The organism is Bacteroidales bacterium (genome assembly GCA_029210725.1).
Lineage (GTDB): Bacteria > Bacteroidota > Bacteroidia > Bacteroidales.
This window is the reverse complement of the sequence record JARGFM010000015.1, coordinates 1-98,650: the sequence shown is the minus strand read 5'-3', so window position 1 is coordinate 98,650 and position 98,650 is coordinate 1. Positions and strand designations below refer to the sequence as shown.

83 protein-coding genes and 4 tRNA genes are annotated in these 98,650 nt (G+C 45.8%); 54 read left to right on the top strand and 33 right to left on the bottom strand.

The window, feature by feature from the left end; all coding sequences use genetic code 11:
• Positions 1–258: hypothetical protein (locus P1P86_10180; protein MDF1575542.1), on the top strand; the 258-nt coding region annotated here is incomplete at its 5' end.
• 8 nt (positions 259–266) lie between these two features.
• Here P1P86_10180 and P1P86_10175 read toward each other — a convergent pair.
• From P1P86_10175 to mtnA, 3 genes are all read right to left on the bottom strand, one after another.
• Positions 267–340 (bottom strand) — tRNA-Ile (locus P1P86_10175).
• An 86-nt stretch (positions 341–426) separates the two neighbouring features.
• Positions 427–1,554, bottom strand: coding sequence for an acyloxyacyl hydrolase (locus P1P86_10170; GenBank protein ID MDF1575541.1), 1,128 nt, complete (start codon positions 1,552–1,554; stop codon positions 427–429).
• Complete coding sequence (mtnA, locus tag P1P86_10165) at positions 1,547–2,656, bottom strand: S-methyl-5-thioribose-1-phosphate isomerase (protein MDF1575540.1); 1,110 nt, start codon at positions 2,654–2,656, stop codon at positions 1,547–1,549. Before mtnA ends, P1P86_10170 begins: the two co-directional genes overlap by 8 nt.
• Before the next feature lie 50 nt (positions 2,657–2,706).
• On the opposite strand from mtnA, the gene P1P86_10160 reads away from it, so the two are divergent.
• A complete protein-coding gene (locus P1P86_10160; protein ID MDF1575539.1) occupies positions 2,707–3,333 on the top strand; it encodes an HAD family phosphatase in 627 nt (208 codons plus the stop codon).
• A gap of 29 nt (positions 3,334–3,362) precedes the next feature.
• On the opposite strand, the gene P1P86_10155 is transcribed toward P1P86_10160, so the two are convergent.
• The 3 genes from P1P86_10155 to P1P86_10145 all read right to left on the bottom strand — a co-directional run bounded on the left by P1P86_10155 (position 3,363) and on the right by P1P86_10145 (position 7,696).
• A complete protein-coding gene (locus P1P86_10155) occupies positions 3,363–3,599 on the bottom strand; it encodes a hypothetical protein (protein MDF1575538.1) in 237 nt (78 codons plus the stop codon).
• A 277-nt stretch (positions 3,600–3,876) separates the two neighbouring features.
• Positions 3,877–6,183: a family 65 glycosyl hydrolase domain-containing protein gene (locus P1P86_10150; protein ID MDF1575537.1), complete on the bottom strand. Its 2,307-nt coding sequence runs from the start codon at positions 6,181–6,183 to the stop codon at positions 3,877–3,879.
• Between the two features lie 13 nt (positions 6,184–6,196).
• The gene (locus P1P86_10145) at positions 6,197–7,696 is read right to left on the bottom strand and encodes an MFS transporter (protein ID MDF1575536.1); all 1,500 of its coding nucleotides are present in this window, start codon (positions 7,694–7,696) and stop codon (positions 6,197–6,199) included.
• Positions 7,697–7,760: 64 nt separating this feature from the next.
• On the opposite strand from P1P86_10145, the gene P1P86_10140 reads away from it, so the two are divergent.
• The 4 genes from P1P86_10140 (at position 7,761) to P1P86_10125 (ending at position 15,122) form a co-directional block, all read left to right on the top strand.
• Entirely contained in the window at positions 7,761–10,517 is a 2,757-nt protein-coding gene (locus P1P86_10140) for an alpha-amylase family glycosyl hydrolase (GenBank protein ID MDF1575535.1), read from the top strand.
• 95 nt (positions 10,518–10,612) lie between these two features.
• Complete coding sequence (gene ileS, locus P1P86_10135; GenBank protein ID MDF1575534.1) at positions 10,613–14,047, top strand: isoleucine--tRNA ligase; 3,435 nt, start codon at positions 10,613–10,615, stop codon at positions 14,045–14,047.
• Between the two features lie 59 nt (positions 14,048–14,106).
• Positions 14,107–14,481, top strand: coding sequence for a TraR/DksA C4-type zinc finger protein (locus P1P86_10130; GenBank protein ID MDF1575533.1), 375 nt, complete (start codon positions 14,107–14,109; stop codon positions 14,479–14,481).
• Between the two features lie 26 nt (positions 14,482–14,507).
• The gene (locus tag P1P86_10125) at positions 14,508–15,122 is read left to right on the top strand and encodes a lipoprotein signal peptidase (GenBank protein MDF1575532.1); all 615 of its coding nucleotides are present in this window, start codon (positions 14,508–14,510) and stop codon (positions 15,120–15,122) included.
• Between the two features lies 1 nt (position 15,123).
• Here the strand turns inward: P1P86_10125 and P1P86_10120 are convergent, their stop codons facing one another.
• Positions 15,124–15,744, bottom strand: a complete 621-nt coding sequence (locus P1P86_10120) for a DUF502 domain-containing protein (GenBank protein ID MDF1575531.1) — start codon at positions 15,742–15,744, stop codon at positions 15,124–15,126.
• Positions 15,745–15,862: 118 nt separating this feature from the next.
• On the opposite strand from P1P86_10120, the gene P1P86_10115 reads away from it, so the two are divergent.
• The gene (locus P1P86_10115; protein MDF1575530.1) at positions 15,863–16,660 is read left to right on the top strand and encodes a glycerophosphodiester phosphodiesterase family protein; all 798 of its coding nucleotides are present in this window, start codon (positions 15,863–15,865) and stop codon (positions 16,658–16,660) included.
• A 62-nt stretch (positions 16,661–16,722) separates the two neighbouring features.
• Entirely contained in the window at positions 16,723–17,829 is a 1,107-nt protein-coding gene (locus P1P86_10110) for an alkaline phosphatase (protein MDF1575529.1), read from the top strand.
• Positions 17,830–18,083: 254 nt separating this feature from the next.
• Here P1P86_10110 and P1P86_10105 read toward each other — a convergent pair whose 3' ends face one another.
• Entirely contained in the window at positions 18,084–18,671 is a 588-nt protein-coding gene (locus P1P86_10105; GenBank protein ID MDF1575528.1) for a TetR/AcrR family transcriptional regulator, read from the bottom strand.
• A gap of 28 nt (positions 18,672–18,699) precedes the next feature.
• Positions 18,700–20,898 (bottom strand): ribonuclease R, encoded by a 2,199-nt coding sequence (gene rnr / locus P1P86_10100; GenBank protein MDF1575527.1) that lies wholly within the window; start codon positions 20,896–20,898, stop codon positions 18,700–18,702.
• Between the two features lie 72 nt (positions 20,899–20,970).
• On the opposite strand from rnr, the gene cysS reads away from it, so the two are divergent.
• Positions 20,971–22,440: a cysteine--tRNA ligase gene (gene cysS / locus P1P86_10095; GenBank protein ID MDF1575526.1), complete on the top strand. Its 1,470-nt coding sequence runs from the start codon at positions 20,971–20,973 to the stop codon at positions 22,438–22,440.
• A 4-nt stretch (positions 22,441–22,444) separates the two neighbouring features.
• On the top strand, positions 22,445–24,064 hold the full coding sequence (ispG, locus tag P1P86_10090) for a (E)-4-hydroxy-3-methylbut-2-enyl-diphosphate synthase (GenBank protein ID MDF1575525.1): 1,620 nt from the start codon (positions 22,445–22,447) through the stop codon (positions 24,062–24,064).
• 38 nt (positions 24,065–24,102) lie between these two features.
• Here the strand turns inward: ispG and P1P86_10085 are convergent, their stop codons facing one another.
• On the bottom strand, positions 24,103–25,524 hold the full coding sequence (locus tag P1P86_10085) for a BamA/TamA family outer membrane protein (GenBank protein MDF1575524.1): 1,422 nt from the start codon (positions 25,522–25,524) through the stop codon (positions 24,103–24,105).
• A 69-nt stretch (positions 25,525–25,593) separates the two neighbouring features.
• Between P1P86_10085 and P1P86_10080 the strand changes: the two genes are divergently transcribed.
• Positions 25,594–26,274 (top strand): DUF2807 domain-containing protein, encoded by a 681-nt coding sequence (locus P1P86_10080; protein MDF1575523.1) that lies wholly within the window; start codon positions 25,594–25,596, stop codon positions 26,272–26,274.
• Here the strand turns inward: P1P86_10080 and P1P86_10075 are convergent.
• Genes P1P86_10075 through P1P86_10065 form a run of 3 tightly spaced genes read right to left on the bottom strand, consistent with a single transcriptional unit; the run spans position 26,255 to position 29,700 of the window.
• Positions 26,255–26,929 carry a 2-C-methyl-D-erythritol 4-phosphate cytidylyltransferase gene (locus P1P86_10075; protein MDF1575522.1) on the bottom strand — a complete coding sequence of 225 codons (675 nt, stop codon included), beginning with the start codon at positions 26,927–26,929 and terminating at the stop codon, positions 26,255–26,257. The two genes, P1P86_10080 and P1P86_10075, sit on opposite strands and share 20 nt — an antisense overlap.
• Entirely contained in the window at positions 26,926–28,797 is a 1,872-nt protein-coding gene (locus P1P86_10070; GenBank protein ID MDF1575521.1) for an ATP-binding protein, read from the bottom strand. Before P1P86_10070 ends, P1P86_10075 begins: the two co-directional genes overlap by 4 nt.
• A gap of 51 nt (positions 28,798–28,848) precedes the next feature.
• Positions 28,849–29,700: a universal stress protein gene (locus P1P86_10065; protein MDF1575520.1), complete on the bottom strand. Its 852-nt coding sequence runs from the start codon at positions 29,698–29,700 to the stop codon at positions 28,849–28,851.
• An 88-nt stretch (positions 29,701–29,788) separates the two neighbouring features.
• On the opposite strand from P1P86_10065, the gene P1P86_10060 reads away from it, so the two are divergent.
• Positions 29,789–30,763 (top strand): ROK family protein, encoded by a 975-nt coding sequence (locus tag P1P86_10060; GenBank protein MDF1575519.1) that lies wholly within the window; start codon positions 29,789–29,791, stop codon positions 30,761–30,763.
• A 5-nt stretch (positions 30,764–30,768) separates the two neighbouring features.
• Here P1P86_10060 and P1P86_10055 read toward each other — a convergent pair whose 3' ends face one another.
• Positions 30,769–32,547: an Ig-like domain-containing protein gene (locus P1P86_10055; GenBank protein ID MDF1575518.1), complete on the bottom strand. Its 1,779-nt coding sequence runs from the start codon at positions 32,545–32,547 to the stop codon at positions 30,769–30,771.
• Positions 32,548–32,672: 125 nt separating this feature from the next.
• On the opposite strand from P1P86_10055, the gene lgt (P1P86_10050) reads away from it, so the two are divergent.
• From lgt (P1P86_10050) to P1P86_10015, 8 genes are read left to right on the top strand one after another with little or no spacing between them, the layout of a single operon-like run.
• Positions 32,673–33,542, top strand: a complete 870-nt coding sequence (lgt, locus tag P1P86_10050) for a prolipoprotein diacylglyceryl transferase (protein ID MDF1575517.1) — start codon at positions 32,673–32,675, stop codon at positions 33,540–33,542.
• Positions 33,543–33,553: 11 nt separating this feature from the next.
• Complete coding sequence (gene zupT, locus P1P86_10045; protein ID MDF1575516.1) at positions 33,554–34,360, top strand: zinc transporter ZupT; 807 nt, start codon at positions 33,554–33,556, stop codon at positions 34,358–34,360.
• The gene (locus tag P1P86_10040) at positions 34,361–35,293 is read left to right on the top strand and encodes a cation diffusion facilitator family transporter (GenBank protein ID MDF1575515.1); all 933 of its coding nucleotides are present in this window, start codon (positions 34,361–34,363) and stop codon (positions 35,291–35,293) included.
• Positions 35,290–36,225: a cation diffusion facilitator family transporter gene (locus tag P1P86_10035; GenBank protein ID MDF1575514.1), complete on the top strand. Its 936-nt coding sequence runs from the start codon at positions 35,290–35,292 to the stop codon at positions 36,223–36,225. Before P1P86_10040 ends, P1P86_10035 begins: the two co-directional genes overlap by 4 nt.
• Positions 36,222–36,956: a hypothetical protein gene (locus tag P1P86_10030; protein MDF1575513.1), complete on the top strand. Its 735-nt coding sequence runs from the start codon at positions 36,222–36,224 to the stop codon at positions 36,954–36,956. The genes P1P86_10035 and P1P86_10030 overlap by 4 nt, the downstream gene beginning before the upstream one ends.
• Positions 36,953–37,567: a LuxR C-terminal-related transcriptional regulator gene (locus tag P1P86_10025; GenBank protein MDF1575512.1), complete on the top strand. Its 615-nt coding sequence runs from the start codon at positions 36,953–36,955 to the stop codon at positions 37,565–37,567. The genes P1P86_10030 and P1P86_10025 overlap by 4 nt, the downstream gene beginning before the upstream one ends.
• 32 nt (positions 37,568–37,599) lie before the next feature.
• Positions 37,600–38,487: a hypothetical protein gene (locus P1P86_10020; GenBank protein MDF1575511.1), complete on the top strand. Its 888-nt coding sequence runs from the start codon at positions 37,600–37,602 to the stop codon at positions 38,485–38,487.
• Positions 38,488–38,502: 15 nt separating this feature from the next.
• Positions 38,503–39,798, top strand: a complete 1,296-nt coding sequence (locus tag P1P86_10015; GenBank protein MDF1575510.1) for a glycosyltransferase family 4 protein — start codon at positions 38,503–38,505, stop codon at positions 39,796–39,798.
• Here the strand turns inward: P1P86_10015 and hemW are convergent.
• Together hemW and P1P86_10005 are read right to left on the bottom strand one after the other, a co-directional pair.
• Positions 39,795–40,922: a radical SAM family heme chaperone HemW gene (gene hemW / locus P1P86_10010; protein ID MDF1575509.1), complete on the bottom strand. Its 1,128-nt coding sequence runs from the start codon at positions 40,920–40,922 to the stop codon at positions 39,795–39,797. The two genes, P1P86_10015 and hemW, sit on opposite strands and share 4 nt — an antisense overlap.
• A gap of 2 nt (positions 40,923–40,924) precedes the next feature.
• Positions 40,925–45,082 carry a phosphodiester glycosidase family protein gene (locus P1P86_10005; protein ID MDF1575508.1) on the bottom strand — a complete coding sequence of 1,386 codons (4,158 nt, stop codon included), beginning with the start codon at positions 45,080–45,082 and terminating at the stop codon, positions 40,925–40,927.
• 60 nt (positions 45,083–45,142) lie between these two features.
• Between P1P86_10005 and P1P86_10000 the strand changes: the two genes are divergently transcribed.
• The gene (locus P1P86_10000) at positions 45,143–45,523 is read left to right on the top strand and encodes a VanZ family protein (protein MDF1575507.1); all 381 of its coding nucleotides are present in this window, start codon (positions 45,143–45,145) and stop codon (positions 45,521–45,523) included.
• Here P1P86_10000 and P1P86_09995 read toward each other — a convergent pair.
• Both P1P86_09995 and rpiB read right to left on the bottom strand, forming a co-directional pair.
• Positions 45,513–45,944, bottom strand: coding sequence for an Rrf2 family transcriptional regulator (locus P1P86_09995; protein ID MDF1575506.1), 432 nt, complete (start codon positions 45,942–45,944; stop codon positions 45,513–45,515). The two genes, P1P86_10000 and P1P86_09995, sit on opposite strands and share 11 nt — an antisense overlap.
• Positions 45,945–45,947: 3 nt before the next feature.
• The gene (gene rpiB, locus P1P86_09990) at positions 45,948–46,388 is read right to left on the bottom strand and encodes a ribose 5-phosphate isomerase B (protein ID MDF1575505.1); all 441 of its coding nucleotides are present in this window, start codon (positions 46,386–46,388) and stop codon (positions 45,948–45,950) included.
• A gap of 370 nt (positions 46,389–46,758) precedes the next feature.
• Between rpiB and nadA the strand changes: the two genes are divergently transcribed.
• From nadA to ruvB, 3 genes are read left to right on the top strand one after another with little or no spacing between them, the layout of a single operon-like run.
• Positions 46,759–47,760, top strand: a complete 1,002-nt coding sequence (gene nadA, locus P1P86_09985; GenBank protein ID MDF1575504.1) for a quinolinate synthase NadA — start codon at positions 46,759–46,761, stop codon at positions 47,758–47,760.
• Positions 47,761–47,795: 35 nt separating this feature from the next.
• The gene (locus tag P1P86_09980) at positions 47,796–49,346 is read left to right on the top strand and encodes a hypothetical protein (protein ID MDF1575503.1); all 1,551 of its coding nucleotides are present in this window, start codon (positions 47,796–47,798) and stop codon (positions 49,344–49,346) included.
• Positions 49,347–49,353: 7 nt separating this feature from the next.
• Entirely contained in the window at positions 49,354–50,373 is a 1,020-nt protein-coding gene (ruvB, locus tag P1P86_09975; protein MDF1575502.1) for a Holliday junction branch migration DNA helicase RuvB, read from the top strand.
• 224 nt (positions 50,374–50,597) lie between these two features.
• Here ruvB and P1P86_09970 read toward each other — a convergent pair whose 3' ends face one another.
• A complete protein-coding gene (locus P1P86_09970; GenBank protein MDF1575501.1) occupies positions 50,598–51,203 on the bottom strand; it encodes a Crp/Fnr family transcriptional regulator in 606 nt (201 codons plus the stop codon).
• Between the two features lie 150 nt (positions 51,204–51,353).
• On the opposite strand from P1P86_09970, the gene P1P86_09965 reads away from it, so the two are divergent.
• Complete coding sequence (locus P1P86_09965) at positions 51,354–51,770, top strand: OsmC family protein (protein ID MDF1575500.1); 417 nt, start codon at positions 51,354–51,356, stop codon at positions 51,768–51,770.
• Between the two features lie 19 nt (positions 51,771–51,789).
• On the opposite strand, the gene pheS is transcribed toward P1P86_09965, so the two are convergent.
• Together pheS and P1P86_09955 are read right to left on the bottom strand one after the other, a co-directional pair.
• A complete protein-coding gene (pheS, locus tag P1P86_09960; protein ID MDF1575499.1) occupies positions 51,790–52,809 on the bottom strand; it encodes a phenylalanine--tRNA ligase subunit alpha in 1,020 nt (339 codons plus the stop codon).
• 40 nt (positions 52,810–52,849) lie between these two features.
• Positions 52,850–53,530, bottom strand: a complete 681-nt coding sequence (locus tag P1P86_09955) for a peptidylprolyl isomerase (protein ID MDF1575498.1) — start codon at positions 53,528–53,530, stop codon at positions 52,850–52,852.
• A 46-nt stretch (positions 53,531–53,576) separates the two neighbouring features.
• Here P1P86_09955 and P1P86_09950 point away from each other — a divergent pair, with 46 nt between their 5' ends.
• The 11 genes from P1P86_09950 (at position 53,577) to uvrC (ending at position 66,795) form a co-directional block, all read left to right on the top strand.
• Entirely contained in the window at positions 53,577–55,874 is a 2,298-nt protein-coding gene (locus tag P1P86_09950) for a patatin-like phospholipase family protein (protein MDF1575497.1), read from the top strand.
• A gap of 46 nt (positions 55,875–55,920) precedes the next feature.
• Entirely contained in the window at positions 55,921–57,399 is a 1,479-nt protein-coding gene (locus P1P86_09945; GenBank protein MDF1575496.1) for an oligosaccharide flippase family protein, read from the top strand.
• On the top strand, positions 57,399–57,833 hold the full coding sequence (dut, locus tag P1P86_09940; protein MDF1575495.1) for a dUTP diphosphatase: 435 nt from the start codon (positions 57,399–57,401) through the stop codon (positions 57,831–57,833). The genes P1P86_09945 and dut overlap by 1 nt, the downstream gene beginning before the upstream one ends.
• Positions 57,834–57,840: 7 nt before the next feature.
• A complete protein-coding gene (locus P1P86_09935; GenBank protein ID MDF1575494.1) occupies positions 57,841–59,541 on the top strand; it encodes a tetratricopeptide repeat protein in 1,701 nt (566 codons plus the stop codon).
• A complete protein-coding gene (locus tag P1P86_09930) occupies positions 59,534–60,271 on the top strand; it encodes a DUF4292 domain-containing protein (protein ID MDF1575493.1) in 738 nt (245 codons plus the stop codon). Before P1P86_09935 ends, P1P86_09930 begins: the two co-directional genes overlap by 8 nt.
• On the top strand, positions 60,268–61,455 hold the full coding sequence (locus tag P1P86_09925; GenBank protein ID MDF1575492.1) for a peptidoglycan DD-metalloendopeptidase family protein: 1,188 nt from the start codon (positions 60,268–60,270) through the stop codon (positions 61,453–61,455). The genes P1P86_09930 and P1P86_09925 overlap by 4 nt, the downstream gene beginning before the upstream one ends.
• 58 nt (positions 61,456–61,513) lie before the next feature.
• A complete protein-coding gene (locus P1P86_09920; GenBank protein ID MDF1575491.1) occupies positions 61,514–61,909 on the top strand; it encodes an ATP-binding protein in 396 nt (131 codons plus the stop codon).
• Positions 61,909–62,334: an rRNA maturation RNase YbeY gene (gene ybeY, locus P1P86_09915; protein MDF1575490.1), complete on the top strand. Its 426-nt coding sequence runs from the start codon at positions 61,909–61,911 to the stop codon at positions 62,332–62,334. Before P1P86_09920 ends, ybeY begins: the two co-directional genes overlap by 1 nt.
• Before the next feature lies 1 nt (position 62,335).
• Positions 62,336–64,210, top strand: coding sequence for a tRNA uridine-5-carboxymethylaminomethyl(34) synthesis enzyme MnmG (gene mnmG, locus P1P86_09910; protein MDF1575489.1), 1,875 nt, complete (start codon positions 62,336–62,338; stop codon positions 64,208–64,210).
• Positions 64,211–64,245: 35 nt separating this feature from the next.
• Positions 64,246–64,803: an adenine phosphoribosyltransferase gene (locus P1P86_09905; GenBank protein ID MDF1575488.1), complete on the top strand. Its 558-nt coding sequence runs from the start codon at positions 64,246–64,248 to the stop codon at positions 64,801–64,803.
• A gap of 183 nt (positions 64,804–64,986) precedes the next feature.
• The gene (uvrC, locus tag P1P86_09900; GenBank protein MDF1575487.1) at positions 64,987–66,795 is read left to right on the top strand and encodes an excinuclease ABC subunit UvrC; all 1,809 of its coding nucleotides are present in this window, start codon (positions 64,987–64,989) and stop codon (positions 66,793–66,795) included.
• 1 nt (position 66,796) lies between these two features.
• Here uvrC and P1P86_09895 read toward each other — a convergent pair whose 3' ends face one another.
• Positions 66,797–67,771, bottom strand: coding sequence for a polyprenyl synthetase family protein (locus P1P86_09895; GenBank protein MDF1575486.1), 975 nt, complete (start codon positions 67,769–67,771; stop codon positions 66,797–66,799).
• Between the two features lie 460 nt (positions 67,772–68,231).
• Here P1P86_09895 and P1P86_09890 point away from each other — a divergent pair, with 460 nt between their 5' ends.
• Together P1P86_09890 and polA are read left to right on the top strand one after the other, a co-directional pair.
• A complete protein-coding gene (locus P1P86_09890) occupies positions 68,232–68,681 on the top strand; it encodes a 6-carboxytetrahydropterin synthase (GenBank protein ID MDF1575485.1) in 450 nt (149 codons plus the stop codon).
• 15 nt (positions 68,682–68,696) lie between these two features.
• On the top strand, positions 68,697–71,510 hold the full coding sequence (polA, locus tag P1P86_09885) for a DNA polymerase I (protein ID MDF1575484.1): 2,814 nt from the start codon (positions 68,697–68,699) through the stop codon (positions 71,508–71,510).
• Positions 71,511–71,518: 8 nt separating this feature from the next.
• On the opposite strand, the gene P1P86_09880 is transcribed toward polA, so the two are convergent.
• The gene (locus P1P86_09880) at positions 71,519–73,204 is read right to left on the bottom strand and encodes a S41 family peptidase (GenBank protein MDF1575483.1); all 1,686 of its coding nucleotides are present in this window, start codon (positions 73,202–73,204) and stop codon (positions 71,519–71,521) included.
• 140 nt (positions 73,205–73,344) lie between these two features.
• On the opposite strand from P1P86_09880, the gene P1P86_09875 reads away from it, so the two are divergent.
• The 3 genes from P1P86_09875 to P1P86_09865 are packed head-to-tail and all read left to right on the top strand — an operon-like array spanning position 73,345 to position 75,271.
• Positions 73,345–74,100, top strand: coding sequence for a DUF4271 domain-containing protein (locus P1P86_09875; GenBank protein ID MDF1575482.1), 756 nt, complete (start codon positions 73,345–73,347; stop codon positions 74,098–74,100).
• Positions 74,101–74,123: 23 nt separating this feature from the next.
• Positions 74,124–74,885, top strand: coding sequence for a uroporphyrinogen-III synthase (locus P1P86_09870; GenBank protein MDF1575481.1), 762 nt, complete (start codon positions 74,124–74,126; stop codon positions 74,883–74,885).
• Positions 74,879–75,271 (top strand): ribonuclease P protein component, encoded by a 393-nt coding sequence (locus tag P1P86_09865; protein MDF1575480.1) that lies wholly within the window; start codon positions 74,879–74,881, stop codon positions 75,269–75,271. Before P1P86_09870 ends, P1P86_09865 begins: the two co-directional genes overlap by 7 nt.
• Positions 75,272–75,291: 20 nt before the next feature.
• Here the strand turns inward: P1P86_09865 and dnaG are convergent, their stop codons facing one another.
• Positions 75,292–77,247: a DNA primase gene (dnaG, locus tag P1P86_09860; protein MDF1575479.1), complete on the bottom strand. Its 1,956-nt coding sequence runs from the start codon at positions 77,245–77,247 to the stop codon at positions 75,292–75,294.
• 225 nt (positions 77,248–77,472) lie between these two features.
• Here dnaG and P1P86_09855 point away from each other — a divergent pair, with 225 nt between their 5' ends.
• A complete protein-coding gene (locus tag P1P86_09855; GenBank protein MDF1575478.1) occupies positions 77,473–78,159 on the top strand; it encodes an NAD-dependent deacylase in 687 nt (228 codons plus the stop codon).
• The gene (locus P1P86_09850) at positions 78,152–78,781 is read left to right on the top strand and encodes an outer membrane beta-barrel protein (GenBank protein ID MDF1575477.1); all 630 of its coding nucleotides are present in this window, start codon (positions 78,152–78,154) and stop codon (positions 78,779–78,781) included. The genes P1P86_09855 and P1P86_09850 overlap by 8 nt, the downstream gene beginning before the upstream one ends.
• Before the next feature lies 1 nt (position 78,782).
• On the opposite strand, the gene P1P86_09845 is transcribed toward P1P86_09850, so the two are convergent.
• Genes P1P86_09845 through P1P86_09830 form a run of 4 tightly spaced genes read right to left on the bottom strand, consistent with a single transcriptional unit; the run spans position 78,783 to position 81,786 of the window.
• Entirely contained in the window at positions 78,783–79,466 is a 684-nt protein-coding gene (locus P1P86_09845; protein ID MDF1575476.1) for a phosphoribosyltransferase family protein, read from the bottom strand.
• Between the two features lie 27 nt (positions 79,467–79,493).
• Positions 79,494–80,516 (bottom strand): 23S rRNA (adenine(2503)-C(2))-methyltransferase RlmN, encoded by a 1,023-nt coding sequence (rlmN, locus tag P1P86_09840; protein MDF1575475.1) that lies wholly within the window; start codon positions 80,514–80,516, stop codon positions 79,494–79,496.
• Positions 80,517–80,519: 3 nt separating this feature from the next.
• Positions 80,520–81,185: an FAD-binding oxidoreductase gene (locus tag P1P86_09835; protein ID MDF1575474.1), complete on the bottom strand. Its 666-nt coding sequence runs from the start codon at positions 81,183–81,185 to the stop codon at positions 80,520–80,522.
• Between the two features lies 1 nt (position 81,186).
• Positions 81,187–81,786 carry a class I SAM-dependent methyltransferase gene (locus P1P86_09830; protein MDF1575473.1) on the bottom strand — a complete coding sequence of 200 codons (600 nt, stop codon included), beginning with the start codon at positions 81,784–81,786 and terminating at the stop codon, positions 81,187–81,189.
• 103 nt (positions 81,787–81,889) lie between these two features.
• Here P1P86_09830 and P1P86_09825 point away from each other — a divergent pair, with 103 nt between their 5' ends.
• On the top strand, positions 81,890–83,368 hold the full coding sequence (locus P1P86_09825) for an outer membrane beta-barrel protein (GenBank protein ID MDF1575472.1): 1,479 nt from the start codon (positions 81,890–81,892) through the stop codon (positions 83,366–83,368).
• 54 nt (positions 83,369–83,422) lie between these two features.
• On the opposite strand, the gene P1P86_09820 is transcribed toward P1P86_09825, so the two are convergent.
• Positions 83,423–84,628: a dicarboxylate/amino acid:cation symporter gene (locus P1P86_09820; GenBank protein ID MDF1575471.1), complete on the bottom strand. Its 1,206-nt coding sequence runs from the start codon at positions 84,626–84,628 to the stop codon at positions 83,423–83,425.
• 104 nt (positions 84,629–84,732) lie between these two features.
• Between P1P86_09820 and mutS the strand changes: the two genes are divergently transcribed.
• The 9 genes from mutS to P1P86_09775 all read left to right on the top strand — a co-directional run bounded on the left by mutS (position 84,733) and on the right by P1P86_09775 (position 94,346).
• Positions 84,733–87,348, top strand: a complete 2,616-nt coding sequence (gene mutS, locus P1P86_09815) for a DNA mismatch repair protein MutS (GenBank protein ID MDF1575470.1) — start codon at positions 84,733–84,735, stop codon at positions 87,346–87,348.
• 87 nt (positions 87,349–87,435) lie between these two features.
• Positions 87,436–87,508, top strand: a tRNA-Gly gene (locus P1P86_09810).
• Between the two features lie 184 nt (positions 87,509–87,692).
• A tRNA-Leu gene (locus P1P86_09805) sits at positions 87,693–87,778 on the top strand.
• Positions 87,779–87,983: 205 nt separating this feature from the next.
• On the top strand, positions 87,984–88,217 hold the full coding sequence (locus P1P86_09800; protein ID MDF1575469.1) for a hypothetical protein: 234 nt from the start codon (positions 87,984–87,986) through the stop codon (positions 88,215–88,217).
• Positions 88,207–88,500 (top strand): type II toxin-antitoxin system RelE/ParE family toxin, encoded by a 294-nt coding sequence (locus P1P86_09795; protein MDF1575468.1) that lies wholly within the window; start codon positions 88,207–88,209, stop codon positions 88,498–88,500. The genes P1P86_09800 and P1P86_09795 overlap by 11 nt, the downstream gene beginning before the upstream one ends.
• A gap of 466 nt (positions 88,501–88,966) precedes the next feature.
• Positions 88,967–89,809 carry a prolipoprotein diacylglyceryl transferase gene (gene lgt, locus P1P86_09790; protein MDF1575467.1) on the top strand — a complete coding sequence of 281 codons (843 nt, stop codon included), beginning with the start codon at positions 88,967–88,969 and terminating at the stop codon, positions 89,807–89,809.
• 159 nt (positions 89,810–89,968) lie between these two features.
• The gene (locus P1P86_09785) at positions 89,969–90,898 is read left to right on the top strand and encodes an ornithine cyclodeaminase family protein (protein MDF1575466.1); all 930 of its coding nucleotides are present in this window, start codon (positions 89,969–89,971) and stop codon (positions 90,896–90,898) included.
• Positions 90,899–90,912: 14 nt separating this feature from the next.
• Positions 90,913–91,956, top strand: coding sequence for a proline racemase family protein (locus tag P1P86_09780; GenBank protein ID MDF1575465.1), 1,044 nt, complete (start codon positions 90,913–90,915; stop codon positions 91,954–91,956).
• A 122-nt stretch (positions 91,957–92,078) separates the two neighbouring features.
• On the top strand, positions 92,079–94,346 hold the full coding sequence (locus P1P86_09775; GenBank protein MDF1575464.1) for an NADP-dependent malic enzyme: 2,268 nt from the start codon (positions 92,079–92,081) through the stop codon (positions 94,344–94,346).
• An 80-nt stretch (positions 94,347–94,426) separates the two neighbouring features.
• On the opposite strand, the gene P1P86_09770 is transcribed toward P1P86_09775, so the two are convergent.
• The 4 genes from P1P86_09770 to P1P86_09755 form a co-directional block, all read right to left on the bottom strand.
• The gene (locus P1P86_09770) at positions 94,427–94,930 is read right to left on the bottom strand and encodes a sigma-70 family RNA polymerase sigma factor (protein MDF1575463.1); all 504 of its coding nucleotides are present in this window, start codon (positions 94,928–94,930) and stop codon (positions 94,427–94,429) included.
• Positions 94,931–95,151: 221 nt separating this feature from the next.
• Positions 95,152–96,036: a MerR family transcriptional regulator gene (locus P1P86_09765; GenBank protein MDF1575462.1), complete on the bottom strand. Its 885-nt coding sequence runs from the start codon at positions 96,034–96,036 to the stop codon at positions 95,152–95,154.
• A gap of 85 nt (positions 96,037–96,121) precedes the next feature.
• The gene (locus P1P86_09760; protein MDF1575461.1) at positions 96,122–96,766 is read right to left on the bottom strand and encodes an O-methyltransferase; all 645 of its coding nucleotides are present in this window, start codon (positions 96,764–96,766) and stop codon (positions 96,122–96,124) included.
• Positions 96,766–97,992, bottom strand: a complete 1,227-nt coding sequence (locus P1P86_09755; GenBank protein MDF1575460.1) for a pitrilysin family protein — start codon at positions 97,990–97,992, stop codon at positions 96,766–96,768. Before P1P86_09755 ends, P1P86_09760 begins: the two co-directional genes overlap by 1 nt.
• Positions 97,993–98,085: 93 nt before the next feature.
• On the opposite strand from P1P86_09755, the gene P1P86_09750 reads away from it, so the two are divergent.
• A tRNA-Phe gene (locus tag P1P86_09750) sits at positions 98,086–98,158 on the top strand.
• Positions 98,159–98,650 lie beyond the last annotated feature (492 nt).

The following is a 98,650-nucleotide window of genomic DNA, read 5'->3' as shown; positions in this document are numbered from 1 at the left end:
TATTGGAAAAGTAAAATTAGCAATACAAAATCAAGAGATCGGGCAGATCAGAAGAAGTTGAAAGAAATTGGATGGAATGTTCATATAATCTGGGAATGTGAGTTGAAAAGAAGTGTAATTGAAAAAACACTAAATGACATATATGAAAACATAACATCTGAAGAAAGTACAAATCCCCACCAACCTTTCCCCACAAATCCTGGCAACAAACTGGCACCAAAGAAAAAACCACCTACAAAATTATATGTAAGTGGTTGATCTTAAAGTGGGCCCAGCTGGGCTCGAACCAGCGACCCCCTGATTATGAGTCAGGTGCTCTAACCAGCTGAGCTATGGGCCCTGTGAATATCAACTGGTGTTAACCCCGAAATGGGGATGCAATATTACACAAATTACTAAAATCTGGCAACACTTGCATTTCTGATTTTACTTTCGGAGATTGATCTGATAGGCGGCGCCCCATTCGATCCAGTCTGAGCGTACTGCATTCTTTGTCTTAACGCAGATGTGAGCATACAGCTGATCTGTAAAGCGCCATCTGCCTCCCAGTCTGGCAAAATAATACCCTCTGTCGTAGGAATGCTGACGAAAATAGGTGCCAAAATTAAAAAGAATGGTAAAGCGTTCAATGATATAATGGTAACCCAGGTGAGAGGCCAGGTACATTTGCTGCCAGGTGCTTGCATCTTCGGGGAGAACCCCCGGAATAGCTCTTTTGAGGGACCCGTCATACAGAGCCTCCAGTCCGAAGGTTACAGCCATCCTGGGACTGAGGGTGCTTACATAGTCGGCCGTAAATGAGGAGGTGAAAAACCGGAGCTCCCTGGTACTGCGATTCACGATATACTCCACAAGACCCGCCGCATACATGAGCTGAATGGACTCATTAGTCTGGAAGGATTCAGGTTCCCTGAAGTTGAACTCCGATGCCGGCTCGCCCAATAAGTAATCCAGGCCAAAGAGCCAGCCCCAGTTATTGATTCCTTTCTGCGGGGCCTGCATCCTTCCGTTTGAATAATGTGTAATCCCATAACCGGCATTCAGACCCAGCCTGGGGGTCAATTTTACATTCATATTTAAATTGAAATCAAAATAGAGATTCACATGAGAAGCAATCACGTCATTATAAGGATTGCTGATCGAATCATAGATAACATCCGCATAACTCAGACCAACCGACATGTCTGTAGAAAGGGTGAATCGTCCAACTCTAAGCCAGGGTGCACTGTAAAAGCCAAACAGGCTGAATGGATTTCCCACCACGGTATCGGAGCGGTCTTTTACCAGGTCCGAATAGTGCATCCCCAGTCCCACTTTGGGGAAGTTATGATACTGCTCCCAAATCTCATTACCGGTCAACTGGAATCCCAAACGCGCTTCAATGGCTCTGTAAGGATCCGAAAACTCTTCTGCCAGAAACTCCGAGCGTGTCCAGAAAGAACCGGAGTGATAATTAAACTGGAGATATGGTATGCGTCTGTTATCCAGCGCATCCTGAGCAAACCCGCTTAGACAACAGATTAAAAATATTAAGATAGTTATAGTCCTATGCATGTGGTCCCTGCCTTTTAAACAGCGATTTGATTCCTTTCTCCGACGCCTCACAGATGCCTTTCTCTGTGATCAGTCCGCTTACAAGTCTGGCAGGTGTTACATCAAAACCCGGATTTGCCGTTACTGATCCTTCCGGATAGATTCTTACAGTCAGGGGATCCCCGGTCTCCAGGCTAATTCCCTGCATCCGGGTCAGCTCTTCCGGGTCGCGGTTCTCGATCTCAATTCTGGATCCTTCTACAAGGTCAAAATCGATGGTCGAGGAAGGAAGGGCCGCGTAAAAGGGGATTCCGTTATCCTTTGCGGCCAGGGCTTTCAGATAGGTGCCTATCTTATTGGCCACATCCCCGGTCCGGGTGGTGCGGTCGCTTCCCACCAGCACCAGGTCGACCTTCCCCCGCTGCATCAGGTGTCCTCCCGCATTATCAACGATCAGGGTATGTGGCACCCCATGCTCACCCAGTTCATAGGCGGTCAAACGGGCTCCCTGGTTCCTGGGCCGGGTTTCGTCTACCCACACATGAACCGGGATCCCCTGGTCGTGCGCCAGGTAAATGGGTGCCGTGGCGGTCCCGTAATCCACACAGGCCAGCCAACCGGCGTTGCAGTGGGTCAGAATATTAACGGGCCGGGAAGTAGCCTCATGGATTTCCCTGATTAATCTCAGGCCATGCTCCCCGATTCTCCTGCTTCGGATTACCTCATCTTCGGCAAAACGAATGGAGAGATGAAACAACTCTTTAATCATGGACGCACGCGAAGCCGGAAAACTCACTTGCTCCATCAAAAGGTTCACGGCATACTTCAGGTTTACTGCCGTTGGCCTGGCGGAGATAAGCCTTTCCGCTGCTTCCTCCAACTCTTCCCACCAGCGATCAGGACCGCTTCCAAATGCTGCCAGATAGAGTCCAAAAGCAGCTGTTGCCCCGATCAGTGGCGCCCCCCTCACTGCCATCTCAGATATGGCATGATAAGCATCCTTCGCCGTTCTCAATGGAAGGATGCGAAATTCAAAAGGCAGGTAACGCTGATCGATGACATAAACAAGCCCGGGATCCTTTCCCATCCAGATGCTCCGGTAATGGGTTCCGTTGATTCGCATGGCTCTCTGGTTTTTCGTTATCTTTGGGTACTTGCGAATATACAAAATGGATGGCACAAGCACCGAACTTTAGAAATATCCTGTTCGATCTGGGCGGGGTGATTCTGGACATCAATGTTCAGGCAACTTTGAAGGCCTTTTATGAACTGGGCTTCCCTTCGGAGCTGATGCAGTATCCCGACTCCATGAGGACGGATCTCTTTTTCAAATATCAAACAGGCTTGCTGGACACCCGGCAGTTTAGAGACGAAATAAGAAAAGTGGCCGGGGTCCAGATGACCGACCAGAGCTTCGACGATGCGTGGAACGCCATGCTGGTAGGCATTCCCGAAGAGCGGATCAAACTTCTGAAGAAGCTTTCAAATCGATATAATCTGTATATGCTCAGTAATACTTCGGGTCTTCATGTGAAGGTGTTTGAAAAGATGTTCCTGGATAAGGCAGGGGAATCCATGCACCAGGTTTTTAAGAAAATATATTATTCCCATGAAATTGGGTGGCACAAACCAGATTACGAGGCCTGGGAATATGTGATCAAAGATGCAGGCATCAAAGCAAAAGAGACCCTGTTCCTGGACGATAGTATCCATAATATCAAGGCGGCACAGGAACTGGGATTCCAGGCCATTCATATTCACGAGCGTACGAATCTCATGAACCTTGGTTTTGACCTGTAAATCCCAGTTGGTCCTCCTCTTCTTCCATCTTACTTCAATTGAATAAAGGTTCCATCTCTATTTTCCAGTCCCTTTCGGATCCACCGCATCAGGGTGATCGATTTGAAAGAGGGTAACAGGTAGGTGGTTTCCCACTCTTGCTCCGTGGAATCAACTTCCAGCTGATAAAGGTGATTCCTGGTTTGAATCTGGTAAATCACTTTACCGTTACATACATGGACCATCTGTGCCATGGTCCCTTTCACAATGTGTGTAAGTTTTTCCATTACGTTTTGGTTTATACCGGCCCAATGGCTGTGGACCAGGCGATTCATACAACAGCCTGCCATGCTGTTAAGATCAAAGCCAAAAAAAAAGGCCGGGTGAAACCCGACCTTCTTTCTCTTATCTGCATAAGGTATTCTCTCTGTCAGGTTATCCGGCACAGCAAAGCATCCTCACGATCGGTAACAAAATATCCGGTCGCGTTCACAAGCTGAATACTACCTGTATGTGCATATATTTTCATTAAATCTCGTTTATACCTGCAAAAATAGCAGTTTTTCAGAGATCTGCCACCACCGATGCTGCCTTTTTCACAAGTACCTTCTTTCCTTCAAGAAAAAGTTCCACCTCTTCGCCTTCCAGGTTCTCAATACTCACCTGTTTCTTGTTGATCCGCACCACCAGGGTTCTTCCCCGGTACAATATTTTAAAGGAGAGGGCCTCCCAGTTGGCCGGCAGCCGGGGTTCAAAGCTGAGCAGGCCCTCCCGGACCTTCATCCCACCGAAGCCATAAATCACCGACATCCAGGTCCCACCCATACTGGTGATATGAAGCCCTTCGTCCACCTCATGATTATAGTCATCCAGATCTAGCCGCGAGGTACGAAGATACATCTCATATGCCTTCCCGGGTCGACCGATGCGGGCCGCCAGGATCGAATGCACACAGGGCGACAGGGAGGATTCATGGACCGTGCGGGGCTCATAAAAATCATAGTTCCGCTCCATGGTTTCCCGGTCATACTCATCCTCAAACACAAAAATCCCCTGTAACACGTCGGCCTGCTTGATAAAACAGGAACGCAGAATACGGTCCCACGACCAGTGCTGGTTGATGGGTCTGTCGGCAGGATCCAGATCGGCCGCCATCCGTTGTTCCTTGTCCATAAATCCGTCCTGCTGCAGGAAGACAGCCTGATTCTCTTCGTAAGGAAAATGAAGTTTCTCAATAATTTCTCTCCAGGAGGTGGTTTCTTCCTGGAAGTCAAAAGAGGTTTTTTCCAGGAGTCTGTTAAAAGCGCCCGCATCCACCTGTCTCAGGGTTGTCAGTGATTCAAGGGTATACGACATGGTCCAGGCGGCCATTTTGTTGGTATACCAGTTGTTATTTACATTGTTTTCATATTCGTTGGGGCCGGTTACACCCAGCATCACATATTTGTTCTTCTCATTCGACCAGTTGACCCGCTGCCGCCAGAAACGCGAGATGGCAATCAGGACTTCCAGTCCCTTCGACAAGAGATACTCCCGCTTGCCGGTATACCTGGTATAGTTATAGATGGCATAAGCAATGGCTCCGTTCCGGTGTATTTCCTCGAAGGTTATCTCCCACTCGTTGTGGCACTCTTCCCCGTTCATGGTCACCATGGGATACAGGGCAGCCCCCTCCCTGAAACCAAGTTTTTCCGCATTTTCAATGGCCTTATCCAGCTGCTTATACCGGTAAATCAAAAGATTGCGGGCCACTTCCTCCCGGGCCGTACTCAGGTAGAAAGGAATCATATAAGCTTCTGTGTCCCAGTAGGTGCTTCCTCCGTATTTCTCACCCGTAAATCCCTTGGGGCCGATATTGAGCCGTTCATCCTTTCCGGTGTAGGTCTGGTTCAAATGGAAAATATTGAAGCGGATTCCCTGCTGGGCCGCAATATCCCCTTCAATGATAATATCTGAATGGTCCCACTTCTCTTCCCAGGCTCCGGCATGTTCCTCAAACAGGGCATCAAAACCCAGGCTCATGGTATCAATAAGCAGATCGATACCCCTTTTTACCATCTCTTCTGGTTTATGATTCATGGAGCTAAGCACGGAAACATACTTGTAAAACTTCACCTCCTCGCCCTGGTCCAGTTCAAGGCTTACCTTGTTTGAAACGAAATCTTTCTTCTCTGTCACCTCCGGTTCCAACTGCAGGGCTTCCCCGTTTAACTCCAGGATATAGCACATGGTCATACAGCTCACAAAACCTGTTTTACGGGTACGTGCCATAAGATAGGCAGATCCGGGAACTGCTTTGGAACTTTCCATTTCCCAGAATTTTTCATCATAGTTGGAATCCCGGTTAACCACATTGCCATCGATATAAGGCGCAAAAGATACATCTCCTGAAAAATCCACCGAACGAATGGCATACCGGATCGCCCCGATCTCATCCCGTTTCATACTCAGAAATCTGCGCACAGCAATTTCAAGTCTGTTTTCGCCCACGTAAATAGCAAATGTCCGTTCCAGATAGCCTTGCTTCATATTTAATTCGCGCCTGAACTCCAGAGGGGCATTCTGGTGAAGATCCAGTGGTTTCCCATTGATTTCTACATCGATCCCGATCCAGTTCGGGGCATTGAGCACCTTGGCAAAATATTCCGGGTAGCCGTTTTTCCACCAGCCCACCCGGGTCTTATCCGGATAATAGACTCCGGCCAGATAGGTCCCCTGAAGGGTCTGTCCGGAATAACGTTCTTCAAAATTGGCCCGCTGACCGATCCGGCCATTCCCCAGACTGAAGATACTCTCCGATGCTTCCTGCATGGAAGGATCGAAGCCCTCTTCGATGATGCTCCAGGGATCTTCCCGGTAATATCTTTTCATCTTTTTGTTTTAACTATTTTTCATACACATCCTTCACGAACAGAATCAGCACCGCGGCTACCAGCATGGAAATACCTCCGGTAAGCAGGGCATAGATACTGTCGCCACCGTAAAGGGAATTAACCATAAAGCCCAGGATGGTTGCCGCCAGGATCTGCGGAATCACAATAAAGAAATTGAAAATCCCCATATAGACCCCCATCTTATGGGAGGGAAGGGAGCCGGTCAGGATGGCATAGGGCATAGCCAGGATACTGGCCCAGGCCAGACCCACACCGATCATGGAAAAGATCATGTGCTGGGGATTATTCAGGATCATAACCGAGGCCAGTCCCAGTCCCCCGATCACCAGTGCAATAGAATGTGTAATTTTCCGGTTGGTCAGCCTGGCCAGAAAAGGCAGCAGCAACAGGCCAAATGCCGCGGCAAAGAGGTTATACCATCCAAACATACCGCTCACCAGGTTGGCCCCTTCGTTGTATGCGACCGTGGTGGTATCCGTGGTGTGATACAGGTGAGAGGTGACCGCCGGGGTGGTATAGATCCACATGCTGAACAGGGCAAACCATGAAAAAAACTGCACAATGGCCAATTGTTTCATGGTCAAAGGCATATGGTAAAGATCCGTGATAATACTTACCAGGCCGCTCGTCTCCCTTTTGCCTTTTATCAAGGCCGCACTGATCAGTTGCAGGAGGCCGAATATTCCCAGACCTCCGGCCAGGATATAGAGCTCCTTCTCCAGTTTTAAAAAGTAAACAGGTACGGCGAACACGATGCCCGCCACCAACCAGATCATTCCCCTTCGCAAATATTTACCAAGCGGATCGGGGGTGTCATTATGGACCTTTTCATCTACTTCGGCATTTTCAGAGAAACTATTAAGCTCCTCGGGCGAATACTCCCTGGTGCGGAACACCGTCCATAAAACCGCCAGCAGAAACACCCCTCCACCCAGGTAGAAGGAGAGCCTCACCGTCTGGGGAATCTCACCCTCGGGGGCCGTATTGGAAATATGGAACCACTCGGAGAGCATATACGGAAGCCAGGAGGCTACGAAAGCACCGATACCGATAAAAAAACTCTGCATGGTAAAACCTTTGGTCCGTTGCTCATTGGGTAGCATATCCCCTACAAAAGCCCGGAAGGGTTCCATGGTGATATTGATGGAAGCATCCATGATCCAGAGCATCCCTACTGCAATCCAGAGAGCGGGTGAATTGGGCATAATGATCAGGGCTATGGAAGCCAGGATGGCTCCAACCAGGAAATAGGGGCGTCTGCGCCCCAGCCTTCCCCAGGTCTTATCACTCATATGCCCGATAATGGGCTGGATGATCAAGCCGGTAACCGGGGCGGCGATCCAGAGAATGGGAATCTGGTCAATTTCTGCTCCCAGGGTTTGAAAGATACGGCTCACATTTCCGTTTTGCAGGGCAAATCCGAACTGGATCCCAAGGAATCCAAAACTCATGTTCCATATTTGCCAGAAGCTTAATTTTGGTTTTTTCATTGCTTCATGGTCCGGTTTAAGTCAAAGGACTAAAATATGGAAAAATAAGCTTATTTTGTTCTCCATGGAACCCTCTTTTCGATTGCCTGTCGTTCTGCTTCTTATTTTTATTCCTCTGCTCTCGGAAGCGCAGATTATTAGCACGGATCCGGATCTTCCTGCACCCGGTGGATCTGTAACCATTTACTTTGATGCCACGGAAGGAACGGCGGGCTTAGCGGATTTTACCGGCGATGTCTATGCGCATACCGGGGTGATTACCTCAAACAGCACCAGCATGGGCGATTGGAAGTATGTGCTTACGGAATGGGGAGTGAATACGGCTGAAACCAGGTTGACCAGGGAATCGGCCAACCTCTATTCCCTGGAGATCGGACCTTCCATCCGGGATTATTACGGAGTGCCGGCTTATGAAACCATCAGCTACATGGCTTTCGTCTTCCGCAGCGCCGACTCCAGCAAAGAAGGAAAAGACGATGGGGGAAAAGATATTTTTGTAAAAGTATATGAGGATGCCTATATCGTTTCTATCATTCAGCCGGACAAAAACCTGGTGGTCAATCCCGGGGATATCATTCCGTTTGAGGCTGCAACCAACAAGGAATCGGAACTTTCCCTGTATTTGAATGCAGCGCTGGTCAAAACTGTAAACGGAACCACCATTAATCACAACTTCGACCTAAGCCTGTCCGGAGATTACTGGATACGGGTAAACGCCTCTTCGGGCGATGAGGCAGCAGCAGACTCCGTGTTTGTTCATGGGCTCGAAACTCTGGCGGATGTTCCCTTGCCCGACACCCTTAATGATGGAATCAATTACAGCAATGATCAAATGGTTCAGATGGTCCTGTATGCTCCCGGAAAAGAGCATGTTTTTGCCATCGGCGATTTCAATGACTGGACTCCGGGTTCGGGATCCAGGATGCATAAAGACGGTGACAGATTCTGGATCACCATCAGTGATCTGGAGCCAGACCTGGAATATGCTTTTCAGTATTTGGTGGATGGTACCCTGGCCATTGCAGATCCATACAGCGAAAAAGTGCTCGATCCCTGGAACGATAAGTGGATCACCGATGGAATCTATCCCGGATTAATCCCATATCCGGAAGAACAGGCTTCCGGAATCGTTGGCGTGTTCCGGACCAACAGACCGGAGTATAGCTGGAATGATTCCGGATATACCGCACCGGAGAAAGAGAACCTGGTGATTTATGAACTGCTGCTTCGGGACTTCCTGGAAGCTCACGACTGGCTTACCCTGACCGATACGCTGGACTATTTTGAACGATTGGGAATCAATGCCATCGAACTGATGCCCGTGACTGAATTTGAGGGAAATGAGAGCTGGGGCTACAACCCCTCGTTCTATTTTGCCCCCGATAAATATTATGGCCCGGCAGGTGATCTGCAGGCGTTTATCGATTCCTGTCACCAAAGAGGTATGGCCGTGATCCTGGATATGGTCCTGAACCACTCATACGGACAGTCTCCCCTGGTTCAGTTATATTTTGACTCCTCCACCGGAAAGGTGAGCGCCGACAATCCCTGGTACAATGTGGATTCTCCCAATCCGGTCTTCTCCTGGGGCTACGATTTCAATCATCTTAGTCCGGACACTGAAAAATTTGTCGACAGTGTAAGCCATTACTGGCTCAGGGAGTATCACGTGGATGGATTCCGCTTTGATTTTACCAAAGGTTTCACAAACACTGCAGGCGACGGGAGCGGATATGACCTCTCCCGGATCAATATTCTGAAACGAATGGCCAACAAAATCTGGGAGATCAGGGAGGATGCCTATGTGATTCTGGAACACTTTGCTGCCAACGCCGAGGAGGCAGAGCTTTCAGAGGCCGGCATGATGTTATGGGGAAATCTCAACGGAGCGTACAATGAGGCCACCATGGGCTATGAGAATGATTCCGACTTCAGCTGGATCTCATACAAAGAACGCTTCTGGACAGAGCCCCACCTGGTTGGATATATGGAAAGCCATGACGAGGAACGCCTCATGTATAAGAACAGGACCTATGGCAACTCCTCAGGCGCCTACGATATCCGGGAACGAAATACCGCCCTGGAACGCATGGCTCTGGCAGGGGTATTTTTCTTTACGGTACCCGGCCCAAAAATGATCTGGCAGTTCGGGGAACTGGGATATGATTTCAGCATCGACTACGATTGCCGGGTTTGTAACAAACCCATCCGCTGGGATTATTACGATACAGGTTTGCGCAGAAGAGTCTACGAGATTTGGTCGGCTCTGATCCATCTGAAGCAACAAGAACCCGCCTTTGGCTCCGGCGATTTTACCCTGGCTGTTACGGATGCAGCCAAAAGAATCGAGATCAATCACGCTGATATGGACGTACGCATTATCGGAAATTTTGATGTGGACCCTCTCTCCGTAAACCCCTCCTTCAGCAGGAGCGGCTGGTGGTACAGCTATTTCACAGGAGACAGCATACAGGTAAGTGATCTGCAGGACCCTGTTTTCCTTCAGCCCGGTGAGTACCGGCTTTATACCAGCAAGCGGCTTGTAAAACCCGAAATTACAGCCCGGGTGGGATCACATGTAGCCCCAGGAAACACATTTCATATATACCCCAATCCTTTTCAGGGAATGCTCTATCTGGATCCGGTGCCGGAACCTTCCCGGCTAAGCATTTTCAACAGTTCGGGACAATGTACCCGGGTCCTGGACCTGGCCGGGGGACAGTCGCAGGTGAATCTTTCCGGACTGACCCCGGGTCTGTATGTTTTAAGTCGCCGGACGGGGAAAAAGGCTCCTCAGTATGTGAAAGTTCTGTATGAATAGCGGAGCCGACGGTTTTTTACTGGGTTCTTGCATATTACATCCTGCTCGTCTATCTTTGTGAAATTTTAATATTCCCTGCAAACGAAGGCGATTTGATGAGCAAGCTATTCCCTGAATATAAGAAGTTTGACCTTTCAGAAATCAATAAAGAGATTAATACGTTCTGGAAGGAGAATAACATCTTTGAAAAATCTGTTGAAACCCGTAAGGGCCGGCCCACCTTTGTCTTTAATGAGGGCCCCCCGTCGGCAAACGGTAAACCGGGCATTCATCATGTGATGGCGCGTACCATCAAAGACATTTTTTGCCGTTATAAAACCCAGCAGGGATTCCTTGTAAAGCGCAAAGCCGGCTGGGACACCCACGGACTTCCTGTCGAACTGGCTGTTGAAGCCAGCAAAAATATCACCAAGGAGGATATAGGAACTAAAATATCTATAGAAGAGTTCAATGCTGCCTGCCGCAAGGATGTAATGAAGTACACCAGCATGTGGGAGGAACTTACCGAATCGATGGGTTACTGGATCGATATGGAAGATCCCTACATCACCTACGATAACAAGTATATTGAAAGCGTCTGGTACCTGCTTAAGGAACTGCATAAAAAAGATTTGTTATACAAAGGCTACTCCATTCAGCCTTTCTCTCCGGCAGCGGGTTCCGGCCTCAGCACCCATGAGTTAAATCAGCCCGGTTGCTACCGCGATGTGAAAGATACCACCGTAGTGGCACAGTTTAAAATAATCCGGGACCATCGTTCAGCATTTCTCTTTGAAGATCTGGATACGGATCTCTACATACTGGCATGGACCACCACCCCCTGGACCCTTCCATCCAATACGGCACTTTCCGTTGGTGCAAAGATCGAGTATGCGCTGGTGCGGACCTTTAACCCTTATACCGGTATGCCCATCACCGTGATTCTGGCCAAAGAACTAATGGGTCAATACTTCCCGGAAAAGGATGCAGCACTACCCATGGATGAGTATGAGCCGGGCAATAAACATGTGCCCTATAAAATGGTGAAAACCCTGAAAGGAAGCAAACTGAAGGGACTCTCTTATGAGCAACTGCTGGACTGGGTACATCCCGAAGGGAAAGCCTTTCTGGTGGTTACGGGCGATTTTGTGACCACGGAGGATGGAACCGGGATTGTACATACGGCCCCCACCTTTGGGGCGGACGATTTCCGGGTGGCCATGGCCAATGATATTTCAGCTCTTACTGTACTCGATAAGGAGGGTGTCATTCAGCCACTGGTCGACCGAAAGGGTCGTTTCTTCCGCTTGAAGGACCTGGATGAATCTTTCGTCAGGGAACGGATAAACCTGGAAAGTTATAGCGCTTTCGAAGGAAAGTATGTAAAAAATGAATACGACAATACCAAAACCGGAGAGGATCCCACCATCGATGTGGATATTGCGGTTCAGCTGAAGCTCGAAAACAAGGCCTTCCGCATCGAAAAGCATATTCACAACTACCCCCATTGCTGGCGAACCGATAAACCGGTGCTATATTATCCATTGGATAGCTGGTTTGTTCGCACCACGGCCATGAAGGAACGCATGATGGAGCTGAACAACACCATCAACTGGAAACCCGAATCCACCGGAACGGGACGTTTTGGAAAATGGCTGGAAAACCTGGTGGACTGGAACCTGAGCAGATCCCGGTTCTGGGGAACGCCCCTGCCCATTTGGGTTACCGATGACCGGAAGGAACAGATTTGTATTGGTTCGGTGGCAGAGCTGAAACAGGAAATTGAAAAATCGGTAAACGCGGGCTTTATGAGTTCCAATCCACTGGCAGACTTTGTGGAAGGGGACCATTCAAAAGATAATTACATGGTGTTCGATCTGCACCGTCCCTTTGTGGATGACCTGGTTCTGGTAAGCCCCTCGGGACAAAAAATGTTTCGCGAACCGGTACTGATCGATGTCTGGTTCGATTCAGGTTCCATGCCCTATGCCCAGTATCACTATCCCTTCGAACACAAGGAGGACTTTGACCAGCTGTTTCCGGCCGATTTTATCGCCGAGGGAGTCGACCAGACACGTGGATGGTTCTTTACCCTGCATGCCATAGCCACCATGCTTTTCGACAGTGTCTCTTTCAAGAATATCATCTCCAACGGACTGGTACTCGACAAAAGCGGGAATAAAATGTCCAAGCGCCTGGGCAATGCCGTGGATCCATTCGAAACCATAGAAAAAGATGGTTCAGATCCCCTCCGCTGGTATATGATCACCAATTCGCAACCCTGGGATAATCTTAAATTTGACTCCCTGGGAGTGGAAGAAGTGAAGCGTAAGTTTTTCGGAACTCTTTTTAACACTTACTCCTTTTTCGCCCTCTATGCCAATGTGGACGGGTTTACATATGAGGCAAAGGAAGTGCCGGTTGAAGAACGACCTGAAATAGACCGCTGGATTATTTCTCTGCTCCATACACTGATAAAGGAAGTAAAGGCAGAGTTTGAAAATTATGAACCGACCCGTGCCGCCAGGCTGATCCAGGATTTTGTGACCGAAAACCTGAGCAACTGGTATGTACGCCTGAACAGAAAACGATACTGGGGCGGGGAGTTTGATAAGGATAAGCGCGCTGCATACCAGACCCTGTACACCTGCCTGGAAACCATCTCCATGCTGGCAGCTCCGGTGGCTCCTTTCTATATGGATAAGCTGTTTCATGATCTGAATCTGGTTACCGGCCGGCACAAAGTCGAATCCGTGCATCTCAGCACCTTCCCGGAATGTAATGAATCACTGATCGATACGGCCCTGGAAAAAAGAATGGATATAGCCCAGAAACTGTCTTCCATGGTCCTGGGTCTGCGCAGAAAGGTCAATATCAAGGTGCGCCAGCCCCTGAACAAAATGATGCTTCCCATCTCTGATCCGGGTTTTCAGCAACAGGTGGAGGATGTCAAGCACCTGGTGATCAACGAAGTAAATGTTAAAGAGCTTGAATATATCACCGATACAGCAGGGATCCTGGTGAAGCGTATCAAAGCGAATTTCAAAACTCTGGGGCCACGATTCGGTAAATTGATGAAAGAGGTGAGTGGGGCCATTAACAACATGGATCAGAAAGAGATTTCTGCCTTTGAAAAAGAGAAGTCCTTCCAGATGGAGATAGGCGGAGAACTGATTCAGCTTACCCTGGAAGATGTGGAGATCGTATCAGAAGATATTCCAGGATGGCTGGTGGCCAACGATGGAGCGATCACTGTTGCCCTGGATATTAACATCACAGAGGAGCTTCGGCAGGAGGGCCTGGCCCGGGAACTGATTAACCGGATACAGAACATCCGAAAGGAGAGCGGCTTTGATGTAACCGATAAGATCGAGGTGTTGATAGAAAAGCATGAACTAATCACCGAGGTTATTAAATTTCATGGTGAATATATTGGTTCTCAAACACTTGCAAAAAATATTTCCCTGATTGACCGTATTGAAAATAACAGTACCAAACGCATTGATATTGATGAAGACGTCTACATAAATATCCGCGTAACCCGGTTATAAAACCGGGATTGGGAATCATTAAAATATTGTATATTTAGCAAACCAAAGAAGAAATGATCATGGCTGAGAAGAACAGATATTCGGATGCGGAGCTGCAGGAGTTCAAAGAGCTCATCCAGCAGAAACTCGATAAGGCCAGGGAAGATTATGAAATATTGAAATCTGCCATAACCCAGAGTGAAAGTAACGATACCCAGGATACCTCACCCACCTTTAAAGTACTGGAAGAGGGAGCCGCCACACTCTCCAAAGAGGAGGCCGGAAGGCTGGCCACCCGGCAGGCAAAATTTATCCAGCACCTTCAGGGAGCCCTGATCCGGATCGAAAACAAAACTTATGGCATCTGCCGGGAAACCGGTAAGCTGATCTCCAAGGAGCGTTTGCGTGCAGTCCCACATGCCACGCTTTCCTTTGAGGCCAAATCAAAACAATAATCCATCCCCTTATTAGATTAGTCGATATGTCCATCACCAGGAAATCCATAATGATTATCCTGCTGATTCTTGTGGCCGATCAGACCCTGAAAATTCTGGTTAAAACCCACATGACTCTCTATCAGCAGATCCCCATTTTCGGCAACTGGGGGATTCTCCATTTTGTGGAGAATAACGGGATGGCCTTCGGGATGGCACTTCCGGGAAGTCTGGGTAAGATTCTCCTGACATCCTTCCGGATCCTGGCTGTGATAGCCATCGGAATATATCTTCGACGACTGATTCGCCAGCATGCTCATCCCGGCTTGATTATTACTCTTTCCATGGTCATGGCCGGGGCTTTAGGGAATATCATTGATTCTGTCTTTTATGGAATAATCTTTAACAGCAGCACCCCCATTCAGGCGGCTAGCATGTTCCCCGAAGGTGGCGGATATGCCCCCTTGATGCAGGGGAAGGTGGTCGACATGTTTTACCTCCCCGTCATTAAAGGCAACTATCCGGAATGGTTCCGGGGAGGATCCAGCTTTGTTTTCTTCAGACCCGTATTTAACATTGCCGATTCGAGCATTTCTGTGGCTGTGGCCATAATCCTGTTCAACCAGAAACGTTTCTTCAGGCATGTGGAGACCAAATCCTGATCTATTTCATTACTGCCTTTTCAAACACCTCTCCTGATCCGGCTCCGCAACTGATAATGGTTTTCATTCCCATCTCGACAGGTGCTTTGGTCCTAACTACCTTATCTTTATTCAGATGATAGATATTTCCCGAGGTGGGGTTGGGACCGGTTGGAACAAACACTGTAATGACCTCCCCCTGATCGTCGGTAATAAAACCGGTCATTAATGCACCCGTATTAAAAATATCCACCAGTACCACTTCTTTGAAAAATGAGCGGTTTTTCCCAAAAAACTGCTGAACTGTCTCTTTAGCCAGTTTATAACCGGGTATTTTCAGAAAGTAACGATCTTCCGCCCTGTTGAGAAACAGGAATAGCCGGGTGCGAACGATCAACCCGATAATAAAAAAGAAGAGTAAAACGGCAATAACAGAAATAATATAGATGGCAAATTTAAAGTATGGATTGGGATCCGGATTTTGAATAATGGTGTCCACCAGCGGGGTCAGAGTGCGGCCAATGAGGTTAATCACCCATCTGAATAACAGGATAATCAAAGTCAGCGGGGCGAGGGCTACCACACCCCCGATCAGGGTTGTGCGAAAAAATTTTCGTAAACGCTTAAAGAAATTGATTTTCATGACTCGAAAGTGTTATATTAATTCCCCTTGCAGCAAGCTGGGAGGATTCATCGATTAATTGTTTATTTTAGTTGAACTCGTTTGAGCTCTCACCATTCATTACAAAATTAACACAGATATGAGAACCTTTGCTATTGTCCTTCTTTTAATCTTTACGGCCCCGGTTATTAAGGCACAGGAACCTGGTCCTGAGAAACCTTTTCAATATGTGGGCCACCGGGGAGCCTCCTACCTGGCTCCTGAAAATACACTGGCCTCCATTCAGCTTGCCTGGAGGCTGGGGGCCGATGCAGCCGAATGTGATGTGATGCTTACCGCCGATGGGAAGGTGGTTCTTTTTCACGACAAGAATACAAAAAAACTGACCGGAAAGAGCTTTACGGTGAAGGACGCCACCTGGGAAGAATTAAAACACCTGGTTGTTATTCCAAGGGAAACCAACCTGCCGGAATATGACCAGGAAACCATTCCCCTTCTGAAGGATGTACTGGACGTCATTCCTGAGGACCGCATGCTGGTCATCGAAATTAAAACCGGCCCCGAGATCCTTCCCTATCTGCAAGAGCTCATCGCCGAACACTGGAAGAGTGGCCGTATCAGCTTAATTGCTTTCGATTTTGAAACTATCCGGCAAAGCAAGGAGCTATATCCGGAGGTCCCCTGTTATTATCTTTCCATGTTTAAACCCGATTTCAATAAACATTTTGAAGCAGTTGTAGAGAGCCGCCTGGACGGAGTGGATCTTCGGCACACCATCATCGACAGGCCGCTGATGGAAAAGTGTTTGGCCGCCGGACTGGATGTCTGGTGCTGGACCGTCAACGATCCGGAAACCGCCCGCAAGATGCAACAGCTGGGAGTGTCGGCAGTTACCACCGACCGCCCTGCATGGCTAAAAAGTAATTTACAGGAGTAGAAATAAACCTTTTCTTCCATAGATTTGTTTACTTTGTGGTTTACGAAAAAACGACAACAACCATGAGAAATATTTTCATTCTTTTGCTTACTGTACTTACACTGGCCTGCACGGCCTCTTACCATAATCGGACTGAACCGGAAAAACCCAATAAGATTATCCTGCTGATTGGAGATGGAATGGGTCTCTCCGCGGTTTCCACCGGTTTCTATTATGGCGATCAACCCTCCGTTTTTAAGCGCTTTCAGGAAATAGGCCTGCAACAAACCTCTTCTGCCAGCCATAAGGTAACCGATTCCGCTGCCAGCGGCACGGCTCTGGCAACCGGAACAAAATCCTACAATGGCGCCATTGGGGTGGATACCTCCAGGGTCTCCCTGCAAAATATTGCCGAACTGCTTGCCTCCATGGGCTGGAGTACAGGGGTGGTGGCTACTTCCACCATCTCTCATGCAACCCCCGCCTCTTTTTATGCACATGTGGAGCAACGTTCCATGGAAGAGGAGATCGCTGCTCAGCTGCTTGACTCGAAAATTGATTTTTTCGCAGGAGGCGGAAGAGAAAAATTTAATATGCGAAAAGATAGTGCCGATCTATTGGCCCTGGCCGCTGAGAAGGGATTTGTTATTGATACCACGGGCCTTCCTGCTCCGGGCACCCTGAGCGCGGATAAGAAGTATGGATTTCTGCCTGAAGCGGGACCCATGCCTCCCCGCCTGAAGGGAAGAGGGGAGTTCCTTCCCGAAGCCACTTCCCTGGCCCTCTCTTATCTTTCGCAAAACCAGGAGGGATTCTTCCTGATGGTGGAAGCTTCCCAGATCGACTGGGCCGGTCATGCCAATGATGCAGAATACCTGGTAGGAGAAATGCTTGATTTTGAAAAAGTGATTGCAGCCGCCCTGGACTTTGCCGAGAAAGACGGCAACACCCTGGTCGTGGTTACCGCCGACCATGAAACCGGAGGCTTCACCCTGGGGCCCCAAGAGCCAAAACCCGGCGAGAAACGCTATCCTGACTATGCCTATATTGAGCCCGTATTTGCAACAGGACAGCACTCGGCCACGCTGATTCCCGTATTTGCCTTTGGCCCTGGTGCCGAACAATTCAAGGGCATCTATCAGAATACAGAGATCAAACACAAAATATCCGCACTGGTAAAGGGAGAATAGGTCGCTCCGCTCTATAAATGACTCCCTGAATATCCGGACTACATTGTTCGTATGCACTCAGAAGAAAAATCAGGGGATCTCATCCTCTTCTGTTCGGGCTTTAATCTTTTGTATAGCTAATGAAGATCAGCTGGACACCCACAGCCAGACGTACAATTTTTAAGGTCCTTGCTCACCTGGAAAAAGCCTGGACGGAAAGAGAAGATACATCCTTGAAGTGGTTTATCATACCCTGGTTCCGTTCAAAGGAGGGATTACCTTTTCAGGATCCCGTAGAGGAGCACCCGTATCAGGTCCTCCATCAGTTCCTGGCGGTCTTTCTTATGAACTTCGCTCAGGAGTAAGGGCAGTTCCAGTCCCTTCATCATGGTAGAGATGGCAATGGCTCCGATCTTTGAACTGCTCAGTTGGAAAAAACCCTGCTCCATTCCATCCCGGAGGATCTTGCTTACCAGTTCCTGTTCTTCCACCTCAAAATTGCGCCTGATATCCAGGATAAAGCTCATCTGGGACAGGGTCTCCTCGTTCAGGGCTGCATAGAAATTTTCCAGGGTCCTTATATGGTGCAATCTGAAAAGGATATAAGCTCTGAGCCGTTCCGGGGGAGAATCATTTCTGTTGATAATCCGCTTAAGCCGCTCTTTGAGCATGGTGGCCTCATACTCCACCACCACCCGGAAGATCTCCTCTTTGCTTTTAAAATAATAGTAAATAGAGCTCTTCCCCATATTTGAAGCGCTGGCAATCTCTTCCATGGTCGCCTTCCTGAACCCATTCCTGGTAAAGATTCTCCGGGCTACGCCAACTATATTTGCTCGGACCTCTTCTTTGACAACAACCATTTGTCAGTGCATAAATTCAAGCTTAAAATTAAAGCTCCTCTTCCAGTTCCACAAGTTTATAATCAAGTTGCCTCCGTGACAGGTTGGCATTCATCACTTCAATTTGAACCTCATCTCCGATCTCAAATTTTCTTCCCGAATGACGGCCCACAATCATATACTCTTCCTCATTAAACTCATAAAAATCGTCAGCGATGCTTTTGATGGATACCATTCCTTCGCACTTATTCTCCACAATCTCCACATAGATCCCCCAGTCGGTTAGTCCTGAAACCTCTCCATCGAACACCTTTCCAATCTTATCCTGCATGAACTCCACCTGCTTGTATTTGGTGGACGCCCTCTCAGCCTCTATGGCTTTTCGTTCCATTTCTGATGTATGCTGGCACCGTTTTTCATAGGTTTCTGCATTCTTCGATTCCCCGTTTTCCAGGTAATGGGCCAGTAAACGGTGTACCATCAGATCGGGGTAGCGCCTTATGGGGGAGGTAAAGTGGGCATAGTCTTTGAAAGCCAGTCCGTAATGGCCTATGTTTTTAGTGGAATAGCGTGCCTTGGCCATGGAACGGAGGGCCATCATCTCCACCACATTTTGCTCCTTTTTTCCCTGCACCTGGTCCAGCAGATTGTTTAACGCGGCGGAGAGGCGCCGGGCCGATTGCTGGGGATTTAAAGTATGCCCGAACTTCCCGATAAAGCGCGAAAAAGATTCCATCTTTTCAGGATCGGGCAGGTCGTGAATACGATACACAAAGGTTTTTCCCACCTGTTTCTTTTCACCGGTTTCGGCCCGGCTTAATTCCTTCTCATATTTTCCACCCCTGCTGGCATAGGCTGCCACCCTTTTATTGGCCAGCAACATAAATTCTTCGATCAACCAGTTGGCCTCCTTCTGAACCTTGAAGTAGACCCCCGTGGGAGTTCCATCCTCAGCCAGATGGAACTTTACTTCTTCCCGTTCAAAATTCACAGATCCGCCTTTAAATCTTTTTTCCTTAAGCACTTTGGAGATTTGATAAAGCTTCAATATCTCCTCTTTCATATCTCCTTCACCGGTCTCAATAATCTCCTGAGCCTCCTCGTAGTTAAAACGTCTGGCCGAGTTAATCACTGTCCGGCCGAACCATTCATCCAGCACCTCGCCCTTCTCATTCATTTTAAATACAGCCGAAAAGGTAAGTTTATCTTCATGGGGACGAAGGGAGCATACTCCGTTGGAGAGTTTTTCGGGAAGCATGGGGACTACCCGGTCGACCAGGTATATCGAAGTTCCCCGGTCAAAAGCCTCATTATCCAGAATGGTCTTTGTATGAACATAGTGGGACACATCGGCAATATGGATTCCCACCTCCCAAAATCCGCCGTTCAGGGCCTGCAGGGAAAGCGCATCATCAAAATCCTTGGCATCGGCGGGATCAATGGTAAAAGTAGGCACCTTCCGGAAATCCCTTCGTTTTTTTATCTCCTCTGCCGATATCCCATCCGGGATCTTCCCGGCATACGCCTCCACCTCTTCGGGAAACTTTATGGGCAGATCAAATTCAGCCAGGATGGAGTTCATCTCGGTGTCATTATCACCGGGATATCCCAGGATATCTACAATTTCGCCAAAGGGATTCTTAACCTTCTCCGGCCAGTCAATGATCCGGGCAATGGCCTTTTGGCCATGCTCCACTCCCTTCAGTTTTTCGAGGGGAATGAAAATATCAAAAGGCATTTTACGGCTGTCAGGCAGCAGAAAGGCATAGTTGCGCGAAATTTCCACCGTCCCCACAAAGGTGTCGCGGGTCCTCTCCAATATCTCCACGACCTCGCCTTCGATCCTCGACCGGTTCTTGCGTGAGGGATAAACAAAGACTTTCACCAGGTCACCGTCCAGGGCTGTTTTCAGATTATTCCTGGCAATAAATACATCTTCGTCCGAATTTTCCGAGACCAGAAAGGCATATCCATGCTGGGTCATATCCAGAGTCCCGGTTTTATAACCGGCTCTGCTCAACAGGCGGTATCTCCCCGGCTCCAGCTGCTCGAGCTGTTTTTTCGCCACCAGATCGTCCAGCGTCCTGTTCACCATGGCTCTTAGTTGCTTATCGCTGATAAATAGCAGTTTTGAAATCTGCTTATAGTTATAAATCTGTTTGGGGTTTCTTCCAAACAGGCCCATGATTAAAGCGGCGGCCTGTTCGCCTGTGAATTTATCCTTACTGGTTCTTTTGTTCTTTGCCATTTTTTCTACATTTCCGGTACGAGTTAAATTTACTAATTTTGTTTCCATCATGCAGATTATCCACCAATAGTTATGATCAATAAGCTAATTCTATATAATACTCTGACCAGGAAAAAAGAGCGTTTTGAACCTATCAATCCCCCATTTGTCGGCCTCTACGCCTGTGGGCCCACTGTCTATGGGGATGCCCACCTGGGTCATGCCCGACAGGCCATCACTTTCGACGTGCTCTTCAGGTACCTGCAGTATCTGGATTATAAGGTGAGGTATGTCCGGAATATCACCGATGTGGGGCACCTGGAAGATGATGCAGATGACGGAGAAGATAAGATCCTGAAGAAGGCCCGGCTGGAATCGCTGGAACCCATGGAGGTGGTTCAGCATTATATGAACCGCTATCATATAAACATGGATGCACTCAATGTGCTAGCTCCCAGCATTGAACCCAGAGCCAGCGGACATATCATTGAACAGCAGGAACTCATCGGGAAGATCCTGGAAGCAGGCTATGCCTATGAGGTCAACGGCTCGGTCTATTTCGATGTAAATGCCTATAACAAAAAATACCCCTACGGGCAACTTTCGGGAAGAAAGATCGAAGACCTTCTTTCCAACACCAGGGCGCTGGACGGGCAATCGGAAAAGAGAAGCGGGCTTGATTTCGCCTTGTGGAAAAAAGCCGATCCCTCCCACCTCATGCGCTGGTCCTCCAAATGGAGTGATGGGTATCCGGGCTGGCATCTGGAATGTTCTGCCATGAGCACGAAATACCTGGGCATGCAGTTTGATATTCATGGAGGAGGGCTGGACCTTCTCTTTCCCCATCACGAATGTGAAATTGCACAGAATGTGGCAGGCTTTGGCAAACCTGCCGTCCGTTACTGGATGCACAACAACATGATCACCATCAATGGCCAGAAAATGGGGCGTTCGCTGGGCAATTTTATTACTCTGGATCAACTTTTTTCGGGCGAGCACAAGATGCTGGAAAGGGCTTACGGACCCATGGTTATTCGCTTTTTCATCCTTCAGGCGCATTACCGCAGCACTCTTGATTTTTCCAACGAGGCTTTGCAGGCCTCTGAAAAAGGATTGATCCGGCTGATGAACGCCATGGAAACACTGAAACACATTCAATCCTCGGGCAGCAGCTCCATGGATGTGGACGGCCTGGCCGGGCTCTGCAACAGTGCGATGGAAGATGATATGAATACAGCCAAACTGCTTGGCCATTTGTTGAGTGGGATCACACTGGTCCATAAGCTGGCCGAAGGAAAAGAAACTATTTCTGAAAATGACCTGGAAAAACTGAGAACCCTGTATCATTCCTGGGTTGTCTCCGTGCTGGGCCTTCAAATGCCTTCGGCAAGTGAAAAATCAAATGATATTACAGACAAGCTGATCGCTATGATCCTCCAGTTAAGAAGCACTGCCAAATCGAACCGCGACTTTGAAGCTGCTGATCGCATCCGGAACGAGTTAAGCAATCTGGGCATTACCATTAAGGACCGGAAAGACGGAGCTGACTGGGAAATCAATTAGCTGAATGAAACAATTAATTGTGAAACCATACCACTCACAGCTTGTCACCGTTGGCTCTCTCCGCCTGGGAGGGGACTATCCGGTCCGGATCCAATCCATGACCAATACAGACACCAATGATATTAGCGCATCATTGGCTCAGTGCATCCGGATGATCGGGGCAGGATCGGAGCTGGTCCGGCTTACTACCCAGGGCAGGCGGGAGGTGGAGAGCCTGAAGAAGATCAGGAATGAGCTCCGCGCTGCCGGGTACAGGACCCCTTTGGTGGCAGACATTCATTTCAAAGCTGAACTGGCCCTGGAAGCTGCCGGGGTTTGTGAAAAGATCCGGATTAATCCCGGAAATTATCTGAAAAACAAAAGCCTGGATCTTCTGCTTCCAAACCTGCTTAAAAGATGCCGCGAACACGGGACCGCCATCCGGATCGGGGTAAACCATGGCTCGCTGGACCAGAAAACACTGGAAAAGTACGGGGACAGTCCCCGGGGAATGGTCGAGTCGGCCATGCAATTCCTGCGAATCTGTAAAAAGGAATCCTTCGACCAGGTAGTTGTCTCCATGAAATCGAGTAATCCGCGCGTGATGGTGCAATCGGTCCGCCTGCTGGTGCACCAGATGAACAGCGAGGCGATGGCCTATCCCCTGCACCTGGGGGTCACCGAGGCTGGAGATGGTCCGGAGGGCCGCATCAAATCTGCCGTTGGCATAGCACCCCTTCTCCTGGAAAGTATGGGAGATACCATCAGGGTTTCTCTGACCGAAGCTCCGGAAATGGAATTGCCGGTAGCCTCCCGGCTGGTTCGTATTTTTCAAAAACCGGAACAGCTTCCCTATCATCCTTTTGAAGGTTTGGCCTGGGACCCTTTTGATTATTCCAGAAGAAAATCGCTTCCGCTGTCAGGATTGGGAAACGGGACTCTGGTTAAAATCGTAGGCCGGATGCCGCCGGACCGGTCGCTTGATTTAAAGCCTGAAGAGCTTCATGGATTAACGGTCCCGTTCGAAGAGTGGGAAAAAAATCCCGGCTTGCTCGACTCAGGCGAAAAAATAATGCTGCTTGAAAAGGGTACGGACAGTATCCAGGAAATGAAAGCACGGTTGAACCGTTTTTGCCTCAGGAACCCCAGAGCTCCCATCTTAGTCAAATGCATGTATGAAACTGTAGATCCTGACCAGTTTCAGATACAGCTGGCTGGAGAGCTGGGCTCTCTTCTGGCGGATGGAATGGTGGATGCGATATGGGTGGAAAACAGGCATATGACCCTCCCTGTGCTCAACGATACCCTGCTGAATATCCTGCAGGCAGCCCGGGCGCGGATTACGAAAACCGAATACATAGCCTGCCCCTCCTGCGGGCGCACACATTTTGATATCCTGACCCGTTTAAAGGAGATCCGCCAGGCTACCTCCCATCTCACCACCTTAAAAATCGGGGTTATGGGCTGCATTGTCAACGGTCCCGGCGAGATGGCCGATGCCGATTACGGGTATGTCGGCGCCGGACCGGGCCGGGTAAGTATTTACAGGGACAGGGAAGCTGTGCTTAAGAATATTCCCGAAAAGGAAGCGCTTGAGGCTTTGATCATGCTGATTAAAAAAGAGGGGGACTGGATAGATCCCTGAGCCTTGACCGTTCTAATAATTTTATCATTCCGCCTTCTTTACCACCTGAAAAACGGGGTTTCTACGTGAAAAAAGAAACCGTGTTCCCCATATCGGTTAATCACATAATCGATCCTGAAAACCTGGTCGTAATAGGTTACCAGGTCGATGCCCACTCCAGCCGAAAACTGCCAGGTATTGACCATGGTATTGGTGGGATTGGGAAAAACACTATTGACGTAACCGGCGTCTGCAAACAGATTTGCAAATACCGCAAAGTGAATCTTGTTAAATTGCTCCATCCCGATAAAAGGAATGGTATAGGATTTCTGTTTCACCAGCTGGATCTTCAGGTCATACTTGGTGATCACATAATCGCTGCCATCAATCACGTAGGACTCATAACCGCTCAGAAATTCATGATAACCCAGGGCCTGGTTAAGAAAATGAGGCAGCATCTTCTCCGAGGTGTATCTTCCCTTGGTGGCATTATAGAAATAGAGCCTGTTGGCCAGCTTCTGATGAAACATCACCGTCCCGGTTAAACGAAAGCTTGCATAGTCAAAGTCGGGGATCAGGCCCAGCCCTATCTGCTCGGCCCTTATCCTCACATTAAATCCCTCCAGAGGATAAACCTTGGAATCCCGGATATCATAATCAAACGAGTAGGTAAGCATGAAGTAATTTTGACTGGTGTTCCCCCCGCCCAGATAGTTGCTGTTGATAATGGCTACTGAATCTGAAACCCTGTAATCGTAATATTCAAATCGAAGCGAATGTGTGGTGAAGTATTTTCTCCTTAAACTATACTTGGCAAAGGCATTGAGCCGGATCTGGGCCGGCTTTTCCTGGGGCCTGTATTCGAAGGGTTCGTTATTGACCGTTGCAATGCTTACTTCATTTTGATGCGTCATATTGAACCCGGCCGAGATGCCGTGATTCTGCTTTTTACCCAGATTGGGCTTGGAATAGGCCAGGGAGTACTCTTTCACATAGCCCAGGCGGACCTTCCCGGTCAGCAGCTCGTTCCTTCCCCTGAAATTACCCCATTTCAGCCAGGCTCCGTAATTGATCTTGTCCCAGTCTCTGTTCTGAATAAAGGTGCTGAAATTCCTGTCTGCATACTCCAGGATAGGAACCGGCCAGACATACCAGCGCTCCGTCACATCGATAAGCACATTTATTCTGTTGTTTTCGAGGTGCTTAATATTAAGATAAACAAAATTGAATAGAGCCAGGTTCAGCAGGTTGTCTTTGCTTCGCTGCAAAGCAGGAAGCAGCTTCATTTTCTCAATGGTATCTCCGACAGAAAAAACCAATTCCCTCCTTATCACCGATTCCTGTGTCACATCGTTACCGCTGATAAGGATATTGCTGATAAGCAATTTATCGTCTGAAATCACCAGAGATTCCTGCGATAATGCTTCTGTTGCATGACCCAGCAGAAAACAAACCATTAACATTATCAATGTCCTTGCCATTTGTTTCATGCTCAAGATGTGCAAGGTAATAAAATATTTAAACGTATTTTTGCAGGAAAATCAAGTGATATGAGAGCTTTAACAAGCTTAATTGTTCTGTGTTTATTTCTCCTGACCTCCTCTGGCCAGGAATATCAAATCCCGTTGGAACAGCCCTTTGAAAAACTGAAAATTAGCGGGAATATCCATCTGCAACTGGTAGCCTCCGACAGTCTGAGCTTAGTGGTCGAAGAGGAGTCCATGCCTGAGATTCTGGAAGTAGAATATGAGGAAAGCATATTGATACTTAAAAACCGGACCGGACTGAAAAAAACGCCGCTCATTCCTGCGAAATTGTTTTTTAAGGACCTTTCCAATCTCGAAATCGCCCGGGGGGCGGTTGTTCAATCAAAGGATACCCTGAAAGCACAGACTCTCTTGCTCTTGGCGGAGACCGGCGGAAAAGTGGAGTTGCATATTGCCGCCGATTCCCTGAATGCCAGGGTGAATCAGGGAGCTGATATCATCCTGCGGGGAAGCGCCCGGAGCCAGGCGATCAATGCTTATACCTTTGGAAATTACCTGGGATACGAATTGAAAACCGAAAGATGCTGGGTGACAGCTGCCACCGGAGCCCAGGTTAAAGTAAACTGCTTATACTATTTGAATGCCAATGCCACCAGGAAGGCCTTTATTGGATTCCTGGGCTCTCCGGAGGTAAAAGAATTCAAAAGCAGCGTAGGAGGGAAAATTATACCACAGAACCCATAAGCAGGGAGGCCAGTTTCATATCTGCAGGGGTGGTGATTTTGATGTTTTCCCGGTTGCCTTCAACCAGGGTGACCGGGCCAAAGACCGCCTCGTATACGGAAGCATCATCGGTAAACGAAGGATCGCAGGCTTTCTGATAGGCTTCTTTAATTCTTTGTGAAAGAAATACCTGCGGGGTTTGCACCCGCCTTAAACTCGACCGGTTCAACTGTTCAGAATTTCCGTTTGGATCCACCTTTCTGACCGAATCGTCCATCTCTATGACCGGTATCCCGCTTCCACCCTGTTCAGCAGCATTATAAGTACGTGCCAGGGTCCCGGAACTCACCAGTGGCCTCACGGCATCATGAATCCCCACGATTCCCTGTTTCTTTATTTGGGTTAATCCGTTTTTTACTGAATCAAAACGGCTGCTTCCTCCAGGGATAAAGGTTAGCCCTCCGGCCAATTCATATTTTCCGGCCAGTTTTTCCCAGAAAAGCCGGTGTTCCGGAGCCAGAACAAGCACCAGCTGCATGCCCGGATCAAAGCGGTGAAAAGCCTCCAGAGTATGAATGATGACTGGCTTCCCGAGTAGCTCCTGGTATTGCTTGGGAAGCGTTCCTCCCATCCTGCTGCCCGATCCTGCAGCCACGATGATCACCGCCCTTTTCATTTAAAATAGCTGTCTATCAGTTCCATAATAGTGGTTCTGTCCAAAGGCTTGGTAACAAAATGATTACATCCTGCCTGAAGACTCTCCTCCTTTTCTTCAGCCATGACAAAGGCGCTTTGAGCAATAATCGGAACTTTTTTGTTAAATACCCTGATTTTTCGAGCTGCATCGATACCACTCAGTTCAGGCATTTTAATATCCATCAGAATAGCGTCGGGAGATAATTTCCGGGCCTGGGCTACCACTTCACGACCATTCGTAGCCCTGTGCACAGTGGCTCCGGTCTGTCTCAGCATTTCTTTGACAAAACACCAGTTTAACTCTTCATCCTCAGCCACCAGTATAAGCTTATTGCTCCAGTCATAGTTCTTATTGGATATTAAAATCCGGGACTCTTCCACCGGCTTTTCTATCACCAGCGGAAGGGTGAAATAAAACGTAGATCCCTTGCCAACAGCCGACTCTGCCCACATCTCACCTCCCATCAGATTGACCAGGCTTTTGGAGATGGGCAAACCGAGCCCTGTTCCTGATGGCTGAAGAACCCGCTCCTGTTCTACCTGTCCGAATCTGTCAAAAATCAGTCTGATCTTATTATAAGGAATCCCGATCCCGCTATCGCTGACGAAAAACTCCACATGCCTGTTGTTACGCAGTGAGTACCCAAAAGTGATGTGGCCCTCCCTGGTGAACTTAATGGCATTTCCTATCAGGTTATTAAAAATCTGTCTCAACCTGAAATCATCGCATAAGATGGTGAAATCGTGGGAGTCGTTTCCTTTAATCAGCTTAAAGTCTACCCGTTTCTCCCCCGGGGCATCTCCCCTGATCCGATGAAAATATGAGGAGTATATCTCATCCAGGACCCCGTTGATTCTCACAGGTTTGTTGGAGATCTTCATCTGCCCGGATTCAATTTTTGAGATATCAATGATATCATCAATGATGTTCAGGAGCTGACCGGATGAGTTGTCAATATGCTTTAGAAAAAGATCTTTTTTATCATCGGCCAGTTCCGGATCCCTTAACAAATTGGCAAATCCGATAATGCCGTTCATGGGTGTTCTGATCTCGTGGCTCATGTTGGCCAGAAAGGAGGTCTTCAGCCGATCGGACTCCTCGGCACGATCCCGGGCCTCTTTCAACTCATTTTCGATCCGCATCAGGTCAGAAACATCTTTAAAGATTCCCATTATCATGGTAATGACCCCCCTCTCATCCCTGATGGGGATCTTATTCTTCTCCATCCAGAACCCCTCCACCCCATCATCTTCAAAATAGATAATTTTATTCACGATGGGGGTTCCGGTTTCAATAATAGTCCGGTCCTCCTCCATCATTTTACGGGCTACTCTCTTGGTAAAAAACTCCTTATTGGTCTTCCCGGCTGCTTCTCCGGGATCGGACACCCGGAGCAGCTTTGCCATCATATGGTTTACCCGGATATAACGCTCGTGCCGGTCGGTAAAGAAGATACAAAAGGGAATGGTCTCCAGAAGAACCTCCAGGGTCTCCTTTTCACGGTGAAGAGCCTGCAGGGCAGCTGTCAGGTTGGTAATATCTTCCCTGTATCCCCCTGAACCCACGATCTCCCCCTTCCCGTTTCTGACCGGAAAATGAACCGTTTTAATGATACTCTTCCCTCTGGAATAGGTCGATTCGGTCATTTTCCCTGTTCGATATACCTCACGAACCCCTTCTTCCATTTGTCTGGCCTCATCGGAGTCAAAGACCTCCCTGGCTGTGCGCCCGATAACCTGCTCCCGGTCTTTCCCGGCAATTTTTAAAAAGTTGTCATTGGCACGGGTGAATTTGCCATGTTCATCTTTAAACCAGGCTGCAAAGGGAAGAGATTCCAGGAGGGTCAATAAATGCGACCCGTCATGATATTCCGTATGTTCTTTTTGTCTGCTTATGGCCTATCCTCCAAAGGTACTGAATCCTGCAGGTATCTGTTTTTCCCTGGGTGTGATACTCAGCAAAGGAACGGGGGCGCTTTTCAGCATTTGCTGCGCATAACTCCCCAGAAAAACATTCCACTTATCAATGGCGCTGGACATAATGGCAATCAGATCAGCATTTACGGCCTCGGCATAAGTGCAGGTCAGTCCGGGCAGGTTATCTCCCACCAGTGTTTTGCTAACAGTTTGTAGCTTCCGGGCTTTGAAGTAATTGCTTACCTGCCTTGAATAGGACTCCAGCCTTTCCAGGTCCCGCTTATTCTTGTGAGTCGAAATAGCCAGCACATGTAACTCTGCACCAAACAGTTCGGCCAGATCAGCCGCAGCCGGGGCTTTTTGCCTGGTATCCAGATGTAACTTGATGGGTACGACAATCTTCTTCACATCGCCAGGCATGTATGTGCGCAGAGTAAATACCGGTTTTTCGGTGGCAGCCATAATTTTAAGGGCATTGCTCCCTATAAAGAGCTCCTCAAAACCTGAAGCACCATGTGTCGAGGCAGAAACCACAGCATTCTTGTAGGAGTTCACCTGGTTCACAATTTCCCGGTACACTTTCCCTTTTTTTATGAGGTACCGCAGTCTGGATTGATTTCCAAGTCGCGGACCATAATCCTTTACCAGCTTCCTGAACTGGGTCTCTGCATATTTCTGTTCCTCCTCAACCACTCTGGGCTGAAAATTGGAACTATTGGTCAATACATAGACCATCTGAATATTCACCGTTTTCTTTTGAGAAAACAGAAGCGCCCACTCAAGTCCTTTGAGAGAATCCACTGAAAAGTCGATGGGAACAATAAAATTGGTCATAGCTTGTGTTTTAGATATCTCAGCTAATTTAACCAAATCCGCTTAGAATTATTAATTTTGGCCCTTATAATCCATAGATTGAAATCCGATGGCTCTGGAAGTTGTTCTTGGAATAGATATTGGGGGAACCTTTACAAAAATAGGCCTGGTGGATCGTTCGGGATTCATCCATTTCGAAGATGAAATCAGCACCCGCGGATATGAAAGCATCGAAGCGTTTATTCAAGCACTTCATGCGCATGTGAAACAAAGCCTGGAACAGATCGAAACTTCCTTTCTTTTACTTGGTATTGGGGTGGGGGCTCCGAATGGCAACTACTATACAGGCACCATTGAAAACGCTCCCAACCTGGCCTGGAAAGGGAAGATTGAATTTGTCAAACTGATGGAAAATCATTTTCACCTTCCCATTCTGGTCACCAATGATGCCAATGCTGCAGCGCTGGGAGAAATGCTGTTTGGAGATGCCGTCAAGCTGAAGAATTTTCTGATGATCACCCTGGGAACCGGGCTGGGAAGCGGGCTTGTTGTCAATGGAGATATCATTTACGGGCACGACGGATTTGCCGGAGAACTCGGACATGTACTGGTTTATGATCATGGCAGGCAATGTGGATGCGGAAAAAGAGGATGCCTGGAAGCATACGTTTCGGCCACGGGAATTAAAAGAACTGTGTATGAATTACTGGCGGAAGAAAACAGCGAGAGCGATTTTCGGAAAATTCCCTTTTCCAAACTAAAACCAAAAATGATTACTGCCCTGGCCGAAGCAGGCGACCCTATTGCCATCAAAGCCTTTGAAAGAACCGGCTACCTCCTGGGCAGGGCCCTGGCCGACACGGTGGCTCATATCAGCCCCTCCCGCATTTTTTTATTCGGGGGACTGGCCAAAGCGGGGAAGTGGATCATTGATCCCGCCAAACAGAGCATGGAAGAACATCTATTACCCATCTTCCGGAATAAGATTGAGATCGTTCCTTCCGCCCTTTTAAATAAAAATATCGCCGTTCTGGGGGCTGCGGCTTTAATCTGGAAGCGGCTCGATAATCCATCCGGGAACTGATCATCCTACTTTTCCAGGATCATGGTCACATCATGATCCCAGTTTGACCTTACTTCAATCGTTCCGGGAAGTAGTTCTACGGGTTCGGGCTGAATCTTTTTCAGATAGTTACCCGTATCCCATTTTCCGTTATTATTGAGATCATGAATAAATTTAAACTGGTACTTCTGAGGGGACAGATAGGGAAAATGATACTGTCCATCCTTCTCAACCAAAATTTCTTTTACCAGTGTTTTACCGCTGAAAAGCTGAACCAGCACCTGGTGTGCCACCTGGTTTACAGTGAGCAGAATCTGTCCGTAAAACTCCAGGTCGCGTGTTTTAAAGCTCACATCCACCGTATCGTGCTGCATGGGATAGATGCTCGAAATGGCCCCGGGCAATAACAGCATCCTGTATCTGGAATCCGACTCCCAGGTGGCAGTCAGGATAGCCCGGTATAGAGACAGGGTGTCGGCCCTCACTGAAAAAGGAATCGGAACCTCCGCCGAATCGGGAATATGGTAAAGAGATATCAGAGAATCATTCATCCTGCCTAAAGGAAAATCCAGTTGCAGGGACAGATCTCTGTTCAAATCATGGTTGCTATTGTTCCGGATGGTAAGCAGCTCCAGTTTTTCCTCTTCCGTCGCGGTCTCCTTTTGATCCGACCGGTCCCTTTTGCTTCTACCCTGAAGTTCCCGGTAAGTAAACAAAAGGGTATCGGATGTGCATATAAACTGCTCAAGGGTGTCTTTTACCGTATAGTTCACCACCATCTGAATGCTGTCATGGTTATAGTCTGTCGAATCGATCATCCACAGGGTCAGGCTGTCCCGCTTAGTAGAAAAATGTTCCAGGAAGCGGGGAGCACGCTTTCCTTCCGCCTGGAGCGTGTAATACGTAAAAGTATCTGTAAGCGGGAGGGCAAAACCCAGCTGTATTTTCCGCCGGTCCTCTCTGACATAGTCGGTCAGGTACTGAATGTCCGGTTCTTCCGTAAATAAATTTAAATCAATATAGATCGCGTTCAGATCTGATCCCATACGGGACAAAGAGTCCGTGCCCGTTCCGGAAGAGTCTGCCTCCAGCGTATCCGTCAGGACTGCGGATACGATCGAATCTCCCAAAAGTTGCCTGGTAAAATCGGCATTTAGGATCAGGCTTGTGTCCAGGAAAGCAATCTCTTCCGAAGGAAGGTCAAAAAGCAGATTATTATTCCCGTCCTTTAAGGCAAACACCTTATATACATCGGGGCGAAGATTGTTCACGCTAAAAACACCACTGTCATTCGTGCGTCCCACATAAAGGGGGATATCGATGAGAGGAACCGAGTCCCGGAGATCGGAATAAAGCATAATGGATACCGGGTCTTCGGGTTTCTCGAGGCTCTCTGCATATTGAAGGGTTCCCCTCACTGACAGAGAGTCGAGTACATCGCCGGTGGAGAATACGTATTCGTAATTCTGCAATTTGTTTCCTTCATGGAGATCCTTTATCGCGTTTCCAAAATTGAAGGTATAGGTGGTATTTGTCCTGACTGTCTCTTCAAACTCTATAATCAAGGTCTTCTTCTTCAGTTTTACCTCCGGTTTCTCTTCCATGGGCGGGGAAACGATCAGCTCCTGATTCACATTGTCCAAAACAATAAATTCATCAAACGTAATGAGGATCCTCTTTGCATTAAAATTTGTGGAATAGTTGGGTGGCTCGCATTTTAGCACCACCGGCGGATCCTCATCTTTAGGGCCCCCGGAAGGGGATCCCTGCTGAGCACAGCTCCAGCAAACAAGAATAACAGACAAAAACCAAAAGTATTTAGCGGACACGTTTCATCAATTTAGTGCAAACATACAAAGATATAAGCTTCAGGAGAAACCCCCGGAATGTTATTATATTTGTAGCTTAATCTCAAAGGCCCGTAATTATGATTTTTGAAGCCATCACCTGGAATGTGGATCCCGAAATTTTCAGTATTGGTCAACTCAGCATCCGGTGGTACGGATTGATGTTTGCTTCAGCCTTCCTTTCCGGCTACATCGTTTTTACCAGGTTCCTTTCCACCGAAAGGCTCAGCTCAGAAATGATGGATCAATTATTAATCTATATCGCTGTAGGAACGGTTATTGGAGCCCGACTGGGTCACTGTTTTTTTTATGAACCGGACTATTTCCTGGCGAATCCTGTTGAAATCCTTAAAATCTGGAAGGGTGGACTTGCCAGCCACGGGGCTGCCATAGGGATCCTTCTCTCGCTTTGGTTATACATTCGAAAATACAAACTTTCCTTTCTATGGCTTATTGACCGCATTGTGATTGTAGTTGCTTTGGGGGGAGCCTTCATTCGGCTTGGAAACCTGTTTAATTCGGAGATCTATGGTCTTCCGACCGGTCTTCCCTGGGGCTTTGAGTTTGTCCGTGACAGGCTCTATGACTCCAATACCGGCGAATTACTTCCCACCGTGGCCCGTCACCCCACCCAGCTCTATGAATCCCTGAGTTATATCCTGATATTTACGGCTCTGTTTATTTTCTATCGCCGCAGGTATATGAAGGTCCGTGATGGCTTTATATTTGGAGTGTTTATGATCCTTCTTTTCTCTGCCCGATTCTTTATTGAATTTGTGAAAAACGACCAGGTTGCTTTCGAGGCCGGAATGCAGTTTAATATGGGACAGCTGCTCAGCCTTCCTTTCATTTTAGCCGGGGTGGTAATGATTGCATGGACGGCAAAACGACCCCGCCACTTTTCACAGGAGCCCATCCCCAAAGCTCCAAAGAAAGGAAGAAAAGCCAGCTAATTTGTTTTTACATGGAGACAGGCAATTTTTGGTTTGCTTTTGGACTCACGGTTTTTGCCGGCCTATCTACCGGGATCGGCAGTGCCCTGGCATTTTTTACCAAAAGCACGAATACCCGGTTTTTATCGCTTAGCCTGGGATTCTCAGCCGGAGTGATGGTTTACGTATCTTTTGTAGAAATCCTCCAGAAAGCACGAATTGCTCTGATCCCCGGATTTGGCGAAAAAATGGCCGCCTGGTATGCCGTGCTTGCCTTTTTTGCCGGTATCCTGATTATTGCCCTGATCGATAAGCTGATCCCCTCCCAGGAAAATCCTCATGAGATCAAACGCATTGAGGATATGGACAGAAGCAACAGCAGAGATCCCAGATTGGTTCGCATGGGCCTGTTTACTGCACTGGCCATTGCGATCCATAATTTCCCGGAGGGTGTAGCCACTTTCATGGCCGGCATGTCCGATCCCTCTCTGGGCATCCCCATTGCGGTGGCCGTTGCGATTCACAATATCCCGGAAGGCATCGCTGTTTCGGTTCCCATTTCCTATGGTACAGGAAATAAAAAAAGGGGGTTCTTTTTGTCTTTTCTGTCCGGACTGGCTGAGCCGGTCGGCGCACTGATCGCCTGGCTGATCCTCATGCCCTTTCTGAACGACCATGTCTTTGGTTTCATTTTTGCCGGAGTCGCAGGGATCATGGTATTTATATCCATTGATGAACTTTTACCGACAGCCCGGGAATACGGCTTGCACCATCATTCTGTCTATGGCTTTTTGGCCGGTATGGCAGTTATGGCAATCAGCTTATTATTGTTCATATAAATGGCCGAAAAAAAGCATAAACGCAGACGCACTCACCAGCATCACCAGCCGGTGAATGAAAAAAACCTGCTGGCCGCAACAGTTCTGAACCTGGTAATCAGTATTGTAGAGATAGCCGGAGGCTTTCTCTCAGGCAGCCTGGCGCTTCTTTCAGATGCCCTTCATAATCTAAGCGATGCCTTTGCCACCTTTATAGCCTACCTGGCTACCATCATTGGTAAGCGTGAAGCCAATCAAAAGAAGACTTTCGGCTACAAACGACTGGAAATTATGGCCGCACTGATCAATGCGGTTATCCTTATAGTCATGAGCGTTTTCCTGATCAAAGAAGCTTGGCACAGGTGGCAGAATCCGGGCGTCATTAACTCCATGATCATGCTGGTGGTGGGAATGATTGGCCTTTTGGCCAATCTCTATGCGGTCCTTATCCTTAGAAAAGACGCAGGAAAAAGCATCAATGTAAAGGCCGCCTACATCCACCTGATCGGCGACAGCCTCTCCTCCGTGGTGGTGATCATCGGGGGGGGCCTGATACAGGTTTTTGAAATCACATGGATCGATCCTGTGATCACGGTCCTGATTTCCATATATATCATAAGGTCGGGACTGATAATTCTTAAAGAGTCGGTCCGTATCTTGATGCAATCGGCTCCTGAACACCTGGATCTTCCGGCTATCAAAAATATGGTCGAACTGGTGCCCGAGGTCTTGAATATTCACCATATACACGCCTGGATGCTTACCGACAGCGAGGTTCATCTGGAGGCTCATGTAGAGCTGAATGTCGATCTTAAACTGAGTCGTGTGAATCACCTGAGGCACAAAATCGAGCAGCTTCTCAGAGATGATTTCGGTATCGGGCACATCACCCTTCAGATAGAATATAAATCAGAACATGATCCTCATTTCATTCATCATACCGTGAAGAGATGAAAAGAGAACAACAGATCATCCGAGCTTCCTGGTGGGCCATAACCGGTAACGCCCTGCTGGCTTTTTTGAAACTGGCGGCTGGTTTAATTTCAGGCAGTTTTGCTGTGATTGCCGATGGCATCGATTCGGTCTCTGATATTGTTTCTTCGCTGGTGGTGCTGGTCGCTGCCCGGATTATCGCCAGGCCCCCCAATATCAAATTTCCCTACGGGTATAAAAAAGCCGATACGGTAGCTACCAAGGTGCTTTCCTTTTTGATCTTTTTTGCCGGCGTACAGCTGGCCTACTCCACCGTACAGTTGCTTGTGGCTGGCGAGAGCATGGAAATCCCGGGTAAACTGGCGCTCTGGGTAACCCTGATCTCCATCGGTGGAAAATTTATTCTCTCTCTCGTCCTGTTCAGAACAGGCAGAAAGGTGGAGAGCAGCATGCTGGAGGCCAATGCCCGAAATATGAGAAATGATATCTTGCTTTCTTTAAGTGTTCTCATCAGCCTGATCTTTACCCTGGTTCTGGAAGAACCCCTGATCGACCGTATCATCGCTCTTTTAATCAGTATTTTCATTATGTACGAAGGATTCCGGATCTTTATGAAATCCAATATTGATCTGATGGACGGCATCGACAATACAGAACTCTATAAGCGTCTCTTCGAATCCATTCATATGGTAAAGGGGGCCCATAATCCTCACCGGGTCAGGGCCCGTAAAATCGGACATTACTATATGGTAAACCTCGACATTGAAGTGAATCCTGAACTGTCGGTCAAAGAGGCGCATGATATTGCTAAAAAAGTGGAAAATAGTATTAAATCAAATCTCCGGAATATTTATGACATCATGGTTCATGTTGAGCCCCTGGGCAACCAGGAGGAAGATGAAAAATACGGAATTACGGAAACGGAGATTGAAAAAGAAAAAAAACAGAGATGATTACCAGGGATTGGCCCATGTACAGGGTAATACTCGAAAACCTTCAGTTGCTGCCTCTCTTGCCCCGGTTCAACCTGAAGTCTGGATTCGGAGAGCTTAGTGTGGATGAGGTGTGTCAGGCCCACGGAGTGAATACGGATTTTTTCCTGGAAATTGCAAACGCTTACCTGGATGAACTGTATGTCCCCGAAGAGGGACTGGCCCTGTTCCCGCTGAGTACCATGGTTGATTACATTAGCTCCACCCATAAGTACTACAAAGAGATTGCCCTTCCCATGGTGGAGTATAAAATATTGCGCCTGATGGAACATTCTTCTCTGTCCGAAAAGGAGGTTACTCTGGTAACCGCTTTTTTCAATGATTATAAAGAGGAGTTTATGGCCCATATCTCCCAGGAAGAGGAGCAAATTTTACCTTATATCCTTGAACTGGAAAAGCAGGCTGCCCTGAAGGAAGCCGAAGCTTCTTTCATTCAGAAGCTTCAGCGCTATTCTATCCGTGAATTTGAGAAAGAGCACAATCGTTTAGAAACAAGTTTGAGGCATCTGTCTGAACTCATTATAAAATATCTGCGCCCATTTGACGATTTGCAGTTGTGTCATGAGGTCCTGAAGGATCTTGCAGCGCTGATGAAAGACCTGGTTGATCATGCAGATGTGGAAGATAAGGTGTTAATTCCCAGGGTGGCAGAGTTGGAAAACCACTTACTAAACCCTTCGTCTCTTGCATGAGGATTTCAAGTTTCATACTGGTTGTTGATTCTTACCTGCTTCGAAAAGGAGTGGTCTCTATGCTGAACCGGATTCAGGGGATCAGAGTACTGAAAGAGTTTGGCTCATCTGATCCTTTCCCGGCCTTTCTGGAGAATCACTCCGTGGACTTTATGATTATCTCCCAGACTGCTTTTACGATGTGGACCGATCTTTTTATTTCAAAACCTGAATTACTCGAAAAAACCATTTTGCTGGAAGAGCCCCACACAGAGGAGCCTTCTACAAAAAAGCATGTACAGGGAGTTCCGGCTTCCATCCATCTCCTGGAGAATAAAGAGAGTTTGATCGCAAAAATCCGGGGACTTATCGACCAGGGAGGGGACGGGGAAGACGGGATTCATTCCATGAAACTGTCGTCACGCGAAATAACCATTGTCAGGCTGGTCTCCACGGGGCTCACAAACCGGCAAATCGCTGAAAAGCTGTTTCTGTCTGCCCATACCGTTATGACCCACCGGAAAAATATTACCAGCAAACTGGGTATTAAATCTGTCTCCGGACTAACTGTCTATGCCATTGTGAATAACATTATCACCATCGAAGAGGTAAGCTCCTTACCTGCTAAGTAATTCTTATATTTGTAAAAACTAAACCATCCGTCATGGCTGAAAAGAAAACCAATGTAAATGCACTCTACGGAGTACTCGGATTACTGGTTGTTATTCTGGGTATTGCCGTATATATGCTTCTGGATACGCGGAAAAATCTGAACCTGGTTTCTGCAGATCTGGCTGAAAAAACAGAATTCTTTCGTATGGAGAAAGATTCTCTGGAGGGTGAGTTGCGCAATATCTATTTCAGGTATGATACCCTTGAAACCAATAATCTGGAGATGCAGCTGGAGATGCAGCAACAGCAGGAGAAAATTGATAAGCTTATCTCTCTTAAGGCAGAAGATGCCTACAAGATCCGTATGTACCGTAAAGAGATGGAGACCCTCCGCTCTGTTTTACGGAGTTATATCGTTCAGATCGACTCTCTGAATATGCAAAACCAGGAGTTATTGGCCATGAATAAGCAGCTGCGTAATACCGAACTGCGCCTGACCACGGAAAAGGAACAGCTTGAAAAAGATAAATCCCAGCTGGAAGAGATCAAGGATCTGGCTACCACGCTTCAGGCATCACAAATCGGCCTGGTTTTGCTAAATAAACGTGACAAGAACACCGAACGCATCCGGACTGCTGTTAAGGTCAGGGTGGACTTTGTCCTCAGAGCCAACAAGGTGACTCCCGCAGGAGAAAAAAACATCTATCTGAGAATTATCAGGCCCGATCAGGTGGTTCTGGGATCTCCCGGACTGGAAATGATTGAATTCAAAGGCGAACAGATTCCGGCCTCTGCTTCCAGGCTTATCAACTACGAAAATGAGGATCTGCCTGTCTCTATCTTCTGGAACAATGATGGGGAGATTGTACCGGGTGAACATACCGTTGAGCTCTACTCGGAAGATAAAATGATCGGCCAATCTTCCTTTGTCCTGAAGTAAAACTCCTGCCCCGGCATGCATATTGGTGTTATCATCGGGCGAATTGGTGGCGTGGATGGTGTCGCTCTGGAAACGGAAAAATGGATCGAGGTCCTGAAAAGCATGGGCCACAAGGTTTTTACTCTTTCCGGACAGTACCAGGAACGCCCTATGAACCCGGATACTGAAACGCTGGTTCCTGAAATGTCCTTCTTCTCTCCCGAAAGTTTCTGGAGTCAGAAAAAAGCTTTCTTCTATCCTGAAACCAATCCGGAAGAGCTCATCGAGCACCTGAATCTTTATTCAAAGGTGATCTATAAAAAAATTATTCGCTGGATACAGGAACAACATATCGAATTGCTCATTTCTGAAAATGCTTCTGCTCTTCCCTCCCACCTGGAGATGGGAATGGCCATCAATAAAGCGGTGCATAAAACCGGGATACCTACCATTACTCACGATCATGATTTTGCCTGGGAGCGTGGCGACAGGTACTTATCGCCACACAGGGAAATTAATGATTTTATTTCGGATGTATTTCCTCTCAGAGCTCCCAATTCGGTCCATGCAGTAATTAACAGTCATGCTGCCAATACTTTGCAGGAGCGTTTTGGGCGTGAAGCAATCATCGTGCCGAATGTGATGAATTTTGATCAGCCTTTCGGGCTGCATACAAAGAAAAATGAGAACCTGGCCGAACATCTGGGATTTAGGAAAACAGATATTTTCCTGTTTCAGATTACCCGTATTGTCAGGCGCAAGGGGATTGAGACTGCCATTCGCCTCATCCATGAACTGAATGACAAAAAAATCAAGTTGATCATTACCGGCAATTACGCAGATGATGCAGGAAGTGCCTATTACAACGAACTGGTAAACCTGATACACGAACTTAAGCTGGGTGAACAATTTGGTTTTGCCTTCCACCTGTTTCATAACAAAGGTCTCTCCAATGGAGCCGGAGAGCTGCGCTTTTCTCTCTCCGACGCCTATGCCAAGGCCACTGCCTGTACCTATTTCAGTACTTATGAGGGTTTTGGGAATGCCTTTGTGGAAGCTGTTTTAGCCAGACGACCTGTTTTTGTAAACAACTACAAACCGGTTTATCTGCCCGATATTGGTAGTAAGGGTTTTAAAACTGTTATGATTGAGAATGGAGAACTTACCCGTGAAGCCGTCGGTGAAATGGCGGAAATAATCTACAATCCCACCCTTGCCGAAGAAATTGCTGATTATAATTTCAAGCTGGGTAAGAAAGAGTTCAGTTATGACACTCTCAGGGGAAAACTTAACCGGCTGATCCGAAGGGCCCTGGTATCTGCAGAATCTTAGTCCATAAACAGCTTCCGCAGTATATGATCAGTTATCAGCCACTGATCCGGATCAATGGCCACTTTTCCGTCTGTTTTTATCATGCTTCCTGAACGAAGAAAAGCCTGAGCCTGCTGTTCAAAATGCAGCCTGTACTCCAGACCAAAAACTAGTTCAAGGTGAACGGGATCGGCCCCCCATTTGGTTCTCAGTGAAGTAATCAAATAATCGTGATATTTTTCAGTCCCTGTCAGATGTTCTGTCTCGTCCTTTTTGCCTCCGGAAAAAACACGCTCCATGTATTCTTTTAAGGAGGAGGTGTTCCAGCTCCGCCGCTCACCATCATAGGAGTGAGCCGAGGGACCAAGCCCCAGGTAGGGCCGTCCCGACCAGTAGAGCATGTTGTGTTTCGAAAAGTATCCGCTTCTGCCAAAGCTGGAAAGCTCATAATGTTCAAATTCTGCAGAAAGCAGACTTTCTCTCAGAATCCTGTACTGTATTACACTTTCCTCCTCAGGCACCGGGATCAGTTTTCCATTCTTCCTCCAGTGATCGAATACAGTACCCGGCTCAAAACTCAGGTGGTAGGCGGAAAGATGGTTTACAGGTAAAGAGAGTGCCCGTGAAATATTGTCTTCCCACCCGGCGGTGGACAGACCCGGAACTCCATAGATCAGATCCATGGTCAGGTTTTTAAATCCGCAACCGGCAGCCCGTTTGACCGCTTCTTCGGCCTGCCCGGCATGATGGGAGCGCCGCATGATCTCCAGATCTTTCTGGTGAAACGACTGGATTCCAATACTCAGGCGGTTAAAACCCATCTGGTACAACCTGTTTAAGGTAATCTGATCCAGATCATCCGGATTACATTCCATGGTCCATTCCGGATCCTTCACAAAAGTAAAGTACCTGCCAATGGTATCCACAATTTTTTCCAGCTGAACAGGCGACAAGAGCGATGGAGTTCCTCCGCCGAGGTAGAGTGTTTCCAGGGTGCGGCCCGGATTTGCTTCTCCCTTTTGTTGGATCTCTTGCACCAGGGCTTCTACAAAGCGGTCCAGGTACTGCAGGCTCACCGTAAAAAAGAAGTCACAATACCTGCAGGCTTTCCGGCAAAAGGGTATATGGATATAAATCCCTTGCATGCCTACTCCCTGATAAATCCGATTATGGCATTGGAAACCGCTCTGGGCTCCGGGGGGAGCGCATAAACGTCCTGCTCATACTCGCTGTTATATGGGGAAATATTCAAAGTATCAGTGCCCACCACCAGGGTGCTGCTTCCGCCGGGATCAAAACCCATGGCCTTTTCCATCCCGTGTTTGAGAAGTATTTCCGCCATATCGTGGTGAGTCGCCCCGACTGACTCCCTGATTCTTCCGTTTATGGTCAGCACCGCGAGTTCATGTTTCCGATTAATTCCTACGGCTATCTTGGGTCCGCGCATATTCGTATAATCCAGTCTGGCAGCCTGTGTGCGAATGGAGTTATTGCTATTCCACCCCTCAAGCTCCATATCAATAACACAGCTGCCGCGGTCCAGCAACATAGGTCCGGCCTCAACCGCGTGCATGACCTCTTCCATGCCGGGAATTTTCAGATCCATAAACTCACCTGCTTGTAAATCTTCCGGTATTTCGAAAGGCTTCAGGGCCAGGGTAAGTCCCACCGGAATATGGCGTACCTGTTCTCCTTCCCTGGTTTGCAACACCTCTTTCACCTCATTCCCGGAGAGCCGGATAATGGTTCTGCCTCCGCCCTGGATCATTTCATCCGGATAAAGCAGGTCATAATAAGCATGCCTTATGCTGTTCCCTGCCCTGTTATAATCCCGGCTACTGAAGACAATCTCGTTCCCTCTGCAAAAAACCTTGAATCCCCCGCTGCTATTTACCCGCCTGATATCTACGGAACCATCCTTGTAAATCAGGAGTGCAGGTTTATTAAAGAGGGGGACTGATCTTACTATTCCTTCGCTTATCAGCAGCCCCAGAGGAGCACCGATATAGGTTTCGGGCAGCCCGAGTTTTCCAACCAGCTCTGCATTCAAGATATAACCTCCATTCCAGGCAATCCGGGCCTGATGACCACTTTGTTTACAAAATGCCTCTGCAAACTGGCTAACCGACCTGGGCTGATCAACGGAGGAGACAGCCGCAAAGTCCCAGGGACTGTGTTTAAGATTCAGCCTGGCTATGGCCCCGCTGTAAGGCAAGCCATCGACGAAAAGACCGTTGAAAAATTCATAAACCAATGCTTTATTTTTTGATCCCTGACCTCGCATCCCCGAAAGCACATGCTTCAACGGGCTTCCGTTAAACACGGCATCTTCTTTGATATTGGCCAATACCCTTTCCTCTCCCAGTTCTTTCACAAGCTCTTTATAGAGCTCGCTCTTCATTCCCTGGTCAAACTCCTTTGATGTCTGAACAGGAGCCGGATATGACAAAGTGGACCTGAGCCCTGCCGGCACAAATTGAATATATCCGCTGGAAACCGGGATACCCATCATATGAGCGGTAAACTCATTGGAAACCTTGCCAATATGAAAACGGTCCATATCGACCAGGTCGGTCGTCATAGAAGCATTGCTTCGATTGGTAAGGATATAGCCGTTTTGATCCCTGATCTTTCGTAATACTTTCAATGCCTCTTTCCCCAGTTGAGGAAAATGGATACCCACACATACCTGTTTGGTGCGAATGATCTGAATCACCTTAAACTCATACAGCAATTTCAACTCTTCCGAAACTCCCTGTATGATATAATCGGTGATTTCATCTTTATTAAGTTGTTTCCCAAGTTTTTTTTCCTGGGCAAATATATAGACCGCTTGCAAAAATGCCGCTTCCTTCTCCAGCATCTGCCTGCTGATCATCGTCTCCAGGGGGAGATGCAGTCGGGAACGGATCGACTGCAAGGCAAAAAACTCCAGTTCATACATAATATAAGCCCCGGGAAAGTAGGCAATGGGCCGGTTTTGCCTGAGCCTTTCTATTAATCGTTTCCTGTTGTCAATAGCCAGGTGCGAGCTTCCTGTCAGCTGCATCAGAGCCAGGTTCCAGTCTGTAAAAAACTGCGGGCTCAGGTCTATCTTATTGCGGGGTACCGGTTGAACAATACGGATGTAAAGCAAATTAATTAATCCGGTTAACTCCTGGAAGGTGAAGTCCTGATAGGGATAGTGATAGTTATTCCGGTGCCGGTACGACATGGAATGATCGTGCTGTATGGAATTGCTTCCCTCCCGGTATTCGAAAAGCGTCTCCACCGCATTATAAAACTGGTTAATAATCTTCCCGGGAATATATTCCGAATCGGGATCCTCAGTGACTATGGCCCGGGAAAAATGAAAGGACATTCCCCGGATCCTCTGTTGTTCTATCCTGAAAAAACTGGGATCAATCAGTGATTTCAGCATAAACATAAATGAAAGCTTCGAATAGCCGGGAAGATACTGCCTGTTCCTGTTGTCCAGTAAGGCTTCCAGGTTCTCATCGCTGAAACTTACCATTTCCCTGTAATCATCCAGGCTTTCCTTTACATTTCTCAGGACTGTTTTTTGCTGACGAAGCTGGGCAAAAAGACGAAGCAGGATCTGGTGCAGGTTCCCGTTAAGCGCTTCCAGGCTGTACCTCTTCATTACCACTTTCTGGTTGTGCCTGATTTCATCGGTATAGCGGTGTGGGAAAAAAATTCTGTCTGTGATCTTCCTGACCATGCTTTTTGATATTCTTTTCCCCTTAAATTCCAGCACTTTTAAACGCTCCCTCTCACCAAGGTGTTCTCCAATCACTTCCGAAAAAACCTGTTCGGGTTCATATCGCCTGCAGAAAATGGGGGTTCCGCAGGCTGTCGCCTCAATAATTGGCAATCCCCGCCCTTCTGTTTTGCTGGGCAACAGCACCAGCGAGGAAATATTATAAAGCTCTGCAATGCCGATGGGATTCTCATATCGCTCTTTGAAGCTTTCCCGGTCGGTCTCTCCAAACAAAAACGCCAGGTAAACCCGCTGTCTCAATTCAGGAATAACTTCATTCAGAAGGTCCCTGAATCTCTCAATCAATTTTGTAAAATATGCAAAGTGTCCTGCGGCAACGGGACCTGTGATAAGCAGGGTTATCTTCAAATGAGAGGTCAGCCGGAACCGTAATTTCATATCCTCCTCCTGAAACATCTTGAGAAAAAGGTTAAAGGAACTTTCTATTCTTTTCCTGGATAAAATTCTCGTGGGTTGCAGGAGAATAATGTTCTCTCCAATAAAAGCTTCCACCGGCTTTGTGCGCTCCCCGATCAGAACAGGTCTGGGATTCTTCCCGGATACCAGTCCCTCCGACAAAACATCCTCAACCGAATAACTGATCAGGCTTTCGGTATACCTCGAAAGAATTTTCTCCAGCTGCAAAAAGGTGTTGATGTTTTTTCGTTTATCTGTTTTGGTATAAAGAGTGGTGTCCACTGCTGTGCCTATTTCCATGACATTGGCCGGGTTGTGCCCGTTTAGCTTCACCAGGTGTTCGGATTGTTCTCTGTTAATATTTACCTGCATCCAGGTGCGGGACTGCCAGGGATACAGGGTTTCTATGATCGAGAAAACCTCTCCCAGATGACAGTTGGTAAAAAAGAAATCACGGGGACCCGGCCTGGTTCCCTTCTTCTCCCTGTCGGTCAGGCACATCCCTCCCTCCCAGTAAAAATCGTGATTGTTATTAATCGCCGGTATTTTCAAAAATTCAGACAGCAACACCAGGGCCAGGGCATAGGCTACATTTCCGGGATTAGAACATACATTAATGATATAGAGCAGGCTGATTCCCTGTTCCTCAATATATTCACCCAGTTTATGCACTATGTCCAGAGTTTGTATCCAAAACTTCCGGATAAGTTCATTATAGGCAGGTCCTCCTCTTTCCAGTTTCTTAAAAAAGAAGTCCTTATAGAGTTCCCACTCATCAAAACCGGATAGCTCCGGAATTATCTTCTTCCTGTATTCGTTCTGGATGAAAGGGGCTGTTTGGGAATGGATCCTGCCGGCAATATAATGAATGGGAGTACCTGGTATATTACGCTTCATTAATGCAGCATATTTATCTACCTCTGTGGTGACGCCATCAACCATATAATGAAAGGTAAGAAAGGCCACTCCCCCGGATCTGCAAACCTCTTTGAATTCATCGTAGGCCCCCGGCAGGCGAATGGGTGGATAGCCCCGCTCCTCTTTGATCCGATCCAGAAAAAGTCCCAGGTCAAACCAGTTCTCTATTTTCTCTCCGCGTAGTTTTGCAAGCAGTTCGACTACTTTCATTACAGATTAATTATCCTACTTTTGTAAACTGATCTTTGCCTTCCGGATATGCTAAGGTACGTGTTCCAATATAAATTTTCCATCCTCCTGGCCATTCTGATTGCTATGATGAGCCTGATTCCCGGTAGTAGTCTTCCATACAGCCCCCTGTTTTCAATCCCCTACCTGGATAAGCTGATTCATTTTTCCATGTATTCCCCTCTCGGCTTTATCGCATTGATGGAGAATCGTTGTAAAAGTCATTGCTTTGGAAACCACCTGTTTATTGTGATGGGCATTTTTTTACTCAGTGCACTCATCGAAATTTTACAGGCAACTCTGATCGCCTCCCGTGGGGGAGAATGGACCGATTTACTGGCCAATCTGGGAGGGCTCATTGCAGGCTATCTGGCTTACAGGCTTTGGGGGAAATTCCGGTGGTTTCGATTTCTTAAATCCTGATTTTCTCTCTTCCCTCCCTGAATTCCGACACCAGATCGGCTATAGTTTCAGTAGTAAAGAGCGCTTTAAGTTCGTGTCTGATCGGGGCTAGTTTCTTATGCATGCTGCAGGGATTGTTCAAATCGCAGGGAGTGGTTCGTATGACGCAACTATCAAATGGCTCCTTGCCCTCCATCAGCTCTATAACTTCCATGACAGAGATATCCATGGCCGGTTTCCTTAAATAAAAGCCACCATGCGGTCCCTTCACAGATTCCAGCAGTTGCTGTTTCACAAGAAGCTGCAAAATCTTCCCTAAAAAGGGAGAAGGAATATACAGTTGGCCAGAAATTACTTTGATCCCCTGTTTATTCTCAGGAGAAGAATAGAGTTCCAGATAGATCAGAGCCCTGATAGCATACTTGCTTGTATTGGATAACATTCGTTATTTTTGGATGGGTATGTTATTGATTCTGATATCATGCCGCCCTCCTTCATACTCTGTGTTGAGAAAGGCATCCAAGATATCCTTAGCTGTCTCCAGATCAATATATCTGGCAGGTAAAGAGCAGATATTTGCATCATTATGCATCCTGGCCATCCGGGATATTTCTCTGTTCCAACACAAGGCCCCGCGGATTCCCGGGTGCTTATTCGTGACCATATTGATGCCGTTCCCGCTTCCGCAGAGAGAGATTCCCCTGCTAAACCTGCCGGATTCGACGGCTTCAGCCAGGGGGTGTCCGAAATCCGGATAATTCACCGCTTCTGCAGAATTTGTTCCTAAATCCATTAACTCATAACCCTTATTCTCCAGATACTTAATGAGGTCCATCTTCAAGTTGTATCCGGCATGATCCGAAGCAATAACCAGGGGTTCTTTCATATTCCTTTTTTTAACAATCGTCCTGTTGATTTGTTGTTCATTGAATCTAAAAAAGACGTTTCTCTGTACGCTCTATTAACGAAGCCGATATTTAAGCTAACTTTACTAAGAATGATAAACAGATTTTCAACAGTCAGGCGCTTCTTTTTACAGATGTTTTTATTAAAGCGAACCCTTGTTAACAGTTGTTAAATTTTTTTGTAACATCCCGGCTTTCAAAACTTAACAAATATCCCGATTGTTAATAGAATGTGTTTAATCATTCAATAATGGATTATACAAAGATACCTTCTGTTTTTTTAAAACAGAATCAACCGCCTATAATCATCATTAAAATAGATTTATACTTTAATATGATAATATATATTATATGAGTATTGTGAATAAATCTGATTTGGAGAAACTGGGTTTTATAAACCTGGAAGTGGACAGGTCCATCGATATGGTGGAAGAGATAAACCGGATGAGAAAAGAGAAGAATGCGGTAATACTTGCACACTTTTATCAGGAAGGAGAAATACAGGATATTGCCGACTTTGTGGGCGACAGCCTGGCTTTGTCTCAGCAGGCAGCTGCAACGGAAGCAGACATTATTCTCTTTGCAGGAGTGCATTTTATGGCTGAAACCGCGAAAATACTGGCACCAGATAAGAAGGTGTTGATTCCGGATATACAGGCAGGGTGTTCACTGGCCGATTCTTGTCCCCCGGAAGATTTTGCGGCCTTTAAAAGAAAATATCCTGATCACACCGTGATCTCCTACGTAAATACAAGCGCTGAGATTAAAGCTTTAACGGATATAATCTGCACTTCCACCAATGCCCTTCAGATTGTGGAGAGCCTTCCGTCAGAGGAAAAAATCATATTTGCGCCTGACCGAAATCTAGGCAATTATATTAAAAGCGTAAGCGGAAGAGAGATGCTTATCTGGGACGGAGCCTGTCATGTGCATGAGGAGTTCAGCCTGGAAAGAATACTGGAGCTGAAAAAGCAATACCCTGAAGCTCAAATTATTGCACACCCTGAATGTGAAAAGCAGATATTAATTGTGGCAGATCATATCGGATCGACTACGTCTTTGCTGAACTATAGCATAAAAAACAGCGGAAAAACCTTTATTGTGGCCACAGAATCGGGTATTCTGCACCAGATGAAAAAAGCCAGTCCCGAAAAACTTTTTATTCCGGCTCCTCCCAAAGATTCGACCTGTGCCTGTAACGATTGTAAATTCATGAAACTAATATCCTTGAAAAAGATATATAATACTTTGAAGTATGAGCTTCCTGAAATAACTTTGGAACAGGATTTGATGGACAAAGCAAGGGGATCGATCGTCAGAATGCTGGAAATATCAAAGCGTCTGAAATTATAAGTAGTTACATGTTAAAATGCATCTATCCATATGTCTTGGCCCTCCTTATTCTGGGATTCTGGCATATACAGTTATCCGGCCAGGGAGAAGAGGTGGAAAATGGGTTTGTACAGTTTTTTTATCCAAACAACCAGGTATCCAGTGAGGGAACCATGCGGGATGGAAAACCTGATGGTTACTGGCGTACGTATTATGTGCCAGGGATCATTAAATCAGAAGGAAGAAGAACGAATTTTTTACTGGATAGTATCTGGAACTTTTATAACCAGGCAGGAGAACTTACCGAACAGATATCTTATACGGTCGGGGAAAAAAACGGGTATTCAAATAAATACAGTTACAATAATCCTCTGAATCCAGGTCAGCCTACACTGATTTCCAGGGAGTTGTATGTAATGGGAAATAAAGAGGGAGCCTCCTATTACTATTACCCTACAGGTGAGCTGAAATTGATTGTATTTTATGAAAACGGAAAGAGGCAGGGATTATCCAGAGAATTTTCAAAGGACAGCAACCTGGTCACCGTGGTGCAGTATAAGGATAATTATGTGGTGGACAGGGAACGGCTGAACAGGACGGATGAGGATGGAAATAAACAGGGGACCTTCAGGGAGTATTATGAAAACGGTAAGATAAAGAAGGAGGAGCACTATCTGGATAATCAACTTCATGGATACTACAGGGAATTTGACGGGAGGGGGGAATTGCTTATGGCCCTGCGTTATGAACGGGGTAAGATTGTAGAGGAAATTGATGAGGACCTGAAAGAGTTGCTGGATATGAAAAGCACCTATGATGAGAAAGGAAGGCTTATTTTTACCGGAGCTTATAAGGAAGGTGTTCCGGTGGGGATACACAGGTTTTATGATACAGCTGGAGTGGTTGAAAATGCTTATCTGTATAATGAGCTGGGACAGAAAGTTTCGGAAGGTATTATCGATGAACAGGGAAGACGGAAAGGCAGCTGGACCGATTTTTATCCTGGAGGGGAAGTCAGGGCTAAAGGGGCTTATGTAGATAATCAGCGCTCGGGAAACTGGACTTACTATTTCAAAAAAGGGGGAATTGAACAGAAAGGAAAGTTCGAAAGAGACAGATACCAGGGTATCTGGATTTGGTACTATCCAAATGGAAATAAATGGAGAGAAGAAAGTTATTTCAACGGAAGAGAGGATGGGATGTTTGTAGAATATGATCCCGATGGAAATATTCTTACCAGGGGAGATTATATTGGAGGTGAACGAGAGGGCGAATGGATCTACCAGGTAGGGGACCATGAGGAGCAGGGCCGATATGTGATCGGACTGAGGGAAGGTACCTGGAAATACTATTATCCAAACGGGAAAGTGAAATACGAGGGTACTTATTCACAAGGGAATCCAGATAAAAGACATAAATATTATTACCCGGATGGCACCCTGAAGGAAGAACAATACTATGAAATGGGTATCAGGGAAAAAAACTGGAAAAAATACGACACGGAAGGAAATCTGGTAATGACCATCACCTATAAGAGTAACGAAGAGCTGAGGATAAATGGCGTCAAATTAAATCTTCCTGAAAGTGATGTCAAATTAATTCGTTAATTGGGGTATGGCAGACGATTTTGAATTCAGGGATAAAAATATATCCGAAATTGATCCGGAGGTAGAAGCCCGGTTAAGACCTACGGTTTTCTCAGATTTTGACGGACAGAAGAAAATCGTCGAGAATCTGAAAATATTTGTGAAGGCGGCCAGATTACGGGATGAAGCGCTGGATCATGTGCTCCTGCACGGACCTCCGGGCCTGGGAAAAACAACCCTGGCTCATATTATTGCCAACGAAATGGAGGTGGGTATTAAAATTACTTCCGGGCCCGTACTCGATAAACCCGGCGATCTGGCTGGCTTACTGACGGGTCTGGAGGAAGGAGATGTTCTTTTTATTGATGAGATCCACCGGCTTTCTCCTATAGTGGAGGAGTACCTCTATTCGGCCATGGAGGATTACTGCATAGATATCATGATTGATAAAGGGCCTGCCGCACGTTCCGTGCAGTTAAATCTCCAGCCATTTACCTTAATTGGAGCCACCACCAGATCCGGATTGTTAACGGGTCCGCTGAGGGCCAGGTTTGGAATAAAGTCTCTGCTTGAATATTATGATGCGGAAATACTTACAGGTATTGTGAAAAGGTCTTCCGGGATAATTAAAGTGGAGATTCGTGATGATGCCGCTAAGGAAATTGCCTCCAGGAGCAGAGGGACGCCCCGAATTGCCAATGCCCTGTTGCGACGAATCAGAGATTTTGCCCAGGTGAAAGGAAGCGGGATCATAGATATGGAGATCACCAGGTTCGGACTGGATGCATTGAATATTGATCGCTCCGGGCTGGACGAAATGGATAATAAAATTCTTTTAACAATTATCGATAAATTTCAGGGTGGACCGGTTGGATTAAATACCATAGCTACAGCTGTTGGAGAAGAAGCTGGCACCATCGAGGAAGTCTATGAACCTTTTCTGATCAAGGAGGGATATATAAAAAGAACATCCCGGGGCAGAGAAGTTACCAAAAATGCATATGTACACCTTGGGAAATATACAGATAAGCAGAACTTTTTATTTTGATATTTTATATATATTTGTGAGGAACTGAAACGGAAGCAATTATGTTACAAAATTTACTAAAGAATGCAGGACTGTTGGTTATACTGATCGGTGTAATCTTTTTAGGTATTGTGGTCTTCATGGGAGTTCAAACAAATGGATATCTTTTACTTAGCCTGGTTCTGATCATCGGTGGCCTGTTTGCCCATATTGTCATAAACAAAATAGTGGACTGATTTTCCCGGCTAAATATTTGCAATATACTTCAATCCTGGCTTGTCCAGGATTTTTATTTTCCTGCCGTTTATTTCAATGTAACCCCCGGATTTAAATTCCGATAATAGCCTGATAATAGATTCTGTGGCCGTTCCGACGATATTGGAAAGTTCCTCACGGGTCAATGATATTTTAAGTACCCCCTGTGAGTCTTCTCCAAATTCACCTTCCAGGTGGATCAGGATTTCCGCCAGCCTCTCCTTCACCGTTTTTTGTGCGATGTCGGTAATATAGGAGTTGGCTTCACCCAGTTCCTTACAGGTTAATTTCATTAACTCTACTGCAAAATTTCCATTATTCTTAACCAGCTTAAGTAATATCTCCGTAGGGATATGACAAAGGACAGCATCTTCGATTACCTCCGTAGTCGTGCACGCCGGTTCATCACTTACCACTGAACGGTAGCCAATAATGTCACCCGGTTTGGCAAAGCGGATGATTTGTTCTTTTCCGTCAAATCCGGTTTTAAATACTTTTATAATTCCGGACCGGACACAGCAAAATCCTTTCATGCGGTTTCCTTCCCGGTAGACGATCGAAGCTCTTTTGTAACTTTCTGTTATCTTGTTAAGCATTATCTCCTGAAGCTCTGGCTCCAGCAGGTGCCGAAAAAGAGAATTTGTACGGAGAGCGCAGGAATCACAGCTTAAATCAAAAAGATTGTCATCCATCATGGAATTGTGTAATTTTCAAAATTAAATAAATATCAATTGCAAAACAGAACAATGAAAGAAACAATCACAACTACATGGCTCAGCGACCTGGCATTTGAATCGGAAGTAGACGGGCATAAGGTTTATATGGATTCATCCATGGAACATGGTGGAAAGAATACCGGTCCGAGGCCGAAACCTTTAATGATGGTGGCCCTGGCTGGCTGTACGGCCATGGATGTTGCAGCCATACTTAGAAAAATGAAGGTGGAGTTTGATGAATTTTCCGTGGATGTGGAGGGTAATATCTCAGAAGATCATCCCAGGAGATTTTTAGGGATGAAGGTGATATACCGGTTTAAAGGAAAGGAGATCAGCCGGGAAAGCGTGGAAAAAGCAGTAACTCTCTCAACAACTAAATACTGTGGTGTTTCGGCCAATTACAGCAAGGCCTTTCCCATTACTTATGAAATTATCCTGGAAGAATAGACCGGATGAAGAAAAAAAATTAATAGGCCGCTTTAAATTGCTCCAGAAAGCGAATATCATTTTCAAAATAGAGCCTTAGGTCTTTTACCTGGTATTTTAGCATAGCAACCCGCTCGATGCCCATGCCAAAGGCAAAGCCTGTGTATTTAAAAGAGTCAATATTGTTGTATTCCAGCACATTCGGATCGACCATTCCACAACCGAGGATCTCCAGCCAGCCGGTGTATTTACATACATTACATCCACTGCCCCCACAAATCTGGCAGCTTATATCCATCTCTGCGGATGGTTCCGTGAAAGGAAAGTAGGAAGGGCGCAGGCGAATCTCCACACTTTTACCGAACATTTCCCGGGCGAAATGGAGCAGCGTCTGTTTCAGGTCGGCAAAAGAAACGTTCTCATCAATATAAAGACCTTCCACCTGGTGAAAAATACAATGTGCCCGGGCTGAGATGGCTTCATTTCTGAAAACCCGGCCCGGAGAGATGGTTCGTATGGGAAGAGACTCTTTTTCCATCACCCGGACCTGCACGGAGGAGGTGTGGGTCCGGAGCAGGATATCCGGATCTTTTTCGATAAAAAAAGTGTCCTGCATGTCACGTGCCGGATGTTCCGGAGGAAAATTCAGAGAAGAGAAAACATGCCAGTCATCTTCAATTTCCGGACCTTCTGAAATGGTATAGCCCAGCCTTCCAAAGATGGAAATGATTTCATTTCTTACGATGGAGATGGGATGCCTTGCACCAGAAAGGATCGGGGGTCCGGGCAGGGTTAGGTCCCGGCGGTCCTCCTTATCAGTATCTTCAGGAATACCCTCCAGCAGAGAGTCTATTCTGTCACTAATAAACTGCTTCAGTTGATTGATCTTCTGACCCACCTCTTTCTTCTCACCGGCCGGAAGCTCTTTAAAACTTCTGAACAATTCCGAAAGAACACCCTTTTTACTGAGGTATTTGATCCGGAATTGTTCCACCTCTTCCCTGGTATCGGCCCTGAACTCTCCGGCCTCTTCAAGGAGTCGCTCAATTTTTTGAAGCATTGCTGATTGAATTAGAGAAGCAAAAGTATAATAATCCTGATTATTTTACCAGTGAAATCGAATAGACGACATCTTCCAGAGGACGGTTGTAGGCATCTGTTGCTTGATTGGCGATGGAATCAAGAACATCAAGCCCTTCTACGACTTCTCCAAAAACAGTATAGGCACCGTCCAGGTGAGGAGTACCTCCCAGACTGGTGTATATTTCCGAGCTCTCTTCTGTGAAGGTTGTCAGGCCCCTTTGGCTAAGAATACGGAGTTCCTCAGGCAGGAAGACCCTTCCCTGAACCAGGTAAAACTGGGAGCCCGATGAAGCCTGTTCCGGGTTTTCAGCGTCTCCTTTTCTGGCAGCTGCCAGGGCTCCTTTTTTATGGATAAGAGCCGGATGGAATTCAGCGGGTATTGTATATCCAGGTCCGCCCGAACCCAGTCGCTGTCCCTTTTTTGCACCTGCGGAATGAGGATCTCCTCCCTGGATCATAAAATCTTTTATAACCCGGTGGAAAAGCTGGTCCTTATAAAAGCCCTCTTTGATCAACTTAATCATATTGTCGCGGTGTGCGGGAGTTTCGTTATATAGCTTAATAAGCATAGTGCCCGACGAGGTCTCTATTTTTATTTTTTGTTCATCCTGGATTTCCTGTGCCGTGACGGGAAATGCTTGAAAAAAGAAAAGCATTAGCGCGGAAACAATCAGGACCAACAGACCATTCTTCATCATATTTGATGTATTTTTAAAATAGATTAATCCTGTAAAGATAAAAGGAATGTTGAAAAAGTATTTCATACTCGGCCTGATTGCTTTGTTGCCGTTTATGGCGACAGGTCAGTCGGTTGGTCTTGTACTTAGCGGGGGAGGATCCAAGGGATTGGCACATATCGGAGTAATTAAAGCTTTGGAAGAGAACAGGATCCCTATAGATTTTATAGGAGGAACCTCCATGGGAGCCATTGTGGGCGCCTCTTATGCCATGGGAATGACGACCGGGGAGATCATGGAGATCATCCGGTCGGATGATTTTGGGTATTGGATGAGTGGTGTATTGGAAGAGGAGCATAAATACTATTTTAAAGCAGAAGATCCCGCTCCTGACATTCTCAATATTGGAATCGATTTGAAGGATACGGTTCCAAAAACAAGATTACCCCTGAGCGTGATCCCCAATCACCTGATGGATTTTGCATTTATGGAAATTTTTTCCAGGGCCAGCGCAGCAGCCGGGTATGATTTTGACAGTCTGTTTATTCCGTTTTTATGTAATGCTGTGGATATCAGCAACAACCGCGAAATTGTTTTCAGAAAGGGAGATCTTTCTCAGGCAGTCCGGGCTTCCATGACCGTTCCTCTTTACTTTCGTCCCATTGTGATCGACGGAAATATACTATATGATGGAGGTATCTATAACAATTTTCCGGTTCAACACGTAGAGGAACATTTTCATCCGGATATCATCATTGGAAGCAAGGCCGCCGAGGGCAATACCCCGCCCGATGAATTTGATATTCTGGCTCAGATAGAGAATATCGTCATGAAGCCCTCGAACTATAAAATTGATTCGGAAAAAGGGATCTTGCTCGATATGGATTTTAAGAAGGAATCTCTGCTTTCATTCGATAAACTGGATGAATTTGTAGAGTTGGGTTACAATACGGCCATGGCGAAAATGGATAGTATTAAATTATTGATTAGCCGGAAAGCGGAGGATACCCTTTCCCTGAACCTTAAAAGGGCGGCTTTTGTAAACAGTTTTCCGGAACTTCGTTTTAATGAATTTGAAATAGAGGGATTAAATGAGCACCAGAAGTATTATGTGGAACAGAGCATCAGAAAAGCGGATTCAATTCTCGATATAAGCGAAGTGAAGCAGGAATACCTGAAGCTGTCCAATGATAAAAGTCTCTTTTATATTTATCCACATGCCGTGTATAAGCCGGAAGACAGCCTGTTTACCATGAACCTCCGGGTAATTCCCCAGGCCCCGCTGGAAGCCAGGTTTGGTCTTTTCTTTTCTACAACCGGACTGGCTCAAACCTATCTGGGTTTCAGTTACAGACAGATATCAGAGCTAAGTACACACCTGAAGGGAAGCATTCAATTCGGACGCTTTTACGATGGTGTAAACCTGGGTTTCAGATTTGATTATCCGGCAAGGAGGCCCCTTTTTTTCCAGGGGAACTTCAGCTACAATGGGTATGAATACAACAGCTATAACACCAATTTCTTTTTTGAGGACCTGAAGCCCTCCTATCTCACAGAGGATGAAATCAATTTCAGATTTGACGTGGGCTTTCCTTACCAGATCAACGGTATTATTAAAAGCGGAGTCGGGATCGGAAGGAACCGCGAGATTTATTACATGAACAAAGACTTCTCTTCCACGGATACCTCGGAGGTGTCCAATGTGAACAAGGTTTCAGTTTACATGGCCAGTGATAGAAACACGCTGAATAACAAACAATTTGCTACTGAAGGGACACAGAGAATTCTGGCACTCAGGGCCGGGTACGGAGCCGAGTCCTATTATCCCGGCTCTACGGCAGAGGAAGAAATCAGTAAAAGAAAAAGTTTCTATTGGTTTTCGGCCAGTATCAAAAACCATGGATTTGTCCCCCTCACCTCCTCTTTTACACTCGGATACTATTTTCAGGCTGAAGCCACTTTTAAGCCTCTTTTGAGCAACTACTTTTCAACGATTATTGATGCTCCTGTGTTTCAGCCGAACATGGTTACCAAAGGACTGTTTATGGAACACTACAGAGCGCATCAGTTTCTGGCAGCGGGACTGATACCCGTATACAATTTCACAAAGCAGCTTCATGCCAAAGTGGAGGCTTATGCGTATTTTCCCGTGCAGGAGATAATACTGGGGGAGGTGAACAATGAAGCTTATTTCGGGAATTACTTCAAGAGCATGAAAACCATGTTTCACGGATCCCTTAATTTTGTTTCGGTAGCAGGCCCCGTGTCTTTACACCTGGGTTATATTACAGATGAAGAGAATCCGTGGATTTTTCAGCTCAGTTTTGGTTATTTGCTATTCAATAAAAAATCGTCCGACGTGTAACCGGCAGGCTGGATAATGCTACTTTTGCAGAAAGCTTGCCTGTATTTTGAAAAATCCCATAAAACAATTATTCGGGCAGACAGCCGTCTACGGACTTGGAATTGTGCTGCCGCGCTTGCTCAACTACTTGTTGCTTACACCTTTTTATACAAGGATATTTGAAAAGGCTACCTACGGAATTATCACAGAACTTTATGCTTATGTAGTATTTCTTCTGGTGATTCTTACCTACGGGATGGAGACGGGGTATTTCCGCTATGCCAGCAATTCAAAGCAGAAGGATAAAGTATACAGTACAGTAATCAGTTCCCTCTTTGTCAGCTCCCTGCTTTTTATCCTGAGTGTCCTCTTCTGGTCGGGCCCCATAAGTTCTGCCATTGGTTATGCGGCGCATCCTGAATACATCAAATGGCTGGCAGTTATTGTAGGTGTTGATGCTTTTACTACCATTCCTTTTGCCAGAATCCGCTTAAGGAACCAGCCCATTAAATATGCATTGATCCGTATTGCAGAAGTTTCTGTGAATATCGGACTGAATCTGTTTTTTCTGCACTATTGCCCCCGGCATACCGAATCGGAGTTTGTAACTATGATCTATAATAAAAACGTAGGGGTAGGGTATGTTTTGCTCTCTAACCTGATTGCCTCCGCCTTAAAACTTATATTGCTGGTCCCGGAAATGCTGGCGGCCTTTCGGGCCGTATTTGACCGGAAACTCTTCAAAGAGATTCTCAGATATTCTTACCCCCTGCTTATAGCCGGATTGGCGGGGACCATTAATGAAGCCCTGGACCGGATTCTGTTAAAACACTTGATTCCTCTGGAACAGAATCCCATGGAACAGCTGGGTATTTACGGGGCAAACTACAAACTGGCAGTGCTAATGACTCTTTTTGTGCAGATGTTTAAATATGCTGCCGAACCTTTTTTCTTTTCAAAATCCGGAGAGAAGGATGCAAAAAAGCTATATGCAGATGTGATGATGTTTTTTGTAGTGGCGGGATTATTTATTTTCCTTCTGGTTAATCTCTACCTCGATTATTTTATTCTTTTTATTGGTGCCGATTTCCGGGAGGGAGTCGAGATTGTTCCGGTGGTGCTCCTGGCTAATCTGGTGATGGGTATCTTTTTTAACTTGTCTATATGGTATAAACTGACCAATAAAACACATTTCGGAGCCGTTCTTGTCATACTGGGGGCTATAATTACGGTGACTGTTAATATGCTGTTTATTCCCAGATATGGTTATGTGGCCTCTGCCTGGGCACATCTGTTCTGCTACAGCACCATGGTAATCATTTCATATTTATGGTCGAGAAAACATTATGCAATACCTTACCGGACAGGACGACTCATGGGATATATCTTTCTGGCCCTGTTTATATATTTGTTCAGTGAACTATTTTTACAGAAAACGGGGGGTCCTGCGAATTTATGGGCCTTATTGCTCTTAGTGGTTTTTAGTATTGTAGTAGTATGGGGAGAGAGATCGACATTTAATCAATATAAAAAAGGTCAAGATTAATGGAAGTGAAGATTGTAAACAGCTCCGGTAATCCTCTTCCGGATTACAGTACATCCAGTTCGGCGGGGATGGACCTTCGTGCAAATCTGAGGGAAGCAGTGATTTTAAAATCCCTGGAGCGAAGGCTAATTCCCACGGGATTGTACATCGAATTGCCGGAAGGATACGAGGCTCAAATAAGACCGAGGAGCGGATTAGCCCTTAAAAATGGAATTTCTGTGCTAAATACTCCGGGGACTATTGATGCTGATTACAGGGGTGAAATCGGGATCATTCTGGTAAATTTGTCGGCGGAAGATTTTGTTGTCGAAAATGGAGAGCGTATATGCCAGATGGTTATTAATAAGGTAGAAACAATACAATGGAAACAGGTCGGAACACTGGATGATTCAGCGCGTGGAGCTGGGGGATTTGGTCATACTGGCACTAAATAGTAAAAGGATGAAGAGAGAGGTGCTTGTTGGCATATGGATGGGTGTATGGTTTTCCCTGGCTTTTGTTTCCCAGGGACAGGAGAGCAACAGAGATTATCAGTATGTCCTTATAGAGGCGGTAAAGCAAAAAAATCTGGGAAATTTGGCGGAAGCTGTTAAGCTCTACAATCTGGTTATTGAGGATAGACCCGATTGTGCAGTAGCCTATTATGAGTCGGGATCGATCTATCTGGTTACGAATCAATTGGAACTTGCCCGTAAGAACCTGGCCAGGGCCTTTGAGATTGATCCGGGGAACGAATGGTATACATTGGCCTTCCTGAATGTCCTTGGAGCATTGAAAGAGTATGAGGCAGCTCGCGATATTTTAAAGAAGAAAATCAAATACAGCCTGGAAAAAACCGAATGGGAGTACAAGCTTGCTGTCACCTGGTTTAGTATGGGTAGAGAGGGAAAGGCCAGAAGAATCCTGGAAAAAATAGAAAGGGAAAAGGGATTTAGCGAAAAAATTACCCTCTTAAAAGCTTCTATTTATGAAAGTGAGGAGAAATATGAGCTGGCCAGGGAGGAGATTGAAAAAGTGTTGGCAATATTTCCCGAAGCTATTCAATTTCGTGTGGTGGCTGCCGAGCTTTGTTTAAAGAGCGGGGATGAAAATGCTGCCGCTCAGTATTACATGGAAATTCTGGAAGTGGACAGTCTTAATATTTTTGCTTTGACAAACCTGACAGACTATTACCGCCAGAAGGAAGACTTTAAAAGCAGTTACAAATATCTGGCTAAATCCTTCCAGAGTGATCAGATTGAACTTAACAGAAAAACGGCTATTCTATCTTATTATTTATCTGATGAAGAACATATTCACTTATATTCAAAGGAGTTAGGCCGGGTCATTGATGTTTTTACGGAGACCCATCCCGATGAAAGTGATATTCGCCTGCTTGCAGCCGACTTCTATATCCAGAACCAGGAATATGCAAAGGCCTATTCCCATTTGAAACATTACCTGGAGCTTCAAAAGGGAAACTATAATATCTACATGCAGACGATATTGCTTGCCAATGCTGCTTCTATGGATGAGGAACTGATATATATGACCGGAAAAGCCCTGAAAATGTATCCGGATAGCAGCGATATCCGGTTTTTCAGAGGCCTGGCCTTATATCAGACAGCTGAATATCAGTTACTTATCAATAATTTTCAGAATGTATCTCCGGACCATTATTCCTCTCCTGAATACGCTTCGCAGGCGAAAATGCTTATGGCTGAAGCTTACTACAGGACGGACGATTTTGTAAAATCGGATTCTTTATTTGAGATTCTGATCCGGCAGGATCCCGGGAATTATATGGTCATGAATAATTACAGTTATTATCTGGCAGAGCGGGGTGAAAAACTCGAAAAAGCCAGGGAATGGAGTGCTGAAGTTGTAAGAAATAACCCGGATAATGCCACTTTTTTAGATACATATGCCTGGGTATTGTATAAGCTGGAATTGTATGAAGAAGCGGAGCAGTACATATTATCTGCACTGGATAAAGGTGGAGAAAATGATCCGGAAATTAACGAACATGCCGGGGATATACAGCTTAAACTGAAGAGTTATCAGATCGCCAGGTCTTACTATATGAAAGCCCTTATACTTGGCGGCGACCGGGAAAAGATAGAAGTTAAAATTCAACGGATAAAAAACCCGGAGTATGAGTAAAGCCGTAACCCTGATTTTCATATTTACACTTTTATTCCTTTATCAATGTGGTGTTGTGAAAGAAGCCCCCAGGCCAGCGAAGCCGGAATTAGAAGGATTGGAGGCCCTGGTTCTGAACTGCATTGAAGAGGAAAGTATTACGAGTATTTTGATCACTAAGGCTGAAGCGATCCTGACTTTCGATGAGCAGCGCTATGAAGTTAATGTCACCCTCTATGCAAAGAGAGATTCGATTATTTATCTTTCTGCTGTAAATAGTGGATTCGAAATTTTAAGGGCTTCGGTAAAGCCAGATTCCATTATGGTGATTAACCGTATGGATAAGATTGTATACAGGGCTCCGCTGCAAAGGAGATTGGGGTATCAGTATCCGGTAGACTTTACTGATTTGCAGAACCTGATCTGTTCATATTGTTTGTGCGATCACCTGGAAATGGCCAGGGATGATCATCTTAACAGCATTGTTTTTGAGTTTGATCAAGAACGGATAAAGAAGAGGATAATCCTGAACAGGGTTGGTTTGGATTTGCGTATTTTTGAATTCTATCATCAGCAAACTAACCGGTATTTGATGGGAGAACGAAGGGAAGATTCCTTTAAAATATATTCGAATTTTATGATTACGGAATTCGAAATTGTGGCAAGAGGCGGAAGCCTTACCTTTAACCGGGACATAGCCGTAAAAATGGAGGTGAATCCCAGGAAATATTCATTTACAGAGCTGAGATGAAGATAATCATTGCCTTTATTGGGATATTCTTTTTAATGGCGGGAATTGTCTACGGGCAATCTAAAGAGGAGCTGCAGATTCAGAAGCAAAGAGCCTATGACGATCTGAAGCTGACTAAAGAACTGATGGAAAAGACCTCGGCCCGGCGATCTAACTCCGTGAAACAGCTCAGCCTTCTTCAAAACGGCATTAACGCCAGGGCCAGATTGATATCTGCACTGGAATCGGAACTAGGAATGTTAAGCAAGAAAATCCAGGAGACCGAGGGGATAATTGCTCAGTTAAGTATAGATAACAAAAAAAACAGGGAAGAGTATGCACGTTTGATCTATTATGCGTACAGGAATCATACGGATTATGAAAAACTGATGTATATTCTGGCTGGCGCCACCATCTCTCAGTCATATCAGCGTTATAAATATTTAAAGTATATCAGTGATTACCGGAAACAAAAAGCTGAAGAAATTGAGGCTTTCATGGAGGAATTAGATATTAAGAATAGACAACTAAATGAGCTGATGAAAGAAAAAATTCAAGCTCTGGAAGAGAAGGAGGAGGAGCAGGGTAAGTTGGTGGTTCAACGTGGACAGGAAGCGGATTTGGTAAACGATCTTAAGACAAAAGAGGCGCAATTAAGAAAAGAAGTACAAGAGAAGGAGAGGATCGCCAGAGAGCTTGAGAGCCGGATTCGTGAGATTATTGAGGAAGAAGCCCGAAAGAGTAGTGGGGCGAACGCTTATGCAACGCTTACGCCTGAACAGGAACTGGTTGGAGATGATTTCAGGAATAATAAGGGCAAGCTTCCCTGGCCAGTAGAGCAGGGTATCATTACTGTTGGCTTCGGAAATCACGAATTGCCGGGTTTAAGAGGTTCAAGTGTAAAGAATAACGGAGTCGATATTACCAGCACCCCGGGGACCATGGTACGGGCTGTATTCGAAGGGGAGGTTACGAAGGTTTTTGCAATTCTGGGTGCAAATTACACGGTACTGATCCGGCATGGTGTGTTTCTGTCGGTCTATCAGAATCTGGTAAACGTACGGGTAAAAACAGGGGATAAAGTATTGACAAAGGAAGCTTTGGGGGAGGCATTTACAGATGAGGACGAAAATGTGGCCTTTGTTCATTTCGAGGTCTGGCAGGAAAGGACAATTCTAAATCCTGCGGAATGGATAAGTAAATAACAATTTTTGGAACCTTTGGGGAATGGGCACCGTATAAGAAACGTCCATTGGAATTGTTATGAGAAAAGATCTGAATATCCCTTCTGAAATTGGAAACTTGAGTCTGGTAGAGAAAGCCATAGATGAGTTGTCGCTTGAGCTTGATTTGAGCGATGAAGTTTATGGGAATGTTCTGGTTGCAACCATGGAGGCTACCAATAATGCCATTATTCATGGTAACAATTCCGATCCCCAAAAAACGGTCAAGATTGAAATCCTTTTTGAACAGAAGGAGTTAATGATTCATATTGAGGACCAGGGACAAGGATTCGATTATTCCACCGTACCCGATCCAACAGCACCAGAAAATCTGGAAAAAATTAATGGGCGGGGTATTTTTTTAATGGAACGGCTTTCGGATGAGATCCTGTATCTCGAAGATGGCAGGATAGTGGTGCTTAAGTTTAGGATCTAGTGTCCGTAACATTCCATACAAAAAATCTCGATTTTTCTTTAGGTCAAAAACGTCGGCATAAGCGCTGGGTTAAAGAGTGGATTGAATCGCATCAGGCTGTTTGCGGAGATATCGCCTATGTCTTTACTTCGAATAAACATATCAAACTCATAAACCAGGAGTATTTAAACCATAATTATTTCACAGATGTTATAAGTTTTGACTATACGGAAGGGAAAAAGATATCGGGAGATATCTTTATAAGTGTTGATCAGGTCAGGAAGAATGCAGTAAAATTCAACACGGAGGTGGAGGAAGAAATCCGTAGAGTAATGATTCATGGAGTTATTCATTTGATGGGTTATAAGGATGCGAACGAGCAAGAGCGCAAAACCATGCATCAATTGGAAAATGAAGCATTACATTTGTGGTTGAAAATGGTTTAAGATGAAAGCACAATACGATGTTATTGTTGTTGGGGCGGGGCATGCAGGATGTGAGGCTGCTGCTGCAGCTGCCAATATGGGAAGCAGGACCCTGTTAATCACCATGGATATGACAAAATATGCGCAAATGTCATGTAATCCAGCCATGGGTGGTGTAGCTAAAGGTCAAATAATCAGAGAGATAGACGCAATTGGAGGATATTCCGGCATTGTGACGGACCGGTCCATGATTCAATTTAGGATGCTGAACAGAAGCAAGGGTCCGGCCATGTGGAGCCCCAGGGCGCAATGCGACAGAACTCTCTTCACGCTGGAGTGGAGAAAAGTGCTCGAGAACCTTGGAAACCTGGAATTCTGGCAGGATACGGTAAGCGAATTAATTATAGAGGAGGATCGGGTTAAGGGGGTCAGGACCGTGATGGGCATTGAATTTTGTTCAAAGAAGGTGGTCTTGACAGCAGGCACTTTTATAAATGGGCTAATGCATGTGGGGAAAGTGCAGATGAAAGGGGGGCGAATGGGCGACTCTCCTTCTCATGGGTTAAGCGAACAACTTGCTAAAAATGGCTTTGAAATTGGTCGGATGAAAACAGGGACCCCAGCCAGGATTGATGGAAGGAGTATCGATTTTCGAAAACTGCAGGAGCAGCCCGGAGATACGGAAAACAGAAAGTTTAGTTATCTCGATTATGAAATTGATTATTCGGACCACCGAAGCTGTTATATTGCGCATACTAATCTGACGGTTCATTCGGAATTGGAAAAAGGTTTTTCAGACAGCCCCATGTTTGATGGAACCATTCAGAGTATTGGTCCGCGCTACTGTCCGAGTATTGAAGACAAGATAGTCACTTTTTCGGAGAAAGAGGAGCATCAGTTATTTTTGGAGCCCGAGGGACTAGATACTATTGAATACTATATCAATGGATTCTCTTCTTCCTTACCCTGGGAGGTACAATACAAGGCGATGTTGGAGATTAAAGGGCTGGAGAATGTGAAAGTATTCAGGCCTGGATACGCCATAGAATACGATTACTATCCCCCCACCCAACTTTATCATACGCTAGAAACAAAACGATTGAAGAACCTCTATTTTGCCGGGCAGGTCAATGGTACCACTGGATATGAAGAGGCAGGGGCACAGGGCCTGATGGCCGGAATAAATGCAAGCCTTAAAATACGAGGTTATGAGGAGTTTGTTTTAGGTAGGGACCAGGCTTATATTGGAGTATTGATAGATGACCTGGTTACAAAAGGAGTGGATGAACCTTACAGGATGTTTACTTCGAGAGCAGAATTTAGAATATTGTTAAGGCAGGACAATGCCGACGAAAGACTAACTGAGCTGAGTTCCAGGCTGGGTTTAGCTGGTCCTGAGCGGATGAAACTTTTGATGAGCAAAAGAGAGTTGGTGAATCGCCTGATAGAGTATTTGAAATCGTATAGTGTGGCTCCGGAAGAGATTAATGACTTCTTAAAGCGATATAAAACCACCCCCCTGAAACAAAAGGTGAAATTAATTGAACTGGCCAAAAGGCCTCAGGTTCGTTTGAATGAATTGATGGCGGAGTTTGAAGGTTTGAAGATTATTGAACATAGCTGTGGAAAAAGAGCCGGAGAGATTATTGAAGCAGCCGAAATTGCCATTAAGTATGAAGGGTATATTGCCAGGGAGAAACAAATGGCCGCTAAGATAAAGCGCCTGGAGAAGATTAAGCTTGATGAGAATTTTGACTATCAGCGTCTAAAAAGTATATCTACTGAGGCGAGGCAGAAGTTAAGCAAAATTAAGCCGGCTACCATTGGCCAGGCTTCGCGTATATCCGGAGTTTCACCCAGCGACATAAGTGTCCTGCTCATTTATATGGGGAGATAGTTCCACGTGGAACGTTTTTTGTAAATTTCGGCATTATGAATAAAAAGGAAGCTGTAACTAGACTGAAGGAAATCACCCGTTCCATTTCTGATTATCCAAAACCAGGGATCATCTTCCGGGACCTGACCACCGTTTTTCAAAATGGAGATGCTTTTTCATTGGCCCTGGAAATGCTGCAAAGTTGTCTGATCGACGAAAAAAAGCAGCCTGTCGCTTTCAACAAATTTGTTGGAATTGAGGCCAGGGGTTTTATTTTAGCCGGAGCACTGGCGGCAAAAATGGGAGGAGGAGTGGCTTTATTGAGAAAGCCGGGAAAGCTTCCTTACAAGAAAATGGGAATAAAATACAAGCTGGAGTACGGTGAAGATACACTGGAAATGCATGTGGATGCTGTTCAACCGGGAGAGTTGGTCGTGGTGGTAGATGATTTGCTGGCAACCGGAGGAACCGCGGAGGCGGGATGTAAGTTGGTGGAGGAGGCGGGGGGTCAGATTGTAAAAGTGCTGTTCCTGGTTGAGCTGCCTGAACTTGGCGGAAGAAAAAAGCTGGGCACTTACGATGTGGCTTCGGTTATTAGCTTCGAAGGGCATTAATTCAGCTCTATGTTATGGTATTCCTTTCGCTGATTAGGGATGGCTCGCTCTTGAAAATACAATAAGGATGAGACACTTAGATCTGGAAATTCTAATTTTTTAAGTGCTTGTAGTGCTCTTAGAAGAGCATATTTATTAGCTAACGGACCCTGCCCTTGAAATTTCATCATAATTTGGCTTAAAATGAGTCAAAAATTTGACGGTTCTTCGATCCTTCATTCACTTCCTGATCAACCGGGGGTGTATCAGTTTTATGATAAAAAGGGAACTATTATATATATCGGGAAAGCCAAGAATTTAAAAAAGCGGGTCTCGTCCTATTTCACCAAAAACAAATTTGATTCTTACAAGATAAAGGTTCTGGTTGACCGGATTACTGATATCAAAGTGATCGTCGTTGATAGTGAATCGGATGCCTTATTATTGGAAAACAATTTGATTAAAAAGCATCAACCGCGATACAATATCTTACTAAAAGACGATAAAACCTTCCCATGGATCTGCATTAAAAAGGAACCTTTTCCACGAGTCTTTTCCACGCGAACAGTTCTAAACGATGGATCAAAATACTATGGACCCTATACATCCGCTTATGCGGTAAAAATATTACTGAACCTGATTAGGCAACTTTATCAATTAAGAACCTGCAAATACGCATTAACGGAAAAGAACATTCAAGCAGGAAGGTTTAAAGTTTGCCTGGAATACCATATTGGGAATTGTAAAGGGCCTTGCGCCGGATTGCAGAATGAAGAGGACTATGAAAGGAGTATTGGCCAGATTCGGGACATTATAAAGGGGAACCTGAACGATGTGATCACTTATTTGGAGGGTGAAATGAAGCGTCATGCAACAGCTTTTCGCTTCGAGGAGGCAAATCAGATTAAAGAGAAAATTGAAATACTATCCAGGTATCAAAGTAAATCCACAATCGTAAATTCCTCCATTCATGATGTGGAGGTATACAGCATTATTAGCGATGAGAAAGAAGCCTTTGTAAATTTTCTCAAGCTTGTCAAAGGAGCCGTCATTCAGGCACACACCGTTGAAATAAGGAAAAAACTGGATGAAGAAGATGCTGAAATTCTGGCTTTTGCCATCACAGATATCAGAACCAGAATGGAGAGCAATTCCCGGGAAATCATTGTTCCCCTGGATATGAAGGAGTATTTTCCGCATTTGAAAATAGTCATTCCCCAGAGAGGCGATAAACTGAGATTACTAAGATTGTCTCTCAGGAATGCCAAAAGCTATAGGCTGGAAAAATTTAAAAGAAGCAGCTTAAAAAAACCACCGGGATCCGCAGAGAGAATTCTGAAAGCTGTTCAGGCAGATTTCAGGTTGAAGGACCTGCCCAGACATATTGAGTGTTTCGATAATAGCAATATGCAGGGAAGCAATCCTGTCGCGGCCTGTGTGGTCTTTAAGAATGGCAGAGCACTGAAGAAAGAGTACCGGCACTACAATATAAAAGAGGTAAAGGGAATCGATGATTTCGCGAGTATGAAAGAGGTTGTTTACAGACGTTATAAAGGCTTGTTGGAGGAGCAGAAACCCCTTCCTCAATTGATTGTCGTGGATGGGGGAAAGGGACAGTTAAGTTCGGCGCTAAGTAGTCTGGACAAACTCAATTTGCGGGATAAAATTGCCATTGTGGGAATTGCCAAGAAATTGGAAGAGATCTATTTTCCCGGCGATCAGATTCCGCTATATATAGATAAGAATTCAGAATCCTTAAAATTGATTCAAAACCTCAGAAATGAGGCACACAGATTTGGAATTAGCTTTCACAGGCTGAAGCGTTCAGGAGCCATGAGCCGTTCTAAGCTGGAGGAAATTCAAGGAATAGGAAGCCGCTCTATTGAAAAATTATACCGTCGCTTCAAATCCATAGATGGGATAAAACGTGCAAGCGCAAAGCAACTTTCAGAGGAAATAGGCTTAGCCCGGGCCAGGCTGGTACAGACACATTTTCAGAATCTTGAAAAATAATCTATTTTTTTCGGGAAACTGTAAACTCAACAAGATCTCGCAGAGAATTTCTCGACGGAGAATCAGGAAAAGTGTAAAGGATATCCATGGCGGCTGATTTATATTCCTGCATTTTAGAAACGGCAAAATCGATTCCCCCCATTTCATTCACAAACTGTATCACCTCGTTGACCACATGTTGACTGCGATTTCCGTTTTTTATTTTTCGAATAATTGCCTTTTTCCTGGAGGACTCTGCCTGATTCAGTGCGTAAATCAGGGGGAGCGTAAATTTCTTATCCTTTATATCGTTTCCGGTAGGCTTCCCGATTGTCCCATGTTGTTGATAATCAAATAAATCATCCTTAATTTGAAAGGCCATACCAATTTGAATACCCATTTCATATACGCGATCCACCATTTCCTGGGTGGCTCCGGCCGCTTTGGCACCACAAGCTGTACAGGAAGCGATCAGACTGGCAGTCTTTTTTCGGATCACTTCGAAATAGGTTTCCATATCGATATTCAGACTTCGGGATTTTTGAATCTGCAACAGTTCTCCTTCACTCATCTCTCTGGAGGCGCGAGATACGATTTCCAGCAAATCGTAGTTTTTTCTCTCAACAGCCAGCAATAAGCCCTGGGCAAGAAGGTAATCACCAAAAAGCACGGCAATTTTTGATTTCCATATAGCATTAACCGAAAAAATTCCCCGGCGTTCGTTGGATTCATCCACCACATCATCATGGACCAGGGTGGCTGTATGCATCAGTTCTATCAGGGAGGCTGCCGTATAGGTGGCCTCGGTTATCTCTCCTGTCAGCCTGGAAGAAAGGAACACAAACAGCGGGCGCATCTGTTTTCCTTTGCGGCGAAGAACAAAGCGGGTTACCATCGTCAATAGAGGAATATTGCTGGAAACTTCGGATTTGAAACGAGAATCAAATTCTTTCATTTCAAGGCTCACGGGTTTCTTGATATTCTCCAGATTGATCATTGGTAATTATTGAGAATTTTCAAAGGTAGAAAAAAGAATGCTGAATCGTGTTAATTTTTATATGGGGCAGAATAACATATTAAATACCTTAAATATTAATATATTTGTATTCGATCAATATGTATTCGCAAAACAATAGTACACACATGGAGTTTTCAGATCTTAAACCGGAGGAGATTGATCGGGCTGCTAACATGATCAAAGCAATTTCACATCCCATGCGTCTGGCCATTCTTGGTTATCTGGGGGAAGGAAACCGATTGAATGTAACCGAAATACACAATCTGCTGAAAATAGAACAATCGACAGCATCTCATCATCTCGGTATTTTAAAGGACAAAGGAATTCTGGCTTCAGTGAGGCAAGGTAAGAACACCCTTTATTACCTGAAACGAAAAAACCTTAGTACTCTGATAAGGTGTATCAGCGAATGTGCATGCGATTAATTTAGCCTTTAATGATGAACAAAGTCAGGCTTACCAAGGAGTTTCATTTCGAAATGGCGCATGCGCTGCAGAACTATGATGGTTTGTGCAGGCATATTCACGGACATTCCTACAGGCTTTTCATAACCGTTGCAGGAGCCCCCATAACAAATAAGGATAATCCCAAGTTGGGGATGGTCCTCGACTTTGCGGATCTGAAAGCAATGGTTAAAGGACCGGTGGTTGATTACTTCGATCATTCCCTGTGTATAAACAGAGATGCGCAGAGCTCTCTTCCAGAAAAGGCTAATGAGATGTATGAAAAGGTTCATCTCGTTGATTTTCAGCCTACTTGTGAAAACCTGGTCATACATATTGCAGAAAAATTAAGTCCCTCTCTTCCTGCCGGTGTAGAGTTGTATTCTATTAAACTCTATGAGACAGCGACTTCTTATGCGGAGTGGTATCTAACAGATAATCAGTAGTTAAATAGCTTAGTAGTGGAAAAAAAACTGTTCCTTCTGGATGCTTATGCCTTGATTTTCCGGGCTTATTATGCCTTTATTTCAAACCCCATGACCAATTCAAAGGGCTTGCCGACTTCAACCGTATTTGGTTTTACTCTGGTCCTTGAAGAGATTCTCAGAAAGGAAGATCCCACACACATTGCTGTGGTTTTTGATCCTCCTGGCCTCACCTTCAGGCATGGGATGTTCCCGGATTACAAAGCGAACAGGGATGTTACTCCCGAAGATATCAAAGCGGCCCTTCCATATATTAAGAAAATTGTGAAGGGATTCAATATTCCTGTTATTGAAGAGCTTGGTTATGAGGCGGATGATGTAATCGGAACCATGGCAAAGCATGCAGAGAAAGAGGGTTTTGTTGTCTATATGATGACTCCTGATAAAGATTTTGCCCAGCTGGTTTCGGATCGGATATTTATGTATAAGCCAGGGCGAGGAGGAGGAGCAGCTGAAGTGATAGGAGTAAATGAAGTGAGGGAGAAGTTCCTCGTGGAACAACCCGAACAGGTAATTGATTATCTGGCATTAATGGGAGATTCAGCCGACAATATTCCCGGAGCGAAAGGAGTAGGTGAAAAAACAGCCAAGAAGCTGATCGGGCAATTCGGATCCGTGGAAGGAGTTTACGAACATATTGATCAGTTAAAGGGTAAACAGAGGGAGAACCTGGAATCTTCCCGGGAGCAGGTTTTGCTTTCAAAAGAACTTGCTACCATTTATTTAGAGGTACCCGTACAAATTTCCCTGGATGATCTTATAAGAAAAGAGCTTAACAAAGAGGAGCTTATTCATTTATTTGATGAACTGGAGTTTAAAAATCTAGCCGGAAGGGTGTTGGGTTCTACACGGACCGAAGCCCCCGGAACGACGAATGAAGCAGTACCTGAGCCTGCTTATTCTGCCTCGATGAACGGACAGGGAAATCTATTTGGGGATTCTGCTGAACATAGGGAAGCCAGTCGGGTAAATTTGTTTGCTTCTATTGAAACGGTCGATCACCATTACAGGCTGATCAATACCAAAGAAGAGGTTGCTTCGCTGGCTGAGGAGTTATCCGGTCAAAAATCATTTTGCTTTGATGCCGAGACAACCGGTCTGGATGTGATAGAAGCAGAACTGGTTGGTCTTGCATTTAGCTGGGAGGCAAACAGAGCGGCCTATATTGCATTTGGGGAGGACCGGGAAGAAATATTGGAATGGTTGGAGTTATTAAAGGCCCCGTTCGCGGATAAAACGATAGAAAAAATCGGGCAAAATTTAAAGTATGATTTTCACATCTTAAAGAATTATGATATAGATGTAAAGGGATTCTTATTTGATACAATGATTGCACATTTCATCTTAAAACCCGAACAGAAGCATGGTTTAAATGTGCTGGCAGAGCAATACCTGAATTATTCCATGATCAGCATAGAAACTCTGATAGGTAAAAAGGGAAACAGACAATTATCATTCCGGTCCATTGATCCGGAGAAAGCTTGTGAATATGCAGGAGAGGACGCAGACATTACCTGGCAGCTGGCTCAGATTCTGAGAAAAGAACTGCATGATAATGGATTCAATGAGCTTTCCGAGAATATTGAAATGCCCCTCATTCCGGTTTTGATGAAGATGGAGCATCATGGAGTGAAACTGGATGTAGAGGCTCTGAATCTTTTTGCAAGGAAGTTAAGAGAAGATATCCTGGAAACAGAACAACAGATATTTTCACTGGCGGGCATGGAGTTTAACATCAATTCGCCCAGGCAATTTGGAGAGGTACTCTTCGAGAGACTGAAAATTGTTGAGAATCCCAAGAAAACGAAAACCAAGCAGTATGCAACCGGCGAAGAGGTTCTGATACAATTGAAAGACAAACACCCTGTGGTGGGTAAGGTGTTGGAATATAGATCGTTAAAGAAATTACTAAACACTTATGTTAGTGCACTTCCCCTGCTTGTGAAGCCTTCTACAGGTAAAATACACACTTCTTTTAATCAGGCCCTGGTTACTACGGGGAGGCTTTCCTCTGTAAATCCGAATTTACAGAACATACCAATCAGAGAGGAGCGCGGCAGGGAGATCCGGCGGGCTTTTATACCGGAAAAAAAGGAAAATGTTTTCTTTTCAGCCGACTATTCTCAGATTGAATTAAGAGTGATGGCGCATTTAAGCGGAGACGAGCAGATGATTCAGGCTTTTGTAAGTCATGAAGACATCCATACAGCGACGGCCTCTAAAGTATATAAGATTGATCCTGAGGAAGTTAACAGGGAGATGCGAAGCCGGGCCAAAACAGCAAATTTTGGCATCATATACGGGATATCGGCCTTTGGTTTGTCGCAGAGAATGCTTATATCCAGGGCGGAAGCAAAAAGTCTCATAGATGGATATTTTGAAAGTTATCCCAAAGTAAAAGAATTCATGGATACCTCGATCCGGATGGCTCGTGAGAAGGGTTATGTGGAAACTATGTTCGGAAGAAGACGCTATCTTCCGGATATTCTTTCGAGGAATTCGGTGGTGCGGGGTAATGCCGAACGTAATGCCATTAATTCGCCCATACAGGGTTCTGCTGCGGATATTATTAAGATAGCGATGATCCGGATTCAGGAGGTATTCGAAGAAGAGAAGCTAAAGTCGGCCCTGATTCTTCAGGTTCATGATGAATTGAATTTCGATGTATTACCCCGGGAGCTGGAGAGGGTAAAAGAAATTACAAAAACGGAGATGGAGAATGCAGCCATACTATCCGTTCCTCTTATCGTAGATATGGGCCAGGGAGCCAATTGGCTTGAGGCACATTAATATCTTTCTCAGCCGGTGCCGGCTTTAGCCAGGGCCCCCTGGTTTCCGCTCAGTACCTCTTTTAGCAGACCGGGTTCATTTAGAATTTCACGAGCCTTGTCCAGCTGGTTATCATCCTGTATCTGTTTTAAGATTCTGCCCCTCATATAATAATAACGGTTCACAATCTCTTCGGAGAGAATCTGCCGGATCTCGGAATCGAATGTTTCCAGATCTTTTAGATTATTGTGGACAAGCTTACTTTCCAGGGAAGAAAATTCCTCCTGTGCCAGAGCATAATATTTTTCCCTTTTGGCACTTTCCCTGAGGGACTCAAAGGCTTTTTCGCTTGCGGTTTGAAATTCAAATTCCCTATCTTCAATGAAAGATTTAAATAGCGCATATTCTTCATCTGATAATGAGAATGATTCTGGAGAATCTATATCTTCATGTGTGTTTCGGAAACGTGTTGCATAATCGAAAAATACCCCCTGAGTATAAAGCTGTATGGCCATCTCAGAGAGTTTTTCCGGGATGACTTCAAAATCTGGCTGGATGCCTCCACCATCGTAAACCAGACGCCCGTTTTGGGTTTGATACTCAGAAATAAGGGAATCGGGAATCATTCCCACACTGCCATCTTCATTGCGATGAGTATAGTCCAGAGCCTGGATACAACGCCCGCTGGGAATATAATATTTAGCGGTGGTAACTTTTAATTGTGCATTATACTTCAGGGGCCTTGAGGTCTGGACCAAACCTTTACCAAAAGTCCGCTGGCCCACGACTACGGCACGGTCCAGGTCCTGCAGGGCACCCGCCACAATTTCAGAGGCGGAGGCCGATCCACGGTTAATCAATACCACCAGGGGGATCTCCCGGTCCATGGGCTCCCTGGTGGTGGAATAATCAGAATCCCACTGTTTCATCTTGCCCCTTGTGCTTACGATCAACTCTCCTTTATCGACAAAAAGATTACAAATTCTGACAGCCTCAATCAGTAAACCTCCCGGATTGGAACGTAAATCCAGCACCAGAGAGTGCAGCTGAGGTTCTTTTTTTAACTCCTTAATTGCATTTTCAACTTCCTGGCTTGCTCCGGTCGTAAAGTTAGAGATGCGGATATATCCCGTTCCCTGGTCAATCATCCCGTAATAAGGAACATTTAGAATCGAAATTTTCTCCCTGGTCAGTTTAAATTGCAGGGGCTTTTCTTCTCCAAATCGTTCAATGGTCAGAGAGAACTCTGTCCCGGGTTTTCCCTTAAGTCTGTCACTGACCGATTCTATCTCCATATTTTCAGTAGAGACCCCATCTACCTTCAGAATTAGATCGCCAGCTCTGATTCCGGCTTTTGCTGCCGGAAATCCTTCATAAGGCTCTGCAATCATCACCTGTTCATCGGACCTGCGGATTAAAGAACCGATGCCTCCATATTCCCCGGTTGTCTGAAATTGAAAATCATCCATGTCGGATTCCGGAATATAGGTTGTATAGGGGTCCAGGGAAGAGAGCATGGCCTCAATACTGGTGGTAACAAGTTTCTCAGGATCCGTTTCATCTACATAAAACATGTTCAGCTCCCGGAATAGTGTGTAGTAGATATCCAGGTTCTTAACCAGTTCAAGATCCTTGTTTTTTAAAGTGGAAAAGCCAACGCTCAGGAAGAAAACGAGAAATCCGGCGATGTATATGATATGTTTCTTCTTTTTCATCCGTTCCATATTTTATTACAAGTCATGTTATCACTTGGTTCAAGAGGGTATAAAGGAACCATAAAGAATTTAATTCTTCCGCACATATTAACTTTTTTTAATAATTGTGATATGTATCTTTGTGATCAAATTTTATACAAATGCCGGGCCAGGATACCATCGTACAAGCCATTTTTACGGGCTCTGCTGTTGAAATTTCATCTGTTGTTCCCCCTGGAGGGGGGATAGAGATCATGGCTAGAATACCGTTTCACCAACCCACCTGGTTCTTTATCTATCTGTTTTTAATGATCGGCTTTTTTGCATGGATCAGACTCTATTATGGCAACATGCTGATACAAACGCTCCAGGCTTCTACAAATTTTCAGGTTGCCAACAGAATATATCATGACAATAGCCAGTTGCAGAGGCAGTTAGACATAATCTTATACATTTATTATTTTCTTAGCCTGGCTTTTCTGCTCTTCCTTATCGAGAACAGGGTGGGTCGTCATCCCTATGAATTGCAGGGAGCTTTACTGTACCTGTTTAATCTGGCTTTGCTGGCGAGCCTGTTTTTAGGCAAGCTGGTGTTGTTTAATACGGCCGCTTTCCTGTTTAATAAACCAGGGATTGTCCGGGAATATCTGTATAACATTTTCATTTTTAACAAACTCCTGGGAATCGTAATTTTGCCCCTTATGTTCCTGCTGGTTTACACCCAGGGCGCTGTGAAGGAGGTGTTTTTTTGGTCAAGTATCTTAGTCCTCTCCGGGGTCGTGGTCATGAGAATCATAAGGGGGATCGTATTTTCTTATCGAAAAGAAGTTTTGGTTTTCTATATGTTTTTGTACCTTTGTGCCCTTGAAATAGTGCCTCTTGTATTATTATACAGGTGGTTAGAAGGTGTCCTTTAAGAGAGAAATTTAAACGGAATACTATGGGAAGAATAAGGAAAATCCTTGTTTCTCAGCCAGAGCCTGAGAATAACAAATCCCCCTACTTTGATTTAGCAAGTAAGCATAACCTGAAAATTGACTTCAGGCCCTTCATTCATGTTGAAGGGGTTACAGCCAGAGATTTTCGTCAGGAAAAAGTGGACCTTGGTTCTCACACAGCCGTTATTTTTACAAGTAAAACATCCATTGACCATTATTTCAGGATGGCTGAGGAGACCCGGACCAGCATTCCGGATACGATGAAATATTTCTGCGTTTCTGAAGCTACGGCTTACTATCTTCAAAAGTATATCGTATACCGGAAAAGGAAGATTTTTTACGGGAATGGTAAAATTCCCCATCTGGTGGAGATCATGAATAAGCATAAGGAAGAAAAATTCTTACTGCCTCTGTCTGCGGCACATAAGGAGGAAATTCCAGAGTTGCTGAAAAAAGGCAATTTCAATTTTTCCAAAGCGATACTCTACAGGACTGAATGTAGCGATCTTTCTGACCTGGCTGATGTGAATTATGATATCCTGGTATTTTACAGTCCATCGGGGATTAAATCATTGTTCCAGAATTTTCCTGATTTTAAACAGAACAATACAAAAATCGCTTCCTTTGGCGCCAAGACGGCAGCAGCTGCTCAAGAGGCCGGTTTACGCCTGGACATTACGGCTCCTCAGCCTCAGGCCCCTTCTATGACCATGGCGCTGGAAAAATTTATAAAAGATTACAATAAGAGTAACGGGAAATCGTAAAAGAGTTTTCACTTTCTAAAAGCGAAAGGCTTTCCGGCCGGAAAGCCATCTCCTCCCTGTTTGAGACGGGCCGTGCGGTCTATGCTCCTCCCTTGAAGATCATCTTCAGATTGGAGGAGTTGGGCACCAATCCTGTTGCTATGGCGGTTTCGGTGCCCAAGAGGCTTTTTAAACGGGCCGTGGACCGGAATCTCCTGAAGAGAAGGATCAGAGAGGCTTACCGCTTAAATAAAAAAGACTTATATGATTTGTTAAGGCAGAAGAGCAGAACTCTTCATATGGTCATACAATACCAGCATAGAGAAATATCGGATTTCAGGAGTATTGAGAAGGGGGTGCTGCGCGGGATGAACAGCCTGGCGGAAAAACTGAAGGAGGAGGATTAAACCCCGGGAGGAAAATCAGTTCAGCGGATTATCGTTCGTCCCCCCAAGCCAATGGAAAGCTCCCGTTTTACCTTTTCAAGGCTTTGAATCCTAACGATGATTTCGTTCAGGGTTTGCAGATCCTGTTTTTTTTCACTTTCCTCCAGTTCCTTTCGCAATTGGGAGAGTGCTTTCTCAATGACCATCATTTTATAAGATAGCATCGTCTTCGGAACTTCGAAACCCAGGTTTTCCCCGGGCAATTCAACATAGGCCTCCTTGCGTTTCCACACCTTGCTTAATTCATAGCGCGAAGTAAAAATATCCACTGCCAGTTTCCGTACTTCGGGGTGATCATGGTATACAAAATAGCGCTCTGCCACTTCATCTCCGTGTTCAATCAAATCTTTTACATCTTCAAAGATCTGTTTGTATACCAGGTTGGTAAACTCAAGTTCATCATTCTGGATCTCACGGATAATGTAGAGAGCCACACTAATCTCGGCATTTTCCTCTCCACTTATATGAAGTTTATGATTCCCAAATTTCAGTAAAAAGTAGATGATCTCTCTCTCTTCTACTTCGGAATAGACGTTCTCTACAAAGCCCGGAACCACGGGCTGTCTGGGCAGGGTGGTGACGGAAGGATCCCCGTACTGGCGGAGACCTGCTTGTTCCCTGCGCCATTGTTCTTCCTGTTTTCGGCGCCTGATCTTATTGACTTCATTGTAGAGGACCTGCTCTTCCAGACCTAGCAACAGGCTGCTTTCCTTCAGAAATACACTTCGCATGATACCATCGGGAATCACCGAGACGGATCGGACGATATCGGTGATCAACTGTGCCCGTTTGATCGGATCATGCTGAGCGTCGGCCAGCAGGATTTCGGCTTTGAAGGAGATAAAATCCTTTTCATGAGACCGGATATACTCAAGGAATTCGGAAGAGCTGTGCGATTGTGCAAAAGAGTCGGGATCCTCCCCGTGGGGCAGCAGCACCACCTTCACATTCATTCCCTCTTCCAGAATCATGTCAATACCCCGGAAAGAGGCCTTGATACCCGCTTCGTCCCCATCGTAGAGAATGGTTATATTCTGGGTAAAACGCTTTATAAGGCGGATCTGATCCACGGTTAATGCGGTTCCGGAGGAAGCTACTGCGTTTTCTATTCCGGCCTGATGCAGGGAGATCACATCGGTATAGCCTTCTACCAGAAAACATTTTTCACCTGAAACAATTGTTTTTTTTGCTTGAAACAGCCCGTACAGAACCCTGCTTTTATGATAAATATCAGACTCGGGCGAGTTCAGGTATTTGGCAATACTTTTATCTGATTTCAGTGTCCTGCCCCCAAAACCTATGACATTTCCGGAAAGAGAATGGATGGGAAAAAGAACCCTTCCGGCAAAACGGTCAAACAGATAGTCCTCTCTTTCGATGGAGAGTCCGGTTTTCACCAGGTAGCTTTTCTTGTAACCCTTTTTACTGGCTTCATCACTGAAAGCAGTACGTTTTTCGGGACTGTAACCAAGCTCAAATTTCTTCAAAACATCATCACGAAAACCCCGTTTCCTGAAATAAGCCAGACCGACCGCTCTCCCTTCTTCGCTATCCAGTTGAGAAGAAAAGTAAGAAGTGGCAAAGGCGGTGACCGTCATCAGACTCTCTCTCTCATTTTTTTGCTGGATCTCCTCGGCGCTAAGCTCCTTCTCCTCAATGGTAATGTTGTATCTTTTGGCCAGGTACCTGAGTGCTTCCGGATAGGTGAGTTTCTCATGTTCCATCAGAAAACCAACCACATTGCCTCCTTTTCCCGAACTGAAATCTTTAAAGATCCCTTTGGCCGGTGAAACCATAAATGAGGGGGTTTTTTCATTGGAAAAGGGGCTGAGTCCCTTGTAGTTGGCTCCGCTTTTCTTAAGAGTCACGAAATCGGAGATAACCTCAACAATATCGGCAATATCGAAAATTTGATTTATGGTTTGCTGGTCGATCATGCTGCTTAAAAGTAAGGAAACTAATTGTTCAGCCAAAATCTTATATTTACGTAAAAGACGTCATTTTTTTGCCGGAACATGAAATTTGGAACAACGATGAATTGCACGCAGGGACGGGTTCAATATCTGGTTTTCTGCAAATGAAGCAGGTCCGTTAAAAACCCTGGCCAGGAAGAGTGATAAATGCCGGCTGGAAGCCGAAGAGCAGACTTAATTGGCATATTTATGAAGAAACTGGTGGTACTGAGCGGTGCCGGTATAAGCGCAGAGAGCGGACTGAGAACCTTTCGGGAAATGGGGGGCTTGTGGGAGGAACACAATGTATACGATGTGGCCAGTCCGGGTGGATGGCAACGTGACCGATCGATGGTTTTACGATTCTATAACGAGCGGAGAAAACAGCTGCTTGAAACACTACCTAACCGGGGACACTTCGGCCTGGTGGAGCTGGAACAGCATTATGAGGTTTCCATTATAACACAAAATGTAGATGACCTGCATGAAAGAGCCGGATCCAGATCCATCCTGCATCTTCACGGAGAACTGCGTAAGTCTCGCAGCACGGTGGACCCAACACTGATTTATGATATTGAGGGCTGGAAACTGGAAGAGGGAGATCTGTGTGAAAAGGGATCACAATTGCGCCCTCATGTAGTGTGGTTCGGAGAGGCGGTACCTGCTTTTGAAGAGGCGGTGAAAATCGTTTCGTCGGCAGATATTTTTGTGATTGTTGGGACTTCCATGAATGTTTACCCGGCAGCGGGATTGATCCACTATATTCGAGGGGAGGTCCCGGTATATGTAATTGATCCCAATGAAGTTGACATTTTGAGTCATCCCAGAATCAGGGTTATCCCCAAGGGCGCTGGAGAAGGAGTGCAGTTGCTGATAAAAGAGCTTAAGAATGGCTAGAACCGGCAGCCGGCATATGGGAAAGATCCTGTTGTTCTGTGTCATTTTTCTCCTTCCTGATTCAGCAAGGGCTCAGAAGTTGAATTTGGGTGTTTTTGGAGGTCTGACCGCTTCCCAGGTGCATGGAGACTTTTATAAGGGATTCAATAAACTGGGAATATGTGCCGGATTGTTTATGAATCGCCTTATTGAATATGAAATTTACTGGCAGGCCGAAATCAAGTATGGTACCCGGGGTGTTTATAAGGGTCCGTCCGATAACGATCTGACTCTTATCCGGAGCACTTATCATTTGGTGGAACTGCCGCTATCGGTTCACTATTTCTATGATGAAAAGATCAAGGTGGAGACAGGATTTGCGCCTGAGATCCTGGCAGGCGCGAGGTTTTGGGATGAGAATGGAATCATAGATCCCTCCATATATCCCGAAAACCGAAGATTTGGTTTGAGTGTTTTTGCGGGCATTGGATACCGGCTCCATGACAGGATCATGACCGGTCTCCGATACACGAATTCTGCTATTCCGTTTCGCGATCCCGAAGAATGGAACCATCCGCAATACAGGGGGTATTATCATAATTCCATATCCCTCTCCCTGGCTTATAGCTTTGCTCCACAGTAAGCTATGCACAAAATACGGTGGCAATGCAGATCCGGCATTTGAAATGTCTGCTCAATACCTGGCAACATGCTTCCAGGGTTGCCCCGGTGGTAACCACATCATCAATCATCAATATCTTTTTATCATTTAGATCAGGAGAAGGGTCGCAAAGCATGAAGGCTTCAGATATATTCTCAAAGCGCTCCTGCCGGTTCATGACAGTCTGCGAGGAGCTGTAGTCTTTACGTTTGATTATTCCTGCAGCCAGGGGTATCCCGGTTATTTCAGTAAGCCCCCGGGCAATGATTTCGCTTTGGTTATATCCGCGCTCCCTGAATTTTCTGGGATGTAGGGGTACAGGAATGATCAGGTCACTATTCGAGTAGGAGGAACACAAAAGAGCCTGTCCAAGCAGTCGCCCCAGGTAGAGTCCCGCCTTCCGGTTTCCCCGGTATTTAAGATCGTGAAGCAGAGACTGGCAGGAGGATCCTTTTTCAAATCGGAGCAGGGAGGTTCCGTAGATCACCGGGACCCTTCCCCAGAAAATCTGAGAGACCGGATTCTTCTGATCTTTCTCAAATCCGGTTCTTGGCAATTCAGTTTCGCAGGTAAAGCACAGTATTTCTCCCGGGCCGTGAAGCCGTTTCCCGCAAACCAGGCAGTTTGATGGAAAGAACAGCAACACCAGATCATTTATCCAGGTCATCCTTTTAAGGATTGATGGATTCAGTTGCTATTTATCAGCCAGCTTTTTGGTGGAAAGAAGACCACAGGCCGCCCAGATATCCTGCCCCCGGCTGGCCCTGATGGTTGTGTTTATGCCTTTGGATTTCAGTTTCTCCATAAATGCATGAATGCTTTGCTCGTCTGGCGATTCAAGGGGGGTGCCGGGGATGGGATGGAAGCGGATCAGGTTGATCCGGCACCGGATGCCATGAAGGATTCGTGAGAGTTCGTTCACATGCGCCGCTGAATCGTTGAAATTTTTAAACAGGATGTATTCAAAGGAGACCCTGCGTTGCCGGCCAAAATCCCAGGATTTGATCTCCTTTAAAACCTCTTTCAGGGGATAGACCTGCTGAACGGGCATCAGTTTCCGCCGTTCATTTTCAAAGGGAGTGTGCAGGCTTAGCGCCAGATGTGTTTCGCTCCGCTTAAGGAATTCGACCATGGCAGGGGTGATCCCAATGGTGGATACAGTGATTCTTCGTGGACTCAGAGCAAAACCCCAGTCCGCAGTGAGCACCTCCAGGCTTTTCAGAACCTCCTCCAGGTTATCCAGGGGTTCGCCCATTCCCATGTATACCAGGTTGGTGATCTCCCTCCATTCCGGAATACTTCTGTACTGGTTGAGAATCTCGCCTGAACTCAGATTTCCCTGGAAACCCTGTTTCCCGGTCATACAGAACAGGCAGCCCATTTTGCAACCCACCTGCGATGATATACATACTGTCTTTCGCCGTATTTCGGGAATATAGGCTGTTTCGATAAACTTTCCCCCGACGGCAGGAAATAGATATTTCCTGGTGCCATCGGCCGACTCCTGTACATCCACGGGGGGCATAAGCCCCGTAAGGTACTTTTCATCCAGCAGAACCCGGGCCTTCTTGGATAGATTGGTCATATCCCGAAAGGCAGAGACATCTTTCTTATAGAGCCATTCGACAAGTTGTTTAGCAGTGAAAGAAGGGAGTCCCAGGTTTTGACTTACTTCTTTTAACTCTTCCAGGGTCTTACCGAACAGTACTTCGCGCATGGATCAGAAATAGATTTCAGAGATAATATGACGAAAAGGAACCCCTTTGCTGATCAGAAGGTCCCTGACCTCAACCACCATATCGGCACTTCCACAAAGGTAATACTTTAAGGCGGGATCCAGTTCCGCTTGCTCTTCCAGATAGGCTGTTACCCTTCCGTGGTAAACATCCCGGTTCGTTTCAGCCGTGCAGCACCTGATGCAATTTTCGCCCAGGACCTCCCGGAATTCTCCGTAAAAATGGAACTGCTCCAGGTAACGGTTCCCATGGATCAGGATTTTGTTTTGCCCCAGAGCGGATCGCAGCATGGCGTAAAAGGGAGCGATTCCGGTTCCAGAGGCAATCCAGACAGCAGGTTCCGGTGTTCCGGTAAATTCTCCCCCCGGAGGAGTGATCCAGATGGAATCCCCGGCCATCAGATCGGAAAGTTGAGGAGTCAGATAGCCCTCATCCACCACTTTGTACAGAATCCGGATCTCCTCTTCCTTTTCCCCGCTGCAGATGCTGTAAAGACGACAGGCATCATCCTCGCGCAGGGTAATTCCGATGACCTGTCCGGCTCTAAAGTTGAAGCTACGTTTAAAGCTTATCAGGAACAGGCCCGGAGAGAGTTCTTCCGAGGAGAGGATATTTACCTGGCTTAATGAATGATTAAAACTGGTTGACATACTAATGAGGTTTTTTCCCAATATAGCGGATGACCGAGGCTTCTCCCTGGTGGAAGGGTCCTTCATCCAGCAGGATCTCTTTCTTCTCAAGAAACCTGGTTTCAAATGCGGCAAAATCCGATAAAAGGGTCTCCTTATCAAATAGCATTTCCAGGGATTTGGGACCTCCGGTGTCCCTGTTTGCCTGCTCTTTATGAAAGGCTTCCAGTATCAGGGATCCTCCTGGTTTCAGGGATTCAAATATTTTCTGATGCAGATATTCTCTCATGGGGCCTTCCACATGGAAGAAGATCAGTCCGGCCAAATCATAATAGTCCGGTTTAAAGGTAAAGTCCTCCAATAGACTCACCTGGTAGTTTATCCGGACTTTCTTTTCCGACGCCAGACCGATTGCTTTTTCATATCCTGACGGACTTTGATCAAAGGCATCCACCTTCCACCCTTTAAGGGCCGCATAAACAGCATTTCTGCCCTCTCCCTCTCCCGGAAGAAGAAGAGTACCCAAATCGGAATGCTCCAGCTGAGCGGCAAAGAAACCATTGGGTTCTTTGCCGTAAACATACTCCGGGTCACTGTATCTTTTATCCCATAAAGGTTTCATATCCTAGCATTTTAACGAATACAGAGATAACCAAAAAGAAGGAAAAATGTTGATATTCAAAAATATTTACTTTCTTGTGTGCGCTAAACATAAAAAAATTCTCATGAAAAGAATGAATTTATTGGTGCTTGGTATGCTGGTATCTTCCCAGATTTTGATGGCGGGTGGACTGGTAACCAATGTGAACCAGAGTGCAGCGTGGGTACGGATGCTAGCCAGGAATGCCACCCTGGGAGTGGATGCCGTTTACTTTAATCCCGCAGGCCTCGCCCAGCTGAATAACGGACTCCATCTGTCCGTTTCCAATCAGACCATTTTTCAGACCAGAACCATCTCCAGTGATTACCCCTATTTAGCTGGTTCTCCGGCAACTTACGAGGCGGATTTGATGGCCCCCATCTTCCCCAGTATATATGCGGCTTTTAAAGTGAATAAGTGGACTTTCTCCGGAGGGTTCAATATTATTGGAGGAGGCGGAAGCGCCGATTTTCCCACCGGACTTCCTTCTTTCGAAATTCCCGTGGCCTCCCTGGTACCGATGCTGCAGGGCGCACTAGCTCCCATAGATCAGGGAATCCTTGATGCGATTGGTACAGATCCGGGATTTCGCAGTATCACCGGTTATAACCTGGATGCTTCCTTTAATGGAACCTCTGCGTACATGGGTTACCAGCTGGGTGCTACCTATGCGGTGAATGATATGTTATCAGTCTTTCTTGGAGCCAGGATGGTTATGGCCAGCAACAGTTACGAAGGTTCGCTGAGCAGGATTACCATTGATGCCCCTGTTGCCTACGGCGGGACCATGCCTGCCGGTGATTATCTGAGGATTGTAGCCCTGACTCCCGGACTGGATCCTACTACCGTTGGTCTTCTGAACGGAACCGCTGCTGCCCTCGATATCCAGACGGCCGATAAAGAGCTGAATGCGACACAAAAAGGAACTGGCTTTACCCCGATTATCGGAGTGAACCTGCATCTTTCAGATATGCTTAATGTGGCGGTCAAGTATGAACATCATACCAAGATCGAACTGACCAATGATACCGAGGCGGATGATGTGGGCATGTTCCCCGATGGAGAGAAGGTCCGCGCCGATCTTCCCGGCATGCTCTCCCTGGGTGCGGAACTGAAGCCCATTAATAAACTTACGGCCAGTGTGGGATTCAACTATTTCCTGGATAAGCCGGCTTATTACGGAAAAACCGATGAAGCCGGGGAGCAGATCAATAACGAACTGTCCATTGATCAGAATGGGTATACCTTTTCCGCAGGCCTGGAGTATAAGCTGCTGGGTATTCTTGGTGTGAGCGCCGGGTATTATACTGGGAACAATGGAGTCAATGCCAGTTACCAGTCGGATCTCAGCTATGCATTAAAGAGCCAGACCGTGGGTGGCGGAGTGTTCGTGGATGTGGGCGAAAAGATCACCATCAATGCCGGGGTCAGCCTTACCATGTACGACGACTACAGCAAGTCGCAGTCCTATCAGCCTACCGGTTTTCCCCAGGCCGTGCCTTTTGCAGATGTCTATGGAAAGAACACCATGATTGTTGCCGTTGGGGTGGATATAAGTTTATAGAGACCCTCACAATATCTAAAAGTACCGTTCCACCTTCAGGAGGAACGGTATTTTTTATGAGTCGCCTTCCAGCCGGCTGATAACCACGGTCCCCACACTGTCTGAAAACACATTTACGGTGGTCCGGAACATATCCAGGATCCGGTCTACCGCCAGGATCATGGCCACTCCTTCCAGAGGAAGCCCCACAGCCTGGAGGATGATGGTCAGCATGACCAGTCCGCTCATGGGGATGCTGGCCGCACCTATGGAGGCCAGGACCGCGGTGAGCACCACAATGCCCTGTTGAGCCAGTCCCAGATCAAATCCATATACCTGGGCAATGAAAATGGTGGCCACACATTCATAAAGGGCCGTTCCATCCATATTGATGGTGGCCCCGATGGGAAGCACAAAGCCAGCTGCTTTTTCCGAGGCTCCCGATGTTTCAGTGACCGCTTTCATGGTTAAGGGGAGAGTCACGATGGTTGAACAGGTGGAAAAAGCAGTTATCAAAGCGGGAAGCATGCCCCGGTAGTGTTTAACCGGACTGCACTTCCCCAGGTATTTCAGGATCAGGGGGAGGGTGATAAAAAAATGAATGGCCAGGCCCGCCATAACAACCAGGAAGAACTTTCCCAGGGAGGCAAAAGCTTCAAAACCGGTTTTGGCCACGATACCGGCAATAATTCCAAACACACCGATGGGGGCGGTCCAGATCACAAAGGAGGTCAACTTCATCATGGCTTCGAAGGCAGCCTTGAAAAATCCGCCCATCAAGTGCTTTTGGTCTTTTTTCAGGCGTGTGACAAAAAAACCGAAGAGAAGAGAAAAAAAGATCACAGGGAGTACATCGCCGTTGGCCATGGCAGCAAAGGGATTTTCCGGAATCAGGTTAAGCAGCATCTCCCCAAAGCCCTGGTCCACCACTCCAATCCCTTCAGGCTGTTCCATCAGGCCAATTTCGGCGCCTTTCCCAGGCCGGAAAATATTCACCAGTAATTGTCCGGTGAGAATGGCTAAAACACTTGTACTAATGTAGTAAATGAATGTTCTCAAACTGATCTTTCCCAACCCTTTACCACTTCCAACCTGGATCACCGCACTGATGATGGAGGTGATTACCAGCGGCAGGATGGCCATTTTGAGAAGCCTCAGGAACAGTTCCTGCATGGGTTCAGCCACCGGTATAATGGGTTCCCCGATGAGCCAGCCAAAAAGGATTCCCAGAAAGAAACCGGCAAAAATAAGATAGGTAAGCGTGTGTTTTCCCGGACTCATAGTATGAAGTACGTGAAAAACCAGAAGAAATAAAAGCCCTTACTTTTCAACAACCCTTCGATAATCGTGACATTAGCTCTATTTTTGGGGGACAAGGTGTTTAGATGGCCACTCCGAAAAATATCGTTGAAACGCCTCTGATGAAGCAGTATTACTCCGTTAAGGCGAGTCACCCGGATGCAGTATTGCTCTTCCGGGTTGGAGATTTCTATGAGACATTTGGAGAAGATGCCATCCGAACCGCCGGAATCCTTGGCATTACACTTACAAAACGGGCCAACGGAGCAGCCTCCTCTGTGGAGCTGGCAGGATTTCCATACCATGCGCTTGACAACTACCTGCCTAAGCTGGTTCGGGCTGGGCAAAGGGTGGCCATTTGTGAACAGCTGGAGGATCCCAAACTCACAAAGAAAATTGTAAAAAGAGGGATTACCGAACTGGTTACACCGGGTGTTACCTACCATGAAAATGTGCTGGATAACCGGGAGAATAATTTTTTGGCCAGTATTTATCTGGGCCGGCAGATCAACGGCATCGCTTTTCTGGATATTTCAACGGGTGAGTTTCTGGCCTCTCAGGGCGATCAGAGCTTTATAGATAAACTGCTGACCAGCTTTAAGCCCAAAGAGGTCCTGGTACAGCGAAGCCATCGCGATCAGTTCCAGGAGATATTCGGGGATAGTTATTTCACTTTTTTGCTGGAGGAGTGGGTCTATACAGAAGAGAATGCCAGAGACAAGCTGCAGCAACAGTTTGGCACTCAGACCCTGAAGGGCTTCGGAATTCAGGAGATGAGTCATGGAATCATAGCCAGCGGAGCCATTCTTCAATACCTTGATCTGACTCAGCATAACCGCACGGGGCATATTTCCGGTCTGTCTCGCATAGAACAGGATCATTATGTCTGGCTGGACCGCTTTACCATCCGGAACCTGGAGATATTCCAATCCCTGTATGAAGGAGCTCCTACCCTGCTGGATGTGATGGACCGGACAGTCACTCCCATGGGATCCCGTTTGATGAAGCGATGGATTTCGCTTCCGCTGAAAGATGTACTGCTGATCCGTGAACGGCACAACCTGGTGGAGTACATCAGCCAGGAAGAAGAATTCAGGGACTTTTTGTCCCGGCAGATCAATCAGGTGGGTGATTTGGAAAGAATTATCTCCAGGGTGGCTGTAGGCAGGGTTAGCCCCAGAGAACTTATTCAGCTGAAGATCGCACTGGAAGCCATTGCTCCGCTGAAGGAACGATGCAAAAAATCGGAAGAGTTATCCCTGCAACAGCTGGCCTCTCAGCTGGACCCCTGTGCAGAGGTGAAGGATCGTATCGAAAAGGAAATAGAAGCAGAACCCCCGGCTCAGGTCCACAAAGGAGGCGTTATAGCAGCCGGAGTATCAGACGAACTGGATGAACTCAGGGAGATCATGTTTGCAGGGAAGGATTATCTGGTAGGCATGCAGCAGAGGGAGATGGAGCGGACCGGTATTTCGAGCCTCAAGATCGGATATAACAATGTATTTGGATACTACATTGAAGTCCGCAATACACACAAGGATAAGGTCCCTGAAGAATGGATCAGGAAGCAAACGCTTGTTAGCGCCGAACGCTATATCACTGAGGAGTTGAAGGCCTATGAGGAGAAAATCCTGGGGGCCGAAGAAAAGAGCCTGGCGCTGGAAGCAAGTCTGTATCAAAAACTGCTTACAGATATTTCCGGATGGGTGAAGCCTATCCAATTAAATGCTTCCCTGGTGGCGCGGCTCGATTGTCTTCTCTCCTTTGCTGTGACGGCCCTGGAAAACGGATACTGCCGGCCCGAAGTGAATGATTCTACCTGCATTGAGATCACCGAAGGGCGCCACCCGGTCATTGAAAAGCAGCTACCGGTGGATGAGACCTATGTCTCCAACAGTGTCAGACTGGATGAAAAAGACCAGCAAATCATGATTCTTACCGGTCCCAATATGTCAGGTAAATCGGCTTTTCTAAGACAAACCGCACTGATTACCCTGATGGCTCAGGTGGGAAGTTTTGTTCCGGCCGAGTCGGCCAGTATTGGCTGGGTGGATAAGATTTTTACCAGAGTGGGGGCCTCGGACAATATCTCTCTGGGAGAATCCACCTTTATGGTTGAAATGCTGGAGGCTGCGAGCATATTAAATAATCTTTCGGAGCGCAGCCTGGTCATTCTGGATGAGATAGGCCGCGGAACAAGTACCTACGACGGTATTTCCATTGCCTGGGCTATGGTGGAGTATATCCACGAGCTTCCGGGAGGGAAAGCAAAAACACTATTTGCCACACACTACCATGAATTGAATGAAATGGCGGCCTCTTTCTCCAGGGTCCGCAATTATAATGTTTCCATCAAAGAGCTGGACGACCGGGTCCTATTTCTGAGGAAACTGGTTCCGGGAGGCAGCGAACACAGCTTTGGGATTCATGTGGCCCGGATGGCAGGAATGCCCAGAAGTGTGGTTAAGAGGGCCAATGAGATTCTTGCAGAGCTGGAAAAGACCGGAGGAGAAAAGAATTTAAGTAAGCCCGTGGCCGAGCTGGCCGGAGGCAGAGAGGGCTTGCAGATGAGCTTCTTCCAGCTGGACGATCCAGTATTAAAGCAGATACGCGACCAGATAGCCGATCTGGATATCAATAACCTCACTCCGGTGGAGGCGCTCAATAAATTGAACGAGATAAAGAAGCTATCTGGATTATAATCAGCCTTTTGAGGACTAATCAATCTGAAAAATAGAACGATTTGGTTTGCAGGATTGATTTTTGCGTACTATATTTGCAATCCATTTGCGGGAATAGCTCAGTTGGTAGAGCACGACCTTGCCAAGGTCGGGGTCGCGGGTCCGAGTCCCGTTTCCCGCTCAAATGAAGAAAAGGGTGTCCAGGCGGGTGCCCTTTTTTCATGCCCGGCATTCAGATTAAAGCATTTTGATTAAATTTGCAAGCCAGCGCTGAGCAAAGGCAACTGCCAGCTTGATGCCAGGATGGCAGGGCAAATTGTAGTTAGAAAGGTATTATACATATTTTATGCAACTACCAGCTTGATGCCCGGATGGCGGAATTGGTAGACGCGCTGGACTTAAAATCCAGTGGCCAGTAATGGCCGTGCCGGTTCGATCCCGGCTCCGGGTACGGAAACGGAAGAAACAGATTTTTGATCTGCATCTTCCGTTTTTTTATTTTGTAACTCATTGGTAATCTGAAATATCTCATCAAAAAACTTGTTTCAAGAATAGGTTCGATATAATAATTTCAAATCAGATATAACTACGTCGCCATCAGTCATCTATTATCTGCATATCCATGCAAATTTGTATCTTTAGGAAAAATATGAATCATGCAAACGATTCGATTACGCGTAAAGGATAAAGTGTACAAGAATTTGATCAGGCTTCTTAGCAAATTCAGTAAAGATGAAGTCGAAGTGATTGAAGAAAATGATACATTTCTATCCATCCAACAATACCTGGAAAAGGAATTAGCCAGCGTTGAAGAAGGCACTGCGAAATACACGACTGTTAAAGCCTTAGAAAACAGACTTGATGCAACTATCCATAAAAATGAAGATTAGAATTCTTAAAACATTTGGGGATAGACTAAATGATCAAGTTGATTATATTGCTAAAGATAAACCAGGCGCAGCAAGAAAGTTTAAAACAGATATAATAATAAGGATCAGGGATATTCCCGATATGCCTTTTGCTAACCGAAAATCAATCTTCTTTGATCGTGAAGATATTCGAGATTTAATTTTTAAAGGATATATAGTTATTTATAAGGTTGATGATAAAAAAGGTATTATAACAGTATTCGGTTTTTCAAAATACAAAGACGATCCATTTAAAAAGAAATAATAACTGGCGTTATGTAAAATATTTATATGGGGTTAGAAAGGTATTCCGGCTTTTGGCACTTTTTTATTCCGACATTGGCGGAATGCTTATTCGGTTTAAATTGAATCAAGATGAGTTGAATTTGAACTTATATCCAGCTGCCAAATCAAATCCAGATCCTTCAAAAATGGTTCGGAAAACAATCCGGCTCTGGGTACAGAAACGGAAGAAACGGATTTTTCATCTGTTTCTTCTTTTATTATTCTGTAACTCATTGGTAATCTGAAATATCTCATCAAAAAACTTGTTTCAAGAATAGGTTCGATATAATAATTTCAAATCAGATATAACTACGTCGCCATCAGAACATATTCCCACTCCCGATCACACCCGGTCTCACTGATAACTGGTGTTCACATTTATATATTTTGGATATCAGGATATTGAAATTAATGTTAGCTTTATTTTTACCTCAACTCTATACCTTATGGTACTTTGTGCAATAACCTGGGATTTCGATCCGGAGATTTTTTCAATCGGTAACCATGGTATCAGATGGTATGGCTTAATGATTGCTTCAGCCTTATTTGTCGGGTACTTGATTTTTAAACGATTTCTCCGTGGGAACAAACTCACATTAGAAATGGTCGATAGTCTATTGGTTTATCTTGCAATTGCCGGTATAGTTGGTGCAAGACTCGGTCATTGTTTATTTTATGAACCAGACTATTTTCTGAAGAATCCGTTGGAGATCCTCAAAATTTGGAAAGGGGGACTGGCAAGTCATGGTTGGGCCATAGGCATTCTTCTCGCTCTTTGGCTTTATAATAGAAAATATAAGATTCCTTTCCTCTGGCTTATGGACAGGATTGTAATTGTGGTGGCTTTAGCCAGTGTCTTCATCCGTCTGGGGAATTTTTTCAACTCAGAAATTTATGGTTTTCCAACCAATTTGCCCTGGGGTGTGGAATTTGTCAGAGATAGGCTTTACGATAGTACTACTGGTAATATACTCCCAACTGTGCCAAGGCATCCAACACAATTATACGAAGCCCTTAGTTACTTTTTGATTTTCATTTCATCATTCGTTTTTTATCGAAAGAGGAACATGGAAGTACGGGATGGTTTCATTTTCAGTGTCTTTATGATTGTCCTGTTTAGTGCAAGATTTTTAATTGAATTTTTGAAGAATGACCAGGTCACCTTTGAAGCAGGAATGAGTTTAAATATGGGACAGTTGTTGAGCCTTCCGTTTATTATTGCAGGTATCGGGATAATTGTCTGGACGAAAACGAAACCAAGGTACTTTTCAAAGGAGAATAGCGAATAAAATCAATACATAACGCCGCTATTGGCTTTTTAGCTGAGCCTTTAAACTCGGTTCTTACAAGTACAAACTCGCACCCTGTTTCAACCAGTATTCAAATATGGGATCATTAAAAATCATAGTTTTATGTTAATTTCATATTTTGTTCCCTAAGTCTTTGACATGAAAAATTTTAGCAGCCAGGACATAGCAAATGCCTCCACTGTCGTTCAGTGGACGGATGCCATGGAACAGGCCTTCATTGACACCGCCAAGGGGATCGTTGAGGTACCTCAAAGGGTTCATGTCGACCGAGGTTCCAATACACTTCTGCTGATGCCCTGCTTTGGAAGCTCCTATTTTTCCACGAAGATCGTCTCTGTTTTTCCTGAGAACCTGAAAAAAAAGGAGCCTTTGATCTATGGTTCGGTCGTTCTGAATGATGGACAGACCGGAAAGCCCCTGGCCGTTTTGGATGGAAGTAAATTAACAGCGATGCGTACAGCCGCCGTGGGAGCTGTGGCTATACGTTACCTCGCCCCGACAGAAGCTTCCTCCCTGGGGATTGTTGGTCTGGGTATTCAGGGATTTCACCAGGCGCTTTTTGCCTGTCAGCAGCGCCCCATAGAAAAACTCAGGATCCTGGATCGCTCCGAAAAGGTCATGTCCCGGTTTACAGACCGGTTTATGAGCTTTTATCCGGACATTGAAGTCATATCCTGTAAAAGTGCAGAGGAGCTTTGCGAGCAATCGGAGATCTTAATTACTGCTACCGGATCGCAGCGGGCCGTTGTACCGGCCCGGGGTGAATGGTGGAAAGGGAAAACGATTATCGGGATTGGTTCCTATAAGCCTGATATGAGAGAATTTCCAGATGAGATATTTGCGCATATCGACCAGGTTTTTGTTGATACCCCGGTTGCTCTTGTTGAGACCGGAGATCTGATGGAACCCCTGAAAAAAGGGTTGATCCGGGAAGGGCAGGTAATCCCTCTGTCGGAACTGATCCTTGAAAGAGTTAAACGAAGCGGGGAAACCCGGTTTTTTAAATCGGTGGGCATGGCGGCATTTGACCTCTATGGGGCCAGGCTGGTTTATGAAAGCCTCTCCTGAAATCAATGGAAATCGTGGATCGCAAACTTAAAAAGGTGAAATGGGACCCACCCGGCCACTGGCTCAGGATCTCAACCATGGATATGCATACCGGAGGAGAACCACTTCGGATACTTCTGGATGGATATCCGGAAATAAAGGGCGGGTCCGTGCTGGAGATGAGAAAGTATTTCAGGGATCACCTGGACCATATACGTAAAGGCCTTATGTGGGAACCCCGGGGCCACGCGGATATGTATGGGGCGGTGCTTACCAGACCCTTTACGAAAGAGGCAGATTTCGGGACCTTCTTTTTGCATAATGAAGGGTACAGTACCATGTGCGGACACGCCATTATTGCCCTGACGAAATTTGTACTGGATACGGGACTGATTGAGATAGCAGGAGACGCTCCGCAGGTAATCATTGATGCTCCTCCGGGACAGATTGTCTCCACCGGCTTTCGGGAACAGGGGATCGTTCATTCGATTTCCTTTAAAAACGTTCCCTCATTTGTGTTGTCCAGAGATCAGCAAGTTGAGGTGCCGGGACTGGGAAAGGTACAGTATGATGTGGCTTATGGCGGTGCCTTTTATGCCATTGTGGATGCAGACAGATTGAATATATCGATGGAGCCTTCGGGAGTTAACAGAATGATTGAAACCGGCATGCAGATCAAGCATAGTGTGATAAAAAAGCAGCAAATCAACCATCCCTTTGAGCCGGATCTGAGTTTCCTGTATGGAACCATCTTCACAGGAAAGGCGCACCATCCCTCGAGAGATAGTCGCAATGTTTGCATATTCGCCGATGGCGAAGTGGATCGTTCTGCCACAGGTTCCGGAGTGAGTGCACGTGCAGCGCTGCATTTTGCAAGAGCAGAGTTGAAAATGGGACAGTCTATGATGATCGAAAGTATCCTGGGAACCACCATGGAAGTCAGGGTGGCCGAATTGACACGCTTTGGACCCCATGAAGCGGTGATACCTGAAGTTACGGGTTCGGCTTCCTTTACTGGCAGAAACAGTTTCTGCTTCGATCCGGAGGACCCTCTGAAGGAGGGTTTTTTCTTCAGATAGACATTCAGGGGATGGCAAGGTGGACATGCTGCTTAACAACATGATGTTTTAGGTCATTATGAATGACAATGAGATCACACTCTTTGTACTTTTATGATTGATTACTAAAAACATATCTGGTTATGTCTAAAAATACCCGCGAAGATGCCCTGAATTACCATAGCAGTGGAAGACCAGGGAAAATAGAAGTTATACCCACCAAACCATACTCTTCTCAGAGGGATCTTTCACTGGCCTATTCGCCCGGTGTGGCTGACCCCTGTCTGGCGATCAAAGATAATCCGGAGGACGCCTATAAGTATACGGCAAAAGGGAACCTGGTGGCAGTAATGTCAAATGGAACGGCGGTACTCGGCCTGGGTGATATTGGTGCTTTACAGGGTAAGCCCGTGATGGAAGGGAAGGGCTTGCTTTTTAAGATATTTGCCGATGTGGATGTGTTTGATATCGAGATTGACCGCAAGGATGTGGATCAGTTTATTGAGGTGGCTAAAGCCATTGCTCCTACTTTTGGAGGGATCAATCTGGAAGATATCAAAGCGCCTGAGTGTTTTGAGATAGAGACCCGCCTGAAAGAAGAGCTGGATATTCCGGTATTTCATGATGATCAGCATGGAACGGCCATTATTTCTGCCGCCGGCTTGCTAAATGCCCTGGAATTGGTTGATAAGAAGATTCATCAATTGAAGATTGTGGTCAATGGTGCTGGCGCATCAGCGATTTCCTGTGCAAAACTCTATATTTCCCTGGGGGTTAAAGCCGAAAATCTGTTTATGGTTGATTCGCGCGGTGTTCTGAATACCCGTAGGGAAGGGTTGAATAAGTATAAGAAAGAGTTTGTCAGGGAAACCGAAGCCAATACTCTGGAGGAGATCATGAAGGGGGCTGATGTATTCCTGGGTCTTTCAGTTGCAGATGTGCTGACTCCGGAGATGCTTAAATCCATGGATCGTGATCCCATTGTATTTGCCATGGCCAATCCCAATCCTGAAATTTCTTATGAGAAAGCCATCGCCGCCAGAAAGGATATCATTTTTGCCACAGGGCGATCCGATTATCCCAATCAAATCAATAATGTGCTTGGCTTCCCTTTTATTTTCAGGGGGGCTCTGGATGTCAGGGCCACCTCCATTAACGAAGAGATGAAAATTGCGGCAGTAAATGCACTGTCTTCTCTGACCAAAACCAATGTGCCAGAGGTGGTCAACAAGGCCTATAAGGTCGAAAATCTGTATTTTGGAAGGGACTATATCATTCCGAAGCCGCTCGATCCCAGGTTAATTTATCATGTGGCACCCGCTGTGGCCAGGGCAGCCATGGAGAGTGGCGTGGCCAAAACACCCATCACGGACTGGGAGGCTTATGAAGAGGTGTTGAAGGAGAGGATGGGAATAGAGAATCGTTTGATTCACGAGGTTAGAGTGAAAGCTCAACAGAATCCAAAACGGCTTGTCTTTGCGGAAGCGGCCAGTTTTAAAATGCTAAAGGCTGTGCAGACGATCATTCAGGACAAAATTGCTAATCCGTTATTGTTGGGAGATAAGCAACGGATAGAACAGTTAATTGAAGAGTATCATCTCGATCTTAACGGGATTGAAATACTGGATCAGGCAGCTCCGGAAATGGAGGCAACCAGAAAAAAATATGCGCAGAAGCTCTATAAAATCCGTCAGAGAAAAGGGATGACTTATGAGGATGCATTAAAGCAGATGCGCCTGTCCAACCAGTTTGGAATGATGATGGTAACCGAAGGAGATGCAGATGCATTTCTTTCAGGGTTCTCCAGCAAATATGCCGATGTGATCAAACCCGCCATACAAATTGCCGGCACCAATAATCCTCAGCATCATATTGCCGGCATGTACATTGTTCATACAAAGAAGGGTCCCTACTTTTTCGCTGATACCACCGTAAATGTGCAACCCTCTGCCCGCACACTGGTTGACGCCACGGTCATGGTGGCTGAACAGGTCTCTCATTTTAATATGGAACCGGTGATTGCCCTGGTCTCTTATTCAAATTTCGGAGCCATTAAAGGCGCCAGCGCCCTCCGTTCCCGTGAGGCTGTAGAGATCCTTCACAGGGAGCATCCCGAACTTATTGCGGATGGAGAAATGCAAATGAATTATGCCTTGAATACGGAATTGAGGAAACAGAAATTCCCGTTCAGCAAATTGGGTAACCGAAAAGTGAATACCATCATATTTCCCAACCTGAGTTCTGGTAATATCGCTTATAAAATGATGCAGGAGATCGGGGGAGGAGAGGTCACCGGGCCCATTCTTCTGGGATTAGGAAAACCAATTCATATCCTGCAGATGGAGAGTGAGGTTCGTGAAATCATTGATATGGCTGCATTTGCAGTTGTTGATGCTCAGTTTCGCGGGTAAATTCTTCGTGGATGGGAAAAGATAAAGGGCAGTCTTGTTGGAGACTGCCCTTGTAATTCCTTCTATATCCGCTTATACTCCTACTGATAGTCGGCGAGTGATTCCATTAATTTCTTCCTGGTAAAGAAGATCCGGCTTTTCACGGTACCTATTTTCAAGTCAAGCTTTTCAGCAATTTCTTTATACTTATACCCTTCTGTGTGCATTAAAAAAGGAATCTTTAGCTCATCCTGCAACTTATCGATGTGTTTGTTGATCTCTTTATGCTGCATACTGGAATCTGGCTTGATAAAGTTAGATTCTCTGGAGTTGTTGAGGTAGTAAAGATCCTTGGTGGTATCAACAATTGTGTTTTGTCTGACGGACTTCCTGTAATTATTTATAAAGGTATTCTTCAATATAGTGTATGCCCAGGCTTCAAAATTTGTGAATTCAACAAATTTATCTTTGGAAGAAAGAGCTTTCAGGTAAGTCTCCTGAACCAGATCTTTTGCGGCTTCGCGGTTGGAAGTAAGACTAATGGCAAATCTCTCAAGTCTTTCTTCCATATTTATCAGTTTGCTGTTAAATTCCATTGTTGTCATAATATCAGGTGCTTTATGTTCTACAATCGCTTAATTGTTTAACAAATATATGATATAATTAAACATTGGTCAAGCTTTATTGATTTATAACCCATTGAAATATAAAATATTCCAAATAAGGTAGAGAAGGGAAAGTCTTGATAATAGAGGATTAAGAGGTATTTTAATATCAGCCATTCTAAATTACAGGAACCTCGGCTTTTTTTTATTTGTTCCCGGTATCAGGACAAATTGCCCAAAAAGCTGGTAAGGTCGTGGATCTGCTTCAGATAGATATGGTTCGGCGACAGCTTATCAGGAAGGTCTCCTTTGCAGCTTGAGAAGTACAGGATCTTTTTATCCGGAAGAGCCACCCCCAGCTCTTTCAGATAGGAGCCAAGGTCAAAACCAGGCTGTAGATTTGCACTGGAGACCAGGATAAAATCGAATTTCTTGGAAGCGCCAATGGCCAGTATATCGGAGTAGGGAATAGATTGTCCCAGGTAGAGAACCTCATGATGGGACTCTTTGATCAGATACTGGGCAAACAGCAGGGCTATTTCATGCCATTCCCCTTCCGGAAGAAACAAAAGAAACTTTTTCCCTGCCGGGTTAAAAGCTTTTGAAAGAAGTTCAGTGGCGGAAATAATTTTTTGCCTGATCAGATAAGTTACCAGATGTTCCATGGCTGGATAGACATCTCCTGATTGCCAGAGGATTCCAACTTTCTCCAAAAAGGGATAAAGTACCTCCGTAACCGTCGGTTTGAACCCAATTTTATGAATCGATTTATCGATGACTGCCTCCAGTTTGTATTCATCCAGGTCAATCATAGAGAGCACCATGGAGTCGATAAGTACAGCGTTGGTCTCTGCTGTTGCGGATACCCGGATAATCTCTTCACGAAGTTCCAGGTCGTTCAACCTGGCAATATTGGATATTTTTATACCATGCCGGTAAAGTACAGCGACATTCAGAATTTTTTTCAGGTCACTGTCGGTATAATATCTGATATTGGTGTTGGTGCGGTGGGGCTCAATCAGATTGTATCTTTTTTCCCATATCCGGATGGTATGGGCCTTAATTCCTGCGAATTTTTCCAGCTCTTTGATTGAATAAACAGCCATTTAGATAGGTCTTCTAATCACTTACAGGCAGTAAACAATTTACAGAAAGGAATTGTTTACTCTTATACTTAATTATATTAAACAACTACTTCTTTTTAATTACCATAATGCCGTCCCTGACAGGCAGCAGGAGATTTTCCACCCGAGCATCTGCCGTAATCATTTTATTGAATCGGTCGATGGTGCTGGTAGTATGATCCCTTTCTGAAGCCCCCAGGACCTTGCCTCCCCAGAGCACATTGTCAGCCAGAATATATCCACCCGGCCGGAGCTTTTCAAAAACCAGAGGGTAATAGTCCGGATAGTGATCTTTATGGGCGTCAATAAACACCAGGTCAAAGGGGCCTTCTATTTCAGGTATGACTTTCAGGGCATCCCCGTTGATCAGCTGAATCTGTTCAAGAAGATTTGCTTTTTTAAAGAAATGCAGGGCAGTGGAACGAAGTTCATCATTGACCTCGATGGTGATCACTTTCCCCCCGGGCCTGAGTCCCCGCGCCAGGCAGATGGCCGAATACCCGGTATAGGTTCCTATTTCAAGGATTCGCGTTGGTGCGATCATGTTTGAGAACATGGAGAGATAGCTTCCCAGGATGTGCCCCGACAGCATTCTTGGATGTACCTCTTTCAGATAGGTGTGGCGGGCCAGCTCCTTAAGCACCGGATCTTCCGGGGAAGAATGTTCTACCAGGTATTGGTCCAGGGATTCAGCATTTTCAAAAAGATTCATTACTCAAAAATAAGGGTATTCAGATTCCGGGGATCCAGGATCTCATTGGCCGTTTCCCTGAGCATTTCAGGAGTAATAAGTTCCAGGTTCTGACGGATGGTTTCCAGGTTGTCCACCTGATTAAAAACCAGGTGTCTTTTGGCCGATGTAAGCATCAGGTGCTCGTTATTTTCGTATGAAATGGCCAGTTGTCCCATCAGCTGTTTCCGGGCATGACTCATTCTTTTATCTGTGATCAGGGAGGTGCGCAGCTTGCGGATTTCTTCCCGGCTAACCTGCATGGAACGGTTGAATTTATCCGGATCACAACTAAAGTAGATCATAATCACCCCGGTGTCCGTATAAGGAGCATAGTGCGATTCTGCACTGTAGGAGTATCCCCTGCGTTCTCTCAGGGCCATATTGAGCCTGGAGTTCATACCCGGCCCCCCAAGGATATTATTTAATAAATAGAGCTGTAATCTTTTTTGGTCGGGCAATGCATAGGCAGGCCCGACCATCATGCAGTGCTTCTGGAAAACATTTCGTTTTTCAATAAGCTTCTCTGCTGTAACAGCTATAGGTTTGATCCGCTTCCTGCTTCTGGGTTTTTGCGGAATGTCTCCAAAATATTTTTCGGCGACCTGGCAGAACTTCTTAAAAGGGATATCACCGGCCAGGGAAAGGACCATCTCTTCCGTAGAGTAGTTCTCCGCCAGGAATTTTTCCAGCGTTCCGTTCCGGAAGCTGCCAAGGGACTCCTCGGTACCCAGGATGTTTCTTCCAATGGGATGCTTGGGAAAGAGTAACTCCTCCGCCCGGTCAAAAATCAATTCGGAGGGAGAATCTTCGTAGCCCTGGATTTCGCTCAGGATCACTTCGGCCTCCTTTTCCCGCTCTTTTTCCGGGAAAGAGGAATGCAAAAATATATCCTGGATTAATTCCACGGCTCTGTTAAAGTCCTGTTTCAGAAAGGAGGCATACAGGGCCGTCTCTTCTTTGGTGGTATAGGCATTAATTTCCCCGCCAACATCTTCCAGCCTGGATATAATCTGATAAGGGGATCTTTTGGCCGTGCCTTTAAAGAACATATGCTCCATAAAATGTGCCAGCCCGTGTTCTTCTGGATTTTCATCCCGTGTGCCCGTATGAACAAGCAGGCCAAAATGAGCCACCTCCGAAGAGTGGGGTCTGTGAATGAGCCTGATGCCATTCGTTAACTGGTATGTCTGTAAAAAGGAGGTCATTTTCGCCACAAAAGTATAAAATCCAGCGCATTTAGAGCCATAATGGGAATTTTCCAAAAAAATATATAAATTTGCCTCGCTTTTTACAGCATCGGTGCCATAGCTCAGTTGGTAGAGCACAGGACTGAAAATCCTGGTGTCCCTGGTTCGATTCCTGGTGGCACCACCGCCAAACCGCGAAAGCCCCCGTTTATCTTCGGATGTTCGGGGGCTTTGCAATTGATGTTTACGGGGTAGTTGACTGATTTAATGAGGAAAGGATTCATCAGGAAGACAGCTGTGGCCAGACACAAGAAGCTGAACACTACCCAAAATCAGAGTTAATGTAATCTAATTGCATTCGGTTGTAAAATAAATATTTGGGCTGCCTTCTGATAAGACGAACATATCTCTATTCGTTGGGGGGAATGGAATTGTCCAGACACATACTTTATATAATGTTGGCATATTATTGATTAATAATCCTTGTAACAAAGTATTATCATAGAATTTCACGGTAAACAACCACCCGTATTTACGGCTATGAATAGGTTGCTCCTTCAAAAATAACATTCTTACCCTTAAGCCAGGGGTATTTCTGTCGGGAAAACGTTTGCATTACCTCCAGTATCAGGGGGAGATTTCTTTTCTTCTTCAGCTGTACTGTGATTGCATCTTC

Coding starts and splice junctions, on each gene's coding strand:
- P1P86_10170 (MDF1575541.1), bottom strand. CDS start 1,554: ATGCATAGGACTATAACTATCTTAATATTTTTAATCTGTTGTCTAAGC.
- mtnA (MDF1575540.1), bottom strand. CDS start 2,656: ATGCGAATCAACGGAACCCATTACCGGAGCATCTGGATGGGAAAGGAT.
- P1P86_10160 (MDF1575539.1), top strand. CDS start 2,707: ATGGCACAAGCACCGAACTTTAGAAATATCCTGTTCGATCTGGGCGGG.
- P1P86_10155 (MDF1575538.1), bottom strand. CDS start 3,599: ATGGAAAAACTTACACACATTGTGAAAGGGACCATGGCACAGATGGTC.
- P1P86_10150 (MDF1575537.1), bottom strand. CDS start 6,183: ATGAAAAGATATTACCGGGAAGATCCCTGGAGCATCATCGAAGAGGGC.
- P1P86_10145 (MDF1575536.1), bottom strand. CDS start 7,696: ATGAAAAAACCAAAATTAAGCTTCTGGCAAATATGGAACATGAGTTTT.
- P1P86_10140 (MDF1575535.1), top strand. CDS start 7,761: ATGGAACCCTCTTTTCGATTGCCTGTCGTTCTGCTTCTTATTTTTATT.
- ileS (MDF1575534.1), top strand. CDS start 10,613: ATGAGCAAGCTATTCCCTGAATATAAGAAGTTTGACCTTTCAGAAATC.
- P1P86_10130 (MDF1575533.1), top strand. CDS start 14,107: ATGGCTGAGAAGAACAGATATTCGGATGCGGAGCTGCAGGAGTTCAAA.
- P1P86_10125 (MDF1575532.1), top strand. CDS start 14,508: ATGTCCATCACCAGGAAATCCATAATGATTATCCTGCTGATTCTTGTG.
- P1P86_10120 (MDF1575531.1), bottom strand. CDS start 15,744: ATGAAAATCAATTTCTTTAAGCGTTTACGAAAATTTTTTCGCACAACC.
- P1P86_10115 (MDF1575530.1), top strand. CDS start 15,863: ATGAGAACCTTTGCTATTGTCCTTCTTTTAATCTTTACGGCCCCGGTT.
- P1P86_10110 (MDF1575529.1), top strand. CDS start 16,723: ATGAGAAATATTTTCATTCTTTTGCTTACTGTACTTACACTGGCCTGC.
- P1P86_10105 (MDF1575528.1), bottom strand. CDS start 18,671: ATGGTTGTTGTCAAAGAAGAGGTCCGAGCAAATATAGTTGGCGTAGCC.
- rnr (MDF1575527.1), bottom strand. CDS start 20,898: ATGGCAAAGAACAAAAGAACCAGTAAGGATAAATTCACAGGCGAACAG.
- cysS (MDF1575526.1), top strand. CDS start 20,971: ATGATCAATAAGCTAATTCTATATAATACTCTGACCAGGAAAAAAGAG.
- ispG (MDF1575525.1), top strand. CDS start 22,445: ATGAAACAATTAATTGTGAAACCATACCACTCACAGCTTGTCACCGTT.
- P1P86_10085 (MDF1575524.1), bottom strand. CDS start 25,524: ATGGCAAGGACATTGATAATGTTAATGGTTTGTTTTCTGCTGGGTCAT.
- P1P86_10080 (MDF1575523.1), top strand. CDS start 25,594: ATGAGAGCTTTAACAAGCTTAATTGTTCTGTGTTTATTTCTCCTGACC.
- P1P86_10075 (MDF1575522.1), bottom strand. CDS start 26,929: ATGAAAAGGGCGGTGATCATCGTGGCTGCAGGATCGGGCAGCAGGATG.
- P1P86_10065 (MDF1575520.1), bottom strand. CDS start 29,700: ATGACCAATTTTATTGTTCCCATCGACTTTTCAGTGGATTCTCTCAAA.
- P1P86_10060 (MDF1575519.1), top strand. CDS start 29,789: ATGGCTCTGGAAGTTGTTCTTGGAATAGATATTGGGGGAACCTTTACA.
- zupT (MDF1575516.1), top strand. CDS start 33,554: ATGGAGACAGGCAATTTTTGGTTTGCTTTTGGACTCACGGTTTTTGCC.
- P1P86_10040 (MDF1575515.1), top strand. CDS start 34,361: ATGGCCGAAAAAAAGCATAAACGCAGACGCACTCACCAGCATCACCAG.
- P1P86_10035 (MDF1575514.1), top strand. CDS start 35,290: ATGAAAAGAGAACAACAGATCATCCGAGCTTCCTGGTGGGCCATAACC.
- P1P86_10030 (MDF1575513.1), top strand. CDS start 36,222: ATGATTACCAGGGATTGGCCCATGTACAGGGTAATACTCGAAAACCTT.
- P1P86_10025 (MDF1575512.1), top strand. CDS start 36,953: ATGAGGATTTCAAGTTTCATACTGGTTGTTGATTCTTACCTGCTTCGA.
- P1P86_10020 (MDF1575511.1), top strand. CDS start 37,600: ATGGCTGAAAAGAAAACCAATGTAAATGCACTCTACGGAGTACTCGGA.
- P1P86_10015 (MDF1575510.1), top strand. CDS start 38,503: ATGCATATTGGTGTTATCATCGGGCGAATTGGTGGCGTGGATGGTGTC.
- hemW (MDF1575509.1), bottom strand. CDS start 40,922: ATGCAAGGGATTTATATCCATATACCCTTTTGCCGGAAAGCCTGCAGG.
- P1P86_10005 (MDF1575508.1), bottom strand. CDS start 45,082: ATGAAAGTAGTCGAACTGCTTGCAAAACTACGCGGAGAGAAAATAGAG.
- P1P86_09995 (MDF1575506.1), bottom strand. CDS start 45,944: ATGTTATCCAATACAAGCAAGTATGCTATCAGGGCTCTGATCTATCTG.
- rpiB (MDF1575505.1), bottom strand. CDS start 46,388: ATGAAAGAACCCCTGGTTATTGCTTCGGATCATGCCGGATACAACTTG.
- nadA (MDF1575504.1), top strand. CDS start 46,759: ATGAGTATTGTGAATAAATCTGATTTGGAGAAACTGGGTTTTATAAAC.
- ruvB (MDF1575502.1), top strand. CDS start 49,354: ATGGCAGACGATTTTGAATTCAGGGATAAAAATATATCCGAAATTGAT.
- P1P86_09970 (MDF1575501.1), bottom strand. CDS start 51,203: ATGCTTAACAAGATAACAGAAAGTTACAAAAGAGCTTCGATCGTCTAC.
- P1P86_09965 (MDF1575500.1), top strand. CDS start 51,354: ATGAAAGAAACAATCACAACTACATGGCTCAGCGACCTGGCATTTGAA.
- pheS (MDF1575499.1), bottom strand. CDS start 52,809: ATGCTTCAAAAAATTGAGCGACTCCTTGAAGAGGCCGGAGAGTTCAGG.
- P1P86_09955 (MDF1575498.1), bottom strand. CDS start 53,530: ATGATGAAGAATGGTCTGTTGGTCCTGATTGTTTCCGCGCTAATGCTT.
- P1P86_09950 (MDF1575497.1), top strand. CDS start 53,577: ATGTTGAAAAAGTATTTCATACTCGGCCTGATTGCTTTGTTGCCGTTT.
- dut (MDF1575495.1), top strand. CDS start 57,399: ATGGAAGTGAAGATTGTAAACAGCTCCGGTAATCCTCTTCCGGATTAC.
- P1P86_09935 (MDF1575494.1), top strand. CDS start 57,841: ATGAAGAGAGAGGTGCTTGTTGGCATATGGATGGGTGTATGGTTTTCC.
- P1P86_09930 (MDF1575493.1), top strand. CDS start 59,534: ATGAGTAAAGCCGTAACCCTGATTTTCATATTTACACTTTTATTCCTT.
- P1P86_09925 (MDF1575492.1), top strand. CDS start 60,268: ATGAAGATAATCATTGCCTTTATTGGGATATTCTTTTTAATGGCGGGA.
- P1P86_09920 (MDF1575491.1), top strand. CDS start 61,514: ATGAGAAAAGATCTGAATATCCCTTCTGAAATTGGAAACTTGAGTCTG.
- mnmG (MDF1575489.1), top strand. CDS start 62,336: ATGAAAGCACAATACGATGTTATTGTTGTTGGGGCGGGGCATGCAGGA.
- P1P86_09905 (MDF1575488.1), top strand. CDS start 64,246: ATGAATAAAAAGGAAGCTGTAACTAGACTGAAGGAAATCACCCGTTCC.
- uvrC (MDF1575487.1), top strand. CDS start 64,987: ATGAGTCAAAAATTTGACGGTTCTTCGATCCTTCATTCACTTCCTGAT.
- P1P86_09895 (MDF1575486.1), bottom strand. CDS start 67,771: ATGATCAATCTGGAGAATATCAAGAAACCCGTGAGCCTTGAAATGAAA.
- P1P86_09890 (MDF1575485.1), top strand. CDS start 68,232: ATGAACAAAGTCAGGCTTACCAAGGAGTTTCATTTCGAAATGGCGCAT.
- P1P86_09880 (MDF1575483.1), bottom strand. CDS start 73,204: ATGAAAAAGAAGAAACATATCATATACATCGCCGGATTTCTCGTTTTC.
- P1P86_09875 (MDF1575482.1), top strand. CDS start 73,345: ATGCCGGGCCAGGATACCATCGTACAAGCCATTTTTACGGGCTCTGCT.
- P1P86_09870 (MDF1575481.1), top strand. CDS start 74,124: ATGGGAAGAATAAGGAAAATCCTTGTTTCTCAGCCAGAGCCTGAGAAT.
- dnaG (MDF1575479.1), bottom strand. CDS start 77,247: ATGATCGACCAGCAAACCATAAATCAAATTTTCGATATTGCCGATATT.
- P1P86_09855 (MDF1575478.1), top strand. CDS start 77,473: ATGAAGAAACTGGTGGTACTGAGCGGTGCCGGTATAAGCGCAGAGAGC.
- P1P86_09850 (MDF1575477.1), top strand. CDS start 78,152: ATGGCTAGAACCGGCAGCCGGCATATGGGAAAGATCCTGTTGTTCTGT.
- P1P86_09845 (MDF1575476.1), bottom strand. CDS start 79,466: ATGACCTGGATAAATGATCTGGTGTTGCTGTTCTTTCCATCAAACTGC.
- rlmN (MDF1575475.1), bottom strand. CDS start 80,516: ATGCGCGAAGTACTGTTCGGTAAGACCCTGGAAGAGTTAAAAGAAGTA.
- P1P86_09835 (MDF1575474.1), bottom strand. CDS start 81,185: ATGTCAACCAGTTTTAATCATTCATTAAGCCAGGTAAATATCCTCTCC.
- P1P86_09830 (MDF1575473.1), bottom strand. CDS start 81,786: ATGAAACCTTTATGGGATAAAAGATACAGTGACCCGGAGTATGTTTAC.
- P1P86_09825 (MDF1575472.1), top strand. CDS start 81,890: ATGAAAAGAATGAATTTATTGGTGCTTGGTATGCTGGTATCTTCCCAG.
- P1P86_09820 (MDF1575471.1), bottom strand. CDS start 84,628: ATGAGTCCGGGAAAACACACGCTTACCTATCTTATTTTTGCCGGTTTC.
- mutS (MDF1575470.1), top strand. CDS start 84,733: ATGGCCACTCCGAAAAATATCGTTGAAACGCCTCTGATGAAGCAGTAT.
- P1P86_09800 (MDF1575469.1), top strand. CDS start 87,984: ATGCAAACGATTCGATTACGCGTAAAGGATAAAGTGTACAAGAATTTG.
- P1P86_09795 (MDF1575468.1), top strand. CDS start 88,207: ATGAAGATTAGAATTCTTAAAACATTTGGGGATAGACTAAATGATCAA.
- lgt (MDF1575467.1), top strand. CDS start 88,967: ATGGTACTTTGTGCAATAACCTGGGATTTCGATCCGGAGATTTTTTCA.
- P1P86_09785 (MDF1575466.1), top strand. CDS start 89,969: ATGAAAAATTTTAGCAGCCAGGACATAGCAAATGCCTCCACTGTCGTT.
- P1P86_09775 (MDF1575464.1), top strand. CDS start 92,079: ATGTCTAAAAATACCCGCGAAGATGCCCTGAATTACCATAGCAGTGGA.
- P1P86_09770 (MDF1575463.1), bottom strand. CDS start 94,930: ATGACAACAATGGAATTTAACAGCAAACTGATAAATATGGAAGAAAGA.
- P1P86_09765 (MDF1575462.1), bottom strand. CDS start 96,036: ATGGCTGTTTATTCAATCAAAGAGCTGGAAAAATTCGCAGGAATTAAG.
- P1P86_09760 (MDF1575461.1), bottom strand. CDS start 96,766: ATGAATCTTTTTGAAAATGCTGAATCCCTGGACCAATACCTGGTAGAA.
- P1P86_09755 (MDF1575460.1), bottom strand. CDS start 97,992: ATGACCTCCTTTTTACAGACATACCAGTTAACGAATGGCATCAGGCTC.